Source organism: Pseudomonas fluorescens, assembly GCF_001902145.1.
Taxonomy (GTDB): domain Bacteria; phylum Pseudomonadota; class Gammaproteobacteria; order Pseudomonadales; family Pseudomonadaceae; genus Aquipseudomonas; species Aquipseudomonas fluorescens_BV.
This window is the reverse complement of sequence record NZ_MRST01000022.1, coordinates 228,546-339,240: the sequence shown is the minus strand read 5'-3', so window position 1 is coordinate 339,240 and position 110,695 is coordinate 228,546. Positions and strand designations below refer to the sequence as shown.

The following is a 110,695-nucleotide window of genomic DNA, read 5'->3' as shown; positions in this document are numbered from 1 at the left end:
GAGGCTCACGAGCCTGGATATAAAGGTCACGGTCCAGTTGCTGAGTGCGCCGAACGCTTCGGGTTATTGGTTGCGTGTGGCCCCCGAGAGCCGTCGCCTGGCTGACGATCTGCCTTTTGAAAGCCTTGCTAATGAATTCAATGAGTTAAAACATAAAATAATGCTGTGCGAAGGCATTGCAACTCTCGAATAGTTTGCATAGAATGGCGCCCGCTTCGCAGTGAAGACCTTTAGGGGCTACAGTGCAAAGCTACCGTCAATGCAGCTAACCTCATAATTTAAATGAGAAAATGCTTGACAGAAGGTCGGCGTGATGTAAAATGCCGCCTCGCTTAGGAGGGGTTCCCGAGCGGCCAAAGGGATCAGACTGTAAATCTGACGTCTACGACTTCGAAGGTTCGAATCCTTCCCCCTCCACCATTTTTAGCGTGAGCTGCAAGCTCCGCGGGTATAGTTTAGTGGTAGAACCTCAGCCTTCCAAGCTGATGATGCGGGTTCGATTCCCGCTACCCGCTCCAAGTTTGCAGGTTGTGCAAGGTGTTTCGCTCTTGTAGCTCAGTTGGTAGAGCACACCCTTGGTAAGGGTGAGGTCAGCGGTTCAAATCCGCTCAAGAGCTCCATATGACAAGGCAGATATGAAAATATCTGCCTTTGTTTTAACAGCTGCCTCGGCTTGAATGTTGTTCAGTGTTTCAGGTCTTGTGGGGTTGGTTGTTGTAAAGTCTTTTTCAGGCCTGCATAATGGTCGGCCTGATTTGTTTTAGGTCAGTAGCTCAATTGGCAGAGCGACGGTCTCCAAAACCGTAGGTTGGGGGTTCGATTCCCTCCTGACCTGCCAGATTCACGTGGTGTGTCTGGCTTTCTTTTCACAGGATCTTCATAGATGACTCCTAAGGCTGAAGCTCAAAGCTCTCGTTTCGATCTGGTAAAGTGGCTCGCTGTAGTCGCCTTGGTGGTCGTAGGCGTTGTTGGCAATCAGTACTATTCTGCTTCGCCGATCCTGTACCGTGTACTCGCTTTGCTTGCCCTTGCTGCTGTAGCTGCCTTTGTAGGTCTGCAAACTGCCAAAGGCAAGTCCTTCGCGGTACTGGTTAAGGAAGCTCGCACCGAAATTCGTAAAGTCGTTTGGCCGACTCGCCAAGAAACCACTCAGACCACATTGATTGTCGTGGCTGTTGTTCTGGTTATGGCGTTGCTGTTGTGGGGGCTTGACTCCCTGCTCGGCTGGCTTGTTTCCTTGATTGTTGGCTAAGGGTGTCCCGTGGCTAAGCGTTGGTACGTTGTGCATGCTTACTCGGGTTACGAGAAGCATGTTATGCGCTCTTTGCTGGAGCGCGTAAAGCTGGCAGGCATGGAAGATGGCTTCGGCGAAATTCTGGTTCCCACTGAAGAAGTGGTTGAAATGCGGAATGGGCAGAAGCGCAAAAGCGAACGCAAGTTCTTCCCTGGCTACGTGCTGGTACAGATGGACATGAACGAAGGTACTTGGCACTTGGTCAAGGATACCCCTCGCGTCATGGGCTTCATTGGCGGTACTGCCGATAAGCCTGCTCCGATCACCGACAAGGAGGCGGAAGCAATTCTGCGTCGTGTTGCTGACGGTAGCGACAAGCCCAAGCCGAAGACATTGTTCGAGCCGGGTGAGGTTGTTCGCGTTACAGACGGTCCGTTCGCTGATTTCAACGGTACGGTCGAAGAAGTTAACTACGAAAAGAGCCGGATCCAAGTGGCGGTGCTCATTTTCGGTCGCTCTACCCCGGTAGAGTTGGAGTTCAGCCAGGTCGAAAAGGTCTAGCAGGACAAGCATCCCAACCCCGCAGCCTAGGCTGTGGGGTTTTGTCGTCACTGGGATAAACGCGCAAGTAACCGGGGAGCCTTTCGAGGCGTTTGAACCCGTAATTGGAGTGCCTCATGGCCAAGAAGATTACCGCTTACATCAAGCTGCAAGTGAAGGCCGCTCAGGCCAACCCTAGCCCACCCGTCGGTCCAGCTCTGGGTCAGCACGGCGTGAACATCATGGAATTCTGCAAGGCCTTCAACGCCCGTACTCAGGGTCTTGAGCCAGGTCTGCCGACTCCAGTGATCATCACTGTATACAGCGACCGTAGCTTCACCTTCGAAACCAAGTCGACCCCGGCTTCGGTTTTGCTGAAGAAAGCTGCCGGTCTGACCAGCGGTTCCGCTCGTCCTAACACCGTTAAGGTTGGCACCGTAACCCGTGCTCAGCTGGAAGAAATCGCGAAAACCAAAAACGCGGATCTGACTGCAGCTGATATGGATGCAGCCGTGCGTACCATCGCCGGTTCTGCTCGTAGCATGGGCCTTAACGTGGAGGGTGTGTAATGGCTAAGCTGACTAAGCGCCAAAAGGCTATCGCCGGCAAAATCGAAGCGGGCAAGTCCTACAACTTCGTAGACGCTGCTGCCCTGCTGACCGAGCTGTCGACTGTCAAGTTCAGCGAGTCTGTTGACGTTGCTGTGAACCTGGGCGTTGACCCACGTAAATCCGACCAGGTCGTTCGTAGCGCTACTGTGCTGCCACACGGTACTGGCAAGACTGTACGTGTTGCCGTCTTCACCCAAGGCCCAGCTGCTGAAGCTGCTCTGGCCGCTGGTGCTGATCGCGTTGGCATGGACGACCTGGCTGCCGAAATGAAAGGCGGCGACCTGAACTATGACGTCGTAATTGCTTCCCCGGATGCAATGCGCGTTGTAGGTCAGTTGGGTCAGATCCTCGGTCCACGTGGCCTGATGCCTAACCCTAAAGTCGGCACCGTAACTCCAGACGTAGCTACCGCGGTTAAAAACGCCAAAGCTGGTCAGGTTCGTTATCGCACCGACAAAAACGGCATCATTCACACCTCCGTTGGCAAAGTCGGCTTCGATGCCGTCAAGCTGAAGGAAAACGTTGAAGCCCTGATCGCCGATCTGAAGCGTATCAAGCCTGCTTCCTCGAAAGGTATCTACGTCAAGCGCGTTACCCTGAGCACCACTATGGGCCCAGGTCTGGTCATCGACCAAGGCTCGCTGGACGTATAAGACATAAATTGGCGCGTGCAATTGCGCCAATTGAAAGATTGGGGTCCCTGCCTGGCGGGGGCTATCCAAGACCGTAGGCGACGCAAGTCTTAAACCAACAAGCCTACGCAGATGGTGCTCCCGGTTCCTTACCGAATCAGACACCAAAACGACATCAGGCCTAGGCCAGATGAAACGGTAACAAGCAGGAGTTAAACCCGTGGCAATTAATCTCGAAGACAAGAAGGCCATCGTCGCTGAAGTCAACGAGGCTGCCAAAGCTGCTCTGTCCGCTGTCGTGGCTGATGCCCGTGGTGTGACAGTAGGCGCTATGACCGGACTCCGTAAAGAGGCTCGTGAAGCTGGCGTATACGTACGTGTTGTACGTAACACCCTGCTCAAGCGCGCCGTTGCTGACACTGAATACAGTGTTCTCAACGATGTGTTCACCGGCCCGACTCTGATCGCGTTCTCTAAAGATCATCCAGGCGCTGCTGCCCGTTTGTTCAAGGAATTCGCCAAGAGTCAGGATAAGTTCGAGATCAAGGCAGCTGCGTTCGAGGGCAAGTTCCTCGCAGCTAACCAAATCGACGTACTGGCAACACTGCCGACCCGTAACGAAGCTATTTCGCAGCTGATGAGCGTGATTCAAGGCGCTACCAGCAAGCTGGCTCGTACTCTGGCTGCAGTTCGCGAGCAAAAAGAAGCTGCCGCAGCCTAAGGCTGAGCAAATTCTCTCGCGTATTTTTGTTTATTTCGATGGCCGCGTAGGCCGTCCCCCAATTCAGGAAATACAGCAATGTCTATCTCCCAAGACGATATCCTCAACGCCGTAGCTGAAATGTCGGTTCTGCAGGTTGTTGAGCTGATCAAAGCTTTCGAAGAAAAATTCGGCGTTTCCGCTGCCGCTGCTTCCGCTGGCCCAGCTGTTGCTGCTGTCGCTGCTGAAGAGCAAACCGAATTCAACGTCATGCTGCTGGAAGCTGGCGAGAAGAAAGTAAACGTGATCAAGGCAGTACGTGAACTGACCGGTCTGGGCCTGAAAGAAGCCAAGGCTGTAGTTGACGGCGCTCCTGCCCAGGTTCTGGAAGCTGTGTCGAAAGACGCCGCTGACAAAGCCAAAGCTACTCTGGAAGAAGCAGGCGCTAAAGTCGAGCTGAAGTAAGCATCGACCTTGCGTCTCCAGCCCAAGCGTTAAGCTGAAGGCTGATGGCTGGTGGCTCTTGCCACCGGCCTTTTTCCGTTCTTGGCTGTCGACTCGGTCGCCGCCATTAACGCGCTGTAGCCACCCGAAGCGGTGGTGCAAACCATGGGGTTTGCAAGATTTTCTGGCTGCTCCCGTCGGAGGGGCCAAACAAGCAGGTGACCAAGCTGGGGAACGCTGATGGCTTACTCATATACTGAGAAAAAACGTATCCGCAAGGACTTTAGCAAGTTGCCGGACGTCATGGATGTCCCGTACCTTCTGGCTATCCAGCTGGATTCGTATCGTGAATTCTTGCAGGCGGGAGCGACCAAAGATCAGTTCCGCGACGTGGGCCTGCATGCGGCCTTCAAATCCGTTTTCCCGATCATCAGCTACTCCGGCAATGCTGCGCTGGAGTACGTCGGTTATCGCCTGGGCGAACCGGCATTTGATGTCAAAGAATGCGTGTTGCGTGGCGTTACGTACGCCGTACCTTTGCGGGTAAAAGTCCGTTTGATCATTTTCGACAAAGAATCGTCGAACAAAGCGATCAAGGACATCAAAGAGCAAGAAGTCTACATGGGCGAAATCCCATTGATGACTGAGAACGGTACCTTCGTAATCAACGGTACCGAGCGTGTAATCGTTTCCCAGCTGCACCGTTCCCCGGGCGTGTTCTTCGACCACGACCGCGGCAAGACGCACAGCTCCGGCAAACTCCTGTACTCCGCGCGGATCATTCCGTACCGCGGTTCGTGGTTGGACTTCGAGTTCGACCCGAAAGACTGCGTGTTCGTGCGTATCGACCGTCGTCGCAAGCTGCCGGCCTCGGTATTGCTGCGTGCGCTTGGTTACACCACTGAGCAGGTGCTGGACGCTTTCTACACCACCAACGTATTCAGCCTGAAGGATGAAACCCTCAAGCTGGAGCTGATCGCTTCGCGTCTGCGTGGTGAAATTGCTGTCCTGGACATCCAGGACGAAAAAGGCAAGGTCATCGTTGAGGCTGGCCGTCGTATCACTGCGCGCCACATCAACCAGATCGAAAAAGCCGGTATCAAAGAGCTGGAAGTGCCACTGGACTACGTCCTGGGTCGCACTACCGCCAAGGTCATCGTTCATCCGGCCACAGGCGAAATCCTGGCTGAGTGCAACACCGAACTGAACACCGAGATCCTGGCCAAGATCGCCAAGGCCCAGGTTGTTCGCATCGAGACCCTGTACACCAACGATATCGACTGCGGTCCGTTCATCTCCGACACACTGAAGATCGACTCCACCAGCAACCAATTGGAAGCGCTGGTCGAGATCTATCGCATGATGCGTCCTGGTGAGCCACCAACCAAAGATGCTGCCGAAACCCTGTTCAACAACCTGTTCTTCAGCCCCGAGCGCTACGACTTGTCTGCGGTCGGCCGGATGAAGTTCAACCGTCGTATCGGTCGTACCGAGATCGAAGGTTCGGGCGTGCTGTGCAAGGAAGACATCGTCGCGGTATTGAAGACTCTGGTCGACATCCGTAACGGCAAAGGCATCGTCGATGACATCGACCACCTGGGTAACCGTCGTGTTCGCTGCGTAGGCGAAATGGCCGAGAACCAGTTCCGCGTTGGCCTGGTACGTGTTGAACGTGCGGTCAAAGAGCGTCTGTCGATGGCTGAAAGCGAAGGCCTGATGCCGCAAGACCTGATCAACGCCAAGCCAGTGGCTGCGGCGGTGAAAGAGTTCTTCGGTTCCAGCCAGCTTTCGCAGTTCATGGACCAGAACAACCCGCTCTCCGAGATCACCCACAAGCGCCGTGTTTCTGCACTGGGCCCGGGCGGTCTGACCCGTGAGCGTGCTGGCTTTGAAGTCCGTGACGTACACCCGACGCACTACGGTCGTGTTTGCCCGATCGAAACGCCGGAAGGTCCGAACATCGGTCTGATCAACTCCCTGGCTGCCTATGCGCGCACCAACCAGTATGGCTTCCTCGAAAGCCCATACCGCGTGGTGAAAGACGCCTTGGTCACCGACGAGATCGTATTCCTGTCCGCCATCGAAGAAGCTGATCACGTGATCGCTCAGGCTTCGGCCACGATGAACGACAAGAAAGTCCTGGTCGACGAGCTGGTAGCTGTTCGTCACTTGAACGAGTTCACCGTCAAGGCGCCGGAAGACGTCACCTTGATGGACGTTTCTCCGAAGCAGGTAGTTTCGGTTGCAGCGTCGCTGATCCCGTTCCTGGAACACGATGACGCCAACCGTGCGTTGATGGGTTCCAACATGCAGCGTCAAGCTGTACCGACCCTGCGTGCTGACAAGCCGCTGGTAGGTACCGGCATGGAGCGCAACGTAGCACGTGACTCCGGCGTTTGCGTCGTGGCTCGTCGTGGCGGCGTGATCGACTCCGTTGATGCCAGCCGTATCGTGGTTCGTGTTGCCGATGACGAAGTAGAAACTGGCGAAGCCGGTGTCGACATCTACAACCTGACCAAATACACCCGCTCGAACCAGAACACCTGTATCAACCAGCGTCCGCTGGTGAGCAAGGGTGATCGCGTTCAGCGTAGCGACATCATGGCCGACGGCCCGTCCACCGACATGGGTGAACTGGCTCTGGGTCAGAACATGCGCATCGCGTTCATGGCATGGAACGGCTTCAACTTCGAAGACTCCATCTGCCTGTCCGAGCGTGTGGTTCAAGAAGACCGCTTCACCACGATCCACATCCAGGAACTGACCTGTGTGGCGCGTGATACCAAGCTTGGGCCTGAGGAAATCACTGCAGACATCCCGAACGTGGGTGAAGCTGCACTGAACAAGCTGGACGAAGCCGGTATCGTTTATGTAGGTGCTGAAGTTGGCGCTGGCGACATTCTGGTCGGTAAGGTCACTCCAAAAGGCGAGACCCAACTGACGCCGGAAGAGAAGCTGCTGCGTGCCATCTTCGGTGAAAAAGCCAGCGACGTTAAAGACACATCCCTGCGTGTACCTACCGGTACCAAGGGTACGGTCATCGACGTACAGGTCTTCACCCGTGACGGCGTTGAGCGTGATGCTCGTGCACTGTCCATCGAGAAGACCCAACTCGACGAGATCCGCAAGGACCTGAACGAAGAGTTCCGTATCGTTGAGGGCGCGACCTTCGAACGTCTGCGTTCCGCTCTGGTAGGCCACAAGGCTGAAGGCGGCGCAGGCCTGAAGAAAGGTCAGGACATCACCGACGAAATCCTCGACGGTCTTGAGCACGGCCAGTGGTTCAAACTGCGCATGGCTGAAGATGCTCTGAACGAGCAGCTCGAGAAGGCCCAGGCCTATATTGTTGATCGCCGCCGTCTGCTGGACGACAAGTTCGAAGACAAGAAGCGCAAACTGCAGCAGGGCGATGACCTGGCTCCAGGCGTGCTGAAAATCGTCAAGGTTTACCTGGCAATCCGTCGCCGCATCCAGCCGGGCGACAAGATGGCCGGTCGTCACGGTAACAAAGGTGTGGTCTCCGTAATCATGCCGGTTGAAGACATGCCGCACGATGCCAATGGCACCCCGGTCGACGTCGTCCTCAACCCGTTGGGCGTACCTTCGCGTATGAACGTTGGTCAGATCCTTGAAACCCACCTGGGCCTCGCGGCCAAAGGTCTGGGCGAGAAGATCAACCGCATGATCGAAGAGCAGCGCAAGGTCGCAGACCTGCGTAAGTTCCTGCACGAGATCTACAACGAGATCGGCGGTCGCAACGAAGAGCTGGACACCTTCTCCGACCAGGAAATCCTGGATCTGGCGAAGAACCTGCGCGGCGGCGTTCCAATGGCTACCCCGGTGTTCGACGGTGCCAAGGAAAGCGAAATCAAGGCCATGCTGAAACTGGCAGACCTGCCAGAAAGCGGCCAGATGCAGCTGTTCGACGGCCGTACCGGCAACAAGTTCGAGCGCCCGGTTACTGTTGGCTACATGTACATGCTGAAGCTGAACCACTTGGTAGACGACAAGATGCACGCTCGTTCTACCGGTTCGTACAGCCTGGTTACCCAGCAGCCGCTGGGTGGTAAGGCTCAGTTCGGTGGTCAGCGTTTCGGGGAGATGGAGGTCTGGGCACTGGAAGCATACGGTGCTGCATACACTCTGCAAGAAATGCTCACAGTGAAGTCGGACGATGTGAACGGTCGTACCAAGATGTACAAAAACATCGTGGACGGTGATCACCGTATGGAGCCGGGCATGCCCGAGTCCTTCAACGTGTTGATCAAAGAAATTCGTTCCCTCGGCATCGATATCGATCTGGAAACCGAATAACACGTGACGCGAATCGAGAGCGGGGCTGTTTAGCCCGCTCTCTGCTCCGCCAGGAGGAAAGGCCTTGAAAGACCTACTGAATTTGCTGAAAAACCAGGGTCAAGTCGAAGAGTTCGACGCCATCCGTATTGGGTTGGCATCGCCTGAGATGATCCGTTCGTGGTCGTTCGGTGAAGTTAAAAAGCCGGAAACCATCAACTACCGTACGTTCAAACCTGAGCGTGACGGCCTGTTCTGCGCCAAGATCTTTGGCCCGGTAAAGGATTACGAGTGCCTGTGCGGTAAGTACAAGCGCTTGAAGCACCGTGGTGTGATCTGCGAGAAGTGTGGCGTTGAAGTCGCACTGGCCAAGGTTCGTCGTGAGCGCATGGCGCACATCGAACTGGCTTCGCCGGTTGCCCACATCTGGTTCCTGAAATCGCTGCCGTCCCGTATCGGCTTGCTGATGGACATGACCCTGCGTGATATCGAACGTGTTCTCTACTTCGAGAGCTATGTCGTGATCGACCCAGGCATGACCACCCTTGAAAAAGGTCAGCTGCTGAACGACGAGCAGTACTTCGAAGCGCTGGAAGAGTTCGGCGACGATTTCGATGCCCGCATGGGTGCCGAAGCTGTCCGCGAGCTGCTGCACGCTATCGACCTGGAGCACGAGATTGGTCGCCTGCGCGAAGAGATTCCGCAAACCAACTCCGAAACCAAGATCAAGAAACTGTCCAAGCGTCTGAAGTTGATGGAAGCCTTCCAGGGTTCCGGCAACTTGCCAGAGTGGATGGTGCTGACCGTTCTGCCGGTTCTGCCGCCAGACCTGCGTCCGCTGGTACCGTTGGACGGTGGTCGTTTCGCGACGTCCGACCTCAACGACCTGTACCGCCGCGTGATCAACCGTAACAACCGCTTGAAGCGCCTGCTTGATCTGTCCGCTCCGGACATCATCGTGCGCAACGAAAAGCGTATGTTGCAGGAAGCGGTCGATGCCCTGCTCGACAACGGTCGTCGTGGCCGCGCTATCACCGGTTCGAACAAGCGTCCTCTGAAATCCTTGGCTGACATGATCAAGGGTAAGCAAGGTCGTTTCCGTCAGAACTTGCTCGGTAAGCGTGTTGACTACTCCGGTCGTTCGGTAATTACCGTAGGCCCGACCCTGCGTCTGCACCAGTGCGGTCTGCCTAAGAAGATGGCGCTCGAGTTGTTCAAGCCGTTCATCTTCGGCAAGCTGGAAATGCGTGGTCTCGCGACCACCATCAAAGCGGCCAAGAAAATGGTCGAGCGCGAACTGCCAGAGGTCTGGGACGTTCTCGCTGAAGTGATTCGCGAACACCCGGTTCTCCTCAACCGTGCACCGACCCTTCACCGTCTGGGTATCCAGGCGTTTGAACCTGTACTGATCGAAGGTAAGGCTATCCAGCTGCACCCTCTGGTCTGTGCTGCGTACAACGCCGACTTCGACGGCGACCAAATGGCCGTGCACGTACCGCTGACACTGGAAGCCCAGTTGGAAGCGCGTGCGTTGATGATGTCGACCAACAACATCCTGTCGCCAGCCAACGGTGAGCCAATCATCGTTCCGTCGCAGGACGTTGTATTGGGTCTGTACTACATGACCCGTGAAGCGATCAACGCCAAGGGCGAAGGTCGTGTGTTCGCTGACCTGCAAGAAGTTGACCGTGTGTTCCGTGCTGGCGAAGCCGCACTGCACGCCAAGGTCAAAGTGCGGATCAACGAAACCGTCAACGACCGTGACGGCGGCAGCGTGAGCAACACCCGTATCGTGGACACCACTGTCGGCCGTGCGTTGTTGTACCAGGTTGTGCCAAAAGGTCTGTCGTACGACGTCGTCAACCTGCCGATGAAGAAAAAGGCGATCTCCAAGCTGATCAACCAGTGCTACCGCGTGGTTGGTTTGAAAGAGACCGTTATCTTCGCTGACCAGTTGATGTACACAGGTTTCGCTTACTCGACTATCTCCGGCGTTTCCATCGGCGTTAACGACTTCGTTATCCCGGATGAAAAAGCTCGCATCATCAGTGCTGCTACTGACGAAGTGAAAGAGATCGAGAGCCAGTACGCCTCCGGCCTGGTAACCCAGGGCGAGAAGTACAACAAGGTGATCGACCTTTGGTCCAAGGCGAACGACGAAGTTTCCAAGGCGATGATGGCCAACCTCTCGAAAGAGAAAGTCATCGACCGTCACGGCGACGAAGTTGACCAGGAATCCTTCAACTCGATGTACATGATGGCCGACTCGGGCGCACGGGGTTCTGCTGCGCAGATCCGTCAGCTCGCCGGTATGCGTGGCCTGATGGCCAAGCCGGACGGATCCATCATCGAAACGCCGATCACTGCGAACTTCCGTGAAGGTTTGAGCGTACTCCAGTACTTCATCTCCACTCACGGTGCTCGTAAGGGTCTTGCGGATACCGCGTTGAAAACCGCTAACTCCGGTTACCTGACTCGTCGTCTGGTAGACGTTGCACAAGATCTGGTTGTAACCGAGATTGATTGCGGCACCGAGCACGGCCTGCTGATGACTCCGCACATTGAAGGCGGTGACGTTGTAGAGCCACTGGGTGAGCGCGTATTGGGTCGTGTTATTGCTCGTGACGTATTCAAGCCAGGTACCGAGGAAGTTATCGTTCCTGCCGGTACCCTGGTTGACGAGAAGTGGGTCGAGTTCATCGAACTCAACAGCATCGACGAAGTGATCGTTCGCTCGCCGATCAGCTGCGAAACCCGCTACGGTATCTGCGCCAAGTGCTATGGCCGTGACTTGGCTCGTGGTCACCAGGTGAACATCGGTGAAGCGGTCGGCGTTATCGCTGCCCAGTCCATCGGTGAGCCGGGTACCCAGCTGACCATGCGTACGTTCCACATCGGTGGTGCGGCAAGCCGGACCTCCGCAGCCGACAGCGTTCAGGTGAAGAATGGCGGTACTGTCCGTCTGCACAACCTCAAGCACGTTGAGCGAGTGGATGGCCACCTGGTTGCTGTGTCCCGTTCCGGTGAGCTGGCCATCGCTGATGACTACGGTCGTGAGCGTGAGCGTTACAAGCTGCCGTACGGTGCTGTGATTTCGGTTAAAGAAGGTGACAAGGTCGACGCCGGCGCAATCGTGGCCAAGTGGGACCCGCACACTCACCCAATCGTTACCGAAATGAAAGGTACCGTGACCTACGTGGGCATGGAAGAGGGCATCACGATCAAGCGTCAGACTGACGAATTGACCGGTATGACCAACATTGAAGTACTCGACGCCAAAGATCGTCCAGCTGCCGGTAAAGACATCCGTCCTGCCGTGAAGATGGTCGATGACAACGGCAAGGATCTGTTGCTGCCAGGTACTGACGTAATCGCTCAGTACTTCCTGCCAGCCAACGCCCTGGTCGGTGTAGCGGATGGTGCGAAGATCGCGATCGGTGATGTTATCGCGCGTATCCCGCAAGAAACTTCGAAGACCCGTGACATCACCGGTGGTCTGCCGCGTGTTGCCGACTTGTTCGAAGCTCGTCGTCCGAAAGAAGCGTCGATTCTGGCTGAAGTCAGCGGCACCATCGCGTTCGGTAAAGAGACCAAGGGCAAGCGCCGCCTGGTCATTACTCCGAACGACGGTAGCGATCCGTATGAAGAGCTGATTCCAAAGTGGCGTCACCTGAACGTGTTCGAAGGCGAACAGGTAAACCGCGGCGAAGTTATCTCCGATGGCCCGAGCGATCCACACGACATCCTGCGCCTGCTGGGTGTGAGTGCGCTGGCCAAGTACATCGTTAACGAGATCCAGGACGTTTACCGTCTGCAAGGCGTGAAGATCAACGACAAGCACATCGAGACCATCCTGCGTCAGATGCTGCGTAAAGTTGAAATCGCTGAATCCGGCGATTCCAGTTTCATCAAGGGCGACCAGATGGAACTGACTCACGTACTGGTAGAAAACGAGCGCCTGGCGAACGAAGAGAAATTTGTCTCCAAGTTCACTCGCGTGCTGCTGGGTATCACCAAGGCGTCGTTGTCCACTGAGTCGTTCATCTCGGCGGCCTCCTTCCAGGAGACCACTCGCGTACTGACCGAAGCAGCGGTAACCGGCAAGCGCGATTACCTGCGCGGCCTGAAAGAAAACGTGGTCGTGGGTCGTCTGATCCCGGCGGGTACCGGTTTGGCTTACCACAGCGAGCGTAAGCGTCGCCGTGATGCTGACAAGCCGCTGCGCGTAAGCGCCAGTGAAGTGGAAGCTGCACTGACCGAAGCGCTGAACTCAAGCGGTAACTGAGTTCTGCGATAGATGAGTCTGGGCCCTGACACTCCCATTCGTCGGATCGAGGCATTTTTGCCCCGGTTCGACGCGAGGGGAGGTCGGGGCCTTGCCTTGACTGGGGGCAAGATCCTCTTTAGACTCTTGTACCCCTAAATTTGGCGGGAATTCGTTCCTGCCATTTTGCTTTTCTTGCAAGACAATAGCGTCGCAAGACAACAGTGGAGCTAGTAGATGGCAACTATCAACCAGCTGGTACGTCAGCCGCGTAAGCGTATCGTCGAGAAATCCGACGTACCTGCGCTGCAGAACTGCCCGCAACGTCGTGGCGTATGCACCCGTGTGTATACCACCACGCCGAAAAAACCTAACTCGGCACTGCGTAAAGTATGCCGTGTGCGTCTGACCAACGGTTTCGAGGTTTCCTCGTACATCGGCGGTGAAGGCCACAACCTGCAAGAGCACAGCGTGGTACTGATCCGCGGCGGTCGTGTAAAAGACTTGCCAGGTGTTCGTTATCACACCGTACGCGGCTCCTTGGATACTTCCGGCGTTAAAGGTCGTAACCAGGGTCGTTCGAAGTACGGTACCAAGAAGCCTAAGTAGTAGCGGCTTTTTGTAAACCTGAATCATCTTATTTTCTGAGTCGATAAGAGTAAGGTCGGAGGCGTCCCGAAAGGGCACCGATTCCGAGCGAACCTGAAGACCGTTTGAGGGCTTATCCATGCCAAGAAGACGCGTAGCAGCCAAGCGCGAAGTGCTTGACGATCCAAAATACGGAAGCCAAATTCTGGCCAAGTTCATGAACCACGTAATGGAAAGCGGCAAGAAAGCCGTTGCCGAGCGTATCGTTTATGGCGCGCTGGAAAAGGTTAAAGAACGCAAGAACAGCGACCCCCTGGAAATCTTCGAGAAAGCTCTCGACGCCATCGCTCCGCTGGTCGAAGTGAAGTCGCGCCGTGTAGGCGGTGCTACTTACCAGGTTCCGGTTGAAGTTCGCCCGTCCCGTCGTAACGCTCTGGCAATGCGCTGGTTGGTAGACTTCGCCCGTAAGCGCGGCGAGAAGTCTATGGCCCTGCGTTTGGCCGGCGAACTGTTGGACGCTGCTGAAGGTAAAGGTGCTGCTGTTAAGAAGCGTGAAGACGTGCACCGTATGGCTGAAGCTAACAAAGCTTTCTCGCACTACCGCTTCTAAATCCAGCGTCACTCATTTTGCGAGGGCTTTATGGCTCGTACTACACCGATTAATCGCTACCGTAACATTGGTATCGTTGCTCACGTGGATGCTGGTAAAACCACCACCACCGAGCGCGTCCTTTTTTACACTGGCAAAAGTCACAAAATGGGCGAGGTGCATGATGGCGCCGCGACCACAGACTGGATGGTTCAGGAGCAGGAGCGTGGTATTACCATTACTTCTGCTGCTATTACCGCCTTCTGGAAAGGTTCCGAGAAGCAGTACAAAGACGAGCACCGCTTTAACGTAATCGATACCCCAGGCCACGTAGACTTCACTATTGAAGTTGAACGTTCCCTGCGTGTACTCGACGGCGCTGTCGTTGTGTTCTGCGGTACCTCGGGTGTTGAGCCTCAGTCGGAAACCGTATGGCGTCAAGCCAACAAATACGGCGTTCCACGTCTTGTTTACGTAAACAAGATGGACCGTGCTGGTGCGAACTTCCTGCGCGTGATCGGTCAGATCAAGCAGCGCCTGGGTCACACTCCGGTGCCAATCCAGTTGGCTATCGGTTCCGAAGACAACTTTCAAGGCCAGATCGATCTGCTGACCATGGAAGCTGTTTACTGGAACGATGCTGACAAAGGTATGGTTCCTGTTCGTAAGCCAATCCCTGCTGAACTGCAGGAGCTGGCTGACGAGTGGCGCAACAATATGGTCGAGGCTGCAGCCGAAGCCAACGAAGAGCTGATGAACAAGTACCTCGAAGGTGAAGAACTCACCAACGTGGAAATCAAGGCCGCTCTGCGTCAGCGTACTATCGCTGGCGAAATCGTCTTGGCTGTTTGCGGTTCCTCGTTCAAGAACAAGGGCGTTCCCCTGGTTCTCGATGCTGTGATCGACTACCTGCCGGCACCGGTTGATATTCCTGCCATCAAGGGTACCGACCCGGATGACGAGACTATCGAGCTGGAGCGTCATGCAGACGACGCAGAACCGTTCTCCGCTCTGGCATTTAAAATTGCCACAGACCCATTCGTGGGTACCTTGACCTTCGTCCGCGTTTACTCGGGCGTGTTGAACTCCGGTGACGGCGTGATCAACTCGGTTAAAGGCAAGAAAGAGCGCGTGGGTCGTATGGTGCAGATGCACGCAAACGCCCGCGAAGAGATCAAGGAAGTGCGCGCTGGTGACATCGCGGCCTTGATCGGCATGAAGGACGTCACCACCGGTGAAACCTTGTGCAACGCTGACAAGCCAATCATCCTGGTTCGCATGGACTTCCCGGAGCCGGTTATTTCGGTTGCCGTAGAGCCTAAGACCAAGGATGACCAGGAAAAAATGGGTATCGCTCTGGGCAAGCTTGCTCAGGAAGATCCATCTTTCCGCGTCAAGACTGATGAAGAGACTGGTCAAACGATCATCTCCGGCATGGGCGAGCTTCACCTGGACATCCTGGTTGACCGGATGCGCCGTGAGTTCAACGTCGAAGCCAACATCGGTAAGCCTCAGGTTTCCTATCGTGAGCGCATCACGAAGAACTGTGAAATCGAAGGCAAGTTCGTTCGTCAGTCCGGCGGTCGTGGTCAGTTCGGTCACTGCTGGATCCGTTTTGCTCCTGCTGACGAAGGTCAGGAAGGTCTGCAATTCGTGAACGAAGTAGTGGGTGGTGTTGTTCCTAAGGAATACATCCCTGCTATCCAGAAGGGTATCGAAGAGCAGATGAAGAACGGTGTTGTTGCCGGCTATCCGCTGATCGGCCTGAAAGCAACCGTTTTTGACGGTTCTTACCACGACGTCGACTCCAACGAGATGGCGTTTAAGGTGGCTGCCTCCATGGCAACCAAGCAACTGGCCCAGAAGGGCGGTGGTGAGTTGCTTGAGCCAATCATGGCGGTAGAAGTTGTTACACCTGAAGACTATATGGGTGATGTCATGGGCGACCTTAACCGTCGTCGCGGCATGATCTTGGGTATGGAAGACACGGTTTCCGGCAAAGTGATTCGCGCCGAGGTTCCGTTGGGTGAGATGTTCGGTTATGCGACCGACGTTCGCTCCATGTCTCAGGGTCGCGCAAGCTACTCTATGGAATTCAAAAAATACAACACAGCTCCGGCGCACATCGCTGAAACTGTATCCAAAAAACAAGGCTGATTCAGTCCTTTAGGCAAGGAGTTAATTGTCGTGGCTAAAGAAAAATTTGATCGTTCCCTACCGCACGTCAACGTTGGCACCATCGGTCACGTTGACCATGGTAAAACCACTCTGACTGCTGCTCTGACTCGCGTTTGCTCCGAAGTATTCGGTTCCGCAATCGTTGATTTCGATAAAATCGACAGCGCGCCAGAAGAGAAAGCTCGTGGTATCACCATCAACACCGCGCACGTTGAATACAACTCGCTGATCCGTCACTACGCTCACGTTGACTGCCCAGGTCACGCTGACTATGTGAAGAACATGATCACCGGTGCTGCCCAGATGGACGGCGCAATCCTGGTTTGCTCGGCCGCTGATGGTCCGATGCCACAAACCCGTGAGCACATCCTGCTGTCCCGTCAGGTTGGCGTTCCGTACATCGTGGTTTACCTGAACAAGGCCGACCTGGTAGACGACGCTGAGCTGCTGGAACTGGTTGAGATGGAAGTGCGCGATCTGCTGAGCACTTACGACTTCCCAGGCGACGACACTCCGATCATCATCGGTTCTGCTCGTATGGCTCTGGAAGGCAAAGACGATAACGAAATGGGCACCACGTCCGTTCGTAAACTGGTTGAGACTCTGGACAGCTACATCCCAGATCCAGTCCGTGTTATCGACAAGCCGTTCCTGATGCCAATCGAAGACGTATTCTCGATCTCCGGTCGCGGTACTGTTGTAACTGGTCGTATCGAGCGCGGTATCGTCAAGGTTCAAGATCCACTGGAAATCGTTGGTCTGCGTGACACTACCGTCACCACCTGCACCGGTGTTGAAATGTTCCGTAAACTGCTCGACGAAGGTCGTGCTGGCGAGAACTGCGGCGTTCTGCTGCGTGGTACCAAGCGTGACGACGTTGAGCGTGGCCAGGTTCTGGTCAAGCCAGGTTCGGTTAAGCCGCACACCAAGTTCGAAGCTGAAGTGTACGTGCTGAGCAAAGAAGAAGGCGGTCGTCACACTCCGTTCTTCAAAGGCTACCGTCCACAGTTCTACTTCCGTACTACTGACGTGACTGGTAACTGCGAACTGCCGGAAGGCGTAGAAATGGTAATGCCAGGCGACAACATCAAAATGGTTGTCACCCTGATCAAAACCATCGCTATGGAAGACGGTCTGCGCTTCGCAATCCGCGAAGGCGGCCGTACCGTTGGTGCTGGCGTTGTAGCTAAAATCATCGAGTAATCTCTCTTTTGAGTGAGCTTTGATGTTTTGAGAAAGCCCCCGCTTAGCGGGGGCTTTTTTATTGGGTTGACACCTATCTAGGGCGTCTATAGAATTGCGCCTCCTTTTAACGGGCGTATTGCGCCCGGTGGGAATAGCAGCCGGAGTCTGAAATCCAATGCAAAATCAGCAAATCCGTATCAGGTTGAAGGCTTTTGACCATCGCCTGATCGACCAATCCACCCAGGAAATCGTGGAAACCGCGAAACGTACTGGTGCTCAAGTGCGTGGTCCAATTCCACTGCCTACCCGTAAAGAGCGGTTCACCGTTCTGGTCTCCCCGCACGTCAACAAAGACGCGCGTGACCAGTACGAGATCCGTACTCATAAGCGCGTACTGGACATCGTCCAGCCAACGGATAAAACCGTTGATGCACTTATGAAGCTCGATCTGGCGGCCGGTGTGGAAGTACAGATCAGCCTCGGCTAAGACTTGGGTCTTAGTCGTGTAACGCTCTGAAATGGGCGGCCATAGCGGGTGAAAGCCCCGTACACTCATGAGGTTTACAACATGACTATTGGTGTAGTCGGTCGTAAATGCGGTATGACCCGTATTTTCACCGAAGAAGGTGTCTCCATTCCGGTCACGGTCATTGAGATCGAACCGAATCGCGTCACCCAGTTCAAAACTGAAGAAACCGATGGCTATCGTGCAGTGCAAGTCACTGTCGGCGAGCGTCGTGCTTCGCGCGTGACTGCTGCTCAAGCAGGTCACTTCGCTAAAGCAAACGTTGCAGCTGGTCGCACTGTTATGGAGTTCCGTCTTGAAGATGGCGACTACCAGGCTGGCGATCTGATCAACGCTGAAATCTTCGCCGCTGGTCAACTGGTTGATGTAACCGGTCAGTCCAAGGGTAAAGGCTTCCAGGGTACGATCAAGCGTTGGAATTTCCGTGGTCAAGACAACACTCACGGTAACTCCGTTTCCCACCGCGTCCCGGGCTCTATTGGCCAGTGCCAGACTCCTGGTCGTGTATTCAAGGGCAAAAAAATGTCCGGTCATATGGGCGCTGAGCGCGTGACCGTGCAGTCCCTCGAAGTAGTGCGCGTCGACGCTGAACGCAATCTGTTGTTGGTCAAGGGTGCTGTTCCTGGCGCTACTGGCGGCAACCTGGTTGTACGTCCAGCGGCCAAGGCTCGCGGTTAAGGGGAAGCTGACATGCAATTAAATGTAAATGACGCTCAAGCGATCGAAGTTTCCGAACTGACATTTGGCGGCGAATTCAACGAGACGCTCGTTCACCAAGCAGTCGTGGCCTACATGGCCGGCGGCCGTCAAGGTAGCAAGCAGCAAAAGACCCGTTCCGACGTGCGTGGTGGCGGTAAGCGCCCTTGGCGTCAGAAAGGCACTGGCCGTGCTCGTGCCGGTACTATCCGTAGCCCAATCTGGCGTGGCGGCGGTACCACTTTCGCAGCTCGTCCACAGGATCACTCTCAGAAGCTCAACAAGAAGATGTACCGCGCAGCTCTGCGCTCCATCCTTGCTGAACTCGTGCGTACTGATCGTCTGGTCGTGGTTCAGGACTTCGCTGTTGAAAGTCCAAAAACCAAAGATCTGCTGGGCAAACTGAACAACATGAGCCTGACCGACGTTTTGATCGTGTCTGAAGCTGTTGATCAGAACCTGTACCTGGCTGCTCGCAACCTGCCACACGTTGATGTACGTGACGTGCAAGGTTCCGATCCAGTTAGTCTGATCGCATACGACAAGGTGTTGATCACCGTGTCGGCCGTGAAGAAATTCGAGGAGCTGCTGGGATGAACCAGGAACGCGTATTTAAAGTTCTGCTTGGCCCGCACGTTTCCGAAAAGGCTACGGTTCTGGCTGACAAGAAAGGCCAGTTCGTTTTCAAGGTTGCAACTGACGCAACCAAGCTGGAAATCAAGAAGGCCGTCGAAAGCCTGTTCAGCGTGAAAGTAGAGCGTGTTACTACCCTGAATGTTCTGGGTAAGAGCAAGCGCACTGCTCGCGGTCTGGGCAAGCGTAATGACTGGAAGAAGGCAGTTATCTCCCTTCAGCCAGGCCAAGATCTCGATTTCAGCAGCAGTGCTGAGTAAGGAAGGGGTGCATCATGGCAATCGTTAAATGCAAACCGACTTCCCCTGGCCGCCGTTTTGTGGTCAAGGTGGTCAACCAGGAGCTGCATAAAGGCGCTCCTCACGCACCGCTGCTCGAGAAAAAATCGAAGTCTGGTGGTCGTAACAACAATGGTCGTATTACCACTCGTCACATCGGTGGTGGCCATAAGCAGCATTATCGTCTGGTCGACTTCCGTCGCAACGACAAAGATGGCATCGCTGCCACTGTCGAGCGTATCGAATACGATCCAAACCGTACTGCTCACATCGCTCTGCTGCTGTACGCAGATGGCGAGCGTCGCTACATCATCGCCCCTAAAGGCGTGAGTGCTGGCGACCAGCTGATCGCAGGTGCTCTGGCGCCGATCAAGCCGGGCAACGCTCTGCAACTGCGTAACATTCCAGTTGGTAGCACCGTACACGGCATCGAATTGAAGCCAGGTAAAGGCGCACAGATCGCTCGTTCCGCTGGTGCTTCGGCTCAGCTGATCGCTCGTGAAGGTGTCTACGTGACCCTGCGTCTGCGTTCTGGTGAGATGCGTAAAGTACTGGCTGAATGCCGTGCGACCCTGGGCGAAGTCTCGAACTCCGAGCACAGCCTGCGTTCGTTGGGTAAAGCTGGTGCCAAACGCTGGCGTGGCGTTCGCCCAACCGTTCGTGGTGTTGCCATGAACCCGGTTGACCACCCACACGGTGGTGGTGAAGGTCGTACCTCTGGTGGTCGTCATCCGGTATCGCCATGGGGCTTCCCGACTAAGGGCGCGAAGACTCGTGGTAATAAGCGTACCGACAAAATGATCGTCCGTCGTCGCAAGTAAATAGAGGGATACGACAGTGCCACGTTCTCTGAAAAAAGGTCCTTTTATTGATCTTCACCTACTGAAGAAGATCGAAGTGGCGGCGGAAAAGAACGATCGCAAACCAGTTAAGACCTGGTCGCGTCGTTCGATGATCCTGCCACAAATGGTCGGTCTGACCATCGCAGTACACAACGGTCGTCAACACGTCCCAGTTCTCGTTAACGAAGACATGGTCGGCCACAAACTGGGCGAGTTTGCCGGTACCCGCACTTATCGTGGGCACGTGGCAGACAAGAAAGCCAAGCGTTAAGGGGTTAGGAAATGGAAGTAGCCGCTAAGTTGTCGGGCGCTCGAATCTCCGCCCAGAAAGCCCGCTTGGTCGCCGACCAGATCCGCGGGAAGAAGGTGGGCGAAGCGCTCAACCTGTTGGCTTTCAGCAGTAAGAAAGCCGCCGAGATCATGAAGAAAGTGCTGGAGTCGGCCGTAGCCAACGCCGAGCATAACGAAGGCGCAGACGTTGATGACCTGAAGGTCAGCACCGTTTTCGTCAACGAAGGGCGTTCGCTGAAGCGCATCATGCCACGTGCCAAAGGCCGTGCTGATCGCATCGTCAAGCGGTCTTGCCATATCACTGTCAAGGTTGCTGACAAGTAACGGAGTCGAAGAGATGGGTCAGAAAGTACATCCCATTGGCATTCGCCTGGGAATCGTCAAGGAGCACACCTCCGTCTGGTACGCAGACGGTCGGACTTATGCGGACTACTTGTTCGCTGATCTGAAGGTGCGTGAGTATCTCCAAGACAAACTAAAAAGCGCGTCCGTAAGCCGTATCGATATCCATCGTCCGGCCCAAACTGCACGTATCACCATCCACACCGCTCGTCCAGGTATCGTTATCGGGAAGAAAGGTGAAGATGTTGAGAAACTGCGTCAGGACCTGACCAAGCAAATGGGTGTGCCTGTGCACATCAATATCGAAGAGATCCGCAAGCCGGAGCTCGACGGTATGCTGGTTGCGCAGAGCGTAGCTCAGCAGCTGGAGCGTCGCGTAATGTTCCGTCGCGCTATGAAGCGCGCCGTACAGAACGCCATGCGCATTGGTGCCAAAGGCATCAAAATCCAAGTGAGCGGTCGTCTCGGCGGTGCTGAAATCGCACGTACTGAATGGTATCGCGAAGGTCGTGTGCCACTGCACACCCTGCGTGCCGACATCGACTATGCCAACTACGAAGCTCACACCACTTACGGTGTGATCGGTGTAAAGGTTTGGATCTTCAAAGGCGAAGTAATTGGTGGTCGCCAAGAAGAACTGAAACCACAAGCACCAGCGCCTCGTAAAAAAGCTGCTAAGTAAGGGGTACGCCAAATGTTGCAACCTAAGCGTACGAAGTTCCGCAAGCAGATGACAGGCCACAACCGTGGTCTGGCTCAGCGCGGTAGCAAAGTCAGCTTCGGCGAGTTCGCGCTGAAGTCTGTAGCTCGTGGTCGTCTCACCGCTCGTCAGATCGAGTCAGCGCGTCGTGCTCTGACCCGTCACGTAAAACGTGGCGGCAAGATCTGGATCCGTGTATTCCCGGACAAGCCGATCTCCAAAAAACCTCTCGAGGTTCGGATGGGTAAAGGTAAGGGTAACGTGGAATACTGGGTAGCCCAGATTCAGCCAGGCAAAGTCCTGTATGAAATCGAGGGTGTTTCTGAAGAGCTGGCGCGTGAGGCTTTCGCCCTGGCTGCTGCAAAGCTGCCGCTCGCCACCTCCTTTGTTAAACGGACGGTGATGTGATGAAAGCGAATGAACTTCGTGAAAAATCCGCACAGCAGCTGAACGAGCAACTGCTCGGCCTGCTGCGCGACCAGTTCAATCTGCGTATGCAGAAAGCAACTGGCCAGTTGGGGCAGTCTCATCTGCTCTCGCAAGTTAAGCGTGACATCGCTCGCGTGAAGACTGTGCTCAACCAGCAGGCAGGTAAGTGATCATGGCTGAAGCCGAAAAGACTGTCCGTACGCTGACTGGCCGTGTTGTCAGCGACAAGATGGACAAAACCATCACCGTTTTGATCGAGCGTCGCGTTAAGCACCCGATCTACGGTAAATATGTTAAGCGTTCGACTAAGCTGCACGCGCACGACGAAACCAATCAGTGCCACATCGGCGACAAAGTCACTATTCGTGAAACTCGTCCGATGGCCAAGACCAAGTCTTGGGCACTGGTTGATGTTCTCGAACGCGCTGTGGAAGTCTAAGGACTAGGGGTCGGAGAAATTATATGATTCAGACTCAATCCATGCTCGATGTGGCCGATAACAGTGGCGCTCGCCGTGTTATGTGCATCAAGGTGCTGGGTGGCTCCCATCGTCGTTACGCTGGTATCGGTGACATCATCAAGGTTACCGTGAAGGAAGCAATTCCTCGCGGTAAGGTGAAAAAAGGCCAAGTGATGACTGCTGTTGTAGTCCGCACTCGTCACGGCGTACGTCGTGCTGATGGCTCCATTATCCGCTTTGATGGCAACGCTGCTGTTCTTCTGAACAACAAGCAAGAGCCGATCGGCACCCGTATCTTTGGGCCAGTGACCCGTGAACTTCGTACTGAGAAGTTCATGAAGATCGTCTCGCTCGCCCCAGAAGTGCTGTAAGGAGATCCGACATGCAAAAGATTCGTCGTGACGACGAGATCATCGTGATCGCCGGCAAAGACAAAGGTAAGCGCGGTAAGGTGCTTAAGGTTCTCGCTAATAACCGTCTGGTTATCGGTGGTCTGAACCTGGTCAAGCGTCATACCAAGCCAAACCCGATGTCGGGCGTGCAGGGCGGTATCGTCGAGAAAGAAGCTCCGCTGGACGCTTCTAACGTCGCCATCTTCAACGGCGAAACCAACAAGGCTGACCGCGTTGGTTTCAAAGTAGAAGACGGTAAGAAAATTCGTGTCTTCAAGTCGACCCAAAAAGCGGTTGATGCTTGAACACTGCTAGGTAGATTAGACCATGGCACGACTACAAGAGATTTACCGGAAGGAAATCGCCCCTAAGCTTAAGGAAGAACTTAAGCTCGGGAACGTGATGGAAGTTCCGCGCGTCACCAAAATCACCCTGAACATGGGTCTGGGCGAAGCGATCGGCGACAAAAAAGTCATCGAGCACGCTGTTGCCGACCTGGAAAAGATCACCGGTCAAAAAGTCGTTGTGACTTACGCTCGGAAATCCATCGCTGGCTTTAAAGTCCGTGAAGGTTGGCCGATCGGCGTCAAAGTGACTCTGCGCCGTGAGCGTATGTACGAATTCCTGGATCGTCTGCTGTCGATCTCCCTGCCTCGGGTTCGCGACTTCCGCGGCCTGAATGCCAAGTCCTTCGATGGTCGTGGTAACTACAGCATGGGCGTGAAAGAGCAGATCATCTTCCCGGAAATCGACTACGACAAGATCGATGCTCTCCGCGGTCTGGACATCACCCTGACCACCACTGCCAAGAACGATGATGAAGGTCGCGCCCTGTTGCGTGCTTTCAAATTCCCGTTCCGCAACTGATTGGAGTAGGACCATGGCCAAGATGAGCATGAAAAACCGCGAGCTGAAGCGTCAGCTCACGGTTGCCAAGTACGCCAAGAAGCGTGCAGCACTGAAAGCAATCATCGTTGATCTGAACGCAAGTCCAGAAGCGCGTTGGGAAGCTACAGTTGCTCTGCAGAAGCAGCCACGTGACGCAAGCGCTTCGCGCATGCGTAACCGCTGCCGCCTGACCGGTCGTCCACACGGCGTTTACCGCAAGTTCGGCCTCGGCCGTAACAAACTGCGTGAAGCGGCAATGCGTGGTGACGTACCTGGTCTGGTTAAAGCCAGCTGGTAAGTACTTTCAACGTCCGGGTGGTCGGAATCGCAAGATACTGACCGCCGGTGACCTTGAATCTGGATCAAGCCCCTTTTGGGGCTTGTTTCATTTCTGGAGTATGTCTAAAATACGCGGCTCGCCTGAGCCCGTGTTTTTTGTGCTCGGAGATTCTCGGCGACATATGTAGCCGCAAGGCTAATTTTTTTGTATTAGGAGCGTCTAGCCCATGAGTATGCAGGACCCGTTAGCGGACATGCTAACTCGTATCCGTAATGCCCAGATGGCTGAAAAGTCCGTCGTAAGCATGCCATCTTCCAAGTTGAAGGTAGCTGTTGCCAAAGTCCTGAAAGACGAAGGCTACATTGCGGGTTATCAGATCAGCAGCGAAATCAAACCACTGCTGTCCATCGAGCTGAAGTACTTCGAAGGCCGTTCGGTCATTGAGGAAGTGAAGCGCGTTAGCCGTCCAGGCCTGCGTCAGTACAAGTCCGCTGAAGATCTGCCGAAAGTTCGTGGCGGTCTGGGCGTGTCTATCGTCTCCACCAACAAAGGTGTGATGACGGATCGTGCTGCGCGCGCTGCCGGTGTCGGCGGCGAAGTTCTTTGCACTGTGTTCTAAGGGGGGATAAGCATGTCTCGCGTCGCTAAGAACCCCGTTAAGCTGCCAGCCGGTGTCGAAGTCAAATTCGCAGGCCAACAGCTTTCGGTGAAGGGTGCCAAGGGTACTCTTGAACTGAACATCCATTCGTCCGTTGAGATCGTTGAAGAAGCTGGTGAGCTGCGTTTCGCTGCTCGCAATGGCGATCAACAAACTCGCGCAATGGCCGGTACCACGCGTGCGTTGGTAAACAACATGGTCCAAGGCGTAAGCCAAGGCTTCGAGCGTAAGCTCCAGCTGGTCGGTGTTGGTTACAAAGCGCAAGCAAAAGGCACGGTTTTGAACCTTGCCCTTGGCTTCTCGCACCCAGTGGATTACGAACTGCCAGCGGGCATCACTGCTGAGACTCCTAGCCAGACCGATATCCTGATCAAGGGCATCGACAAGCAGCTGGTAGGTCAAGTGGCCGCTGAGATCCGCGACTTCCGTCCACCAGAGCCGTACAAAGGCAAAGGTGTGCGCTACGCGGACGAAGTCGTCCGTCGTAAAGAAGCCAAGAAGAAGTAGGGCATAGCAAATGACCGACAAAAAAGTTACTCGACTGCGTCGCGCTCGCAAAGCACGCCTGAAAATGCACGAACTCGAAGTCGTGCGTCTCTGCGTGTTCCGCTCGTCGCAGCACATCTACGCCCAGGTCATCTCGGCCGACGGCAACAAAGTCCTGGCAAGCGCCTCGACTTTGGATAAAGAACTGCGTGATGGTGCCACTGGCAACATCGACGCGGCCACAAAGGTTGGCCAGCTGGTCGCTACGCGTGCTAAGGCCGCTGGCGTCTCGCAAGTGGCTTTCGACCGCTCTGGCTTCAAGTACCATGGCCGCGTGAAAGCGCTGGCTGATGCTGCTCGTGAAGCTGGGCTGGAGTTCTAAGTTATGTCAAATAACGACCAAAAGCGCGACGAAGGCTACATTGAGAAGCTGGTTCAAGTTAACCGCGTAGCCAAAACCGTTAAAGGCGGCCGTATCTTCACTTTCACCGCGTTGACCGTGGTGGGTGATGGTAAAGGGCGTGTTGGCTTCGGCCGTGGCAAGTCACGTGAAGTGCCTGCCGCGATCCAGAAGGCAATGGAAGCTGCTCGTCGCAACATGATCCAAGTTGATCTGAACGGCACCACTCTGCAGTACGCAATGAAGTCCGCTCACGGCGCTTCGAAGGTGTACATGCAGCCTGCTTCTGAAGGTACCGGTATCATCGCTGGCGGCGCTATGCGTGCTGTCCTCGAAGTTGCTGGCGTTCAGAACGTTCTGGCCAAGTGCTACGGCTCGACTAACCCAGTAAACGTGGTTCACGCCACTTTCAAGGGTCTGAAAGCTATGCAATCTCCTGAGTCCATCGCTGCCAAGCGTGGTCTGACTGTCAAGGAGATCTTCTGATCATGGCTACCGTTAAAGTAACGCTGATCAAAAGCATGACCGGCCGCATCCCTAACCACAAACTGTGTGTTAAAGGTTTGGGTCTGCGTCGCATCGGTCACACTGTAGAAGTCCAGGATACTCCCGAGAATCGCGGGATGATCAACAAGGCTTACTACATGCTGCGTGTAGAGGGTTAATCGATGAAACTCAATGATCTGAGTCCAGCGCCGGGTTCCCGTCGCGAAAAGCATCGTCCGGGCCGTGGTATCGGTAGCGGTTTGGGTAAGACTGGTGGCCGTGGTCACAAAGGTCAGACCTCCCGCTCCGGTGGCACCATCGCTCCAGGCTTTGAAGGCGGTCAACAGCCGCTGCATCGTCGCCTGCCTAAGTTCGGTTTCGTATCCCTGAAAGCCATGGATCGCGCAGAAGTGCGTCTGTCCGAGCTGGCTAAAGTGGAAGGCGACATCGTTACTGTGCAGACCCTGAAAGATGCCAACGTGATCAACGTCAACGTACAGCGTGTGAAAATCATGCTGTCCGGTGAAGTGACTCGCGCTGTCACTATCGGCAAGGGAATCGGCGCCACCAAAGGTGCGCGTTCGGCTATCGAAGCAGCTGGCGGCAAGTTCGAGGAATAAATGGCTAAGCAAGGTGCTCTCTCAGCGCTCGGCAAAGGCGGTATGTCTGAACTTTGGGCTCGTCTGCGTTTTCTGTTCCTGGCGATTATCGTCTACCGAATAGGCGCACACATCCCGGTTCCAGGTATCAACCCGGACCGACTCGCAGACCTGTTTCGACAGAATGAGGGGACCATTCTTAGCTTGTTCAACATGTTTTCCGGCGGCGCGCTGGAGCGGATGAGTATCTTTGCACTGGGGATCATGCCGTACATCTCGGCATCGATCATCATGCAGTTGATGACAGCCGTCAGCCCGCAGCTGGAGCAGTTGAAGAAGGAAGGTGAAGCTGGCCGTCGCAAGATTAGCCAGTACACCCGCTACGGCACTGTCGTCCTGGCCCTGGTTCAAGCTATCGGCATGTCCGTTGGCCTGGCAGGGCAGGGCGTTGCGTTCACTGGTGACTTTGGCTTCCATTTCGTCGCGGTATCCACTTTTGTGGCTGGTGCGATGTTCATGATGTGGCTGGGTGAGCAGATTACTGAGCGTGGTGTTGGTAACGGTATCTCGATGTTGATTTTCGCAGGTATCGTCGCCGGTCTTCCGAGAGCAATCGGGCAGTCTTTCGAGTCTGCACGTCAGGGTGATATCAATATCTTCGCCCTGGTTGCCATCGGTTTGCTGGCAGTAGCGATTATCGGTTTTGTGGTGTTCATTGAGCGTGGCCAGCGTCGTATTGCTGTTCACTACGCCAAGCGTCAGCAGGGCCGTAAGGTCTTTGCTGCGCAGACCAGCCACTTGCCGCTGAAAGTGAATATGGCCGGTGTTATTCCGGCAATTTTCGCGAGCAGCATATTGCTGTTTCCGGCTTCGTTGGGTACCTGGTTTGGTCAGTCTGAAAATATGGGCTGGCTGCAGGACCTCTCTCAGTCGATCGCTCCTGGTCAGCCGTTGAATATTCTGCTGTTTAGTGCAGGGATTATTTTCTTCTGCTTCTTCTATACGGCGTTGATGTTCAATCCGAAAGACGTAGCGGAAAACCTGAAGAAGTCCGGTGCCTTTATTCCGGGCATCCGTCCAGGTGAGCAGTCGGCACGCTATATTGATGGCGTTCTGACTCGTTTGACCCTGTTCGGTGCTCTATATATGACGGCCGTGTGCTTGTTGCCCCAGTTCCTGGTGGTTGCAGCAAACGTTCCGTTCTACCTTGGCGGGACCTCGTTGCTGATCGTGGTCGTGGTTGTGATGGACTTCATGTCCCAAGTACAATCGCACCTCGTTTCGCACCAGTACGAATCCCTGATGAAGAAAGCCAACCTGAAGGGCTACGGCAGCGGCATGTTGCGCTGAGTACCCCATAAGGTTCGAGGAGTTGGTGATGAAAGTTCGTGCATCGGTGAAAAAGCTGTGCCGTAACTGCAAGATTATTCGCCGCGAAGGTGTTGTTCGAGTAATTTGCAGCGCGGAACCGCGTCACAAACAGCGCCAAGGCTGAGTGTGATCCGCTTGAAGCCCGGCAGCTAGTGCGCTGCCGGGTTGATTATTTGTTATTACAGCGATATTATCTCGCGCCCTATTTCTTGGCTTCCGGGGCGTAGGTAGCTGTCAATTGGAGTCCCACTGAATGGCCCGTATTGCAGGCGTTAACATTCCAGATAACAAGCACACTGTTATCTCGCTGACCTACATCTATGGTGTTGGTCGCACTACTGCGCAGAAAATTTGCGCAGTTGCTGGGGTAAACCCAGCCGCTAAGATCAAGGATCTGAGCGACGAGCAGATTGAACAGCTGCGTGGCGAAGTGGCGAAGTTCACCACTGAAGGTGACCTGCGTCGCGAAATCAACATGAAAATCAAGCGTTTGATGGACCTCGGTTGCTATCGCGGTCTGCGTCATCGTCGTGGTCTTCCAGTACGCGGTCAGCGTACCAAGACTAACGCGCGTACCCGTAAAGGTCCGCGTAAGCCGATCCGCAAGTAATCGCCCCAGCGAATCGACAGGAAAATTATCATGGCAAAACCTGCTGCTCGTCCTCGTAAAAAAGTTAAAAAGACAGTGGTTGATGGCATCGCCCACATCCATGCATCTTTTAACAACACCATCGTGACCATCACCGACCGTCAAGGTAACGCGCTTTCTTGGGCTACCTCCGGTGGTTCGGGTTTCCGCGGTTCCCGCAAGTCCACCCCGTTTGCTGCTCAAGTAGCTGCTGAACGTGCTGGTCAAGCTGCGCTGGAATATGGCCTGAAAAACCTCGACGTTAACGTCAAAGGTCCAGGTCCAGGTCGTGAGTCTGCTGTCCGTGCTTTGAACGGCTGTGGCTATAAGATCGCCAGCATCACCGACGTGACGCCAATCCCGCACAACGGGTGCCGTCCGCCGAAGAAGCGCCGCGTGTAATCCAGGAGATTGTAAAGAATGGCTCGTTACATTGGTCCAAAATGCAAACTCGCTCGTCGCGAAGGCACCGATCTCTTCCTGAAGAGCGGCGTGCGCGCGATCGAATCGAAGTGCAACATTGAAGCAGCACCTGGTATCCACGGCCAACGCCGCGGTCGCCAGTCCGACTACGGCACCCAACTGCGTGAAAAGCAGAAGGTCCGTCGTATCTACGGCGTTCTCGAGCGTCAGTTCAGCGGCTACTACAAAGAAGCTGCTGGCAAGAAAGGTGCAACCGGTGAAAACCTGCTGCAACTGCTCGAATGCCGTCTGGACAACGTTGTATACCGTATGGGCTTTGGTTCGACTCGTGCCGAATCCCGTCAGCTGGTATCGCACAAGTCGATCAGCGTTAACGGTCAGACCGTAAACGTTCCGTCCTACCAGGTTCGTGCTGGTGACGTGGTCGCAGTTCGCGAGAAAGCAAAAAACCAACTTCGCATTGTCCAAGCTCTCGATCTGTGTGCCCAACGTGGCCGCGTAGAATGGGTAGAAGTAGACACTGAGAAGAAGTCGGGCGTTTTCAAGAACGTTCCTGCTCGCAGTGATCTGTCCGCCGACATCAACGAAAGCCTGATTGTCGAGCTCTACTCCAAGTAAGGGCTAGAAAATAGGTGCATCCATGCAGATTTCGGTAAATGAGTTCCTGACACCCCGCCACATTGATGTGCAGGTTGTCAGTCCAACCCGCGCCAAAATTACTCTCGAGCCTCTCGAGCGTGGTTTTGGCCACACCCTGGGCAACGCGCTGCGCCGCATCCTGTTGTCCTCAATGCCCGGCTGTGCAGTAGTCGAGGCCGAGATTGACGGTGTGCTCCACGAGTACAGCGCCATCGAAGGTGTACAGGAAGACGTAATTGAAATCCTGTTGAACCTTAAAGGTCTGGCTATCAAGCTGCACGGCCGTGACGAAGTTACGCTGACCTTGTCGAAGAAGGGTTCGGGGGTGGTTACCGCTGCCGATATTCAGCTGGATCATGATGTCGAGATCGTTAACCCCGATCACGTAATCGCTAACCTGGCGTCTAACGGCGCCCTGAACATGAAGCTCACTGTAGCTCGTGGTCGTGGTTATGAACCGGCCGACTCGCGTCAGAGCGATGAAGACGAAAGCCGCAGCATTGGTCGCTTGCAGCTTGACTCTTCGTTCAGCCCGGTTCGCCGTATCGCATACGTGGTGGAAAACGCCCGTGTCGAGCAGCGTACTAACCTGGACAAGCTGGTTATTGATCTGGAAACCAACGGGACCCTGGATCCTGAAGAGGCTATCCGCCGCGCTGCAACCATTCTGCAACAGCAGTTGGCTGCGTTCGTCGACCTCAAAGGTGACAGCGAACCAGTGGTAATCGAGCAGGAAGACGAGATCGATCCGATCCTGCTTCGCCCGGTTGACGATCTGGAACTGACTGTACGTTCGGCTAACTGCCTTAAGGCGGAAAACATTTACTACATCGGTGACCTGATCCAGCGCACCGAAGTAGAACTGTTGAAGACTCCGAACCTGGGCAAGAAATCCTTGACTGAAATCAAGGACGTTCTGGCCTCCCGCGGTCTGTCCCTCGGCATGCGCCTCGACAACTGGCCGCCTGCAAGTCTTAAGAAGGACGACAAGGCGACTGCCTGATCGTCGTAATCACCGAACGTGAGTTTGGTAAGGAATGAACCATGCGTCATCGTAAAAGTGGTCGTCACCTGAGCCGTACCAGCTCGCACCGCAAGGCCATGTTCCAAAACATGGCGGTGTCGCTGTTCGAGCACGAGCTGATCAAAACTACACTGCCGAAAGCTAAAGAACTGCGTCGCGTTGCTGAGCCGCTGATCACTTTGGCCAAGACAGACAGCCTGGCTAACCGCCGTCTGGCTTTCGACCGTACTCGTTCGAAAGCTATCGTTGGTAAGCTCTTCAACGACCTGGGCAAGCGTTACGCTACCCGTGAGGGTGGCTACCTGCGCATCCTCAAGTGCGGTTTCCGCGCTGGCGACAACGCGCCTATGGCGTACGTCGAGTTGGTTGATCGTGCTACTGCCGGCGAAGCTGTAAGCGCCGAGTAATACGACAAGCTGCAACGAAGAACCGGGCCTAGTGCCCGGTTTTTTGTGCGCGCAACAAAAGCGCGTTCCGTACAAGAATCTCCAGGCGACACGCTTCACTATGAGCGTCGGGCATGTTGGTAGTTATTTTCTATTGAAGCCTACAATTTAATGAATTTGTAGGTGTCATGTGGATGGTCAATACTCCCTCCAAGCCGATTAGCCGGCAGTTCCAAGCCCGACCTGAGGAAGATGCGCATGAGCCAGAATAAAGTCCTTACCACCGCCAGCGGCGCGCCCGTTGCGGACAATCAGAACTCACGTTCCGCCGGCCCTCGTGGCCCCTTGCTGCTCGACGATTTTCACCTGATCGAGAAGCTCGCTCACTTCAACCGTGAAAACATCCCTGAGCGTCGCGTGCACGCCAAAGGTTCGGGTGCCTTCGGTACCTTCACGGTGACAAAAGACATTACCCAATACACCAGCGCCAAATTGTTCGAGTCCGTTGGCAAGCAGACGCCTACGTTCCTGCGTTTCTCCACGGTAGGGGGGGAGCGTGGTTCGGCTGACACTGAGCGCGATCCACGTGGCTTCGCCTTGAAGTTCTACACCGAGGAAGGCAACTGGGACATCGTGGGTAACAACACCCCTGTGTTCTTCATTCGTGATCCGCTGAAATTCCCGGATTTTATCCACACCCAGAAACGTCTGCCCCAGAGCAACCTGAAAAGCGCGCAGATGATGTGGGATTTCTGGTCGCACTCCCCTGAGGCATTGCACCAGGTCACCATTCTGTTTTCGGACCGCGGCATCCCAGACGGCTATCGCCACATGCACGGCTTCGGCAGCCACACGTACAGCCTGATCAACGCCAAGGGCGAACGGCACTGGGTGAAATGGCACTACAAGACCAAGCAAGGCATCAAGAACCTGGCGCCGGCCGAGGCTGCACGCCTGGCAGGTACCGATCCTGACTATGCCCAGCGTGACCTGTTTGGTGCGATCGAGCGCGGTGATTTCCCGAAATGGCGCGTCTGCATCCAGATCATGACTGAGGCTCAGGCAAACGCTCATTACGAGAACCCGTTTGACGTGACCAAGACCTGGTCACAAAAAGAGTTCCCGTTGATTGAAGTGGGTGAGCTGGAGCTCAACCGCAATCCGCAGAACTACTTCGCAGAAGTTGAGCAGGCGGCATTTGGCCCAAGCAACATGGTCCCAGGCGTTGGCCTGTCGCCAGACCGTATGCTCCAAGGCCGGGTTTTCGCCTACGCCGATGCTCACCGCTACCGTGTGGGCACTAACCACCAGCAACTGCCGGTGAACGCGCCACGTAGCCCGGTTAACAGCTACCAGCGTGACGGTTCCATGGCTTTCGGCAGCAACGGTGGGGCGGCTCCGAACTACGAGCCAAACAGCTATGCCGACGCGCCCAAGCAAGCCCCGCAGTACGCAGAGCCGGCACTGGCCCTGAGCGGTGCTGCCGATCGTTATGATCACCGCGAAGATACGGACTACTACAGCCACGCCGGTGCGCTGTTCCGTTTGATGAATGATGAGCAGAAAGCCCTGCTCACCAATAACATCGCCGGTGCAATGGGTGGCGTTTCCAGTGATGTGGTCCAGCGTCAATTGCAACACTTCTATAAGGCCGACCCGGCTTATGGAGAAGCAATCGCAAAGGCACTGGGTGTATCGCTTAACTGACTCTAAACGATAAGCAGAACCGCCCTCATTTGGGCGGTTTTTGCGTTATTTCAGTTACTTTTCTCCGGAAATCTTCGCTTTTCTGCCGTTTGTCCCGTGACCTTCAAGTCAGCATGGTTCAAACTACAGTCTTTCAAGCAGGGAGATGTAGGGCGATGCAAGGTCACCCCGACGTAATCGATTACCTCAACACGTTGCTGACGGGCGAACTGGCAGCTCGTGACCAATATTTCATCCATTCGCGTATGTACGAAGACTGGGGCTTTACCGAGCTCTATGAGCGTATCAACCACGAAATGGAAGAAGAGGCACAGCACGCTGACGCCCTGATGCGCCGCATTCTGATGCTCGAAGGCACGCCGCGTATGCGTCCTGATGATCTGGACGTGGGTACTACAGTGCCTGACATGCTTGCCGCCGACCTTCGCCTTGAGTACAAGGTCCGTGCCGCACTCTGCAAGGGCATCGAGCTTTGCGAACAGCACAACGACTATGTCACCCGGGAAATATTGCGGGTGCAGTTGAATGACACCGAAGAAGATCACACCTACTGGCTGGAAAAGCAGTTGGGCCTGATCAAGTTGATCGGCCTGGAGAATTATCTGCAATCGCAGTTCTGATTCCCGGTTACAAAAAAGCCCCTGTCACCGGAAAGTGACAGGGGCTTTTTATTGGGCGATGAAAAAATCAGGCCCGGTCGCGTTCCAGCAACGGTTTCAAGTAGTAACCGGTATGCGATTGAGGCATTTCGCAAACCTGCTCCGGCGTGCCCACTGCGATGATCTGGCCACCCTTCGAACCACCTTCTGGCCCCAGGTCTACCAGCCAGTCGGCAGTCTTGATCACATCAAGGTTGTGCTCGATCACCACCACGGTATTGCCGTGGTCCCGCAAGCGGTGCAGCACGTCCAGCAATTGCTGGATATCCGCGAAGTGCAGGCCAGTGGTCGGCTCATCGAGGATGTACAAGGTTTTGCCGGTATCGCGCTTGGACAGCTCGCGAGACAGCTTGACCCGCTGCGCCTCGCCACCCGACAGCGTGGTCGCTGATTGCCCCAGCTTGATGTACGACAGGCCCACATCCATCAGCGTCTGCAGCTTGCGCGCCAACGCCGGCACCGCGTCGAAGAACTCGCGAGCTTCCTCGATCGTCATCTCCAGGGTTTCATGGATGCTCTTGCCCTTGTACTTGATCTCCAGGGTCTCGCGGTTGTAGCGCTTGCTCTTGCACACATCGCACGGCACGTAGATGTCCGGCAGGAAGTGCATCTCCACCTTGATCAGGCCATCGCCCTGGCACGCTTCGCAGCGCCCACCCTTGACGTTGAACGAGAACCGGCCCGGCCCATAACCCCGTGAGCGCGACTCTGGCACGCCAGCGAACAACTCACGGATAGGGGTAAACAGCCCGGTGTAGGTGGCTGGGTTGGAGCGAGGCGTACGCCCAATCGGGCTCTGGTCGATGTCGACCACCTTGTCCAGATGCTCCAGGCCCTTGATGCTGTCATGTGCTGCCGCTTCCAGCGTGGTCGCGCCGTTCAGGGCGGTGGCACTCAGTGGGAACAGGGTGTTGTTGATCAGCGTCGACTTGCCCGAACCGGAAACACCGGTCACGCAGGTCAGCAGGCCCAGCGGAATCTCCAGGTCGACATTGCGCAGGTTGTTCCCGCGCGCGCCCTTGAGATGCAGCGCCATCTTCTTGTTACGCGGCGTTCGCTTGGCGGGTACTTCAATCTTCACACGGCCGGACAAGTATTTGCCGGTCAGTGAATCAGGATGTGCCATCACCTCGGCAGGCGTGCCTTCAGCAACGATATGGCCACCATGCACGCCCGCGCCGGGGCCGATATCGACCACGTAGTCCGCCAGGCGGATAGCATCTTCATCATGCTCGACCACGATCACGGTATTGCCGATATCGCGCAGGTGTTTCAGCGTGCCCAGCAGGCGGTCATTATCCCGTTGGTGCAAGCCAATCGACGGCTCGTCGAGGATATACAGCACGCCCACAAGGCCGGCGCCGATCTGGCTGGCCAGGCGAATGCGCTGTGCCTCACCGCCAGACAGGGTATCGGCGCTGCGGTCCAGCGAGAGATAGTCCAGGCCCACGTTGACCAGGAACTGCAATCGCTCGCGAATCTCCTTGAGGATCTTGTCGGCAATTTCTCCACGACGACCGGTCAGCTTCAGCACGCCAAAGTATTCACAGGCATCGCCGATCGGCAGGTTGGTCACTGCCGGCAGGGTCTTCTCGCCCACCCATACATGCCGGGCTTCACGGCGCAGGCGCGTGCCACGGCAATCCGGGCATGGCTGTGTGCTGAGGAACTTCGCCAGCTCCTCGCGCACGCTCGCCGATTCGGTTTCACGGTAACGGCGTTCCAGGTTCGGCACGATGCCTTCGAACGGGTGCGAGCGCTTGACGATATCGCCGCGATCGTTCAGGTATTTGAAGTCGACATTCTGCGAACCGCTGCCATTTAGAATGACCTTCTGCTGGTCTGCCGGGAGTTGGTTGAACGGTACCTCCAGGCTGAACTTGTAGTGGGAGGCCAACGACCCAAGCATCTGGAAGTAGTAGACGTTACGCCTGTCCCATCCGCGTATCGCCCCCTCGGCCAAGGTCAGTTCGCCATTGACCAGGCGCTTGATATCGAAAAACTGCTTCACACCCAGGCCGTCGCAAGTCGGGCAGGCGCCGGCCGGGTTGTTGAAGGAAAACAGTTTGGGTTCCAGCTCGCTGATGGCATGGCCACATATCGGGCAAGCGAAGCGTGCGGAGAAGATGATCTCTTCGCCCGGCTCGTCATCCATCGGCGCTACCAGGGCAATGCCATCGGCCAGCTTCAGCGCGGTTTCGAACGATTCCGCCAAACGCTGCTGCAAGTCGGCGCGCACCTTGAATCGGTCGACCACCACATCAATGGAGTGCTTTTTCTGCTTGTCCAGCTTCGGCGCTTCGTCCAGCTCATAGAGCTTGCCGTTGATGCGCGCACGCACGAAGCCCTGGGCACGCAGCTCTTCGAAGACCGAGAGGTGTTCGCCTTTGCGCTCGCGAATGACGGGCGCCAGCAGCATCAGCTTGGCGCCTTCGGGCTGGGCCAGCACCAGGTCAACCATCTGGCTGACGGTCTGGGCTTCCAGGGGGATATCGTGGTCCGGGCAGCGGGGGATACCCACGCGTGCGTAGAGCAGGCGCAGGTAGTCGTAGATCTCGGTAATGGTACCCACAGTGGAGCGTGGGTTGTGGGACGTGGATTTCTGCTCGATGGAAATAGCCGGCGACAGGCCTTCAATGGTGTCGACATCGGGCTTTTCCATCATCGACAGGAACTGCCGCGCGTAGGCCGACAGCGATTCCACATAGCGACGCTGACCTTCGGCATACAGCGTGTCGAACGCCAGGGACGATTTGCCGGAGCCGGACAAGCCGGTGATGACGATCAGTTTGTCCCGGGGCAGGGTCAGGTCGATGTTCTTCAGGTTGTGGGTTCTAGCCCCACGAATCAGGATCTTGTCCAAGATGGCCTCGCACGGCGGGCGTAAATGATGCCGGAGTATACGGCTAAAGACTGGATGAATATACACTGTCAAAACGCCGCTTGCAGCCTTACATGAAAGCTGCGCGGCAAAGCGCCGCATATACCCTCTCAATCGATGGGACTGGTAGAATCGCCGCCGGTTCACACGAGGTTTTTCCATGCACGATCCCCACAGCGAACGCATGAGTAGCGACGAGACCCGAGCGGCAAGCGGTCTGGCCCTGGTGTTCGCCTTCCGTATGCTGGGCATGTTTATGGTGCTGCCGGTGCTGGCCACCTATGGGATGGATCTCGCAGGCGCGACCCCCGCCTTGATCGGCCTGGCGATTGGTGCCTATGGCCTGACCCAGGCGATTTTCCAGATCCCGTTCGGGATTATTTCCGACCGCATTGGCCGCCGTCCGGTGATCTATCTCGGGCTGATCGTATTCGCCCTTGGCAGTGTGCTAGCGGCCCAGTCCGATTCCATCTGGGGCGTGATTGCCGGTCGCATCCTGCAGGGCGCCGGTGCGATTTCCGCCGCCGTGATGGCGCTGCTCTCGGACCTGACCCGCGAACAACACCGCACCAAGGCCATGGCGATGATCGGCATGACCATCGGCCTGTCGTTTGCCGTGGCCATGGTGGTCGGCCCCTTGCTCACGCGTGCGTTCGGCTTGCATGGGCTGTTCCTGGCCACGGGCGGCATGGCGTTGTTTGGCATCCTGATCGTGGCCTTTATGGTGCCGCGCTCCACCGGCACGTTGCAGCATCGTGAGTCCGGCGTCGCGCGCCAGGCGCTGTTGCCGACGCTCAAGCACCCAGACCTGCTGCGCCTGGATTTAGGTATCTTCGTATTACACGCCATGCTGATGTGCAGCTTCGTCGCCTTGCCCCTGGCCCTGGTGGAAAAAGCCGGCCTGCCCAAGGAGCAGCACTGGTGGGTCTACCTCACTGCGCTGTTGATTTCGTTCTTCGCCATGATCCCGTTCATCATCTATGGCGAGAAGAAACGCAAAATGAAACGAGTTTTACTCGGCGCCGTCGCGACATTGATGCTCACTGAACTATTCTTCTGGCAGTTCGGCGACAGCCTGCGCGCACTGGTGATCGGTACGGTGGTGTTTTTCACTGCCTTCAATCTGCTCGAAGCGTCGTTGCCGTCGCTGATCAGTAAAGTTTCACCGGCAGGCGGCAAGGGCACGGCCATGGGGGTGTATTCCACCAGCCAGTTCCTGGGCTCCGCGTTAGGCGGCATCATGGGCGGCTGGATGTTCCAGCATGGCGGTTTGTCGGTTGTGTTTCTCGGATGCGCCGCGCTGGCTGCACTTTGGCTGGTCTTTGCTGTTACCATGCGCGAACCTCCGTATGTGACGAGCCTACGCTTGCCGTTATCGCCTGAAGCGAGCCGCGAAGCTGGCTTGGCCGAGCGCCTGAAGGCCGTCGTTGGAGTAACGGACGCAGTAGTGGTCGCAGAAGAAGCTGCGATTTACATCAAATTGGACACCGAATTATTGGATCGCGCGACGCTCGAGCAACTGGTCAACCCAGTGCCGACAGCGCGCCCAGCCTAGGAGAACGTTATGGCCCGTGGGGTTAACAAAGTCATATTGGTCGGTACTTGCGGCCAGGATCCCGAAGTTCGCTACTTGCCTAACGGTAACGCCGTGACCAACCTGAGCCTGGCGACCAGCGAACAGTGGACCGACAAGCAGACCGGCCAGAAGGTCGAGAAGACCGAATGGCACCGCGTGTCGATGTTCGGCAAGGTCGCAGAGATCGCCGGTGAATACCTGCGCAAAGGTTCGCAGGTGTACATCGAAGGCAAACTGCAAACCCGCGAGTGGGAAAAAGACGGCATCAAGCGTTATACCACCGAAATCGTGGTCGACATGCAAGGCACCATGCAACTGCTGGGCGGCCGTCCACAGGGCGACCAACAGGGCCAGGGCGGCATGTCCAACTCGGCGCCGCGCCCACAGCAGTCGCGTCCGCAGCCAAGCCAGCAGCCACAGCGTGAGTCGCGCCCAGCGCCACAACAGGCTGCTCCGCAACCAGCTCAGGATTTCGACAGCTTTGATGACGATATCCCGTTCTAAGGTCCAAGACCGACCCTGAACAAACAAAACCCCCGATAGCGAAAGCATCGGGGGTTTTTTATAGACGACGCCCATGCGTCGCGCACGGGATGCCTTTGTACAGGCAGCACACCCACCCCAGCATTTGTTCTCATGGCTCACACGATTTAGTCTGTCGCCACCTCTAAGAAAGAAGGAAGGCTGTGATGACCTGGTCCGCCAAGCAGTACACGATGTTCGAACAGCAGCGCACTCGCCCCGTCCGTGACCTGGTTGCGGCAATTCCTAACACCGACGTGGGCACCGCAGTCGACCTGGGGTGCGGGCCGGGGAACTCCACCGAAGTACTGGCCGAGCGTTTCCCCCAAGCAGAGGTCACGGGTATGGACAGCTCCGATGACATGTTGGTGGACGCCCGCAAACGCCTACCCAGGTTGAACTTCGAGCTGGCAGACATCGGCGCCTGGCATCCTGCGCAACGCTTGGATGTGATCCTGGCCAATGCCTCGCTGCAATGGCTGCCCGACCACGCCACGCTCTACCCGCACTTGGTCCACCAACTGAACCCAGGCGGTACGCTGGCGGTGCAAACCCCGGACAACCTTGACGAGCCCGCCCATCGTCTTGCGCGAGAAGTCGCGGCCGATGGCCCATGGTCGGCAAAGATCGGGGCGGTCAAACACAATGAACGGCACACCGCCAGTTACTACTACGAACTGCTGAGCAAGCATTGCACTACCGTGGATGTGTGGCGCACCACCTATCAACACCCGTTGGCGGACCACGCGGCGGTGGTGGAGTGGTTCAAGGCTTCGGCATTGCGGCCTTTTCTTGCGCCGTTGACGGACGATGAAAAAGCCGCCTTCCTGCAGCAATACCAGGCGCGAATTACCCAGGCTTATCCAGCCCTGGCCGATGGCACGGTGTTGTTGCCCTTTCCGCGGCTGTTCATCATCGCCACACGCTAAAGCGATCAGCCCGGGCGGTGGTCACGCAGCCGCTGCTTGGGCTTTCAGATATTCCTCTGCAGACACTACTTCCGCATAGCCAAATGCCAGGGAGGCCATGTACGCCCCGTGCACCTGCGCCGCCGCAATCACCTGGCCGTTGAATTCCTGGTCGCGGGTCGCGCAGGCATCATGGATCACCGTAACCTTGTAGCCTAGGTCCGCTGCCGCCCGCACCACGGCGTCAACGCACATATGGCTCATGCTGCCCACCACCACCACGTCGGTGATGCTGCGCTGTTCCAGCAATTGGCGCAGGTTGGTTTGGCGAAACGCATTCACAAAGTGTTTGAGCACCACCGGTTCATCGCCCTCGTTGAGCACCTTGGCGTGCAAGTGCGCGCCTTCGGAGCCCGGTGTGAAGAACGGTGCGTCGTCGCCAGCGAACTCATGGCGTACATGAATCACTGCATCGCCTGCCTGCCGAAACGCCTTTAGCACCTGCGCCGCCTTGTCCGCTGCGGCTTCCACGCCGTCGAGCGGCCACTTGCCCAGGGGGAAGTAGTCGTTCTGGATATCGATTAGGATGAGCGCCTGCTTGGCCATGTGTGTTGCCTCGTGATGGGTTGATGGGCCTAGTATCTTAGCTGTCGATCACACCGAGAATTGGCTGCACCGACAATAACAGGGGGAAAACTGACAATGGCCGCGCAACGCAGCACTGTCGAGCTGGGTGTGTTGATCTACCAGGGCGCGCAACTCGCCGCAGTCCACGGGCTGACCGACCTGTTCGGGGTCGCTAACCGCATCGCCGCCGAGCATGAATCTGCGCAACTACCGCTGCTGCGGGTCAGCCACTGGCAGGTAGATGCCCATGGCACGCCCGTCCGCGCGTTCGATAGTCACCCCGGCCCCGACCAACCGATGATGGCCGTGCTGGTGCCACCCTCGATTGCCGAGTTCACCGAAGACCAGGCGCCGCCTGCGCTGCTGCAATGGCTGCGCCAGCAACATGCAGCCGGCACCGTGCTGGGCGGCGTGTGCATAGGCTCTATCATGCTGGCGCGCAGCGGCCTGTTGGATGGCCGCAGCGCCACCACTCACTGGTCTTCCGCGAAGTCCTTTGCGGCCTGTTACCCGGCGGTGCGCCTGGAAGCGGATAAACCCATTGTCGATGACGGCGACCTGATCACTTCCGCGGGGCTGATGGCCTGGTCGGAACTGGGCCTGCGCCTGGTCGACCGATTGATGGGCCCGAGCATTGCAGCCGACACGGCGCGTTTTCTGGTGATCGAACACAGCGCCAGCGCCAGCCAGTGCGGTAGCAATTTTGCGCCGATTCTCAGGCATGGTGATGGTGCGGTCCTCAAGGTCCAGCATTGGCTGCAAGCCAGTGGCGCGGTGGATGTGTCCGTGGCGGCGATGGCGCAGGAGGCGAACCTGGAAGAGCGCACGTTCTTGCGGCGCTTTCGCAACGCCACCGGCTTGAAACCCACCGAGTACTGCCAGCACCTGCGGGTCGGCAAGGCGCGGCAGATGCTGGAGTTCACCAACGGCACGATCGATCACATTGCCTGGACCGTGGGCTATCAGGACCCCAGCGCCTTTCGCGCCATGTTCAAAAAAATCACCGGCCTGTCTCCCAGCGATTACCGCAACCGCTTTGGGGTTTGAATCGTGCAGAACGCCGTAGGATTGACCTGCGGTCGTGCAGAATAAAACAGGCTAACGGCCATCACTTTTTGCGCAACTGATTGATTTAACAACCATCCGCTCAAGCCCAGCGTTGGCCTGATCCATGCACCCCTCTTGATACACAACGGCTGATAGAAAGGGGAACGCATGACCCCCATAAGTCCCAAGAAGTGGGTGGTTGCCCACTCGATGAGAGAAGGTGCGCCCCTGCATGAAATCGAAACCAACCGAGCCCTCGCACGCTGGCTGGCGCAGATCCTGGGGCTCAAGTTCGGTGGCAGTTACGACCCAGCCCTGCATGCGAGTCGGGAACTGTACCTGCTGCCCACGCAAACCCTGGTCGGGCCCGCCCAAGCGCGCCAGCTCAATATCAAGGGGCCACAAGATCTGTGGGGCGGCTATGTCGATCACGCTTTCATCTGCACCAAAGCCATCAGTCACGGCCTGCTGAGTCCCGAGGCCAAGGCGCCCGAAGGCTGGTCGCCGTCATTCTGCGAGCGTGTGCGTGACGTGGTGTTGGACGGTGTGAGCGTGTTCGCCCTTGAGGATGCACGGCCTGCCGCGACCCGCTTGCTCTACAGCGGCCCGATTCGTCTGAAACCCGTAAACGCCTGTGCAGGAAGGGGCCAGGAAGTTATCCACAGCCTGGATGAGTTCGACGCGATACTGGCGCGCCCGGAAGCGGCCAGAATGTTCGATGAAGGCGTCGTGCTGGAACAAGACCTGCACGATGTGGTCACCCACAGTGTGGGCCAGAGTGTTATCGGCGATCACCTTTTGAGTTACTGCGGCGAGCAGCACCTGACGCAAGACGGGCAAGGGGAAAAGGTCTACGGCGGTTCCGATCTGCTGGTCGTTCCCGGTGATTACGCAGCGCTGCTCAAACTGGATCTGCCTGATGACGTGCGTGAGGCCATCGAACAGGCGCTGGTTTTCGACCGTGCTGCGAATGAGGCCTACCCGGGCTTCTTCGCCTCGCGCCGCAACTACGACATCGCCCAAGGCCTGGACAGCGCAGGCCAGCGCCGCAGTGGTGTGCTCGAACAATCCTGGCGCATGGGCGGGGCCAGCAGCGCGGAAGTCGCGGCGTTGCAGAGTTTTATCAACCATCCGGGCCTGAAGGCCATCCGTGTGTCCTCGGTAGAAACCTATGTAGACCAAGCGCTGCCGGCGGATGCCATCGAGGTATACCGAGGCCCGGCCGAAAACAGCGACTTTCTACTCAAGTATGTGACGGTCAAGACTTATGACGGCTAGAAGCGAGAGCATCACCATCGATATAGACGACGAACAGATGAGCGGGACATTCCTCAGTCCCAAGTCCAAAGTACCCGGTGTGTTGTTCGTGCACGGTTGGGGCGGCAGCCAGGAGCGCGACCTGGATCGGGCCAAAGGTATCGCGGGCCTTGGGTGTGTGTGCCTGACCTTCGACCTGCGTGGCCATGCTGGCACCGGCATCCCCTTGTCGCGCGTCACCCGCGAAGACAACCTGCGCGACCTGCTGGCCGCCTACGACCGCCTGCTGTCCCACCCGGCTATCGACACCTCGGCAGTGGCGGTGGTGGGCACCAGTTATGGCGGCTACCTGGCGGCGATACTCACCTCGTTGCGCCCGGTACGTTGGCTGGCGCTGCGTGTGCCGGCACTGTACCGCGACCAGGAATGGCTCAAGCCCAAGCGCGACTTGGATAAAGCCGACCTGATGGATTACCGCGGCACCCTCGTGCACGCCGAAACCAATCGTGCCCTGCATGCCTGTGCGCAATTTACCGGCGATGTGCTGATTGTCGAGTCGGAAACCGACGACCATGTGCCCCATGCCACCATCATGAGTTACCGCGCGGCGTGCCAGCAGACCCATTCACTGACCCATCGCATCATCGACGGCGCCGACCATGCCTTGAGCGACCCGGTGTCGCAGCAGGCGTACACCTCGATCCTGGTGGACTGGATTACCGAGATGGTGGTGGGGGAGCGGTTGAGCATTATCCAGTCCCGTTGATTCATCTGTGCCTGGGCTGACGCCTTCGCGAGCAAGCCCGCTCCCACATTTTGAATGCGGTCCACCTGTGGGAGCGGGCTTGCTCGCGAAGGCGATGTCACCATCACCTCAGTTCTATCTGGCTGTTTTCTTGACCCGCAACGCCTTGGCCTTGGCCTCCACCCCCAAATACATCACCAGTGCAATCAACAACGGGCAAATAAAATAAATCGCCCGGTACGCGATCAGCCCGGCCAGCAAACTCCCCCGCGACGCCTCATGCTGCAACAGCGCAATGAACACCGCCTCCAAAACCCCCAACCCGGCGGGAATATGGGTGACCACCCCGGCAATCGCACTGATCAGCAACACCCCCAGCACCAATGGGTAATCCAGTTTGGCCGGCAGCAAGGTAAATATCACCGCGGCCATCAGTGACCAGTTCAACGCACCCAGGGCCAGTTGCAAACAGGCCATGCGCAGCGACGGCAAGTTGATTTCGATACCGCGAATCGACCACGCGCGCTTTTTCGAAAACCGGCACGCCGCCAGGTAACCCAGGCTCGCGCTCACCAATAACACCCCGACACCTTGCAAGGCGCCGCTGCTCAGTTTCCAGCCCGGCGGCAGGGTGACCAACCCGCTGCTGAACACCACCCCGGCCAACGTCATATAGCCGAACCAATTGGTGGCCAGGCTCAGTCCGAGGATCTTGGCGATATTGCTGGTGCTCACGCCCAGGCGCGAATACAGCCGATACCGCATGGCGATGCCGCCGACCCAGGCGCTGAGGTTGAGGTTGAACGCGTAGCTGATGATGCCCACCGGCAATATCTGCTTCCAACGCAACGGCTGGCGAATGTAGGTGCGGCCGATCAAATCGAAACAGGCGTAGACAATGAAACTGCACAGTGTCAGTGCGCCGGCGATGAACAGCGTGCGTAGCTTGAACTCGCTCAGGGTCTGGAACACTTCGCTCCAGTCGATGCGCCGGGCGAGCAGGGTGAACAACACGATCAGCAGCACGAAGAACGCAATCGTCAGCGGTTTCTTCCAGCGCTTGAACCCAGAGGCTTGCGGTTGTGAAGGGGCTTCAGGCGTCATGGGGCGTGATCTCAAAAGGCTTCAAACGCGGCTTGTGGGCCGGTAACCAACTGGCCAGAACCGGGAAATGGCGCATCACATGAAACACCAGGAAACCCACGGTCAAGCGCCAGAGCCACAGGCGTGGCTTGCGCTTTTCCGGCATGGTCTGGCAATGATTGTGGGCGAGGGCTTCCAGGCGTTCGTATAGCTGCTGATTGAACGCCCGGTCGCGAATCAGCACATTGGCCTCCAGGTTCAATGCCAGGCTCAGTGGGTCCAGATTGCTCGAACCGACGGTGCTCCATTCGTCATCCACCAGCGCCACCTTGCCGTGCAGCGGGCGTTGGCAGTATTCGTGAATCACCACGCCATCTTTGAGCAAGTAGTCATAGAGCATGCGCGCGGCCAGTTTCGCCAACAGCACGTCGGGCTGGCCCTGCATGATCAACTGCACCTGCACGCCACGACGCGCCGCGTTACGGATCTCACGAAGCAGGCGATAGCCGGGGAAGAAGTAGGCGTTGGCGATCACCACCCGCTGCCGGGCCTGGCTCAAGGCGTGGATATACGCCTCCTCGATATCGTTACGATGCTGGATGTTGTCGCGATAAATCAGGCGTACCAGACCGTCGCCTGGCTCGTTTGTCCAGGGCGAAGGCCGCTGCTGGCGCCGTCGCCAACCGCGACGGCTGCGCACCTGGCGGCCACTTTGGGCGAGGGCGAAATGGTGCAGGTCGGCCACGGCCGGGCCGATCACCTGCACGGTGTAATCCTGCTTGGCTTCGGGGCCGAAATCCGCCAGATGGTCGGCGGAAAAATTGATCCCGCCGATAAACGCCACGCGGGCGTCCACCACTACGATCTTGCGATGCAGGCGGCGAAACCAGTTAGTGCGTATGCCCAGGGTCTTGGGCGCCGGGTCGAACATCTGCACCATCACCCCGGCCTCGGCCAACTCCCGAAGAAAGGCCGGGCTCAGTTCGCCGCAGCCAAAACCGTCGAGGCTCACCACCACCTTCACCCCGCGCTTGGCTGCGTCGATGAGGATGCTGTGCAGCTCGTAGCCGACCTTGTCTTCAAAGAGGATAAAGGTCTCCAGCAGGATCTCGCGCTCTGCCGCCCGCAAAGCCTCGAACACGGCAGGAAAGTACGCCTCGCCGTTCTCCAGCAACTCCACGCGGTTGCCGCTCTGCCAGCCGTAATCCAGATCCCGCGCCTTGCTGTCATCCGGCGGCTGATCCGTGGCGATATGGTCTACCGCAACGTTCATAACCCCACCTCCACCGACAGCGGCACATGGTCAGACAGGTGGGACCAGGGGCGAGTGGTGAGCACGCGAGGGCTGTGGATGGTCAGGTTGCGCACATAAATGCGGTCTAGGGGCAGCAACGGCAGGCGTGCCGGGAACGTACGCGCCGGTTTGCCGTGGGTGTGCATGAACACTTCCTGCAGGCCGCTTTGGCTCAGGTCGGCTTTTTGCCGCCAGTCATTGAAGTCGCCGGCGACCACCAACGGCGCATCGGCCGGAATCTCGCCAATACGTTGCTCCAGCAACCGCAATTGTTGTTGGCGATGCACCTCGCGCAAGCCCAGGTGGATGCAGATCGCGTGCACTTGCTGGCCGCTGCCCGGCAGGCGCAGCACGCAATGCAGCAGGCCCCGGTTTTCATGGCCGCTTTGCGAGATGTCGAGGTTGTCGTAACGGATAATCTGGAATTTCGACAGTAGCGCATTGCCATGGTCCCCATGGGGGTAAACCGCATTGCGCCCATAGGCAAATTGCGGCCAGATGCTGTCGGCGAGGAATTCATATTGCGGCATTTTCGGCCAGTCGCTGTAGCGCTGTGGATGGTGTTCGTGAGTGCCATGGATCTCCTGCAAGAACACCATGTCCGCGCCCACACTGCGCACGGCCTCACGCAGCTCGGGCAAGATGAAGCGTCGATTCAGCGCGGTGAAACCCTTGTGGATATTGACCGTCAGCACCGTGAAACGGGTGGTGGCGGTGTTCGGCGGGGTGGGGATCAGCTCGGGATGCGTCATGGCAATACTCCCGGTTCCGGCAGCCGGCCAGGTTCGGTGAACAGGTGTTGGTCAAGCCCGAAACGCTGCAGTAATTGGCGTGCATCGAAGGGGGCGCGAACTTTGATGTCGTTGTCGAAAAAGCAGAACACATCACGCTGTTTACGCTTGCGGGGTGTGCGTTGCGGGTCGACGAGGTGTGCATCGGCAGGCTGCTTGCCGTGGGCCCAGCGCTCGATGCGGTCACCCCAGCGCTGGAGTGCTTCGGCGCTATAGCCGCTGGCGTATAACTGCTTGTCGCCGTGCAAGCGCAGGTACATGAAGTTGGCGGTCACGTCTTCCATGTACGGCCACTTGCCGGCGGTGTCCGCGACCACCAGGGCCACGCCATAGTTATCCAGCATCTGGATAAACTCGGGCACTGCAAAACTCTTGTGGCGAATCTCCACGGCATGGCGCAAGGGCTTCTTGGCATAGGCCTTCATGCTCGCCTTGCCGTTAAGGCGCGGTTCATGCTGGCGGGCGAGGGCGGCGGCCTGCTGGGTGTTGGTGGGTAATTGGGCCAGGAAGGTTTCGAACAGCGTGGCGTCGAATTTGAAACTGGGTGGAAACTGCCAGAGGATGGGGCCGAGTTTTTCTTTCAGTTCCAGCACTCCGGAAGCGAAGAAATTCGCCATCGGTTTGTGCACGTCCCGCAGACGCAGGATATGCGTGATGAAGCGTGGCGCCTTGACGCTGAACGTGAAGCCTTCAGGCGTATCGGCATACCACTGGGCATAGCGCTTGGGGGTTTGCAGTGCGTAGAACGAACCGTTGATTTCGATGCTGTTGACGGCGCGTGACGCAAACTGCAACTCGCGTTTCTGGGTCAGCCCTTCGGGGTAGAAGTCCCCGCGCCAGGGCGTGTAGCGCCAGCCGGAAATGCCGATGTGAATCGCCGCCATGTGTGCTCCCGTTGATGGTGGGTGGGTTGACCTCCGTTATGGGATGACTGCGCTATTTGGTTGAAAGTTTCCACATTCCTACAGGCGGTACAGGGGGTGAAATGTGGGAGGGGCATTGCAAATGCAGGGAACGATAAAGGCCCAAGCTCGTCAGTTCCTTACAGACCCTGCTGAAGGAGCTTGCTGTTTTGCTGAATCCAAAGACTGCATTACTGCTCGTCGCGCTGCTGCTCTGCGGCAATGGCGCCCTGCAAGCCGCGGCAACGGCGCCCGCTGCCGAAACGCCGGCCAAGCCGGAACTGCTGGTAGAAGGCGGGCTGCTGGGGGCCATCAGTTCCAGCATTGATGAGGTGCAAGACAAGCTCGACCTCAACCAGAACCTCATTGACGCCTGGCGCCTGCGTGCCGACCGCGCCGCGGATGAAGTGGGGCGCCTGGTGGACCAGACTGCCGCCCGCTCACCATGGAGCGTGGCCGGCGATTTCCTGCTGTTGTCCGGCGTGTGGGCCGGTGCCTTTGCCCTGTTGACGATGCTTGGGCGCCTGGTTGTGCAACGATCGAGCCGCCGCCCGTTCCTTGCGCGGCGTCAACGGCTGCAAGGCTTGCTGAGCTATGTGGTGCCCTACACGATTCCAGCGCTGATCTGCCTGCCGCTGACCCTTTATGTCAGTCACTTTTTACCTGCGTCTGTCGGCCGAGCCCTGGCACTGTGTTTCGCCTACGCCACCAGCAGTGGCATCTTTTCCACCTCGCTGTTGCTGTGCGTCATTGTCATGTTCAACGTCGGCCACAAGCGACCTGCCGTGCGGATCATTCGTGACTATTGCCCCAAGCCTCTATTCCTGATCGGCTTTCTCGCGGCCCTCAGCGATGCACTGACCAGCCCGCAAATCGCTCGGCAACTGGGCGGCAATATCACTAGCAGCATCGCTGTGTTTACCGGCCTGTTTGCAGCGGTCATCTTTGGCGTGCTGGTGGTACGTCTGCGTCGGCCGGTGGCCCATTTGATCCGCAACCGGCCATTGGCCCAGCGCCTCAAACATCCGGCATTACAACAGTCGCTGCGGGTGTTTTCCGGGCTCTGGTACTGGCCGATTCTGTTGATGGTGCTGGTGTCGGCGGTCAACCTGATTGGCGCCGGTGACGACAACCAAGAGGCCCTGCGCTGCGCGTTGCTCACCACCTTGTTACTGATCGGCACGGTGTTTCTCAGCACCGTGCTGCAACACCTGTTCAAGTCCCGCAGCCAGGTATCGATCCAGCGCAGCAGTGCCTACAAGGAACGCTTCCTGAGTTTGCTGCACGCGATTTTGCGTATCGTCATGGCAATCGCGTTTATCGAGATACTCGGGCGTATCTGGGGCGTTTCGCTGTTCGAATTCGCCCAGCGCAACTCGGTGGGCCGGGCCATCAGTGATTCCCTCAGCAGTATCGGCCTGATCCTGTTGGTGACCTGGCTGTTCTGGGTGGTGCTCGACACCGCGATCCAGGAAGCCCTCAAACCACCGGTGAATAAACGCTCCAGTCGCCAGCCCAGTACCCGGGTCAAAACCATCCTGCCGCTGCTGCGCAATGCAGTGAAGATCATACTGGTGGTGATCTGCGCGATCACCACCATGGCCAACCTGGGCATCAATGTCGCGCCGTTGCTGGCGGGCGCCGGGGTGGTGGGACTGGCCATCGGTTTCGGTTCCCAGCAATTGGTGCAGGACGTGATTACCGGCCTGTTCATCATTATCGAAGACACCCTGTCCATCGGCGATTGGGTGGTGCTCGACTCCGGCCACGCCGGCACCGTCGAGGGCCTGACCATCCGCACCCTGCGCCTGCGTGACGGCAAGGGGTTTGTGCATTCGGTGCCGTTCGGGCAGATCAAGGCGGTCACCAACCAGTCCCGTCAATTCGCCTATGCGTTCTTCTCGGTGCAGTTCACCTATGACACCGACGTGGACAAGGCCGTGGAGCTGATCCGCGAAGCCGGCCAGTCGATCCGCGACGATGTGTTCCTCAAGTACAACCTGCAAGGGCCATTGGAAGTGTTCGGGGTGGACAAGATGGACCTCAATGGCGTGGTGCTCACGGCGCAGTTCCGCACGGTGTCGGGTGGCCAATACGCAGTCAGCCGTGCGTTTAATCAGCGCTTGAAAAAGCTTGTGGATAACTGCGCCGAGGTGCATTTCGCCCAGACTTATCCACAGCAGCTATTGCTCGCACCACGAGCGGCGCAGAAACAGGAGGCCGCCGAACCCGACGTCAAGACACTTAATCCGTGACGGTTGCGCTACAAGCCCGCAAAATGCAACGATTCTGGCAATGACCTACGACAGGGCACACCTGCCTGTCGATAATAACCATCGTTCCAAACAGACCGGGCCTGCTCAATCTATGCGAATGCGCCTTATGTTACTGGGCGGCGGGAATGCCCTCGGGCAGGCGCTGATTCGCCTCGGTGCGGAGGAAGACATCGGTTTCCTCGCCCCCAAACCGCCCCAAGACGGCTGGGATGCCGCAAGCCTCACCCAATTGCTCGACGACACCCGTCCCGATGCCTTGATCAACCTCGCCTACTATTTCGACTGGTTCCAGGCGGAAGCCGTGAGCGAAACCCGCTTGGCCGCCCAGGAGTTCGCCATCGAACGCCTGGCCGAGCTGTGCCAGCACCACAGCATCACCCTGCTGCAACCCTCCAGTTACCGTGTGTTCGATGGCTCCCGCGCCACCGCCTACAGCGAGAAAGACGAGCCGGTGCCCCTGGGCCTGCGCGGCCAGGCGTTGTGGCGTATCGAACAAAGCGTGCGCGCCACGTGCCCGCAGCACGTGCTGTTGCGGTTTGGCTGGCTGCTGGATGACAGCATCCACGGCACGCTCGGGCGCTTCCTGGCCCGGGCCGAGAACGCCGACGAGCTACTGATGGCGGACGACCGCCGGGGCAACCCGACGCCGGTGGACGATGCGGCGCGGGTGATCATCTCAGTGCTCAAGCAGCTCGATTGCGCCGCGCCGCTGTGGGGCACTTACCATTACGCCGGCCACGAGGCGACTACCCCGTTGGCGCTGGGGCAGGCGATTCTGACTGAAGCGCGCAACTTCCATCCGTTGGCCATCGAGTCCCCGACCGCCCAGGCTCACGCGGCACGGCCGGACGCGGCGGATGAGCCGCAGCATGCGGTGCTGGCCTGCAAGAAAATTCTCCACACTTTTGGCATCAAGCCACGGGCATGGCGGGCAGGCTTGCCGGCGCTACTGGATCGCTTCTACCGCCATAGCTGACACCCCCAAAACCAAAAGTGGGAGCGGGCTTGCTCGCGAAAGCGGTGGGTCAGTCGATGAATCTGTTGACTGACACTCCGTCTTCGCGAGCAAGCCCGCTCCCACAGGGGTATGAGGTGTTTATTGTCTCTCAGTTAGAACTTGTACCCGATACCCACCATGTAAACCATCGGGTCTACATCCACATTGACCTTGGCCCGAGTGCCCTGGCCCAGCGCGTTGTTATCCACAGTCGCCTTGGTGCTGATGTCGATGTAGCGCGCCTGGGCGTTGATCATCCACTTGTCGTTGATCATGTAGTCGGCGCCGATCTGTGCAGCCCAGCCCCAGGAGTTCTCGGCCTTGAAGTTGCTGAAGCCGGCCTGCTCGGCACGGCTGCCCACGTGCTCGTCGTAGATCCAGGTGTAGTTGATACCGGCGCCCACATACGGCTGGAACGCGGATTTGTGATCCAGCGGGTAGTACACGATGCTCAAGGTCGGCGGCAGGTGTTTCAGGGTGCCGAGCTTGCCGTTGGCGGCGCCGAGGGCGGTGTTCTTGATCTTCACGTCATGCTCGAACGGCGTCGCGGCGAGCAATTCGATGCCGACGTGGTCGGTGATCATGTAGGCGAAGTTCAAGCCCAGTTGGGTGTCGCTGCTCATGGTCGCCTTGCCGCCCAGGTTGGTGCCGGCCAATGGGCCCTGGTCAACCTTGACGCTGCCGCTGTCGGCCTTCGGGTTCACGGTGATTGCACCGGCGCGAACCAGAATATCGCCCGCCTGGTGAGCGTGAGCGACAGGGGCGACGAGGGCGAGCGCGAAGAGGGACGCGCCGAGCAGAGACTTGTTCATGGGAGCTCCAAAGGACGTTTAAAAGTTGTACGTCCAATGGTAAAGATCGTTCCGTTCGGTCTTTTGACGCAGCTCAATGAAAGGGTGATCAGTCACTTGCGCCACTGATCTAAACCTGTGGGAGCTGGCTTGCCTGCGAAAGCGCTGGTGCAGTAACAGATGCAGCGACTGATACACCGCTTTCGCGAGCAAGCCCGCTCCCACATTCGGATCTTCGGTGTGTGGGATTATTCCTCGAGCTCGTACATATAAATCTTCTGAGCGTCCATCTGGTAACCAGCGTCCGCCAATTCGCTGGACGATGGCTTGACCTGCATCGCGCCTTCGATCCAGTACGGCTGATACAGCTCATCGAGCTTCACCCCCACCTCGCTTTTCACATGCACGATCTGGTTCGACGGCGGTGGCGGCACATGGATACAGGCGCCGAAATACGGCACCAGCAGAAACTCCGTGGTGCGGCCTTCTTCGCTGACTTCCAGGGGCACGATATACCCCGGCAGGCGAATGTGCTGGCCGTCCAGGCTCTGTACCACCGGCGCGTTGGGCATATCCTGCCTGGCTGCGGGCGCGGCTTCGACGGACAAGGCATCGGCCATGTTCGACAGGTCGTGCAGCGGCTTCATATTGGGCACTTCAGGTGGCGCATCCGGCGGGATCATCTCCTGCCAGGACAGATCCTTGGGCTGTTCCTGCGCCCAGGCAGGCACGGCCATCAACAACAACAGGGCAAACAGGGCACGACGCATCGAAGCCTTCCTCATAAACGGATGGACAGGCCATCGGCCAAAGATTGGCGGTAGGCGCGCCACGCGGGCACGCTGCCCATCAACAGGGCGGCTGCCAGGATACCGGCGAGCAACGTCCATTCATATTCGCTCGGCCATGACATCGGCAAATCCAGACCGTAGTTCGCCTGCAAATAACCCCGCGAGGCGGCGATGCACAGGTACAGCAACCCCAGGCCCGCCATCACGCCAGACAAGGCCAGGGCGAAGGCTTCGAAGATCAGCAGCGTTGCGATGTGCCAAGGCCGCGCGCCCACCGACCGCAGGATCGCCATCTCGCGGCGACGCTCGTTAAGGCTGGTGAGAATCGCTGTGAGCATGCCGATCAAGCCGGTCAGCACCACGAACAGCGAGATCACAAACAAGGCTTTTTCGGCAGTGCCCATCATGCTCCACAACTCTTGCAGCGCGACGCCGGGCAGGATCGCCAGCATTGGCTCGCCACGGAACTCATTGATCTGCCGTTGCAGGGCGAAGGTGGAAATCTTGTTGTTCAGGCCGAGCATGAACGCGGTAATGGCTTGCGGCGTCAGGTCCATATTGCGCGCCTGGTCGGCACTGATGCGGCCTTTGCCCTGGGCCGGCACGCCGTTGTGCCAGTCGATATGGATCGCTTCCATGCCGCCGAGGCTGATGTGCAGCGTGCGGTCCACCGGCGTGCCGGTGCGCTTGAGAATGCCGACCACCGTGAACGGCTTGTCGTCATGCTTGACCAGGCTGACCACTGCCACGCCGTGGGCCAGCACCAGCTTGTCGCCGAGTTTGTAATGCAGGGCCTCGGCCACTTCGGCGCCGAGCACCACTTCGAATGGGTCGGTGGCGAAGGCGCGGCCGCTGGCCAGCTCGAGGTTTTGCTTGCGCCCGTACTGGTAGTGTTCGAAGTAGGATTCGTTGGTGCCCATCACCCGGTAGCCGCGATGGGAGTCGCCGAGGGAGATCGGGATCGCCCATTTCACTTGAGGGTTGGCGGCGAAGTGCTCGTAGCTGTCCCAACGGATGTTGTTGGTGGCGTTGCCGATGCGGAACACTGAATACAGCAGCAAGTTGACCGAGCCGGAACGGGCACCGACGATCAGGTCGGTACCGCTGATGGTGCTGGCGAAACTGTTGCGTGCCTCGACGCGCACACGCTCCACCGCGAGCAGCAAGCAGACGGAAAGCGCGATGGCAAACGCGGTGAGGATCGCGGTAAAGCGGCGGTTAGCCAGGCTGGCCATGGCTAGACGGAACAGATACATCTCAAACCTCTGCGGGCATGGCGGCGCGATTGAGTTCGGCCAGCGACAGGTTGCGGTCGAACAGCGACGCCAGGCTCTGGTCATGGCTGACAAACAACAGACTGGCGCCCGCTTCGCGGCATTCTGCGAACAGCAACTGCAGGAAGGCTTCGCGGGCGTCGTAGTCCAGGGCCGAGGTGGGCTCGTCGGCAATCACCAGTTCTGGCTGGCCGATCAGCGCTCGGGCAGCGGCCACCCGTTGTTGCTGGCCGATGGACAGCGAATCGGCGCGGCGTTCCAGCAGGCTCTGGTCCTTCAACCCCAGGTGCGCTAGCAAGGTCGCGGCGGCCTGGTCGACGCTGCCGTGACGCTGTTTGGCCCGTTGCGCGCGCAACTTGGAAAAGTGGCAAGGCAACTCGACGTTCTCGCGTACCGACAGAAACGGCAGCAAGTTGAACTGCTGGAAGATATAGCCGGTGTGGTCCACCCGGAAGCGGTCACGGGCGCCCGCCGAAAGCTCGGTCAACTCCTGGCCGAGCAGGCGGATGCTGCCTTGGCTGGGCTTCTGCACGCCTCCCAACAGCCCTAGCAAAGTGGTCTTGCCACTGCCGCTCGGGCCCTTGAGGAACAAGGTCTCCCCGGGTTCCAGGCGGAACGCGGGAATGTCCAGCAACTGCGGGTGACCGGGCCAGTTGAAGCCCAGGTTGGACAGTTCGATCAATGGGGGGGTCATGTGAACTCAGAACTTCAGGGTGGCTGCGGTGGCCGTCGCGTCAACACCTTGCTGACCGCTTGGGCCGATCAGTTGTACCTGAATTTTCGTGGTCGCAGGGAAGGTCTTGAACACTTGGCTCAAGTCCAGGTTGCCCAGGGCCGCCGGCGTGGCGCAGGTGAACTGGTAATGGGCGTGGATTTCACTGTGGTCGTGATCATGCTTGTGGGCGGCTGCGCCTTTGCCGTCGGTGGCGTGGTCATCGTCGTCATGCTCGGCTTCTGGTTTGTCACCGAACAACGGGCTGTTGAGTTCCTGGCTGCTGACCACGCAACCTGCGGCCTTGGGCAGGTTGAACAGTACCGATGGATTTTCCAGCTGTTTGCGCACGGCGGCGACCTTGGCTTTGTCGGCGGCGCTGGTGGCGGCATGTTCGAAACCCACCAGGTTCATGGCCGGGCTGTCCAGCTCCAGCTCCAGGGCCTGGCCGTCCAGCACGGCATTCAGGCGCCCGACGCCATGTTCATGGGCGCCGAGGCTGCCGTGCTCGTGGTCATGGTCTTCATGGGCATGAGCGACAGCCAGTGGCAGCAGGGCAAACGGCAAAGCAAGCAGCAAACGGCGCATGAGAGGGCTCCAGAGATGAAAGTTCTGTTATGTGATCTTATAACAATTGATCCGAGAGTTTGACCGCCCGCTTGGTGTTGCGCAAGCTGCATGGGAGCATGCCCGTCAGAAAAAATGCAGGAGTAAGGACGATGTTGCGAATTCGTGGAACCATCGGTGAGTTGCCGGTGGACTTGACCTTGGAGCTAGACGACGGCGATTGGGCGCGATTGGGTGCCCAACTGCAGGCCGCCCCAACGCCCAGCGCGCCCACTGCGGCGCCGGTCAAACAGAACGAAGATCTGTGGCAGAACGCCCAGGATTTGCTGCGCAAGGCAGGGCAACTCAATGGCCTGGAATTGCTCGACCAACTCGAAGGCTTGGCCGGCGATGCCGGGGCAGGCAAGCGACTGTTGGTGCGCCTGCGCCACAGCGCGAACGTGAAGGTGGCCAGCGGCGGCGACACACCGCTCTACACATGGGTTGGCCCTTTGTAGGAGCGAGCTCGCTCGCGAAAAACTCATAGGCACCGCGTTCATTCAGGATGCCCGCGTTATCGTTGACGTTTTTCGCGAGCAAGCTCGCACCTACAAGGTCGGGTTAATACAGCGCGGCAAACAACTTGCGGCGGTACACCGTGACCAGTGGGTGATCATTGCCCAGCAATTCGAACACCTGCAGCAAGGTCTTGTGGGGCAGGCCTTCGCTGTAGCTGCGGTTGCGGATAAACAACTTGAGCAAACCTTCCAGTGCCGCGTCGTATTGCTGGCGCGCCAGTTGCTGGATCGCCAACTGATAGGCCGCTTCGTCATCCTGCGGGTTTTGCGCCAGGCGGCTTTTCAGCTCGGCAGCGTCCGGCAAATCCGCAGCCTGGCGCAGGAAGGTGATTTGCGCCTTGGCCCCGGCCAGGGCGGCCTTGTGGTCGTCGCTCTTGACCGCGTCGAGCACGGCCTGGGCTTCACCCAACTCACCGCGTTCAGCCAGGCAGCGTGCATACAGGATCAGGGCGGCGGCGTTGGTATTGTCCTCGCCCAGCAACTGCACCAGCAGCGCTTCGGCTTCGCTGATACGCCCTTCGCTGAACAGCGCCTGAGCCTGCTCCAACGGGTCCGCCGCAGCCGGCGGTGGCATTTGCACATGGGGTTCCAGCATCGCCCGTACCGCCGACTCCGGCTGTGCACCGGCAAAACCGTCCACCGGTTGGCCATCCTTGAACAGCACCACCGTCGGCAGGCTTTGAATGCCAAAACGCGCCACGATGTCCTGTTCGGCTTCGCAGTCGATCTTGGCCAGCAGCAACTCACCCTGATAACTCTCGGCAATCTTCGCCAGCATCGGCATCAGTGCTTTGCAGGGTGCGCACCACTCGGCCCAGAAATCGACCAATACGGGCTTTTCGAAGGAGTTCTGGATAACGGCCTGTTCGAAGTTGGCGGTGGTGACGTCGAAGATGTACGGCGTGGGCTCACTCATGGGGCGTCTCGAATAAAGCGGGAATGGGGGCAACTATAAGGGCTGGCGAGGTTGGCTGAAAGTATCCTGGATTCAAGACCGCTATCGCAGGCAAACCAGCTCTCACCATTGAAATGCATTCCCCTGTGGGAGCGGGCTTGCCCCAATGCCAGTCAGTTAAGCGGTCATCGCCTACTGTAGGAGCGAGCTTGCTCGCGAAAATCGTCAACAATAACGCGTGCTTGCTGAATGAGCGCGGCGCCTGTGAGTTTTTCGCGAGCAAGCTCGCTCCTACAAAAAGCCCTTAACTGACTGGCATTGGGGCTTGCCCGCGATGGCTTCAAGCGCGCTGCGAATGGTACAGGCTCACCTTACGAAACTCCCAAGGCTCAGCCAGGTCCGGCAGGGTCAAGGCCTCGAGGATCTCCAGCCGCTGGTAATCCGGATGCTGGAAGTCCCGTACCCGCGAATCCGCCACCAGCGCTTCGCGGCCGCGGGTCAGGAATTGATCCAGCAACGGCAAATTGGCGCGGTCGTAAAGTACGTCGGCCACCAGGATCAGGTCGAAGCGGTCGGCTTCGGCAAAAAAGTCTGCCGAATAACTCAGCGACACCTGGTTGAGCTCGGCATTCGCACGGCAAGCGGCCAAGGCCAGTGGGTCCAGGTCGCAGGCCACCACCTCCAGGGCGCCAGCCTTGACGGCGGCGATCCCGGCTACGCCCGAGCCTGCGCCGAAATCCAGCACGCGTTTGCCGGCGACCCACTCGGGATGCGCTGCCAGGTAACGCGCCAATGCCAGGCCGCTGGCCCAGCAAAAACTCCAGTAGGGCGGCTCATGCAGGATGCGCCGGGTTTCTTCCTGGCTGAAGGCGCGGTCCATGTTATCGGCGTCCAGCAGCCACAACGACAACGCGGTGCCCGGCAGCGGGCAGGGCGCCAATTGCGCATCGCCAATCAACACACTCAAGGCGCGTTGCAGGCCCAGCGGTGGCGTCATGGCGCCTTGACGAGTTGCAGCGGGCCGGTGCTCTGGGTGATCGCCTGGGTGACGCGCACGGCAGGCAGATGCAGGATCAACTGGCCGGACTGGCTGGCGCGGCCACGCAATTCAACGCGGGCACCGGCCGGGAAGGCTTCAGGATTGAAGCGCAGGCGGAAGGCCAGGGGCTTGCCGTTGCCACTCAATACGCTGCTGGCGAGCAGTTGCTGCGGGCGCGAACGGTCGTCGATCACCAAGAGCGCCATTTCAACTTCGGCACCGGCCGGCACGTTGGTCAGGCTGCCGCTGATTTCGCGCTGATAGGCGGGCAGGGGGCCGAGGTCTTCAATGCCCGGGACTTTTTTCTCTTGTGCGGGGGTTGGTTGAGGCGCGGCCGGCTTGGGGGCTTCGCTGCTGCAGGCGACCAGAAAACTGAACAGGGTGAGTAGGACGAGTGGTCGTAACTGCATGTACGGCTCCAGAAAGGACAAAATCCGTGGTTTAAACAATATCAAACATATAAGCCTGCCTATATACCGTAAAGGCTATGGCTTGTCTTGCCACAGGGATGCGCTACCATGGCCCTCCCATTTTTTGTTGCCTGCCAACCATGCACTGTCCCTTCTGCGGTGCCAACGACACCAAGGTCATCGACTCGCGTCTGGTCGCCGAGGGCGACCAAGTGCGTCGCCGGCGCGAATGCCTGGCCTGTGGTGAACGTTTCACCACCTTCGAAACCGCCGAACTGGTGTTGCCGCGTCTGATCAAGTCCGACGGCAGCCGCCAGCCTTTCGACGAAGAAAAACTGCGCGCCGGTATGCAGCGCGCCCTGGAAAAACGCCCGGTGAGTGTCGAGCGCCTGGAAGCGGCGCTGGTGCACATCAAGCACAAGCTGCGGGCGACCGGCGAGCGCGAGGTCAAGAGCCTGGTGGTCGGTGAGTTGGTGATGGGCGAGCTGCAAAAGCTCGACGAAGTCGCCTATATCCGTTTTGCCTCGGTGTATCGACGCTTCCAGGACCTCAATGAGTTCCGCGAAGAGATCGACCGCCTGGCCCGTGAGCCCTCCAAACAATGACCTCTGAACAGGCTGTGCTCGACGCCCACTACATGGCCCGCGCCCTCGAATTGGCGCGCAAGGGCCTGTACACCACTCACCCCAACCCACGGGTGGGCTGCGTGATTGTGCGTGACGGGCAGATTGTCGGCGAAGGCTGGCATGAGCGCACCGGCGAGCCCCATGCCGAGCCCAATGCCCTGCGCGCTGCTGGCGACAAGGCCCGTGGCGCGACGGTGTACGTGACCCTGGAACCGTGCAGCCATCATGGCCGTACGCCGCCCTGTGCCGATGCGCTGGTGACAGCCGGCGTCGCGCGGGTGGTGGCCGGCATGCAGGACCCGAACCCGGAAGTGGCCGGGCGGGGCATGCAGCGCCTGGCCCAGGCGGGTATCGAGGTGCGCAGCGGTGTGCTGGAAACCGAGGCGCGAGCGCTTAACCCGGGGTTCCTCAAGCGTATGGAACACGGTCTGCCGTTTGTGCGGGTCAAGCTGGCGATGAGTCTGGACGGCCGCACGGCGATGGCCAGCGGCGAAAGCCAATGGATCACCGGCCCCGCCGCCCGTGCTGCGGTGCAACGCTTGCGCGCCGAAGCCAGTGTGGTGTTGACCGGTGCCGACACGGTACTGGCCGACGGTGCCCGCTTGACCGTACGCGCCGCCGAATTGGGCCTGGATGAAGCAACCACCGCCCTGGTCATGTCGCGCCCGCCGCTGCGCGTGCTGATCGATGGGCGCCTGCGGGTGCCGCTCAATGCGCCGTTCTTCAAGGCCGGCCCGGCCTTGGTCATCACCTGCGTTACCCCGGAGAACCAGTTCCCCCGTGGCCCCGAATGCCTGGTGGTGCCGGGCGAGGAAGGCCAGGTTGACTTGCGCTCGGCATTGGTCGCCCTGGCTGCCCGTGGCGTCAACGATGTATTGGTGGAAGCCGGCCCAAGCCTGGCCGGTGCGTTTGCCCAACAAGGCCTGGTGGATGAGTACGTGATATTCATCGCCGGCAAGTTTCTCGGCTCCGCTGCCCGCCCGTTGCTGGACTGGCCGCTTGAGAAGTTGGCCGATGCCCCCCAACTCAAGATCACCGAAATGCGCGCTGTGGGCGACGACTGGCGAGTCACTGCCATCCCTCTGCCAGCAGCGAGCGTATAATTCCCGGCCTGCGCTTGAGCGTCAGCCCCCTCGTTTTCAGGAGAACGAAATGTTCACCGGCATTATCGAATCCATCGGCAGCATCCGTGCAATGACCCCCAAAGGCGGGGATGTCCGCCTGCTGGTTGAAACCGGCAAGCTGGACCTCGGCGACGTCAAGCTGGGCGACAGCATCGCCGTCAGCGGCGTGTGCCTGACCGTCATCGAGCTGCCGGGCAACGGCTTTGCTGCCGATGTCAGCCGGGAAACCCTGGACTGCACCGCGATGAACGACCTTGCGGCCGGCAGCCCGGTCAACCTGGAAAAAGCCCTGACGCCGACCACCCGCCTGGGCGGTCACCTGGTCAGCGGCCACGTCGACGGTGTCGGCGAAGTGGTGGCTCGCAGCGAAAACGCCCGCGCCGTGGAATTCCGTATCCGCGCGCCAAAAGAGCTGGCCAAGTACATCGCCCACAAAGGCTCGATCACCGTCGATGGCACCAGCCTGACCGTGAACGCCGTGAATGGCGCCGAATTTGAACTGACCATCATTCCCCACACCCTCAGCGAAACCATCATGGCCTCGTACCAGCCGGGTCGCCGGGTGAACCTGGAAGTGGACTTGCTTGCCCGTTACCTGGAGCGCCTGTTGTTGGGCGAAAAGGCCGCAGAGCCTGCATCAGGCAACATCACCGAAAGTTTTCTGGCCGCTAACGGCTACCTGAAATCCTGACCAAGGGGGTGCCGCGTGGCGCTCAATAGCATCGAAGAACTGGTTGAAGACATCCGCCAAGGCAAGATGGTCATCCTTATGGATGACGAAGATCGCGAGAACGAAGGCGATATCATCATGGCCGCCGAAGCGTGCAAGCCTGAGCACATCAACTTCATGGCCAAGCACGCCCGGGGGCTGATCTGCATGCCCATGAGCCGTGAACGCTGCGAATTGCTCAAGCTGCCCTTGATGGCGCCGCGCAATGGTTCGGGTTTCGGCACCAAGTTCACCGTATCGATTGAAGCTACCACGGGCGTCACCACCGGCATTTCCGCCGCTGACCGCGCCCGCACCGTGCAAGCTGCCGCGGCGAAAGACGCCAAGGCTGAAGACATCGTCAGCCCCGGCCACATCTTCCCGCTGATGGCCCAGCCGGGCGGAACCCTGGCCCGTGCGGGCCACACCGAAGCCGCCTGCGACCTGGCGCGCATGGCTGGTTTCGAGCCAAGCGGGGTGATCTGCGAAGTGATGAACGATGATGGCACCATGGCTCGTCGTACAGAACTCGAAGCTTTTGCTGGCGAACACAACCTCAAGATCGGCACCATCGCCGACCTTATTCACTACCGCATGATCCACGAACGTACCGTTCAGCGGATTGCCGAGCAGCCGCTGGACAGCGAACTGGGCCAATTCAATCTGGTGACCTACCGTGATTCAGTGGAAGGCGACGTGCACATGGCCCTGACCCTGGGCAACATTTGCGCAGAAGAACCGACCCTGGTACGCGTACACAACATGGACCCACTGCGTGACCTGTTGATGGTCAAGCAGCCGGGCCGCTGGAGCCTGCGCGCCGCGATGGCTGCGGTTTCCGAGGCTGGTAGCGGTGTGGTGCTGTTGCTCGGTCACCCGCTCGATGGTGATGTGTTGCTGGCGCATATCCGCGAAACCGCCGACGCCGTGCCGGTGAAAAAACCGACCACCTACAGCATCGTCGGTGCCGGTTCGCAGATCCTGCGCGACCTGGGCGTGCGCAAAATGCGCCTGATGAGCGCACCGATGAAATTTAATGCGATATCCGGATTCGACCTGGAAGTTGTAGAATACGTGCCCTCCGAATAAAGGCCGGCGATTTTTGCCCCTTGTTCGCGGTTAAATCATCACTAAGGGACGCACTTTTCGCGTCCCGGCTCTTTAAGAGATTTGTCGAATGACCCTGAAGACCATCGAAGGTACCTTCATCGCCCCCAAAGGCCGCTATGCCCTGGTGGTTGGCCGCTTCAACAGCTTCGTGGTTGAAAGCCTGGTAAGCGGTGCGGTTGACGCCCTGGTTCGCCACGGTGTGAGCGAGAGCGACATCACCCTTATCCGCGCTCCTGGCGCCTTCGAAATTCCACTGGTTGCGCAAAAAGTTGCTCAGCAGGGTGAATACGCGGCGATCATCGCCCTGGGCGCAGTCATCCGTGGCGGCACCCCGCACTTCGAATACGTGGCCGGCGAATGCACCAAGGGCCTGGCCCAGGTGTCCATGGAGTTCGGCGTGCCAGTCGCTTTCGGCGTACTGACCGTGGATTCCATCGAACAGGCCATCGAGCGCTCCGGCACCAAAGCCGGTAACAAAGGCGCCGAAGCTGCCTTGTCTGCCCTGGAAATGGTCAGCCTGCTGTCGCAGTTGGAGGCCAAGTGATTTCCGACGAAAGCGATCGTTTCAACCCGCGCGAGCCTCGCCCTGCGGACGCCGGCAAGCCTTCCAAGAACGAAAAGCGTCGCGCTGCTCGTCAACTGGCCACCCAGGCGTTGTACCAGCGTCACCTGGCAGGTGCTTCGCTGAACGAGATCGAAGCGCAGTTTCGCGTTGACAATGATTTCACCTTCGCCGATCTGCCGTACTTCCACGACATCCTGCACGGCGTGCATGCCAACCTGACCGAGATCGACACAGCGCTGGCGCCTTGCCTGGACCTGACCATCGAAGAACTCGACCCGGTTGAGCTGTGCGTGATGCGCCTGTCCACTTGGGAGCTGCTCAAGCGCGTTGACGTGCCGTACCGCGTCGTGATCAACGAGGGCATCGAACTGGCGAAAGTCTACGGTTCGACCGACGGCCACAAGTTCGTCAACGGCGTGCTCGACAAGCTGGCCCCGCGCCTGCGTGAAGCCGAAGTGAAGGAACACAAGCGCTAATCTGCGCTTGATTCCTCAATGGGTGAGTTTGAGCTGATCCGCACATACTTCGCCGCCGCGCCCTGTGCGCAAGGTGGCGAAGGCATTGTCCTGGGGATCGGCGACGACTGCGCCTTGCTGGCGCTTCCCGCCGGGGAGCAACTGGCAGTCTCCACCGATACGCTGGTGGCTGGCGTGCATTTTGCCGACCCCTGTGATCCGTTCCTGCTCGGCCAGCGCTCGCTGGCCGTGGCGGTGAGCGACCTGGCTGCCATGGGCGCCCACCCCCTCGCCTTTACCCTTGCCCTGACCACGCCGAGCGTCGAAGCCGATTGGCTGCAACACTATGCCCAAGGCTTGAACGCCATGGCGCAAAGCTGCGGCGTAGGCTTGGTGGGCGGCGATACCACCCGTGGGCCGTTGAGCCTGACCCTGACCGTGTTCGGCCGTGTGCCGGCTGGCCAGGCCTTGACGCGCAGCGGTGCACAGCCGGGCGACCTGCTGTGTGTGGGCGGCGAGTTGGGCAATGCCGCTGGCGCCTTGCCGCTGGTATTGGGTCAACGCACGGCTGACGCGGGCATCGCCGAGCCGCTGCTGGCGCATTACTGGTCGCCGCAACCGCAGCTGGCCCTGGGGCTGGCGCTGCGGGGCAAGGCGACAGCGGCCATGGATATCTCCGATGGGCTGCTGGCCGATTGCGGGCATATCGCCAAGGCGTCAGCGGTGCGCCTGGTGGTTGAGCGCCAGCGGTTGCCGTTGTCCCCGGCCCTGCTGGCGTTTGTCGGTGAAGACCAGGCTCAAGTGGCGGCGTTGAGCGGGGGCGACGACTATGTGCTGGCGTTCACCTTGCCACCGTCCGAGTTGGCGCCGTTGCAGGCCGATGGCTGGCCGGTGCATGTGGTCGGTCGGGTCGAAGCGGGGCAGGGCGTGACGCTGCTCGACGTCGACGGCCAGGACATCACCCCTGCCGTGCGCGGCTACCAGCACTTTCGCCAGACGCCCTGAGCCGGCGGTCTGCGCTACCCTTTATACGATTATCCCGAGTAAGAGGCCGTGACTATGGCTGCATGCCGCTGGCTGCTGATCGTGCTGTGTACCTTCGCTTCCCTGGCCCAGGCGGCTACTCCTGTGCCCGGCAAGATCATGCTGGCCAGCGAGGAGTGGAACGACTACACCAACAAAGATGGCAGCGGCCTGGCCTGGGACCTGTTGCGCCAAGTCTTTGAGCCGGCTGGCATCACCCTGCACACCCGTAGCGTGCCCTACACCCGCTCGATTGGCCTGGCCCAGCGTGGAGAGGTGGATGGTTTTGTCGGTTCCTATCGTGATGAGGTCAGTGGTGTGCTGTACCCCCGCTGGAACTTCGACGCCGATCACGTCTACGCCCTCGGGTTGGCCACTGCGCCGACGCCGACCCTGGCGACCTTGGGCAACTACCGCCTGGCCTGGGTGCGTGGCTATAAATACGAGGGGTACCTGCCCAACGTGCAGCGATTCAACCAGATTGAGCGGCGCAACGGCATTCTGCCGATGTTGCAACACGGTCGCGCCGATTTCTATATCGATGCCCTCACCGAAGCCCAGCACGTGCTCAGGCAGGCGCAAGACCCGGCGCTGTTCAAACTCACTCATATCGCTGAGTTGCCGCTCTACGTAGGCTTTGCCGACACCGAGCGCGGCAGGGCATTGATGGCCGTGTATGACCAGCGTTTGGCCAGCCTGATCAAGACCGGTGAATTGAAAGCGATTTTCGAACGCTGGAAACAGCCCTACCCCTTGTAGGAGCGAGCTTGCTCGCGAAAACCCCATAGACGCCGCGTTGATTCAGAATACCCGCGTCATCGTTGACCACTTTCGCGAGCAAGCTCGCTCCTACATAGAATCAATCCAAAGGCCAATCGAACCTATTGATCTTTATCAGCGATAATTCAGCTTAAGCGTCTGTAGGAACGTGCTGTTACAATGCCCGCCTCTGTGAAATCTGAAATCAGGAGCACACGGTGCCCGTCGTTTTCGTCGCCGCTTCCAAGCTGCCTACCCCTTTTGCCACGTTCACCATGAACGGCTTTCTTGAAGAAGCCACCGGGCGCGAGCACGTTGTGCTCAGCCTCGGCGACATCACGGATGGTGCGCCGGTGCTGGGGCGTGTGCATTCCGAGTGCCTGACCGGCGATGCGCTGTTCAGCCAACGCTGTGACTGCGGCTCGCAACTGGAGGCCGCGCTGCAAGCCATTGCCCGTGAGGGCCGCGGCGTGTTGCTGTACTTGCGTCAGGAAGGCCGGGGCATTGGCCTGTTGAACAAGATTCGTGCCTACGAGCTGCAAGACGGCGGCGCCGACACCGTCGAGGCCAACGAGCGCCTGGGCTTTGCTGCCGACCAGCGCGACTACGCCATCTGCCTGCCGATGCTCGAGCACCTGGGGGTAAAATCCCTGCGGCTGATGACCAACAACCCCCGCAAGGTTAAAGCTCTGACCGAGATGGGCATCACCGTGGCCGAGCGCGTGCCGCTGCACACCGGGCACAACCCGCACAACAAACTCTATCTGGCCACCAAGGCCAGCAAGCTCGACCACATGATGGGCAATGAACATCAGGGCGAGGTTGACCGCGCGTGACCCGTGGCCAGGTGAAACGACGACTGTCCTTCAACTGGTGGCAGTACCTGGCCCTGGCGTTGTTACCCTTGTTCGTGATCAATCTGCTGTTTGGCCGCGCTGGATCCTTCTTGCCCGTATTGGCCATGCCATTCTTCATCGCCGGCGTGGCCTCGATGTTCCTCAGCCTGCGTTATTTTCATGCCTACAAACACGCGCTGATCGCCACCTCCAAAGCCCTTGATACTGCTGACGAACCCGTGGCCTGGATCAGCCTGGCGGCGCGTCGGCGCACGGCGTTGCTGGTTGCAGCGTTACCGGCCTGGATTGGCGCGCTGGCGGTATTCGTCGGCCTGGAGGCGGTGCCGCTGTTTCTGTTGGCGCTGTCGACGCTGGTGCTGTTCTATCTCTATCGCATACCGCGTCAGTTGGGATGAAGCGCTATTGGCTGGCGCTGCTGCTGGTATTCAGTGCCCAAGCGTTGGCGGTCGAGCGGGTTGTCAGCCTGGCCCCGTCACTGTCTGAAATCGTGCTTGAACTGGGTGCCGAGGACTTGCTGGTCGGCGTGCTTGACGGTGGTGACCGCCCGGCGGCGTTGGCGAAGGTGCCCTCGGTCGGGCACTACGGCCAGTTGGACATGGAGCGCCTGCTCAGCCTCAAGCCCGACTTGATCCTGCTGTGGCCTGGCAGCGTCGGCCCGGCCCAGCGCGAGCAGCTCCAGCGGTTGAATATCCCGGTGTACGTCGCCGAACCCCACAGCCTTGAACAACTGACCACTCAGGTGCAGGCCATTGCCGAGCAATTGGGCCGAGCTGAGGCGGGGCGCCAGCGTGTTGCACAATTACGCCAGCGCTTGGCCGAGTTGCGCCAGCGCTACCAGCGGGCGGAGCCGCTGCGGGTGTTTTACCAAGTGTGGAACCAGCCGCTCTATACCGTGGGCGGTGGGCAGATCATCAGCGATGCCCTCAGCATGTGCGGGGCGCGCAATGTGTTTGATGACCTGAAGTTGCCGGCGCCGCAGGTGAATATCGAATCGGTGCTGGCGCGAGACCCCGAGGTGATCCTGGTGGGGGATCAGGCTCAGAAGGAGGCCTGGAAGGCATGGCCAGCGATGGCGGCTCGGGTACGGTTAGTGCCGGACAAGGGCCTGGAGCGGCCCAGCGGGCAGATGTTGGAGGCGGTGGGGCGGTTGTGCCAGGTGATTGCGCCGAACCTGTGACAACGCTATCGCAGGCAAGCCAGCTCCCACAATTGAAATGCATTCTCCTGTGGGAGCTGGCTTGCCTGCGATGACGCCGGTTCAGGCTACTTAGATCTCAGGTGTCCACGTCACCCCAACCATCCACACCCGACCTTCTTCACGATAATTCTGGCTTTCCCCGAGGTAGCTGTACTTCGCCCGTGCGTAAGACTTGTTCAGCACGTTATCCACCTTCAGCGACAACGACACCTCCCGGTTCAACGCCCAGCTGCTGCGCAGCCCCAACAAGGCATAACCGCCCATACGGTTGCGGTTGGTTTCATCGTCGTAGCTGCTGCTGATCGCTTGCCAGCTGGCGCCGAGGCCGAGTTGATCAAATTGCCGGTCCAGATCCAGGTTCACCGTGCGCCGTGCGCCGTGCGCGACGTGCCAGGGTGTGGCCGCTGTCACGGTCACGCGGGTCGATAAGCGACAGGCCCAGGTTGCCCTGCCAGCCAAACAGTTCCTGCTTGAGCGCCGCTTCAAAGCCGTTGATCCGCGCCGACGCCACGTTTTGCGGCTTGCCTGCGTCAAGGATGATCGCGTCGCTCAGGTCGGTGCGATACAGCGAGGCTTCCAGGCGTGTGCTGTCGCTCAGTTGGCTGCGCCATTGCAGCTCGTAGCTCTTTGAGGTCTCGGGCTGCAGGTTGGGGTTGCTGTACTGCGTGTCGGGGTAATAGAGGTCGTTGAAGGTCGGCGCCCGGAAGCCTTCGCTGTAGCTCAAGAGCAGGTCATTGTCAGGGTTGACCGGCACGGTCAGGGTGCCGCTCCAACTATTCTGGCCACCGAACTGCTGGTTCTGGTCGCGGCGCAGGCCCAGCTCGGTGGAAAACCACTGGCTATGGAAGCGATGCTGCACGAAAGCCGCCCGGTTCCAGCGGCTGTTCTCGGTAAAGGTGGTGGAGCCGTGGAAACGGTCTTCGTACCAGTCGCCGCCGACGATCAGGCTGTTTTGCTCATCCAGGGTCAGGTCGTTCTGCCAATTGACCGAGTCGCGGTAGGTGTTGAATGCACTGTAATCATCGCTGAGGGTATCGCGCTTGGTGTCGCGGTTTTCAGTGTGGCCCAGCTCCAGGCGCGACTGCCAGCTGTCATTGAGCTTGGCATCGAGATAGCCGCTGGCGCTGCTCACGGTGTAGTCAGTGTAGGGTTTCTGGCCGAAGCTCTGCCCGGTGGCGCCGTCGTAGCGGCCATAACTGTTGTCGTACTCCGACTTGCCACGGTTATCCAACAGGTTGAAACCCACCTCCAGCTCTTCGCTGAACGAATGGCTGAGGTTCAGGCTGATGGACTGGTTGCGGTAGGCATCATGGTCGCCGTCACTGGGGAACGACGCGTGGCTCGCGTTGATGCCAGCGGTTTCATCCAGGCTCGCGCCCAGGTTGAAGCGCGTGTGTTCATCGCCGCCCGACAGGCCCAGGCTGCGTTCCCAGGTCTGGTTGCTGCCAAAGCCCAGTTTCAAGCGCGGCTGCAAGCCTTGCTCGGCATTGCGCCGGGTGAACACCTGAATCACCCCGCCAATCGCATCGCTGCCGTAGATCACCGAACGCGAACCGCGCAGCACTTCCACTCGTTCAATCTGATCGACGTTGAGGTATTGCAGGCCGCTGTCGCCGGAGGTGGTGTTGGCGATGCGCTGGCCGTCCACCAGCACTAGGCTCTGCGCAGACTTGGTACCGCGAATGAAGATGCCCGGCAAACTGCCACGCCCACCGGTTGGCGCAACTTGCACGCCGGGCACGCGGCTGAGCAGGTCGGTGACGCTGGTGGGTTGCAGGCGGTCGATGTCGGCGCGGGTGAAGACGGTGTTGGCGGCGCTGCTGTCATTACGCGCCTGGACTTGGCGGTTGGCGCTGATGACCACGTCGGAGAGCTTCAGAGCCTGGTCGCGGGTGTCGGCGAGCAGGTCAGCGCAGGGGAGCAGCAGCAGGGCAAGGCACAGGCGTTTCATGGGCTGTCCATAGCATTCGAAGGTCATGCAAAACCACTGTGGGAGCTGGCTTGCCTGCGATAGCGGTGTATCTGACACATTATTAGCGAATGTGCCGCCGTCATCGCAGGTAAGCCAGCTCCCACATTTTGGGCTGATTACAGATTCAGTAGCGCCAGGCGCTCGCGAACGGACGCCTCGATACCCGCCTCATCCAACCCGCATTCAGCCAGCATCTGCGCCGGCTTGGCGTGTTCGACGTACACATCCGGCAAGCCCAGGTGCAGCACCGACTTGAGGATGTTCTCCCGCGCCAGGAACTCGCTGACTGCAGCACCGGCGCCGCCCATGATGGCGTTTTCTTCGACGGTCACCAGCAGCTCATGGCCAGCGGCGATCTCGCGCACCAACGCTTCATCCAGTGGCTTGACGAACCGCATGTCGACCACCGTGGCGTCGATCTTCTCAGCGACTTTCAAGGCTTCGGCCAGCTGCACGCCAAACACCAGGAATGCAGTTTTGCTGCCTTGACGACGCACGATGCCTTTACCGATTTCAATCGGCTCCAGGTCTTTTTCGATCACGGCGTTCGGGCCGGTGCCTCGCGGATACCGCACAGCGGCCGGGCCGTTGTACAGGTGGCCGGTGCTGAGCATCTTGCGCAGTTCGTTCTCGTCACTCGGTGTCATCACCAGCATGCCGGGGATGCAACGCAGGTACGACAGGTCGAAACTGCCGGCATGGGTCGGGCCGTCTTCGCCCACCAGGCCGGCGCGGTCGATGGCGAACAGGACGTCGAGGTTCTGCACCGCCACATCGTGCACCAGTTGGTCATAGCCGCGTTGCAGGAAGGTGGAGTAGATCGCCACCACCGGCTTGGCGCCTTCGCAGGCCATGCCGGCCGCGAAGGTCACGGCGTGTTGCTCGGCAATCGCCACGTCGAAGTAACGCAGCGGGAAACGCTCGCTGAACGCCACCAGGTCGGAGCCTTCCTTCATCGCGGGGGTAACACCCACCAGGCGCGGGTCGGCGGCGGCCATGTCGCACAGCCACTCGCCAAACACCCCGGAATACTTCGGCCCGCCGGCCTTTTTCGGCGCGGCGGCGGGGGCATCGAGGGGTTCGAGCTTGGTGATCGCGTGGTAACCAATCGGGTCGACTTCCGCCGGAGCGAAACCTTTGCCTTTTTTGGTGACGATATGCAGGAATTGCGGGCCCTTGAGGTCGCGCATGTTGCGCAACGTAGCGATCAGGGTGGGCAGGTCGTGGCCGTCGATAGGGCCGATATAGTTCCAGCCCAGCTCTTCGAACAGGGTGCCGGGTACCAGCATGCCCTTGGCATATTCTTCGGTGCGACGCGCGATTTCCCACGCGCCAGGCAGGCGCGACAGCACTTTCTTGCTGCCTTCGCGCATGCTGGCGTAGGTACGGCTGGAGAGGATCTTCGCCAGGTAATTGGACAGGCCACCCACGTTGCGCGAAATCGACATGTCATTGTCGTTGAGGATCACCAACATGTTGGCATCCACTTCCGGCGCATGGTTCAGCGCTTCGAAGGCCATGCCTGCGGTCAGGGCGCCATCACCAATCACCGCAATCGCCTTGCGCTCACTGCCTTGCAGGCGGGCGGCAATCGCCATGCCCAGTGCTGCACTGATCGAGGTGCTGGAATGGCCGACGCCAAAGGTGTCGTACTCGCTTTCGGAACGACGCGGGAAAGCGGCGACACCGTCCTTCTGGCGCAGCGTGCTCATGCGCTCGCGACGGCCGGTGAGGATTTTATGCGGATACGCCTGGTGGCCCACGTCCCACACCAGCCGGTCGTCCGGGGTGTCGAACACGTAATGCAAGGCGATGGTCAGCTCGATCACGCCCAGCCCGGCACCAAAATGCCCACCGGTCTGGCCGACCGTGTAGAGCAATTCCAGGCGCAGCTCATCGGCCAGGGTTTCCAGCTCGGCTTCACCCAGTCGACGCAGGCCGTCCGGCGTGGCAGCGCGGTCGAGCAGGGGCGTAGACGGGCGTTTGCGGGGAATCTCTTGAAACGTCGTGGGCATCAGGCGAATCGTTATAGGTATAGAAGAGGCGGCAGTTTACCTCAAGCCGTGCAAACTGCCCACGCAGAGGGCCTAACTTGGCCGATATGCGGCGCAAATGGCCGCGGCTGTCAGTGGCGACGTTCGACGATATACCGCGCCAGGTCACGCAGTGGCTCGGCCGCCGCGTCGAAAGGTCGCAGGGCATCCAGGGCCTGATCGCGCAGCTCGACGGCATACGCCTTGGCGGCTTGCAGCCCCAGCAATGCAGGATAAGTCGGCTTGTCCCGTGCGATATCGGCGCCTTGGCGTTTGCCCAGGGTGGCGGTGTCACTTTCCACGTCGAGAATATCGTCCTGCACCTGGAAGGCCAGGCCGATAGCGCGGGAGTAGGTCTGCAGGGCCGCCAATTGCTCGGCGCCGGCGCGGCCACTGGCCAGGGCGCCCAACTGCACGGCCGCCTCAATCAGCGCGCCGGTCTTGTGGCGATGCATGTGTTCCAGGGCTTTTTGATCCAGCTTGAGGCTGACCGAGCCCATGTCGATGGCTTGCCCGCCAACCATGCCGGCCGGGCCTGCGGCGTGGGCCAGGGCGGTGACCATGCGCAGGCGGATCTCGGCGTTGACGCTGCTCAAACGCGGGTCCAGCAATGCGCTGAACGCCAGGCTCTGCAAGCCATCACCGGCCAGGATCGCATACGCCTCGTCGAAGGCTTTGTGGGTGGTGGGCTGGCCGCGCCGCAGATCGTCGTCGTCCATGGCTGGCAAATCGTCATGCACCAGGGAATAAGCGTGGATCAACTCCACCGCACACGCTGCGCCATTGGCCTCGGCCGCCGGCGCTCCCAGGGCTTCGCAGGCCGCATAGGCCAGCAACGGGCGCACCCGCTTGCCACCATTCATCACGCTGTAGCGCATGGCTGCATAGAGGCGCGTCATTTCCGGGCTTGGCGCAACAAACAGGGGCTCCAGCGCGGCATTCACCCGGGCTTGGCTACTGGCCTGATACGCGCTGATCATTCCGGCTGTTCCGCATCGAAAGGTTCTTCGGCCAACTCCCCGTCACGCTCCAGCAACACCTGGACCTTCTGCTCCGCCTGCGCCAACGCGCTCTGACAGTCGCGGGTCAGGCCGATGCCTTGCTCAAACGCCGTCAACGAGTCTTCCAGCGACAACTCGCCGTTCTCCAGACGCTCCACCAGGGCTTGCAGGTCGGCGAGGGATTGTTCGAAATCGAGTGCAACTTTTTTGCGGGCCATGGCGGCAATTCCGGTAGACGGTAAACCGGCGCGACACTAGCAGACATGGGGGATTGGGGCAAATGAGTGGCGCACACACGGTGGTGTGAGCCGATTGATAGGTTTATTCGGCTCACCCAATGAGCCGATTAGCGACCTTATTCGGCTCACCGAGTCTCAGCTTGCCTTCGTGGCGACCGAGCACTCCCCCTGCGCCGCTTTCAATTGGGCCTCGAAGACCAATAAACCCCGATGCATATTCTGCAATGCCACAATTTGCATGGCTAACGCTTGCTTCTTATTGGCGATGGCTTGATCAGCCTTGTCCCAAGGAAGCGCATCACCCTCGTACCCCTGCAAAATCTCCTTTAATTCCTTGAGCTTGAACCCCAGATGTTGCGCGCACTTTATAAACAGCAGCCGCTCGACACTCTGCGCGGTATAAACACGATAACCGCCCTCACGCGCAGGTGCTGGCATCAGCCCGATCGCCTCATAGTGACGAATCGCCTTGATGGTCGTGCCGGACAACTGCGCGGCTTTGCCGATGTACATGAAAACTCCCTTTTTCAAATAGTGCGCCGGCCTGTTTCAGCCACTTGGCCCGCTGCGTCAGCGAAGAGCCCAGCACCGGCCCCAACAGCAGCGTTTTGCTCGTCGCGATGCCGCACAGCGCCAGCGTGGTGCGCCGCATTTGGTGGATGGCCGGCATGCGATAAACCCAGCGGTAATACCACGGCGGCGTGTCGAGGGTCACTAACAAGTGCGCGGTTCTGCCCTTTAATAACTTGTCTGGGAATGCCTTGCCTGCGCGGTATTTGAAGGCAAAGCCGGGTAGGAAAACGCGGTCGATAAAGCCCTTCATCAGTGCCGGGATACCGCCCCACCAGACAGGGAACACCCACGCCAGGTGCTCGGCCCAAAGGATGGCGGACTGGGCGCTGAGCAAGTCGGGCTCCAGCGTCTGTGCCTTGGTATAGCCATGATTAAGGATGGGGTCGAACCTGAGATCACCCAGGCGCAGGACGCGGACTTCGTGACCGGCCGTTTTAGCGGCGTGGATATATGTGTGCGCGAGGGCGGAACAAAAGCTATCGGCGGACGGGTGGCCGAGAATGACCAGAATGCGCTGACTCATGGTGATAGGTCCTGAAAAGGGCATTCAGGGTAGGGGTTGCCGTATAGGGGAGAGTCAAGGGGCAGGGCTAATGCCATTGCCGTTTTTCGACTGACTGGCAAAGGGCTTTATCAGGTGCCAGCAGGACCTTTCTGTGAGGTACGCGGGACCCTTCCTGAAGTGGTCATGAACGCTTGTGACGGTACTGTGGGCTGGCTAGCCTGCCGAAAACACCAGAGTAAAAAAGGCATGAGCGAAACTTCTATCGGGTTGATCGCGCCTCCTGAGGGCTACGGCGATTGGCTGACAGACCTCAAGGGCCGTATCCATCAGGCGCAACAACGTGCGTCAATTGCAGTCAATCGTGAGCTGGTGCTGCTCTACTGGCAGCTGGGACACGATATTTTGACGCGTCAGCACGCTCAAGGCTGGGGTAGCAAAGTGATCGACCGCCTTGCGCAAGATCTGCGGGCGGCCTTTCCTGACATCAAGGGTTTTTCGCCGCGTAATCTGAAGTACATGCGTGCTTTTGCCGAGGCTTGGCCGGATTCGGAATTTGTGCAAGAGGTGCTTGCACAATTGCCTTGGTACCATCAAATCGCGCTTTTGGACAAACTTCCCGGCCCTGAAACGCGACGTTGGTACGCCATCCAAACGATCAAACATAGTTGGTCGCGCAACACCTTGGTGATGCACATTGAAAACCGCCTGTTGGAACGCAGTGAGCAACTTCGAAAGCCATCTGCCCAAAGCGCAATCCGACCTGGCGCGCGAGTCCCTCAAGGACCCGTACCGCTTTGATTTCCTCAGCCTGGGTCAGAATGCACAAGAGCGCGAGATCGAGAATGCCCTGATCAAGCATGTCACTGACTTCTTGTTGGAGTTGGGCGCAGGTTTTGCTTTCGTAGGTCGGCAAGTGCTGCTGAGTGTTGGCGGCGATGAGTTCTTCATTGACCTATTGTTCTATCACCTGAAGCTGCGTTGCTATGTGGTGATCGAACTCAAGGCAGGCAAGTTCAAGCCCGAGCATCTGGGCAAATTGAGCTTCTATCTTGCGGCGGTGGATGCCGAGATAAAGCACCCACAGGACGGCCCGACTATCGGCCTCTTGTTGTGCAAGGGTAAAAATGAAGTGGTGGCTGAATACGCACTGCGCGATAACAACCGACCTATTGGTGTGGCGGAATATCAACTGATGGAGTCTTTGCCAGCCGAACTGCAATCGAGCTTGCCTAGCATCGAGCAAATCGAGCGAGAGTTGGCGGGGTAGGCAGGGTCTTTTCGGTGGTTGAAAAATGTAAGGAAAAATCTCACGCGTGAGCTATTGAGTACCTTGCGGATTGCCTGTAGATTTTCTCACGCGTGAGCTTTTCACAGCGAGGTCAGTACCATGAACAGCAGCTCTCCATCGAGCCCATCAACTGGGCCCGATACCGATTCAGCAAGCCTCAAGGGAGAGCGCTTGAAACCGCCCGCAAAAAAGCCGTCGAGCTTTTACATGAAGCAGATGCGTGCGGGGCTGGCGGCGGCCGGTTATGTGAAACACGAGACTTGGGTGCTTCCCGAAAATCGAAGCCTGCTCAAGCAAATGGAGAAACAGCTACGCCAACCGATCCTGGCTGGCTCATTCATGTCGGAGAATTTCATGAGCGCAGGTACTAACTGGAATATCGATCGCCTCTTCAGTGCTCTCCAGGCGCTGGATGACGTGACATCCAATGACATTACGCTTTCTCTCGTCCAAGGCTCCGAGTCCAGCATCAAGCTGGAGATGAACGACTTTGGTGGCTTGCCGATTTACATCGCGGTGGTGGGCGAGCAAATCATCGTGGATACCGTCCTGGTCGACGCCGAGTCCATCAACGATGTCGCGAAATTCAACGACGCCGTGCTGCGCAGTCGGGAGATGTTCCCGTTGTCGTCCATCGGCATCGAGTCCATGCCGAACGGGCAGGTGGTTTACAACATGTTCGGTGCGCTCAGCTCCGACTCCAGCCTGACCAACATCGTGACCGAGGTGAAAACCCTGGTTGATAACGTGCAGCGCGCCAGCGAAGCCTTTGAACGTTTCTTCATTTAATTATTCGGGAAAATCCAATGACTCAGTCCATCTGGAGCAAATTGTTCACCGCGCTGCGTGGCGGTGCCAGCGAAGTCGGCGAATCGATCGTCGACCAACAGGCCCTGCGCATCCTTGACCAGGAAATTCGCGATGCAGACAACGCCTTGGCCAACGCCAAGCGTGAGCTGGTAAGCATCATGGCCAAGCACAAACTGGCGGCTGATCGTGTTGGCGAGTACGACGCCAAGATCAAAGACCTGGAATCCAAGGCGATGGCCGCAATCCAGGCCAACCGTGAAGACCTCGCCCTGGAAGTGGCCGAAGCTATTTCGACCCTGACCAACGAGCGGGACGTGGAGCAAAAGCAGACCACCGAGTTCGGTGGGTACGCTGAAAGCATGCGCAAAGACATCACCAAGGCCGAGAGCCGCATCAAAAGCCTGCGCCAGCAAGTGGACATGGCCAAGGCTCGCGACAGCGTGCAAAAGGCCCAGGTCAGTGCCTCCATTGCCAGCGGCGGTGCCAACGGCAAGCTGGAAACTGCCGTCGGTACGCTCAATCGCTTGCAGGCCAAGCAGCAGCAACGTGCCGCTGAGCTGCAAGCCCAGGATGAGCTGGCTGAAGCGTCGACGGGGACAGACCTGGAACGCAAACTGCGCGATGCCGGCATCACGCCGAACGAAGGCAGTGCCAATGCGATTCTGGAGCGTCTGAAGCAAAAGTCGGCTGAGTAAGCAACGCAGGTCAGTTAAGCCTGCAACTCTGTGGCGAGGGAGCTTGCTCCCGCTGGGCTGCGCAGCAGTCCTGTTTTTGGGGCCGCTTCGCGCCCCAGCGGGAGCAAGCTCCCTCGCCACAGTGGCAGTGCCCTTCTTTTGTATGTTGAGGTCAGGATGAACGCCTTGAAGGGTTTCAAGACAATCGCAGGCCTGGCCCTCTTCATGGTCGCGCTGCAACTGCTCAATGTGGCGACCGGTTACAGCCTCATGGCATTCGGGCTAATCCCGAGAACAATGCAGGGCCTGTTCGGCATCCTCACCTCACCGTTTTTGCACGCCTCCTTCGCCCACCTGAGCGCCAACCTGGTTGCCTTTGTGATCCTGGGCTCTCTGGTCATCATCGAAGGGGTCAACCGGTTCATCGCCGTCAGTGCCATCGTCATTCTGCTGGGTGGCTTGTTGGTCTGGCTGTTTGGTTTTTCAGGCGTACACGTCGGCGCCAGCGGCTGGGTGTTCGGGCTATGGGCCTACCTGCTGTCTCGCGCCTGGTTCCACAGAAGCTGGGGCAACCTGCTAACAGCCGCTGTCGTGGCTTTGCTGTATGGCGGCCTGATCGTTGGCTTCCTTCCCCGGCAGGGCGTTTCCTTCGAAGGTCATCTGTTTGGTGCGCTCGCCGGATTTATTGCAGCCAAGGTACTTCTATCCACGCCTCGCAGCGGGTTTAATGCCGGGTGAACGCACTTGAGCATCCAGACGCCGAGGCGATGCTGTCGTCAGGATTCAAGTACCCAGGGAGCCAGGGGCTAAATGTCGATTTTCCTACTGTTACGCATGTACGCCTCGTCCCTCTTTCACCGCTTCGGTTGGGCAGGCCTGATCGTTGCCCTGGGTGTCCACCTGAGCACGGCTTACTTGGGCCTGGTGTTGCTGGGCGAACAACACCTCACTGCCCTCGCTACGTTTATCTACTTCTATCTCACTACCACACTCACCGTCGGCTATGGCGACCTCGCACCGCAGACCTCGGCGGGGCGAATTTTCGTGGCTGCCTGGGTCATGCTCGGGGGCATTGCGCTGCTCACGGCAGCCATCGGCAAAACCACCAGCAGTGTTATCGATGCATGGAGAAAAGGCATGAAGGGCAAAGGTGATTTCACCGGCAAGGTCGGCCATACCGTGCTGATCGGCTGGGAGGGCGCGTCCAGCGAGCGGGTGATTGAGTTGTTGCTGCAAGACGAAACCTCGAACGACAACCTGATCGTGATCTGCGATTGCAGCCTTGAAGAAAACCCGATGCCGGGCAAAGCGGCGTTCATCCGCGGCGAAAGCCTGTCCTCCACCGCACTGTTGCTGCGTGCCGGTGTGCCCGGTGCCGAGCGTGTGCTGGTGCGAACCCCGTCTGATGACCTGACGCTGGCCACCGTGCTGGCGGTGAACCAACTGAGCCCCGTCGGGCATGTGGTCGCCCACTTCAACGAAAGTGAAATCGCCGCACTCGCGAGCTCCTACGCTCCGCGCCTGGAGTGCACGTCCAGCATGGCGATCGAAATGCTGGTGCGCGCCTCCCAGGATCCGGGCTCGTCGGTGGTCATCAATGAGTTGCTGTGCGTGGGGCAGGGCGCCACCCAGTACCTGATGAAATTGCCCGATGCCTTTGAGGCAACGTTCGGCGAGCTGTACACGCAGATGAAGGAGCGCCACAACGCCACCCTCATCGGCTATCGCGCCAAAGGTGTTCAGCAGCCGTCGATCAACCCGCCCAGTGCCACGCAGGTCAAAGGCGGCGAACTCTTCTACATCGCTTCCACTCGCCTTAAGGAAATCTCCCATGGGATGGCTTAAACAGTTGATGGGGCTTGAGGCCCCAAAAGCCACTACCGACTCGAACCGGACCGCCAGCTCAAGCCTACCTGCTACCGGTCCTTTGGGCCTGGCGCCGGGCAAGGGCGTGATGTTTGACACGACCCTGAAATTGTTGCTCGATGAAAAAACCAACGTGGTGATCCCCGGCTCCCAGGAAATCTGGAGCAATGGCACCATCGACCTCGGCCAGTCCACCTGGCTGTCGCGCTATTACATGAACGACGAAGATTATTGGTTGCAGGTGCACACCACCGGCCAGATAGCGGGCCAGGTCGAGTCAGTGATTCTGTTCAACTACCTCAGTTACGTCACCATCAGCAGTGAAGCGGAACTGCGCAGGCTGGCGGGCCCACAGAGCCTGATCGGGCTGCCGACCTACACCCACGACGGCGTCGAGTTCTTCCGGGAGTGGGGCAGCGAGGACGGCCAGACCGAATTGGTGGCGATGAGCGAACAGGTCACCAGCCCGGAGGCTACCTACAGCGTCGAGCACCGTTCGATGCTATACGCCCGCGACACCGGCCTGACCGACCGTCGAGAGTTCCTGCTGTTCTCCGTCGAAGAAGATGCCGAAGGCACCATCAGCCTGAGCACATCCCTTGGAATTTCGCTGTATACCACCGACCTGACTACGCTCTAAAAAAGGAAGCCGTCCATGCTAGAAGCACTCTCCATCTCCCTCAACAAAGCTGCCGTGCTCGGCTTTGTCCTCTACATCCTGGGGGCTGCGGTACTGTTCGCGCTGTTCCAGTTCATCTACACCCGCATCACCCCGCACAAAGAGTTCGAACTGATCCGTGCGGGCAACACCTCCGCAGCGGTCGCCCTGGGCGGTGCCATCGTCGGTTTCGCCATTCCGGCCAGCAACGTGATTGCCTATTCGATCAACCTTCTCGACTTCATCGTCTGGGCCGTGATCGCCGCCGTCGTCCAGCTGCTGGCGTTCCTGCTGACCAGCCTGGTGCTCAAAGGCACGTCAGAGCGCATCAAGAAGGGCGAACTGGCGGCCGGTATCTACGTGGCCGCGGTGGCCATCAGCGTCGGCATGCTGAATGCCGCGTGCATGACGCCCACCTCGAACTGATTGCCCACGGAGCTCCCGATGAAACGAAGCAAGTACGTCCAGCTGTCGCTGGCAGCGTCGGTCGCCATGGCGATATCCGGCTGCGGCCCAACGGAAAAAACCTACGACCTGCAAAAGAAGTACAACTTCCAGTCGGTACAGCAATGCGCCGATGAAAAGCTTCCGGTAGACGTCTGCTCGGACGCCTACATGACGGCCATGGCCGAGCATCGCCGCATTGCGCCGGTGTATGACAGCCAGGCCGATTGCGACGCCGACTTTGTCGCCGACTGGTGCCAGCAAGACTCCACCGGCAAATTCATCCCACGGTTGGGTGGTTTCGAACTGACCGCCGAAGGCCAGGTGACCCAATCCCAGGTCGATGCTGCCAATCAAGCGGCTAACGCTCAGGCAAGCGGCGGCGGCTCAGGCTTCTCCACCAGCAGCCTGCTGACCGGCCTGCTGATCGGCAACATGCTGAGCAGCAACCGCAACAGCTACCGCTCGGAACCGGTGTACCGCTATCGCGATGATCGCGGCAACTACGGCAACTCGACGCTCAACCAACGCGTCTCCAATGGGGCGACCTTTGGCCGCTCCAACCAGGCCCGGTACGGCAGCAGCAATTACACCAGCACGCTGCGCTCTACCACCCAGTCGAGCTCCGTTTCATCGGCCACCTCCCGGGGCGGCTTCGGCAGCAAGGCCAGCGCACGCAGCGGCTGGGGCGGCGGGTCGAGCAGCTAAGGAAACCGGCCATGAAGAAGATCCAATGCGCAGAGCGTCATGACTGGAAACACACCGCCGAGAGCCTTGGCTTCCTGTTCCATACCATCGACGACGAACCTTACTGGGACGAAAGCGCGTACTACCAGTTCACGCTCAAGCAAATCGAGCGCGACCTCGAAGACCCGACCACCGAGATCCATGACATGTGCATGGACCTCGTCGCCCGCGTGGTCCACAGCGAAGAACTGCTTGAACGCCTGAGCATCCCCGCAGCCTTCTACGACATGATCCGAACCTCATGGCTCGAAGGTCACCCGCACCTGTACGGGCGCATGGACTTCTCCTACAACGGCAGCGGGCCCGCCAAGTTGCTGGAGCTCAACTACGACACCCCCACCAGCCTCTACGAGGCTGCGGCGTTTCAGTGGGGCTGGTTGGAACAATGCATTGAACGCGGCTTGCTGCCCAAGCGCGCCGACCAGTTCAACAGCATCGACACCAAACTGCATCAGGCCTTCGCTCAACTGCAGATCAACCAGCCGTTCTACTTCGCCTCGATGAAAGACTCGATCGAAGACAAAGGCACCACCGACTACCTGCGCCTAGTTGCCGAAAAGGTCGGCATCGAATCCCGCCACATCGACATCGAAGACATCGGCCTGACCCACGAAGGCCGCTTCGTCGACCTTGAAGATCGCTGGATCCCTCACCTGTTCAAACTGCACGCCTGGGAGTTCATCTTCCACGAACCCTTTGGGGCCGCGATTGCCCAGAGCGACACACAGTTCTTCGAGCCCGCGTGGAAATCCATCCTCTCCAACAAAGGCATCCTGCCGCTGCTGTGGGAATTCAACAAAGGCCACCCCAACCTGCTCGCGTCCCACCTGGACACCGACCCAAACAAAGCCGTGCCGAAGGGCTGGGTGCGCAAACCGTTTTTCTCACGGGAAGGGGCGAACATCGAACTGCAAACCGCCGACGGCCTGATCGTAAAAGAAGACGGCCCCTACACGGATGCGCCGTTCATCCTTCAAGAGTTTGCACCGCTGCCGAAATTTGGTGACAGCTACACGCTGATCGGTTCTTGGGTAATTGGCGACCAGGCCGCCGGCATCGGTGTACGTGAGGACAATAGCTTGATCACCAAGGACTCAAGCCGGTTTCTACCGCACTTGATCCTTGATTAAGGAAGTCTGTTGATCGTTCCCACGCTCCGCGTGGTAACGCATCCAGTGACGCTCCGCGTCACTGCACCTTGGTATTGAACGTACCCATTCACGGTTGCAATCAAAAGCTTCGCAAGGATAGTCACGCTCAACTTTTCCGTGGTTTAATATTTTTCATATAAATACCCTTATAGGGTGATATCTATCATGAAAATAAACCATCTTCTCGCTAATTGGCCATCGGGCTCCATTGCTACTCAAGCGTGGCTGCACGAGCACGGTGTTGGGCCGAGCCTCATCCAAAAGTATCAGCACACGGGCTGGGTAGAGCGTGTGGGGCATGGTGCGTGGAAACGCAGCGGCGACGATCTTGGCTGGCACGGCGGTGTCTTCGCGCTGCAACAAGATGCAACGGTGCAGATTTGGCCGGGTGGTGCGACGGCGTTGAGCCTGGCCGGTTACAGCCACTACCTGACCTTCGGAAAGCAGACAGTCGATCTGTTCGGCATACCAGAAGCCCTTCTACCAGGTTGGTTCCGCAAGCACGAATGGGAGGCCCAGGTAAATTTCTACCGAGGCGCACTCTTTGTGGAACTGGAAGATATGGCGTTACAAGTTTTCCAAGTGCCTTACCGTCAATTTGCGCTAAAAATCTCCACCCCGGAGCGTGCGGTGCTTGAGCTTATCCATCAAAGCGACGATGAAATGCTGTTCGGCGGTGTGACCGATGTATTGAGCGGTCTGGCCACACTCAGCCCCAAACGCCTGCAAAAACTGCTTGAAGCGTGCAACTCGATCCGCGTCAAACGCGTATTTCTTTTGCTGGCACGTAATGCGAACCATGCGTGGTATGGGCGAATAGATCGTTCCAGCATCGACATGGGTAAGGGCAAGCGGCAAATCATCCGGGGCGGTCGACTCGATAAAGAGTTCCTCATTACCGTTCCGGAGCGTTTTGCCAATGCCACTTGATCCACGTTATGCCGCTCAGGTTCGTCTGCTCGTGCAGGTCATTCCTTACGTAGCGGCAGAACGATGTTTCGCACTGAAAGGGGGGGACCGCCATTAACCTGTTTGTGCGGGACTTACCTCGGTTGTCGGTAGATCTAGACCTGGCGTATCTGCCCAACTCTGCCCGCCAGCAGGCACTGGCCGACGTTCGTCAGGCGTTGGAGCGCATTGCCGGTGCCATAGCACGAGGCCTCCCTTTGGGCATCGCGACCGTTCAAGCAAATCGAGATGATGAGCTTCGGATGCTCGTAAGAGACGCTCAGGCCCAAATTAAAATTGAGGTTTCGCCAGTGCTGCGCGGGACTGCCCTGCAGCCCCTGGAGCGTGACGTAGTGCCGTTGGTCGAGGATGAATTTGGGTTCGCCTCGATAGCGGTGGTGTCCTTGCCCGACCTCTACGGCGGTAAAATTTGCGCTGCACTGGATCGGCAACATCCAAGAGACCTTTTCGACGTGATGTTGATGCTTCGAGAAGAAGGGCTGACACGCGAAATTTTTGAAGGCTTCTTGGTGTATTTGATCAGTCATGGGCGGCCCATGGCTGAACTGCTTGCTCCACGGTGGAAGGCACTGGCGGACGTGTTTCAGGCTGAATTTGCTGGCATGACGCGAGCACCGGTCACTCTTGAAGAATTAGAGGTAACCAGAGAGGCTTTGCTGACTGCGATCCAGCAACAATTCTGCGAGCAGGATGCCGCCTTTCTGATTTCGCTAAAACAAGGAGAGCCTGACTGGGCGAAGTTGAATTTGCCTGGGATCGAAGAGTTGCCTGCGGTGCAATGGAAGCTGCATAACGTCAGGCGGATATCTACTGCGAAGCGAGTAGAAGCGGTGGCGAAACTGGAGGCGGTGGTTGGGCAATTGCTGGCTGGGTAAGCCGTGGCATGAAAAAGCCTGCTTCTCACAAGCAGGCTTGTCATACAGCATGGTTACTTACTTAGACTGGGCAGTCAGTGCCGCATACCCATTCATCAAATTGCGATAGTTAGGAATCCGCTGGGACAACAAATTCCCCAGCCCTTCGATATCGTTGCGCCAGTCGCGGTGCAACTCACACGCCACCGAGAACCAGTTCATCAACTGCGCACCGGCCTGCGTCATCCGGCTCCACGCCGCTTGCTGCACGGTGGTATTGAACGTGCCCGATGCGTCCGTCACTACAAACACTTCAAACCCTTCCGCCAGTGCCGACAACGTCGGGAACGCCACACACACATCCGTCACTACACCGGCAATGATGATCTGCTTACGACCCGTGGCCTTGATCGCCTTGACGAAATCCTCGTTGTCCCAGGCATTGATCTGACCAGGGCGAGCGATATACGGCGCGTCCGGGAACATCTCCTTCAACTCCGGCACCAGCGGGCCGTTAGGGCCTTGCTCGAAACTGGTGGTGAGGATGGTCGGCAAGTTGAAGAACTTGGCCAAGTCAGCCAGGGCCAGCACGTTGTTCTTGAACTCGTTGGGGGAGAAGTCCTGCACCAGGGAGATCAGGCCGGTCTGGTGGTCGACCAGCAGAACAATGGCGTCGTCTTTGTTCAAGCGGTTGTAGGTTGCAGTGCTCATGGTTGAATCCTTTTTTGTTTAGGTTGGTTGGGCGTTGCTTTCAACATGGGCACAGATTAATGGGTGGGTGACGGGGGATAAATCGGGTGGAAGGAGTCTTACTGTCAACTTAAAGTGGACAATGTTTGGGGCGTGATTTCAGGCCTCAGGCCGCTGCGCAGAACGGGAATGAATTATCCGCCTCAATGACATTGATTGAAGGGTGGGCCAGCAGCTGTTGGGTAATTGAACTGTGTTTTACGGGCATTAAAAAGCCGGCTTGTGGCCGGCTTCTCGGGGACTGCCTCAGCTTGTTTTTGACAAACCTCACCAGCCTTCAAATCGCTCAGCCCACATTGCGTCAGGCTGAATAGTAGGGGCATCCGCGGGAACTCCTCCGCTTCGCCAGCAGGGTGTCAGCTAAAAGCGACCCCTGCCAAATGTGCGGCGCATGATACCCACATTCACTTCAGTTGCCCACCTCCGGTTCCGATTGAGAGCCTTCCCAGCCCAGCAGGTGTTCATCCAGGGGGACGGGTGGGCGACGGTTGTTGAGGGTCGACCACCAGAATACCCAGCCGACGATCTTGAAGCTTTGTTCGAAGCGTTCCTCGTGGTTGAGGTATTCATCCGGGTGTTCGCTGGCGTTGTGGCTGCGCATGCGCAGGCCGCCGCCAGGGCGGTTGTAGAGGTATTTGATGCGCAGCATGCCGTCGTGTTCGACGGCGTAGATTTCGCCGTCGATGATTTGGGTGCGGCCTCGGTCGATGGCGAGGGTGGCCCCTTGTTGGATGATGTCGATCATGCTGTTGTCGACCATGTAGGCGCCTATCGCGCGGTCGGGGTTGACGTTGAGGGTTTGGAGGCTGTGCAGGGAGACGCGGATGCGTTCGGTTGAGGTGAAGGTGGGGTGGAGAGGGATCTCCACGTCGGTTTTTTCCGGGCGGCAGGCGGGGCCTGTGAGGTATTTGCCGGTGTCTTCGCGGGTGGTTGCAATCCTTGCGGTGGGGCCTTCCAACAGGTAGTTGGCGGGCGGGTGCTTGGGGCCCTTGCCGTCGCTTAACCAGCGACTTGAAACGCACAGCAATTCTGCGATCTCGTTGAGTCGGCCCATGGGGACGCCGCGTTTGAACCAGTTGTTCACGTGCTGAGGCGTGACGCCGCGGTTCTTGGCGAAGTCGGAGGCGGAAAGATGAACTTCCCGTAGTAGTGCTTTTAAACGATCACCTGATGTATTCATAAACGCAGAGTTTACTGGCCGGAAAGTCTAATCAAATAAACCATGCGTTGATTTGCGGTTGTAGGATTTGGCTTAGTTGTGGCTTGATCTTTCATGTATGCAACTTGGTTAAACGCTGCAACTAAACATTGAACTTGATGTTTAGTCTGGCCCATAAAAAAGCCCCGAATTAACGGGGCTTCTTATTTGCCGTGGCAATGAGGCGCGGGTATCAGCCTTTGTAGGCAGCAACCGACTTCATGATCTCGGCGCGGGCGGCGTCTGCGTTGCCCCAACCGTCGATCTTTACCCATTTGCCTTTTTCGAGGTCTTTGTAGTTCTCGAAGAAGTGCTTGATCTGTTCCAGCAGCAGTGGCGGCAGGTCGGTGTATTCCTTCACGTCCACATACAGCTGGGACAGCTTGTCGTGTGGCACTGCGATGACTTTGGCATCGCCGCCGCCGTCGTCGGTCATGTTCAGGATGCCGACTGGACGCGCGCGGATAACCGAGCCTGGGGTGACCGGGTAAGGGGTCACGACCAGCACGTCGAGGGGGTCACCGTCGTCAGCCAGGGTGTTGGGGATGAAACCGTAGTTGGCCGGGTAGAACATCGGGGTGGCCATGAAACGGTCAACGAACAGGCAGTCGCTGTCTTTGTCGATTTCGTATTTGATCGGCGCGTGGTTGGCCGGAATTTCGATGGCGACGTAGATGTCGTTCGGCAGGTCTTTGCCAGCCGGAATCTTGCTGTAGCTCATTGGGCGTTGCCCCCGTTAGTTGGCCATATGACATGGCCGGATTGGCCTAAAAGTGGCGGCGATTATAGGCATATTCTGACGCCGATGCCATGCGCCAAGCGTCGTACGGTCATTCGCCTTGTGGCTGATAACGTGGGTCGCTGGCTTGCAGTTGAGTCAGGCGGGCCAGGGGATCCTGGCGATAAAAGCGGCTGAGTTGGGCGTACACCTGTGGATAACTGTTGACCAGTAAATCCGGGGCGCTGAAGAAATACTCGCTGGTGACGGCAAAGAACTCCGCCGGGTTTTCCGCAGCGTAAGGGTCTATCTCGGTCTCGGCGTCCGGGTTGGCGTCCAACTGGCGGTTGAGATCATCGAAGGCGCCTTGCATGACGCTGGCCCAGTCCTGCACGCGCATGTCATGGTGCAGAGGCGGCAGGCCGTTGGCGTCGCCGTTGAGCATGTCCAGCTTGTGCGCCAGTTCGTGGATGACCAGGTTGTAGCCTTCCCATTGGCCGCTGGCGAGCACACCAGGCCAGGCGAGGATAACCGGGCCCTGTTGCCAGGCTTCGCCGCTGTGTTCGCCGTCCCATTCGTGCTCCACGCCACTGGCATCGCGATGGCGTTGCGGGCTGAGGAAGTCGTCGGGGTACAACACGATCTCATGGAAGCCCTGGTACCAGTCGAGGTCGCCCAGGTTCATCAGCGGCAATTGCGCCTGGGCGGCGAGCAGCAGGCGTTGTTCCTGGTGCAGTTCGACGCCGGGCAGGGCGGTGAGGTGTTTTTCGCTGAGGAACACCACGCAGGCTTCGCGCAGCCACTGGTCTTGCTCCGGCGTGATGCCGTCGAGGAAGGTCAGGTGGTGGCGCACCCGTTGCCAGCTGTCATCGGCAATCGGGTGCTTGGCCAGCAGGCGCCGGCGACGCCAGGCGCTGAGGGACCACACGGGCGGTCAGTGCGGGTTGGCTTCGGAGGACGTGCGGCCAAAGCGGCTGCGCACTACGCCAATAATCATCGGCACCAGGGACAGCAGGATGATGAACACCACCAACAGCGACAGGTTCTTCTTGATAAAAGGCACGTTGCCGAAGAAGTAACCCAAGGTCACCAGGCCACCGACCCACAGGATGGTGCCCAGTACGCTGAAGCCGAAGAAGCGCGGATACGGCATCTTGGCCACGCCCGCGACGAACGGCGCGAAGGTACGCAGGATCGGCAGAAAGCGCGCCAGGGTCACGGTCTTGCCGCCGTGCTTGTCGTAGAAGTCGTGGGTTTTTTGCAGGTAGTCGCGGCGGAAGATCTTGGAGTTCGGGTTGCTGAACAAGCGCTCGCCCGCCGTGCGTCCGATCACATAGTTGGTGCTGTCGCCGAGGATGGCCGCCAGCATCAGCAGGCCGGCAAGCAGCACTGGGTCCATACCGCCGCCGGCCGCTACGGCACCGGCGATAAACAGCAAGGAGTCGCCCGGCAGGAAGGGCATGACCACCAGGCCGGTTTCGCAAAAAATCACCAGGAACAGAATGGCGTAGATCCACGGACCGTAATTGGTTACCAGCATGTCGAGGTAGACGTCGAGATGCAGGATAAGGTCGAGCGGGTTGAAATCCATGGATGGCACCTGTGTGAAAGGCCCGGCTCAGCAGGCCAGTGCGGGGACGACGGGTAATAAGGCTACAAGTGTATGTCGTGGGTCTTACAACCTTGAGAGGTCCGCATTATACGGATTGAGAGGTGAAAAGCGTGTGGCTTTTGTAGCGGGGAGTGTCGTGAAAGTGTGAAGGAGTTGGGCTTCGTCTGAGTCACCGGATCAAGTGTGGGAGCTGGCTTGCCTGCGATAGCGGTGGGTCAGTATGAGAAATGCTCGCTGACACTCCGCCATCGCAGGCAAGCCAGCTCCCACAAGGATATTGCGGTGTCTGGCTGACTGGTTTTCAGTCTTCGTTGATCGGTAACACGTAGTTTTTGAATTCGGTGTCTTCGCGAAACCCAATCGACTCATAGGTCTTCTGCGCCACGTCGTTATCGCTGCTGGTCGATACCCGCAGCCGCACCGCGTGGGTGTCCTTGGCCATTTTCTTGGCCGTGCGCATCAGGTTGTCAGCCACCAGTTGCCGGCGCGCGTCCTCGGCCACATAGATGTCGTTGAGGATCCACACCCGCTTGAGCGACAGCGAAGAAAAGCTCGGGTACAGCTGGCAAAACCCCAGCAGCCGCTTGTCGTCATCGTCGGCCAGGGCCAGGTAGATCACCGATTCCTTGCGCCGCAGACGCTTTTCCAAAAAGGCCCGTGACGAGTCCGGGAACGGCAAGGCCCCGTAGAACTCGCGGTATTTGACGAACAACGGGGTCAACAGGTCCAGGTGTTCCAGGGTCGCTTGAGTAATCCGCATGCCAGGCCTCAACTTCCAAATGGGGTATGACCACACGAGCGGCCGTGACCCGATGCTGCCTAATGACGCCAAAAAGCGCAATCGTGCCGCTATCGGTCATCCGCCGGGCTGAGCAGGAAATTACCTTTCATCAGGTCCGGGTCGTCGGATTCGAGGGTCTGAACCTGTGCCTCATCCTTGAGATTGACTCCCGACAGTTGCCGACGACACGCCTCTCGCATCAAGTACAGCAGGCGATGGGCCGCCATGCCATAACTCAAGCCCTCCAGCCGCACATTGGAGATGCAGTTGCGATAGGCATCGGTGAGGCCGACCTTGGGGTTGTAGGTGAAATACAGGCCCAGGCTGTCCGGCGAGCTGAGCCCCGGCCGTTCGCCGATCAGGATCACCACCATCTTGGCGCCCAGTAGCTGCCCGATTTCATCGGCTACCGCCACGCGGCCTTGCTCCACCAGGATCACCGGTGACAAGGACCAGCCTTCGGCGTGGGTCTGTTCTTCCAGGCGCGCCAGAAACGGCGCTGTATGTTTATGCACGGCCAGTGCCGACAGGCCATCGGCCACCACGATGGCCAAGTCCACACCACCGGGCTGGGCCGAGGCGTAGTCGCGCAGTGTTTGTGCCGACTCATCACTCAGGCGTCGCCCAAGGTCCGGGCGTTGCAGGTAGATGTGCCGGTCCGTGGCGGCGCTGTGCAACAACAGGCTGTCTCGGCCACGTTCGGCCAGTTGGTGGCTGAGCCCGGCGTGATCGAAGGGCAGGTGCACCGCGTCCCGCGCCTGGGCGTGGGCAAACTGGAAGTCCAGTTGGGCGCTGGTGGGAAGGCTGGTGCCGGTGCGGCCCAGGGCAATACGCGCCGGGGTCAGGCGGCGCAGTTCCAGCCACGGGTTGTCAGGCAATTCTGGATGCACAGTCGGCTCCTTCATCCCAATTGCGCCAAGGCGTGACGAAAGGCCGGTGGCAGGCTGTTGCCAAAGTGCACCTTGCCATCGGCCTGCGTGAAGATGCCCATTTTCGCCAGCCACTGCTCGAACTCCGGCGCCGGCTTTAAACCCAATGTTTGCCGCGCGTACAGAGCGTCGTGGAACGAGGTGGTCTGGTAGTTGAGCATGATGTCGTCAGAGCCGGGGATGCCCATGATGAAGTTGATGCCGGCCACGCCGAGCAGGGTCAGCAGGGTGTCCATGTCGTCCTGGTCGGCTTCGGCGTGGTTGGTGTAGCAGATGTCGCAACCCATGGGTACGCCGAGCAGCTTGCCGCAGAAGTGGTCTTCCAGGCCGGCGCGGATAATCTGCTTGCCGTTGTACAGGTACTCCGGGCCGATAAAACCGACCACGGTGTTCACCAGAAACGGCTTGAAGTGCCGCGCCACGGCGTAGGCACGGGTTTCACAGGTTTGCTGGTCGACGCCAAAGTGCGCATTGGCCGACAAGGCGCTGCCCTGGCCGGTTTCGAAGTACATCAGGTTCTGGCCCAGGGTGCCGCGCTTGAGGCTTAAGCCCGCGTCGTAACCTTCCTGCAGCACGTTCAGGTTGATCCCGAAACTGGCATTGGCCGCTTCGGTACCGGCAATTGACTGAAACACCAGGTCCAGCGGTACGCCGCGGTTGATCGCTTCGATGGAGGTGGTGACGTGGGTCAGCACGCAGGCCTGGGTGGGGATTTCGTAGCGCTGGATGATCGCGTCCAGCATCTCGAGCATGGCGCAGATTGAGGCGATGCTGTCGGTGGCCGGGTTGATACCGATCATTGCGTCGCCGTTGCCGTAGAGCAGGCCGTCAAGAATGCTCGCGGCGATGCCGGCCGGTTCATCGGTGGGGTGGTTGGGCTGCAAGCGCGTGGACAAGCGCCCGCGCAGGCCCAGGGTGCCGCGAAACTGGGTGACCACGCGGATCTTCTGCGCCACCAGCACCAAGTCTTGCACGCGCATGATCTTGGACACGGCCGCGGCCATTTCCGGTGTCAGCCCTGGCGCCAATGCGCGTAGGGCCTGTTCATCGGCCGCGTCGCTGAGCAGCCAGTCGCGCAGGCCGCCGACGGTGAGGTGGCTGACCGCTGCAAACGCCTGTTTATCGTGGGTGTCGATGATCAGCCGGGTGACTTCATCGCTTTCATAAGGAATCAGTGCTTCCTGCAGGAAGTGTTTGAGCGGGATATTCGCCAGCGCCATCTGCGCCGCCACACGTTCGCCGTCATTCTGGGCGGCGACACCGGCGAGGAAGTCCCCGGAGCGTGCGGGGCTGGCCTTGGCCATCACGTCCTTGAGGCTGTCGAAGCGGTAGGTTTGAGCACCCACCGCGTGGGAAAAGCTTGCCATACAGTGTCTCCTTGATGACGCGGGCCTGCTGTGGGCAAGGCGCCGCGTCGAGGTTTTCGGCAGTTAGTGCAGGGCGGCCTCTGCGGCCTGGATCGCCGCGAATTCCTCTTCCGGCGTGCCTGCTACCAAGTGATGCCGGCTGTAGAAAGCAAAGTAAGCAATTAATACTCCATAGATGATCGCCGCGCCAATCACCACGCGCGGGTCCACCAGAAAGCCCGCCACCACGGCCACGCAAGCCAGTACCAGCGCCACGCCTGAGGTGAAGATGCCCCCCGGCGTGCGGTATGGCCGCTCCATTTTAGGGCGACGGATGCGCAGGGTGATGTGGGCGGCCATCATCAACACGTAGGAAATGGTGGCGCCAAACACCGCTACCAGGATCAGCAAGTCACCCTGGCCGGTCAGCGACAGGCCAAACCCGATAATCCCGGGGATCACCAGTGCCAATACTGGCGCCTTGCTCTTGTTGGTCTCGGACAATTTGCGCGGCAGGTAACCGGCACGGGACAAGGCAAAGATCTGCCGCGAATAGGCGTAGATAATCGAGAAAAAGCTCGCGATCAAACCGGCCAGGCCGACCAGGTTGACGAAGCTGCCCATCCAGGTGGAACCGCCGTAGGACAACGCCAAGGCTTCAACCAGCGGGTTGCCGGATTTGATCAGCGCGTAAGTCCCCGCTCCGCCCGGCGCGATCACCAGGATCAACAGGGCAAAACTGGTCAGCACCACAATCGCGCCAATCAGTCCGCGCGGCAGGTCGCGCTTGGGATTCTTGGTTTCTTCAGCCGCCAGGGGCACGCCTTCCACCGCCAGGAAAAACCAGATGGCATAAGGAATCGCCGCCCACACGCCGACGTAGCCGAACGGCAGGAAGCTGCTCGCGCCCTTGGCCTCGGTCATCGGAATATCCAGCAGGTTGGCGACGTTGAAGTGCGGCACCATCGACACCAGGAACACGCCCAGGGCAATCGCGGCGACGGCGGTGATCACAAACATCAGCTTCAAGGCTTCACCCACACCAAAGATGTGGATGCCGATAAAGATGATGTAGAACGCCAGGTAAATCATCCAGCCGCCAATCCCGAACAGCGACTCGCAATAGGCGCCGATAAACACCGCGATGGCGGCGGGAGCGATGGCGTATTCGATAAGGATGGCAGTGCCAGTGAGGAACCCGCCCCAGGGGCCAAAGGCACTGCGGGCAAAACCGTAGCCACCGCCGGCAGTGGGGATCATCGAAGACAACTCGGCCAGGGAAAAGCACATGCACAGGTACATGGTGGCCATCAGCAAAGTGGCGAGGAACATGCCGCCCCAGCCGCCCTGGGCCAGGCCGAAGTTCCAGCCGGCGTAATCGCCGGAAATAACATAGGCGACGCCAAGGCCAACCAGTAGTACCCAGCCGGCGGCGCCTTTTTTCAGTTCGCGTTGTTGAAAATAATCGGTGCCGACTTTTTCGAAGTCGACAGAAGAACCAGTGGGTTCGCTAGGCATGGGAAGTACCTTCCATTCTTATTGTTTTTGACTCGGCGTCTTTGTGCCGAACGAGGTAGCAATTGCTTGTGATATCAAATGTGGGAGCTGGCAAGCCATAATGCCAGTCAGTTAAGCGGTCATCGCCTTCTGTAGGAGCGAGCTTGCTCGCGAAAAACGTCAACGATAACGCGTGCTTGCTGAATGAACGCGGCGCCTTTGAGTTTTTCGCGAGCAAGCTCGCTCCTACAAAAAAGCCTTAACTGACTGGCATTAAGGCAAGCCAGCTCCCACACCTGGTTGCATTTCAAGTTGGGAGCGGGTTGCTTGCTACAAGGCTAAGTTAGAAAAAGCCCAACGGATTAATGTCGTAGCTCACCAGCAAGTTCTTGGTCTGCTGGTAGTGATCCAACATCATTTTGTGGGTTTCACGGCCCACGCCAGACTTCTTGTAACCGCCAAACGCGGCATGCGCCGGGTACAGGTGGTAGCAGTTGGTCCACACGCGACCGGCCTTGATCGCCCGGCCCATGCGGTAGGCGCGGTTGATGTCGCGGGTCCACAGACCGGCGCCCAGGCCGAACTCGGTGTCGTTGGCAATTGCCAGGGCTTCGGCTTCGTCCTTGAAGGTGGTGATGCTCACCACCGGGCCGAAGATTTCTTCCTGGAACACGCGCATGTCGTTGGTGCCCTTGAGCAGGGTCGGCTGGATGTAATAACCGGTGGCCAGGTCGCCCGTGAGCTTCTCGACCTTGCCGCCCGTGAGCAATTGCGCGCCTTCGCCCTTGGCGATTTCCAGGTAGGACAGGATCTTGTCGAACTGCTGCTCGGACGCTTGGGCGCCGACCATGGTGTCGGTGTCCAGCGGGTCGCCACGCTTGATCGACTCGACCTTCTTCATCACCACTTTCATGAAGTCGTCGTAGATCGACTCTTCCACCAGAGCGCGGGAAGGGCAGGTGCACACTTCGCCCTGGTTGAAGAACGCCAGCACCAGGCCTTCGGCGGCTTTTTCGATAAATGCAGGTTCGGCTTTCATGATGTCGGCGAAGAAGATGTTCGGCGACTTGCCGCCCAGCTCGACCGTGGACGGAATGATGTTCTCGGCCGCGGCATGCATGATGTGCGAGCCCACAGGTGTTGAACCGGTAAAGGCGATCTTGGCGATGCGCTTGCTGGTGGCAAGGGCTTCGCCAGCTTCCTTGCCGAAACCGTGCACCACGTTCAGCACGCCCGGTGGCAGCAAGTCGCCGATCAGCTCCATCAGCACGCTGATGCCCAGCGGCGTTTGCTCGGCGGGCTTGAGCACCACGCAGTTACCGGCGGCCAGGGCCGGTGCGAGTTTCCACGCGGCCATCAGCAGCGGGAAGTTCCACGGGATGATCTGGCCGACCACGCCCAGCGGCTCGTGGAAGTGATAGGCGGCGGTGAGTTCGTTGATTTCCGCGCTGCTGCCTTCCTGGGCGCGGATGCAGCCGGCGAAGTAGCGGAAGTGGTCGGCGGCCAGGGGGATGTCGGCGTTGAGGGTTTCACGCACGGCCTTGCCGTTGTCCCAGGTTTCGGTGATGGCCAGCAGTTCGAGGTTTTGCTCGATACGGTCGGCAATCTTCAGCAGGACCAGCGAGCGGTCCTGGGCCGAGGTTTTGCCCCAGGCATCGGCGGCTGCGTGGGCGGCGTCCAGCGCCTTGTCGATGTCTTTGGCGGTGGAGCGCGGGAAGTCGGCAATCGGCTTGCCGTTGACCGGCGAGGTGTTGGAGAAATAGTTGCCATCGACCGGAGCCACGAATTCGCCGCCGATGTAGTTACCGTACTTGGCCTTGAACGAAACGATGGCGCCTTCAGTACCGGGGTGTGCATAACGCATGGTGGGCATCTCCTGCTTTTATGTTTATTGGAGTACAGCGCTGCGAGCGCGTTATAAAGCGTAGAGCAAAGGTTGGGCCATCGCCGTGCGGGCCAGCAGAATCAAGAGGTTGGGCTTTGTTGCAAGGCTTTGCCGTGACGGGAGTGATACAGGCAAGGTGACAGTTTGTGCCACAAACGGTACAGCCTGTGACCGGTGGGGCGGGCCGGGATTGCAATGGCCGGATGGCTGGGGGATGCTGGGCGTTCTCACGCAGGGAGAATAATAAGAACATGCATAACGATCATTTCAGTCGCCATGCCCAGCAAGTCTTGACCGTCACCCGTGGCCAAGAGCTTTCCCAAGGGCCTGGCAGCGACCCGTCCATAGCCCGTTCCTGGCTGCGCTGCGTGGAGGATTACCACCTCGACCCGGCGCTGACCATCGCGCCCACCGTGCTCGAGCACGGGCGCCTGCTGGAAAGTCGCGAACGCCTGCGCCAAGTGCTGCACATCGCCGGCAGCGAAATGAACAGCCTGCACCAGCAACTCTCCGGCGCCGGTCATGCGGTGCTGCTCACCGATGCGCGGGGGGTGATCCTCAACTGTGTCACCGCGCCGTCCGAGCGCAAGATCTTCGAGCGTGCCGGCTTATGGCTGGGCGCTGACTGGAGCGAAGCCTGCGAAGGCACCAACGGCATCGGCACCTGCCTGGTGGAACGGCAGTCGTTGACGATCCACCGTGACGAGCATTTTCGCGGCCGTCATACCGGGCTGACCTGTTCGGCGAGCCCCGTGTTCGATCCTCATGGTGAATTGCTGGCGGTGCTGGATGTGTCCTCGGCCCGCGAAGCCGTGTCGCGCCAGAGCCAGTTCCACACCATGGCGCTGGTGAACCTGTCGGCCAAGATGATCGAAAGTTGCTACTTCCTGCGCCACTTCGAACACCACTGGCTGTTGCGTTTCCATCTGCAGGCCGAGTCGGTCGGGTTATTCAGCGAAGGCTTGCTGGCGTTCGATGGTGAAGGGCGCATTTGTGCGGTCAACCAGAGCGCTCTGAACCTGTTGGGGCAGCTACGCGGCGGCTTGGTGGGCCAGCCGGTGGAAGCCTTTTTCGACTGCTCCCTGGATCAGTTGCTGGGTCGGGCCAGCGCAAATGCCACGGCCAGTTGGCCGCTGCGCACCCGCGATGGTCGGCCTCTGTTTGCAGCGCTGCGAGGCCAGCCGCGCAGTGTGCCGGTGCCCGTCATCAAGCCGCAGGCGCCACGGCCTTTGGGTATCTGCGTGGGCGACCCGGCGTTGCAAAATGAGCTACGCAAGGCCTCGCGAGTGTTCGAGCGCGATGTGCCTTTGCTGATCAACGGCGAAACCGGCTGCGGTAAAGAAGCCTTCGCCAAGGCCGTGCACCAGGCTAGCCAGCGGGGCGATAAGGCCTTTGTTGCGCTGAACTGTGCGGCGATTCCAGAAAACCTGATCGAGAGCGAATTATTTGGCTATCGCGCCGGCAGTTTCACCGGCGCGCTTAAAGAAGGCATGCGCGGCAAGCTGCAACAGGCCGACGGCGGCACGCTGTTTCTCGATGAAATCGGCGACATGCCCCTGGCGTTGCAAACCCGCCTGTTACGGGTACTGGAGGATCGCCTGGTGGTGCCTATCGGCGGCGAACCTCAAGCGGTGAACGTGCGCATCATCAGCGCCACGCACCGTAATTTGCTAGAGCGCGTGGCCGATGGCAGCTTTCGCGAAGACCTGTATTACCGCTTGAACGGCTTGGAAGTGGCCCTGCCGCCGTTGCGCGAACGCAGTGACAAGTCGCAACTGTTGGACTTCCTCCTGGCCCAGGAAGCGGGCACCGAGCAGGTGATGCTGGACGAACCTGCGCGCCGAGCCTTGTTAGCATTCCAATGGCCCGGCAACCTGCGGCAGTTGCGTACGGTGTTGCGTACGGTAGTGGCGCTCTGTGAGGGCGGGCGAGTCGGTCTTGAAGACTTGCCGGCACTGATTCGCCAAGCGCAGCCGCAAGGGGCGAGGGTGGATGCGCCGTGCGCCTCGCCGCTGGAGAACGCCGAGCGCCAGGCATTGCTCAACGCGTTGGCGCAGCAGCGCTGGCATATGAGCCATGTGGCTGAACAGTTGGGGGTCAGTCGCAATACGCTGTACCGCAAGTTACGCAAACATGGCATTTCACGGGACGCCATGCAGTAAGGGGCGCTGTCGGAGTAACTTGGTTATTGCGAACTGCTCGTTTTTTGTCTCACGCGCTACCTTGAAAGACGCTGAGCTTAAAAACGCCGGCAGCACGGTTCAAGACCTCCCTTGTGCCCGTCGGATCCTACCGGCGAGCGTTTCGCGCTCAGCTAAAGCGTGCGAACTTTTCCACCCTACGCTAACCTGCCTCGATGTTTACGAGGTCGACTATGCACATTCATATTCTGGGTATCTGCGGTACGTTCATGGGCTCGATGGCGGTTCTGGCCAAAGAGCTGGGCCATCACGTAACAGGCTCCGATGCCAATGTTTATCCACCCATGAGCACGCAGCTACAGGCGCAAGGGATTGAGCTGACCCAAGGTTACGATCCTTCGCAATTCGACCCGGTGCCGGACCTGGTCGTCATCGGCAACGCCATGTCTCGGGGAAACCCGGCGGTGGAATACGTACTGAACAAAGGCTTGCCTTACGTCTCCGGCCCTCAGTGGCTGGCTGACCATGTGCTGCAGGGCCGTTGGGTCCTGGCAGTGGCCGGCACTCACGGCAAGACCACCACCAGCAGCATGCTGGCCTGGGTACTGGAGCATGCGGGCATGAGCCCGGGCTTCCTGATTGGCGGTGTGCCGCAGAACTTCTCGGTGTCGGCGCGCCTGGGGGAGACGCCGTTTTTTGTGATCGAGGCCGATGAGTACGACAGCGCCTTTTTCGACAAGCGCTCCAAGTTCGTCCATTACCGCCCACGCACGGCGATCCTGAATAACCTTGAGTTCGATCACGCGGATATCTTTCCAGATCTGCCGGCGATTGAGCGCCAGTTCCACCACTTGGTTCGCACTATCCCAAGTGAGGGCCTTGTCATTCATCCCACCACCGAGCCTGCGTTGCAGCGTGTGATCGACATGGGCTGCTGGACGCCGGTGCAAACTACCGGCGCGGGCGGGCAGTGGCAGGCGAGGTTGCTCAGCGAAGACGGTTCGCGGTTTGAAGTGCTGTTTGAAGGCCAGGCCCAAGGCATCGTCGATTGGGGCATGACCGGCCAACACAACGTGGCCAACGCCTTGGTGAGCCTGGCTGCCGCCCGGCATGTTGGCGTGGTGCCAGCCATGGGCATTGCCGCCTTGAGCGCGTTCAAGAGTGTGAAGCGGCGCATGGAGAAAGTCGCTGAAGTAAATGGAATTACCATCTACGACGACTTTGCCCACCACCCGACCGCAATTGCCACCACCCTGGATGGCCTGCGCAAGCGCGTCGGCGATGCGCAGATTATTGCCATCGTCGAGCCGCGCTCCAACTCCATGAAGCTGGGCGCGCACCGTGATGGCCTGCCCGAGAGCGTCAACGATGCCGACCAGGTGGTGTGGTATGCGCCGGCCAACCTCGGCTGGGATCTGCCCGCGATTGCTGCGCTATGCACCGTGCCCTCCACAGTCTGCGATTCGTTGGAAGGCATCATTGAGCATGTGAGATCCTTGGCCCAGCCCGGCACCCACGTGGTGGTCATGAGCAACGGCGGCTTTGGCGGCCTGCACGGCAAGCTGGCCGAGGCACTGAAATGAGCGGGCCGGAACGCATCACCCTGGCGATGACTGGCGCATCCGGTGCGCCCTATGGCCTGCGCCTGCTCGACTGCCTGGTGCGTGAAGACCGTGAGGTGCATTTTCTGATCTCCAAGGCGGCGCAATTGGTGCTGGCGACTGAGACCGATGTCGCTCTGCCTTCCAAGGTGCAGATGATGCAGGCATTCCTCACCGAGTACACCGGCGCAGCGGCGGGGCAGATCAAGGTCTACGGCAAAGAGGACTGGATGTCACCGGTAGCCTCAGGCTCCGGTGCGCCAGCGGCGATGGTGGTGGTGCCGTGTTCTACCGGTACCTTGTCGGCGATTGCCACGGGCGCCTGCAACAACCTGATCGAACGGGCGGCGGATGTGACCTTGAAGGAGCGCCGCCAGTTGATTCTGGTGCCGCGCGAAGCGCCGTATTCGAGTATTCATCTGGAGCACATGCTCAAGTTGTCGAACATGGGCGTGACTATTCTGCCCGCGTCGCCAGGCTTCTATCACCAGCCGCAGACCATCGATGACCTGGTGGACTTTGTGGTGGCGCGCATTCTCAACCTGTTGAACATTCCTCAGGACATGCTGCCGCGTTGGGGCGAGCACCATCTGGGCGGCGATGAATAAAGCACTGCTGCTGCTGTTGATGGCGCTGCAACTCGCCGGCTGTGCCACCGCGCGCACGCTGGATGCCGCGCAACCGGGTGCCCCGGTGGTGTATGCCGGCACACGCCTGGATCTGTACGCAATCAATGGCGGCTGCTGCGCCAAGGACCGCTTTGGTGCCGAGGCCCCGAGCTATCCCCATCTCGACCTGCCGGCCAGCGCGTTGCTCGATACCTTGTTGTTGCCACTGTCGGTGTTGACGGTGCTGGGGGTGGGCTTCAACGCGACGGGTGGGCTGTAGATAGTAGTTGTCTGGGCCGGCCGCATCGCGGGCAAGCCCGGCTCCCACAGGGGGATCGCATTCCAAATATCAGGACTGCAGTCCATCCCCACAGGGGGATTGCATTCCAGATATGAGGGCTGCAGTCCATTCCTACAGGGGAATGCATTCCAAATGTGGGAGCTGGCTTGTCGGGTCGCCGCATCGCTGCGAAGGCGGCCTTAAAGCCGACCAGGATCTCGGGTCAGACCGCGTACATATCCGTTCCTGCGGTAATGGCTGCTATTGGTTCCGCTTTTACAGCGGGTCACTTTTGAAAAGAGCCGGAATGCCGGCCCAGCCAAAAGTAACCAAAAGGCTCTTGCCCCACCACTCGGCACCTCGCCCAGGCTCGGTGTACCCGTAATCCGCCAGTGATTTGGGGGGCCGCCGCCACGCGCCATCCATGGCGCGGGGCGGCTAAACCGGCATCCCTGCCGGTTTACCCCCCAAATCCCTGTCGAATTCCGGCCAGCGTGGTTTAACGGGGCGCCTGAGATCAAAAGCAGATCAAGATCAAGATCAAGAGCGGCTCGCTTCGCATCGTGGTTACCGTCGGCGGCTACAGCCTACAAAGTTGTGTGGATACCTATGCTGCGATGAGGCCAGTACCAGCCCTGCCTCATTACTTGCCGAGCTTGCGCAACTCGTCCGACTCCACCACCCGCACGCCATCCTGTTCTTCCAGCGCCAGGCGCCACATGGCGCGGGCCAGTTCGCAGACTTCAATACCGTGGTACTTACCGGGAATCAGCCGTGACAGCGGCCCGGCCAGCTGCTCGGCCAGGCGCGGTTCCAGCCGCTCCCCGAGCAGCAGCGATGGACGTACGATGGTCAACTGCGGCCAGTCTTGCGCTTTCAGCGCCAGTTCCATTTCCCCCTTGACCCGGTTGTAGAACACCGAGGATTTCGGGTCGGCGCCAATCGCACTGATCACGATCAGATGCCGCGCGCCCAGTTCCCGCGCGCGCTTGGCGAAGGCCACCACCATGTCCAGGTCGACCGCACGGAACGCCGCTTCCGAGCCGGCCTTTTTGATCGTGGTGCCCAGGCAGCAGAAGGCAATATCCACGCGGCCGCTCAGTTGCGGCAGGAACACCGCCGGGTCGCCCACCGGGTTTTCCAGGCGTGGATGTTCAGCCAAGGGTTTGCGGCTGGGTGCCAGCACGCGGGTCACGGTGGGTTCGTTGAGCAGGCGGTCGAGCAGGTGTTCGCCAGTGAGGCCGGAAGCCCCGGCCAGCAAGATATGCTGCGGTGTCAGGTACATGGTGTTTCCCCCTTGTTACACGTTACAGCTTAGTTGCCTTTGGCTTCCTTGCTATTCATTGAGACGCTTTCGAGCGCCTTTCGTGCCTGCTGTTTGCGTAATAATTGCCAATGGGCGATCACGCCTTTAGGGGCCCAGATCTGCGGTTCGGAGGCTTCGAAATTGTCCGCCTGTTCGCGTTCGGCCACGTGCAGTTGTGCCAGTTTGAAGGCGTGTTGCAAATCGTCCGTCTGGTTGAAAGCTTGTGCGAAAAGGGCATCACCGAAGTATGTAAAGTCTGCTTCTTCCGAGCAGCCGAATGACACGCGGTCTGCACGGGAGGCGGTCATGATCAGGGTGCGCTCATCTTTGAGCGCCGGTATGAAGCCGCCGGAGTAACATGCGGAGATCACGATGACCTTGTCGCGGTTTTTCAGCGGTGCGAGCACGGCGGCCAGCTCGTCGGCGGGCAGGTCGGCCAGTTCCATGCGCGGTTGGTCGAGCACCAGCTCATGCTCATGGGTGCCATGGCTGGTCATGTAAATGAACACCAGGTCTTCCGGCCCGGTCCGTTCGGCCAGGGTTTGCACCGAGCGGCGCAGGCTTTCACGGGTGGCCAGGGGGCGGTCGGCGATATGGTCGCGGTGATTGACCAGGCGCACCTGCCCGCGCGCGCCGAAGCGGGTGGCGAGCAGGTTGCTGACGTAATCGGCCTCGCGCAGGAACACGCTTTGCTTGCCGTCGCCCGCCAGCACCAAGGTGTACAGCTCGACGGCCGAAGTGGACGCGGGCACTGTCGCCAGGGCGTCATCGAGCAAGCGGCCTTGAGCCAGTATGCCGGTCTCCAGAGGGTCGGGCAGCAGCTTGCCCTCGGCATCGCGCACGCGCAGGCCGTTGACCCACGTGCCGGACTGCACGGTGCCGTCGGTGAGTACCAGCGTGCCACGGCCTTGATAGTTGTCGCTGTCGAAGCCACCGATATAGAAACTGCCATCGGTGAGGTTCAGGCGCCCTTCGCCGGTAAAGCGCCAGTCACTGAACTGGCCGACATAGTGGCTGCCATCGACCCCGATCAATTCGCCTTTGCCGGTCAGCGCGCCTTCCTTGAACTGGCCGATCCACACATCGCCGTCGGCGTTCTCGTAGCGACCTTTGCCATTGAGCTGGTTCTGTTTGAACTGGCCGACATAGATATCGCCTTCGGCGCTATTGAAAGTGCCATTGCCTTCCAGTTGGCCGTCGACAAAGCGGCCGCTGAACTGGTTGCCGCTGTCGTCATTGCGCTGGCCTTCGCCATTGGGCTTGCCGTGGGCGAACTGGCCCTGGTACTGGCTGCCGTCGGCCAGTTCCAGGCGGCCGAGGCCTGAGTACTGGTCGTCCTGGAATTCGCCGCGATAAGTCATCTGCCCTTCTTTGAGGGTGCCTTCGCCGTTGCGTCGACCGTTCTTGAAACCGCCCACGTAGCTGCTGCCCGAGGTGGTCAGGCTACCCTGGCCATCAAACAGGCCCTGCTTGAATTCGCCTTTATAGACTTCGCCATTGCTGCCATGCCATTCGCCCTGGCCGTGCCACTGGCCTTTGTCGAACTGGCCGGCGTACCAACTGCCATTGGGGTAGTCCACACGACCTTGGCCTTGCAGCAAACCGTTGACCACATCGCCACGGTAACGGCCGCCATCGGGCAGGCGCGCATCGGGCGGCAACAGCGATTCGCCGTCTCCGCAAGCGGTGAGCAACAGGGCAAGGGCAAGAGGAGCGAGTGGGCGCATAGCGGGATCCGGATAATTGAGCGCCGAGTATGCCGTAGCCGGGGTGCCGAACCTAGTGGTCTGTGTGCAGGACCTACCACCTGTAGGAGCGGGCTTGCCCGCGAAAAACTCACAGGCGCCGCTTTTATTCAGAATGAACGCGTAATCGTTGACGACCTTCGCGAGCAAGCTCGCTCCTACAGTGGGGTGGCGATGATTATACGAAGCAGAGTGACAGCGACTCGGCAATGTAGGCCGGCTTCTCCTGGCCTTCGATTTCCAGGGTGGCGGTGGCCTTGAACAGCCATTGGCCCGGCTTTTTCTCGGTGACGTCAGTGAGGGTGACGTTCAGGCGCACCTTGGCGTTCACTTTCACCGGCTGGATAAAGCGCACGCTGTCCAGGCCGTAGTTGACGGCCATCTTCAGGCCTTCGGGCATGATCAGGATGTCTTCCATCAGCTTGGGCATCAGCGACAGCGACAGGAACCCGTGGGCGATGGTGCTGCCGAACGGGGTCTGCGCCGCCTTGACCGGGTCGACGTGGATGAACTGATGATCGCCGGTGGCTTCCGCGAACAGGTTGATACGCGCCTGGTCGATGGTGAGCCATTCGGAACGTCCCAGTTCCTTGCCGACATAATCTTTGAGCTGCGCTACGGGTACATAGGGCATTGCGTCTCTCCTTGGTTCATCATTTTTGCCCATGGTTAAGGGGCGTTTTTATGGGTTACAGAGAACCAATGTAGATCATCATGGGCAATCAGCCCGGTCAACCCAACATGCTTTTGGCGAATGCCGGAGCATAGGGCGGGCATGCTTATAATGCGCGCGAGTTTTGAGGGGAGAGAGCGGGATGCTGTTACGTGGCCTGACCTGGCTGGTGCTGTTTCAACTGATCGGCACCGCGATCAATCATTTGCTGGTGCCGGTGCTGCCGGGGCCGATCCTCGGCTTGTTGCTGATGCTGGGCTTTCTGGTCTGGCGCGGTGAAGTCGGCGAGCCCCTGAGCCTGGCGGCCGGCAGCCTGTTGCGTTACCTGCCGCTGCTGCTGGTGCCGCCGGCCGTGGGAGTGATGGTGTATGCCAAGGACATCGTGGCGGATTTCTGGGCCATCGTCGGGGCGTTGGTGTTGTCGCTGGTGATCGCCATGGGCTTTGTCGGTGTGCTGATGCAGCAGATGGTCAAGCGCAAGGAGAAGGACCAATGATCCTCGACTGGCAGGGCGCCTGGACGGCGGTCATTCATCACCCGCTGTTTGGTATCGGTATCACCCTGGGCGCCTATCAGCTGGTGCTGGCGGGGTTCGAGAAAACTCGCTGGATCTTCCTGCAGCCGGTGCTGGTGTCGATGCTGCTGGTGATCGGCGTGCTGCTCACTTGTGGGCTGAGCTACGCCGAATACCGCAAGAGCACCGAGATCATGGGCATCCTCCTGGGGCCTGCGACCGTGGCCCTGGCGGTGCCGCTTTATCTGAACCTGCGACGGATTCGCCAATTGTTCTGGCCGATATTTACTACGCTGGTGGTAGGCGGGGTATTGGCCACCGGCCTTTGTGTGGCGTTGGGATGGTGGTTCGGGGCCGAGCACAGGGTGCTGATGACCATGGCGCCCAAGTCGGTCACCTCGCCGATTGCCATGCTGGTGGCCGAGCAGATCGGCGGCGTGGCGGCCTTGGCGGCGGTGTTTGTGTTGATCACTGGGGTGGTCGGCGCGATGATCGGTCCAGCGCTCTTGTCGCGCCTGGGTGTACGCAGCCCCGAAGCGCGCGGCATGGCCCTGGGCATGACCGCTCACGCCGTCGGCACTTCGGTAGCCCTGCAGGAAAGCGAAGAATGCGGCGCCTTCGCGGCGCTGGCCATGAGTTTGATGGGCGTGGCCACGGCGGTGTTCCTGCCGTTGGCGGTGTCGGTCATTGTTTAACCCAGGTTTTAAGGAAACCGTTATGAGTCTGGCGCTATTCCCCCTCAACACTGTGCTGTTCCCGGGCTGCACCCTCGACTTGCAGATATTTGAGGCGCGCTACCTGGACATGATCGGCCGTTGCATGAAAAAGGGCGAAGGCTTTGGTGTGGTGTGCATCCTGGATGGCTCAGAGGTGGGCACGGCCCCTGACGGTTATGCGCTTGTCGGTTGTGAAGCGCTGATTCGTGACTTCAAGCAGCAGGACAACGGCCTGCTGGGCATTCGCGTCGAAGGTGGCCGTCGTTTCCGTGTGCGTGAGGCCGGCGTGCAGAAAGACCAGTTGCTGGTGGCTGATGTGCAATGGCTGCAAGAATTGCCGGACCAGCCGTTGGGCGAAGAGGACGCCGACTTGCTGGCGTTGCTTGAGGCCCTGGCCGAGCACCCGATGGTGGCCTCGCTGGACATGGGCGGCCAGGCCGAAGGCCAGCAAGCCCTGAGCAATCAGTTGGCCTATCTGCTTCCATTCAACGAGGCCGACAAGATCGACTTGCTGCAACTGGACGACCCACAGCAACGGTTGGATGCGATCCAGATGTTGCTCGATGAACTCCAGGGCGAACTGTTCACCTGAGGTTCGGATTTGCCTGACAGAGCTTTCAGACTTTGCTCGGTCGTCTTCACTGCGTCGCCTGCACTATTTTCCGATCACACAACAATGATCGGAGATAACCATGATTCGGCTGACACCCTCGGAACAAGTCGTGTGGGACGCTTATTTTGTCAGCGTGACCACGCAATTACTCCAGCAGCAAGCCTCGCGGGGTGCGGAGTACATCGCCGAGCGCGCCGCCGAAATGGCCGATGAGATGCTGCTGGAGCGCCGCGAGCGTTGCGTTGAACGGCGCAGCGCCTCCGTGGACTGGATCGGCCCGGCCAAGGGTCAATAGGCGTACCTGAGCAGGGCGTGGGGCGTGCCGGTAAAGGCGATGAAACCGAGCACGGCCACCACGGCGGGCAGCACCAGCCACCAGGCTTTTTGCGACATGGCTGGCAATGGGCTGCGGTACTCGATTGCCGTCAGGCTGAACGCGCACACGGTCATCGCCAGCAATGTGCCGGCCAGGATGTCCGTGGGCCAATGGGCACCCAGGTAGACTCGCGACAAGGCAATGAACGCCGCGGGAATGCAGCCCAGCAGCATCCAGGTCAGGCGCAGCCGCGTGGGATGGCCGCGACCGGCCAATACCGCGAGCGCCAGGAAGAAGGCGAAGGCCCCGGAGGCATGGCCACTGGGCATGCTGAAGCTGGTCAGCGGGTCTGTGAGGATTTCCGGGCGGCCACGGGCGAAAAATAGCTTGGTGCCGGTGTTGATCACTGCCGCGCCGGCGAGGGTGGCGCCGACAAACACCGCGTGGCGCCATTGCCGTGCCAACAGCAACAGGCCAGTGAACACGGCGCTGGCGACGAACATCTTCTTGAACTCGCCCAGTTGGGTGACCCGCACCATCACTTCGTCCAGCCACGGGCTGCGATGCTCCTGCACCAGGGCGCTCAGGCCCTGGTCGAAGTCGTTGAGGTGGGGGTAACCGATAAACAGCGCAACCAACAAGACCAGGCTGGCGCAACCGATCCACAAGGTGGCGCGCCGATGCTCGCGCCAACTGCTGTTCAAGCTCAGCCCAAGCAGGACCGCCAGGCACGCCGCGATAATGGCCGCTTCCGGCCAGAAACCTTCCGGCAACGGCAGGCGGAACGCGGCGCCGGCAGCCCAGCCCGGCAGCAGGTAGGCCACGGTCCAACCCGCTGCGGCAATGATGCTCACAGCGGCGAAGCGTGGGAAGGGCATGTCGCACATGCCGGCGACCATGGGCAGCATGGGGCGCAATGGGCCGATGAAACGTCCGACCAACAGGCTGGCAATTCCGTACTTGTGGAAGTAGGTTTCTGCGCCGTTCATCCATTCAGGATGATGGCGCAGGCCGGGCAGGCGACGGATGTTCTGATGGAAATGGCGGCCCAGGTAATAGGAAACGCCGTCGCCCAATAAGCCGCCGAGGAAGCCCAGCAGCAGGGTTTCACTCAGCGACAGCGCACCGCTGCCAGCCAACGCGGCGATTGCAAACAGCAACACCGTGCCTGGCACGATCAACCCGGCAATCGCCAGGCACTCCACACACGCGACAATAAACACCGCCGCTGCCAGCCATTGTGGGTTGAGGGTCAACCAGCCGGTGATGCTTTCGAGCCATTGGCCCATACAATCCACTCCATGCATACATATTCAAAAAACACAGAAGTTCAATTGTGGGAGCGGGCTTGCTCGCGAATGCGGTGTGACAGACACAGATTCCTTCACTGGCACATCGCATTCGCGAGCAAGCCCGCTCCCACATTGGAACCGCTGTGTTGCGGATATCATCAAATCAAAAAATAATCCCGGCCTTCGACCTGCCCCCGACGCAGCGGGTTCCGCGTGCTATAAGGCGCATAGCCAGCATCGACGAAACGGTACATCAAGTGCTCATCGCGCCCGCTGGGGATGCCCAGGCGCGTGGTCTGGATAATCTGCGTGGGCACCTGGCCCACGTCTTCGACATACAGCAGTTCCTGATCGAAGCGCTTGGCATCCCACATCGGCACTTTCAGGCCCAGTGCCTTGCACAGCAGCGTCTGGCCTGCACACAGCTTCTGCGAGGGGCGTGGGCTGCCATCGGGGTTGGGGTTGTTCAACAGCATCTGCGCCAGGCTCGCCGCCCCGGAAATTTCGTCGACCCAGGGATATGCCGATTTGATCAGCACGGCATTGCCCGGGCCGTGGGCGCTGAAGTTCAACGAATCACCGCCACGGGCGTAGTACATGTAGATATGGCCACCATCCAGAAACAAAGCCTTACGCTTTTCTGTGTAGCCGAGTGAGGCGTGGCTGCCTTTTTCGGCCACGTAATAGGCTTCGGTTTCAATAATTCGCGCCGAAAGCCAGAGATCACCCACACGATGACGGATGACTTTTCCGAGTAATTCACGCGCAAGCAGTTGGGCATCGCGGTCGAAGAAGCTATCGGGCAGGGGGCTGGCGGGGAGTAGGGGCGAAAAGTTGGGCATGGCGGTCAAGGGTTGATACGGCTAAATGTGACCGAATCATAACAACTCTCACCTTAATTACGGCTGAACCCGGGGTTTTTACAGTTCATTTCGACCATCCGCCCCTCACCGCTGTCAGTCGGGCGGCGTCACAGCTATAATCTGCCGCTTTCCTCTTTGCCAAGACTCCCTGACCATGACTGAGTCCGTTCTTGACTATATGACCCGCCTGGGTCGCGCTGCCCGGCAGGCCTCGCGGTTGATCGCCCGTGCGAGCACCGCGCAGAAGAATCGTGCGCTGCTGGCGGCTGCCGATGCTCTGGATGCTTCGCGCTCCGAGTTGACTGCCGCCAACGAACTGGACCTGGCCAATGGGCGCGCTAATGGCCTGGAGCCAGCCTTGCTGGACCGCCTGGCGCTGACCCCGGCCCGTATCGACGACATGATCGAAGGCTTGCGTCAGGTGGCCAAGCTGCCTGACCCCATCGGTGAAATTCGCGACATGCGTTACCTGCCGTCCGGCATCCAGGTGGGCAAGATGCGCGTGCCCCTGGGCGTGATCGGCATCATCTATGAGTCGCGCCCGAACGTGACCATCGACGCCGCGAGCCTGTGCCTCAAGTCGGGCAACGCCACCATCCTGCGTGGCGGCTCCGAGGCGATCAATTCCAACCGCGCCATTGCTGCCTGCATCCAGCAGGGCCTGGCCGTGGCCGAGTTGCCAGCCGAAGTGGTGCAAGTGGTGGAAACCACCGATCGTGCCGCCGTGGGCGCGCTGATCACCATGCCGGAATTCGTCGATGTGATCGTACCGCGGGGTGGCAAGAGCCTGATCGAACGCGTCAGCCGCGATGCCAAGGTGCCAGTTATCAAGCATCTGGACGGCGTCTGCCATGTGTTCATCGACATCGCCGCCGACCTCGACAAGGCGATCCGCATCGCCGACAACGCCAAGACCCACCGCTACGCGCCGTGCAACACCATGGAAACCCTGCTGGTGCACGTTGGTATTGCCGAGCGCGTGCTGCCGCCGCTGGCTGCCATCTACCGTGACAAGTCGGTAGAGCTGCGCGGTTGCGAGCGAACCCGTGCGTTGCTGGGCGCGGACGTCATCGAGGCGACCGAGCAGGACTGGTACACCGAGTACACGGCCCCGATCCTGTCGATCCGCATCGTCGACGACCTGGACCAGGCCATCGAACACATCAATACCTATGGCTCCAAGCACACCGACGCCATCGTTTCCGAGCATTTCAGCGATGCCCGGCGTTTCCTCAACGAAGTGGATTCCGCTTCGGTGATGGTCAACGCCTCGACGCGTTTTGCCGACGGCTTCGAGTATGGCCTTGGGGCTGAGATCGGTATTTCTACCGACAAGCTCCACGCACGCGGCCCGGTGGGCCTCGAAGGGCTGACCAGTGAGAAGTACGTGGTGTTTGGCGACGGTCATGTGCGCACTTGATGACTAAACGCATCGGGCTGCTCGGCGGTACTTTCGACCCCGTGCACATCGGCCATTTGCGCAGTGCCCTGGAAGTTGCGGATGCCCTTGCGCTGGATGAGTTGCGCCTGCTGCCCAATTTCCGGCCGCCCCATCGCGACACGCCGCAGGTGGCCGCTGAGCAACGCCTGGAAATGGTGCGTGTTGCCGTAGAAGGTATATCGCCGTTGGTGGTGGACGATCGCGAACTCAAGCGCGATAAACCGTCCTACACTATCGACACCCTGGAGCTGATGCGCGCCGAATTGGCCGCGGATGATCCACTGTTTCTGCTTTTGGGCTGGGACGCATTTTGCGGCCTGCCCTCTTGGCACCGCTGGGAGGAGCTCCTCCAGCATTGCCACATCCTGGTTTTGCAACGCCCGGATGCCGACAGCGAACCGCCGGATGCCTTGCGCAACCTGCTGGCCGCGCGGTCGGTAAGTGACCCCTTGGCCCTGACCGGGCCGAACGGGAATATTGCATTCGTCTGGCAGACCCCGCTTGCGGTGTCCGCCACCCAGATCCGTCAACTGCTGGCCAGCGGGAAGTCGGTACGTTTCCTGGTGCCTGACGCGGTCCTGGCCTACATCGATGCGCACGGGCTTTACCGTGCGTCGAACTGAAAAGGCGCGCTTGAACGCACGAACCGTGCAGCAAGCGCCCGAACATACGAGCAAAACGAGTTTTATATGACGAACAAAGACGTAAGCAAAGTTAAGCGCAAAGGCACCTTCAAAAGCGCGCCGCTGCCGGTTGAAGCCCATGTCGGCCCGGAACTGGCTGGCGAAGAGCTGGTAAAAGTGGCCGTGGCTGCCCTGGAAGACGTTAAAGCCCAGGACATCCAGGTGCTGGACGTGCGCGACAAGCAGAGCATCACCGACTTCATGATCATCGCCACCGGTACCTCCAACCGCCAGATCGGCGCGATGCTGGACAAGGTTCGCGAAGCCGTCAAAGCCCAGGGCGTCAAGCCACTGGGTGAAGAAGGCAAGGGCGACAGCGACTGGGTGCTGCTGGACATGGACGATGTGATCGTTCACATGATGACCTCCAACGCTCGCCAGTTCTACGACCTGGAGCGTCTGTGGAAAGGCGCCGAGCAGAGCCGTGCCGCCGATGGCAAGCACCACAGCCCGGAAGTGGGCCACGCGCACTTCGACAAGCTCAACAAAGACCAGGAATAAGGAACGGCTGTGCGCCTGCGTCTGATCGCTGTCGGTTCACGCATGCCCAAGTGGGTGGAAGAAGGCTGGCACGAATATGCCAAGCGTCTGCCCGCTGAGCTGTCGCTTGAGCTGGTGGAAATACCGCTCAATACCCGGGGCAAGAACGCCGACGTGGCGCGCTTTATCCGTCAGGAAGGCGAAGCCATGCTGGCCAAGGTCGGCCCCAATGAGCGCATCGTCACCCTTGAAGTGCACGGCAAGCCCTGGAGCACCGAGCAACTGGCGGTGGAACTGGATCGCTGGCGCCTGGATTCGCGCACGGTCAATTTCATGGTCGGCGGCCCGGAAGGGCTGGCGCCGGAAGTCTGTGCGCGGGCCGATCAGCGTTGGTCGCTGTCGGCGCTGACGTTGCCGCACCCGTTGGTAAGGATTCTGATCGGTGAACAGCTGTATCGCGCCTGGACAGTCCTGTCCGGGCACCCTTACCACAAATAGTCTGCGCCGCCCCCGATGACTCAGCCGATCCGCATCAAGGACCACGAGAAGGACGCACGTCTGGTACGCGCGCGGGTGGTGTTCGGTGCTGTCTTGGTGGTGGTGCTGATGTGCGTGCTGATTGCGCGACTCTATTTCCTCCAAGTGATCCAGTACGACTATCACTCCACGCTGTCGGAAAACAACCGGGTGCATGTGCAGCCGATTCCGCCGACCCGTGGGCTGATTTTCGACCGCAATGGCGTAGTGGTTGCCGATAACCGGCCCAGCTTCAGCTTGAGCATGACCCGTGAACGCTCCGGCGACTGGAAGCAGGTCCTCGATGTCATCGTCGAGGTGCTGCAACTGACGCCGGAAGACCGGGCCGTCTTCGAGAAGCGCATGCGGCAGGGGCGCCGGCCGTTCGAGCCGGTGCCGATCCTGTTCGAGCTGACCGAAGAGCAGATCGCCCGGATTGCGGTGAACCAGTTCCGCCTGCCGGGTGTGGAAGTGGTGGCGCAGTTGGTGCGGCATTACCCGCAAGGGCCGCACTTTGCCCACTCCGTTGGCTACATGGGACGTATCAACGAGAAAGAGCTGAAAACCCTCGACCCGATCAACTACAGCGGCACCCACCATATCGGCAAAACCGGTATCGAGCGCTTCTACGAGGCCCAGTTGCATGGCCAGGTAGGTAACGAGGAAGTCGAGACCAATGCGCGTGGCCGCGTATTGCGCGTGCTCAAGCGCACCGATCCGGTGCCGGGCAAGGACATTGTCCTGAGCCTGGACATCAAGTTGCAGGAAGCTGCCGAGATGGCCCTGGGCGGTCGGCGGGGTGCCGTAGTGGCGCTGGACCCGAAGACTGGCGAAGTGCTGGCGATGGTCAGCCAGCCCAGCTTCGACCCCAACCCGTTTGTGACTGGCATCAGCTTCAAGGCCTACGCCGAGCTGCGTGATTCCATCGACCGGCCACTGTTCAACCGTGTGTTGCGCGGCCTGTACCCACCGGGCTCGACCATCAAGCCGGCGGTGGCGATTGCCGGCCTGGATGCTGGCGTGGTCACGGCCTCAAGCCGGGTGTACGACCCTGGCTACTACATGCTGCCCAACTACGACCACAAGTACCGTAACTGGAACCGCTCCGGTGACGGCTATGTCGACCTGGATACCGCGATCATGCGCTCCAACGACACCTATTTTTACGACCTGGCCCATAAACTGGGAATTGATCGGCTGTCTGCCTACATGGGCAAGTTCGGCCTCGGTCAGAAAGTCTCCCTGGACATGTTCGAAGAATCCCCCGGCCTGATGCCATCGCGGGAGTGGAAGCGTGCGACCCGACGCCAGGCGTGGTTCCCCGGTGAAACCCTGATCCTGGGTATTGGTCAGGGCTATATGCAGGCCACTCCACTGCAACTGGCCCAGGCCACGGCGCTGGTGGCGAACAAAGGCGTGTGGAACCGACCGCACCTGGCCAGGACCATCGAAGGCGAAAGGCCGGTGGACGACAATCCGATTCCTGACATCGTGCTGCGTGACCCGTCCGATTGGGCCAAGGTCAACCACGGCATGCAGCAGGTGATGCACGGTGCGCGCGGCACTGCCCGCAAAGCGGCAATTGGCGCTCAATACCGCATTGCCGGCAAGAGTGGTACCGCCCAAGTGGTCGCGATCAAGCAGGGCGAAAAGTATGACCGCTCCAAGGTGCAGGAACGCCACCGCGACCACGCCTTGTTTGTCGGTTTTGCCCCCGCGGAAGACCCGAAAATCGTGGTGGCAGTGATGGTCGAGAACGGCGAGTCCGGCTCCGGCGTCGCGGCCCCAGTGGTACGCCAGGTGATGGACGCCTGGCTGCTGGCCGACGATGGCCGGCTCAAGCCCGAGTATGGCGGCCCCCCTTCAAGCCCCGAGGTTACGGCCCGTGAAGAGTAATTTTGACCGCATCCTCTCCAGCGAAGATGTGATGCGTCGCCGTGCGACGTTGCTGCAACGCATGCACATTGATGGCCCCCTGCTGATCCTGCTGCTGACCCTGGCAGCCGGCAGCCTGTTCGTGCTGTATTCGGCCAGCGGCAAGAACTGGGACCTGCTGATCAAGCAGGCGTCCTCGTTTGGCCTGGGCCTGCTGTCGATGGTGGTGATCGCCCAACTGGAGCCGCGCTTCATGGCACGCTGGGTGCCCTTGGGCTATGTCGCCGGCGTGTTGCTGCTGGTGGTGGTGGACGTCATGGGCCACAACGCCATGGGCGCCACACGCTGGATCAACATCCCCGGGGTTATTCGCTTCCAGCCGTCGGAATTCATGAAGATCCTGATGCCGGCCACCATTGCCTGGTACCTGTCCAAGCGCACCTTGCCGCCGCAGCTCAAGCACGTGGCGATCAGCCTGATCCTGATCGGCGTGCCCTTTGTGCTGATCGTGCGCCAGCCGGACCTCGGTACCTCGCTGCTGATTCTCGCCGGTGGCGCGTTCGTGCTGTTCATGGGTGGCCTGCGCTGGCGCTGGATCCTCAGCGTGCTGGCCGCCGCCGTGCCTGTGGCCGTGGCCATGTGGTTCTTCTTTATGCACGACTACCAGAAGCAACGGATCCTGA

General features: G+C 59.1%; 121 protein-coding genes, 4 tRNA genes and 2 pseudogenes (2 of these 127 only partly in view). 92 read left to right on the top strand and 35 right to left on the bottom strand.

All coding sequences use genetic code 11. The features are described 5' to 3' along the window. The 47 genes from BUE92_RS11735 to bfr form a co-directional block, all read left to right on the top strand. On the top strand, positions 1-193 hold the 3' portion of the coding sequence (locus BUE92_RS11735; RefSeq protein WP_073523784.1) for a hypothetical protein. The gene continues 254 nt to the left of window position 1, outside the view; the window shows 193 of its 447 coding nt (coding positions 255-447); its start codon lies off the left edge, out of view; its stop codon occupies positions 191-193. A 142-nt stretch (positions 194-335) separates the two neighbouring features. Next, positions 336-420 (top strand) — tRNA-Tyr (locus BUE92_RS11730). A gap of 24 nt (positions 421-444) precedes the next feature. Next, positions 445-518: transfer RNA gene (locus BUE92_RS11725), tRNA-Gly, on the top strand. A 26-nt stretch (positions 519-544) separates the two neighbouring features. After that, positions 545-620, top strand: a tRNA-Thr gene (locus BUE92_RS11720). Between the two features lie 142 nt (positions 621-762). Beyond that, positions 763-838: transfer RNA gene (locus BUE92_RS11715), tRNA-Trp, on the top strand. A 45-nt stretch (positions 839-883) separates the two neighbouring features. Further along, entirely contained in the window at positions 884-1,252 is a 369-nt protein-coding gene (gene secE, locus BUE92_RS11710) for a preprotein translocase subunit SecE (RefSeq protein WP_003194658.1), read from the top strand. 9 nt (positions 1,253-1,261) lie between these two features. After that, a complete protein-coding gene (gene nusG, locus BUE92_RS11705; protein WP_003176436.1) occupies positions 1,262-1,795 on the top strand; it encodes a transcription termination/antitermination protein NusG in 534 nt (177 codons plus the stop codon). Positions 1,796-1,911: 116 nt separating this feature from the next. Next, the gene (gene rplK / locus BUE92_RS11700) at positions 1,912-2,343 is read left to right on the top strand and encodes a 50S ribosomal protein L11 (protein ID WP_003176435.1); all 432 of its coding nucleotides are present in this window, start codon (positions 1,912-1,914) and stop codon (positions 2,341-2,343) included. Next, positions 2,343-3,038, top strand: a complete 696-nt coding sequence (gene rplA, locus BUE92_RS11695; RefSeq protein ID WP_003176434.1) for a 50S ribosomal protein L1 — start codon at positions 2,343-2,345, stop codon at positions 3,036-3,038. The genes rplK and rplA overlap by 1 nt, the downstream gene beginning before the upstream one ends. Before the next feature lie 199 nt (positions 3,039-3,237). Further along, positions 3,238-3,738, top strand: a complete 501-nt coding sequence (gene rplJ, locus BUE92_RS11690; protein WP_003176433.1) for a 50S ribosomal protein L10 — start codon at positions 3,238-3,240, stop codon at positions 3,736-3,738. 78 nt (positions 3,739-3,816) lie between these two features. Further along, positions 3,817-4,182 (top strand): 50S ribosomal protein L7/L12, encoded by a 366-nt coding sequence (gene rplL, locus BUE92_RS11685; RefSeq protein WP_003176432.1) that lies wholly within the window; start codon positions 3,817-3,819, stop codon positions 4,180-4,182. Between the two features lie 219 nt (positions 4,183-4,401). Next, positions 4,402-8,475 (top strand): DNA-directed RNA polymerase subunit beta, encoded by a 4,074-nt coding sequence (gene rpoB / locus BUE92_RS11680; RefSeq protein WP_010206926.1) that lies wholly within the window; start codon positions 4,402-4,404, stop codon positions 8,473-8,475. A gap of 64 nt (positions 8,476-8,539) precedes the next feature. Beyond that, complete coding sequence (gene rpoC / locus BUE92_RS11675; RefSeq protein WP_005791982.1) at positions 8,540-12,739, top strand: DNA-directed RNA polymerase subunit beta'; 4,200 nt, start codon at positions 8,540-8,542, stop codon at positions 12,737-12,739. 216 nt (positions 12,740-12,955) lie between these two features. Beyond that, positions 12,956-13,327 (top strand): 30S ribosomal protein S12, encoded by a 372-nt coding sequence (gene rpsL, locus BUE92_RS11670; protein ID WP_002555494.1) that lies wholly within the window; start codon positions 12,956-12,958, stop codon positions 13,325-13,327. A gap of 118 nt (positions 13,328-13,445) precedes the next feature. After that, a complete protein-coding gene (gene rpsG, locus BUE92_RS11665; RefSeq protein ID WP_002555493.1) occupies positions 13,446-13,916 on the top strand; it encodes a 30S ribosomal protein S7 in 471 nt (156 codons plus the stop codon). A gap of 30 nt (positions 13,917-13,946) precedes the next feature. Further along, a complete protein-coding gene (gene fusA, locus BUE92_RS11660) occupies positions 13,947-16,052 on the top strand; it encodes an elongation factor G (protein WP_073523781.1) in 2,106 nt (701 codons plus the stop codon). A 30-nt stretch (positions 16,053-16,082) separates the two neighbouring features. Continuing rightward, positions 16,083-17,276, top strand: coding sequence for an elongation factor Tu (gene tuf, locus BUE92_RS11655; protein ID WP_003176426.1), 1,194 nt, complete (start codon positions 16,083-16,085; stop codon positions 17,274-17,276). Between the two features lie 157 nt (positions 17,277-17,433). Then, positions 17,434-17,745 (top strand): 30S ribosomal protein S10, encoded by a 312-nt coding sequence (gene rpsJ, locus BUE92_RS11650; RefSeq protein ID WP_003186070.1) that lies wholly within the window; start codon positions 17,434-17,436, stop codon positions 17,743-17,745. Between the two features lie 81 nt (positions 17,746-17,826). Continuing rightward, positions 17,827-18,462 (top strand): 50S ribosomal protein L3, encoded by a 636-nt coding sequence (gene rplC, locus BUE92_RS11645; protein WP_003194649.1) that lies wholly within the window; start codon positions 17,827-17,829, stop codon positions 18,460-18,462. A gap of 12 nt (positions 18,463-18,474) precedes the next feature. Next, a complete protein-coding gene (gene rplD, locus BUE92_RS11640; protein ID WP_003176424.1) occupies positions 18,475-19,077 on the top strand; it encodes a 50S ribosomal protein L4 in 603 nt (200 codons plus the stop codon). Further along, positions 19,074-19,373 (top strand): 50S ribosomal protein L23, encoded by a 300-nt coding sequence (gene rplW / locus BUE92_RS11635; protein WP_002555488.1) that lies wholly within the window; start codon positions 19,074-19,076, stop codon positions 19,371-19,373. Before rplD ends, rplW begins: the two co-directional genes overlap by 4 nt. 14 nt (positions 19,374-19,387) lie before the next feature. Then, the gene (gene rplB, locus BUE92_RS11630; RefSeq protein WP_003186055.1) at positions 19,388-20,212 is read left to right on the top strand and encodes a 50S ribosomal protein L2; all 825 of its coding nucleotides are present in this window, start codon (positions 19,388-19,390) and stop codon (positions 20,210-20,212) included. Positions 20,213-20,228: 16 nt separating this feature from the next. Beyond that, positions 20,229-20,504, top strand: a complete 276-nt coding sequence (gene rpsS / locus BUE92_RS11625; protein ID WP_002555486.1) for a 30S ribosomal protein S19 — start codon at positions 20,229-20,231, stop codon at positions 20,502-20,504. 11 nt (positions 20,505-20,515) lie between these two features. After that, a complete protein-coding gene (rplV, locus tag BUE92_RS11620; RefSeq protein WP_003103908.1) occupies positions 20,516-20,848 on the top strand; it encodes a 50S ribosomal protein L22 in 333 nt (110 codons plus the stop codon). 13 nt (positions 20,849-20,861) lie between these two features. Beyond that, entirely contained in the window at positions 20,862-21,548 is a 687-nt protein-coding gene (gene rpsC, locus BUE92_RS11615) for a 30S ribosomal protein S3 (protein WP_003176422.1), read from the top strand. A 12-nt stretch (positions 21,549-21,560) separates the two neighbouring features. Beyond that, positions 21,561-21,974: a 50S ribosomal protein L16 gene (gene rplP / locus BUE92_RS11610; RefSeq protein WP_003176421.1), complete on the top strand. Its 414-nt coding sequence runs from the start codon at positions 21,561-21,563 to the stop codon at positions 21,972-21,974. Further along, a complete protein-coding gene (rpmC, locus tag BUE92_RS11605; protein ID WP_002555481.1) occupies positions 21,974-22,165 on the top strand; it encodes a 50S ribosomal protein L29 in 192 nt (63 codons plus the stop codon). Before rplP ends, rpmC begins: the two co-directional genes overlap by 1 nt. A 2-nt stretch (positions 22,166-22,167) precedes the next feature. Next, positions 22,168-22,434, top strand: a complete 267-nt coding sequence (gene rpsQ, locus BUE92_RS11600) for a 30S ribosomal protein S17 (protein ID WP_003194644.1) — start codon at positions 22,168-22,170, stop codon at positions 22,432-22,434. Positions 22,435-22,457: 23 nt separating this feature from the next. Next, positions 22,458-22,826 carry a 50S ribosomal protein L14 gene (gene rplN / locus BUE92_RS11595; RefSeq protein WP_002555479.1) on the top strand — a complete coding sequence of 123 codons (369 nt, stop codon included), beginning with the start codon at positions 22,458-22,460 and terminating at the stop codon, positions 22,824-22,826. An 11-nt stretch (positions 22,827-22,837) separates the two neighbouring features. Beyond that, positions 22,838-23,152 carry a 50S ribosomal protein L24 gene (gene rplX, locus BUE92_RS11590; protein ID WP_003176416.1) on the top strand — a complete coding sequence of 105 codons (315 nt, stop codon included), beginning with the start codon at positions 22,838-22,840 and terminating at the stop codon, positions 23,150-23,152. Positions 23,153-23,174: 22 nt separating this feature from the next. Then, positions 23,175-23,714 (top strand): 50S ribosomal protein L5, encoded by a 540-nt coding sequence (gene rplE / locus BUE92_RS11585; protein ID WP_003194642.1) that lies wholly within the window; start codon positions 23,175-23,177, stop codon positions 23,712-23,714. Between the two features lie 13 nt (positions 23,715-23,727). After that, positions 23,728-24,033: a 30S ribosomal protein S14 gene (gene rpsN, locus BUE92_RS11580; protein WP_003176414.1), complete on the top strand. Its 306-nt coding sequence runs from the start codon at positions 23,728-23,730 to the stop codon at positions 24,031-24,033. A 208-nt stretch (positions 24,034-24,241) separates the two neighbouring features. Continuing rightward, entirely contained in the window at positions 24,242-24,634 is a 393-nt protein-coding gene (rpsH, locus tag BUE92_RS11575) for a 30S ribosomal protein S8 (RefSeq protein ID WP_003176413.1), read from the top strand. Between the two features lie 12 nt (positions 24,635-24,646). After that, complete coding sequence (rplF, locus tag BUE92_RS11570; RefSeq protein ID WP_003194640.1) at positions 24,647-25,180, top strand: 50S ribosomal protein L6; 534 nt, start codon at positions 24,647-24,649, stop codon at positions 25,178-25,180. Between the two features lie 10 nt (positions 25,181-25,190). Continuing rightward, complete coding sequence (gene rplR / locus BUE92_RS11565) at positions 25,191-25,541, top strand: 50S ribosomal protein L18 (RefSeq protein WP_003186037.1); 351 nt, start codon at positions 25,191-25,193, stop codon at positions 25,539-25,541. 3 nt (positions 25,542-25,544) lie between these two features. Continuing rightward, on the top strand, positions 25,545-26,045 hold the full coding sequence (gene rpsE / locus BUE92_RS11560; RefSeq protein WP_003176409.1) for a 30S ribosomal protein S5: 501 nt from the start codon (positions 25,545-25,547) through the stop codon (positions 26,043-26,045). Positions 26,046-26,047: 2 nt separating this feature from the next. Then, positions 26,048-26,224, top strand: a complete 177-nt coding sequence (gene rpmD, locus BUE92_RS11555; protein ID WP_003176408.1) for a 50S ribosomal protein L30 — start codon at positions 26,048-26,050, stop codon at positions 26,222-26,224. 3 nt (positions 26,225-26,227) lie between these two features. Continuing rightward, a complete protein-coding gene (gene rplO / locus BUE92_RS11550) occupies positions 26,228-26,665 on the top strand; it encodes a 50S ribosomal protein L15 (RefSeq protein WP_003176407.1) in 438 nt (145 codons plus the stop codon). Beyond that, positions 26,666-27,994 (top strand): preprotein translocase subunit SecY, encoded by a 1,329-nt coding sequence (gene secY / locus BUE92_RS11545; protein WP_003194637.1) that lies wholly within the window; start codon positions 26,666-26,668, stop codon positions 27,992-27,994. Positions 27,995-28,022: 28 nt separating this feature from the next. Next, a complete protein-coding gene (gene rpmJ, locus BUE92_RS11540; RefSeq protein WP_002555468.1) occupies positions 28,023-28,139 on the top strand; it encodes a 50S ribosomal protein L36 in 117 nt (38 codons plus the stop codon). Between the two features lie 129 nt (positions 28,140-28,268). Further along, the gene (rpsM, locus tag BUE92_RS11535; RefSeq protein WP_003194635.1) at positions 28,269-28,625 is read left to right on the top strand and encodes a 30S ribosomal protein S13; all 357 of its coding nucleotides are present in this window, start codon (positions 28,269-28,271) and stop codon (positions 28,623-28,625) included. Between the two features lie 30 nt (positions 28,626-28,655). After that, complete coding sequence (gene rpsK, locus BUE92_RS11530; protein WP_002555466.1) at positions 28,656-29,045, top strand: 30S ribosomal protein S11; 390 nt, start codon at positions 28,656-28,658, stop codon at positions 29,043-29,045. 18 nt (positions 29,046-29,063) lie between these two features. Next, positions 29,064-29,684: a 30S ribosomal protein S4 gene (gene rpsD, locus BUE92_RS11525; protein ID WP_003176404.1), complete on the top strand. Its 621-nt coding sequence runs from the start codon at positions 29,064-29,066 to the stop codon at positions 29,682-29,684. 22 nt (positions 29,685-29,706) lie between these two features. Next, entirely contained in the window at positions 29,707-30,708 is a 1,002-nt protein-coding gene (locus BUE92_RS11520; protein ID WP_003176403.1) for a DNA-directed RNA polymerase subunit alpha, read from the top strand. A gap of 41 nt (positions 30,709-30,749) precedes the next feature. Further along, positions 30,750-31,136, top strand: coding sequence for a 50S ribosomal protein L17 (gene rplQ, locus BUE92_RS11515; RefSeq protein WP_003176402.1), 387 nt, complete (start codon positions 30,750-30,752; stop codon positions 31,134-31,136). A 237-nt stretch (positions 31,137-31,373) separates the two neighbouring features. Beyond that, on the top strand, positions 31,374-32,822 hold the full coding sequence (locus tag BUE92_RS11510; protein ID WP_073523779.1) for a catalase: 1,449 nt from the start codon (positions 31,374-31,376) through the stop codon (positions 32,820-32,822). A gap of 155 nt (positions 32,823-32,977) precedes the next feature. After that, the gene (bfr, locus tag BUE92_RS11505; protein WP_003176400.1) at positions 32,978-33,442 is read left to right on the top strand and encodes a bacterioferritin; all 465 of its coding nucleotides are present in this window, start codon (positions 32,978-32,980) and stop codon (positions 33,440-33,442) included. A gap of 67 nt (positions 33,443-33,509) precedes the next feature. Here bfr and uvrA read toward each other — a convergent pair whose 3' ends face one another. After that, the gene (uvrA, locus tag BUE92_RS11500; RefSeq protein ID WP_073523777.1) at positions 33,510-36,344 is read right to left on the bottom strand and encodes an excinuclease ABC subunit UvrA; all 2,835 of its coding nucleotides are present in this window, start codon (positions 36,342-36,344) and stop codon (positions 33,510-33,512) included. A 178-nt stretch (positions 36,345-36,522) separates the two neighbouring features. Here uvrA and BUE92_RS11495 point away from each other — a divergent pair, with 178 nt between their 5' ends. From BUE92_RS11495 to tam, 3 genes are all read left to right on the top strand, one after another. Further along, entirely contained in the window at positions 36,523-37,917 is a 1,395-nt protein-coding gene (locus tag BUE92_RS11495; protein WP_073523775.1) for an MFS transporter, read from the top strand. 9 nt (positions 37,918-37,926) lie between these two features. Then, positions 37,927-38,442, top strand: a complete 516-nt coding sequence (locus BUE92_RS11490) for a single-stranded DNA-binding protein (protein ID WP_020302451.1) — start codon at positions 37,927-37,929, stop codon at positions 38,440-38,442. Between the two features lie 185 nt (positions 38,443-38,627). Continuing rightward, positions 38,628-39,389: a trans-aconitate 2-methyltransferase gene (gene tam / locus BUE92_RS11485; RefSeq protein ID WP_073523773.1), complete on the top strand. Its 762-nt coding sequence runs from the start codon at positions 38,628-38,630 to the stop codon at positions 39,387-39,389. 21 nt (positions 39,390-39,410) lie between these two features. On the opposite strand, the gene BUE92_RS11480 is transcribed toward tam, so the two are convergent. Further along, entirely contained in the window at positions 39,411-39,974 is a 564-nt protein-coding gene (locus BUE92_RS11480) for a cysteine hydrolase family protein (protein WP_073523770.1), read from the bottom strand. Between the two features lie 96 nt (positions 39,975-40,070). Here BUE92_RS11480 and BUE92_RS11475 point away from each other — a divergent pair, with 96 nt between their 5' ends. From BUE92_RS11475 to BUE92_RS11465, 3 genes are all read left to right on the top strand, one after another. Further along, positions 40,071-41,042, top strand: coding sequence for a GlxA family transcriptional regulator (locus BUE92_RS11475; RefSeq protein WP_073523768.1), 972 nt, complete (start codon positions 40,071-40,073; stop codon positions 41,040-41,042). 168 nt (positions 41,043-41,210) lie between these two features. Next, on the top strand, positions 41,211-42,320 hold the full coding sequence (locus tag BUE92_RS11470; protein ID WP_073523765.1) for a DUF3182 family protein: 1,110 nt from the start codon (positions 41,211-41,213) through the stop codon (positions 42,318-42,320). Beyond that, positions 42,310-43,065 carry an alpha/beta hydrolase family protein gene (locus tag BUE92_RS11465; protein WP_073523763.1) on the top strand — a complete coding sequence of 252 codons (756 nt, stop codon included), beginning with the start codon at positions 42,310-42,312 and terminating at the stop codon, positions 43,063-43,065. Before BUE92_RS11470 ends, BUE92_RS11465 begins: the two co-directional genes overlap by 11 nt. Before the next feature lie 114 nt (positions 43,066-43,179). Here BUE92_RS11465 and BUE92_RS11460 read toward each other — a convergent pair whose 3' ends face one another. From BUE92_RS11460 to BUE92_RS11445, 4 genes are read right to left on the bottom strand one after another with little or no spacing between them, the layout of a single operon-like run. Next, positions 43,180-44,148, bottom strand: a complete 969-nt coding sequence (locus BUE92_RS11460; RefSeq protein WP_073523761.1) for a lysylphosphatidylglycerol synthase domain-containing protein — start codon at positions 44,146-44,148, stop codon at positions 43,180-43,182. Next, positions 44,138-45,400, bottom strand: a complete 1,263-nt coding sequence (gene clsB, locus BUE92_RS11455) for a cardiolipin synthase ClsB (protein ID WP_073523759.1) — start codon at positions 45,398-45,400, stop codon at positions 44,138-44,140. Before clsB ends, BUE92_RS11460 begins: the two co-directional genes overlap by 11 nt. Then, the gene (locus BUE92_RS11450) at positions 45,397-46,173 is read right to left on the bottom strand and encodes an endonuclease/exonuclease/phosphatase family protein (RefSeq protein ID WP_073523757.1); all 777 of its coding nucleotides are present in this window, start codon (positions 46,171-46,173) and stop codon (positions 45,397-45,399) included. The genes clsB and BUE92_RS11450 overlap by 4 nt, the downstream gene beginning before the upstream one ends. After that, positions 46,170-47,096 (bottom strand): DUF72 domain-containing protein, encoded by a 927-nt coding sequence (locus tag BUE92_RS11445; protein ID WP_073523754.1) that lies wholly within the window; start codon positions 47,094-47,096, stop codon positions 46,170-46,172. The genes BUE92_RS11450 and BUE92_RS11445 overlap by 4 nt, the downstream gene beginning before the upstream one ends. A gap of 188 nt (positions 47,097-47,284) precedes the next feature. Between BUE92_RS11445 and BUE92_RS11440 the strand changes: the two genes are divergently transcribed. Continuing rightward, complete coding sequence (locus BUE92_RS11440; RefSeq protein WP_073523752.1) at positions 47,285-49,369, top strand: mechanosensitive ion channel family protein; 2,085 nt, start codon at positions 47,285-47,287, stop codon at positions 49,367-49,369. Between the two features lie 112 nt (positions 49,370-49,481). Continuing rightward, on the top strand, positions 49,482-50,366 hold the full coding sequence (locus BUE92_RS11435) for a sugar nucleotide-binding protein (RefSeq protein WP_073523810.1): 885 nt from the start codon (positions 49,482-49,484) through the stop codon (positions 50,364-50,366). A gap of 134 nt (positions 50,367-50,500) precedes the next feature. Here the strand turns inward: BUE92_RS11435 and BUE92_RS11430 are convergent, their stop codons facing one another. The 5 genes from BUE92_RS11430 to BUE92_RS11410 all read right to left on the bottom strand — a co-directional run bounded on the left by BUE92_RS11430 (position 50,501) and on the right by BUE92_RS11410 (position 54,543). Continuing rightward, positions 50,501-51,199: an OmpW/AlkL family protein gene (locus BUE92_RS11430; RefSeq protein ID WP_073523750.1), complete on the bottom strand. Its 699-nt coding sequence runs from the start codon at positions 51,197-51,199 to the stop codon at positions 50,501-50,503. A 227-nt stretch (positions 51,200-51,426) separates the two neighbouring features. Then, the gene (locus tag BUE92_RS11425) at positions 51,427-51,948 is read right to left on the bottom strand and encodes a DUF3299 domain-containing protein (RefSeq protein WP_073523747.1); all 522 of its coding nucleotides are present in this window, start codon (positions 51,946-51,948) and stop codon (positions 51,427-51,429) included. Between the two features lie 11 nt (positions 51,949-51,959). Further along, positions 51,960-53,225 carry an ABC transporter permease gene (locus BUE92_RS11420; RefSeq protein WP_073523745.1) on the bottom strand — a complete coding sequence of 422 codons (1,266 nt, stop codon included), beginning with the start codon at positions 53,223-53,225 and terminating at the stop codon, positions 51,960-51,962. A 1-nt stretch (position 53,226) separates the two neighbouring features. Further along, positions 53,227-53,937 (bottom strand): ABC transporter ATP-binding protein, encoded by a 711-nt coding sequence (locus BUE92_RS11415; RefSeq protein WP_073523744.1) that lies wholly within the window; start codon positions 53,935-53,937, stop codon positions 53,227-53,229. Between the two features lie 6 nt (positions 53,938-53,943). Then, positions 53,944-54,543: a DUF2796 domain-containing protein gene (locus tag BUE92_RS11410; protein ID WP_073523743.1), complete on the bottom strand. Its 600-nt coding sequence runs from the start codon at positions 54,541-54,543 to the stop codon at positions 53,944-53,946. A gap of 131 nt (positions 54,544-54,674) precedes the next feature. Here BUE92_RS11410 and BUE92_RS11405 point away from each other — a divergent pair, with 131 nt between their 5' ends. After that, a complete protein-coding gene (locus BUE92_RS11405) occupies positions 54,675-55,019 on the top strand; it encodes a hypothetical protein (RefSeq protein ID WP_073523742.1) in 345 nt (114 codons plus the stop codon). A gap of 103 nt (positions 55,020-55,122) precedes the next feature. Here BUE92_RS11405 and trxA read toward each other — a convergent pair whose 3' ends face one another. From trxA to BUE92_RS11385, 3 genes are all read right to left on the bottom strand, one after another. After that, entirely contained in the window at positions 55,123-55,995 is an 873-nt protein-coding gene (trxA, locus tag BUE92_RS11400; RefSeq protein WP_073523741.1) for a thioredoxin, read from the bottom strand. Positions 55,996-56,314: 319 nt separating this feature from the next. Continuing rightward, positions 56,315-56,971: a class I SAM-dependent methyltransferase gene (locus BUE92_RS11390; RefSeq protein WP_073523738.1), complete on the bottom strand. Its 657-nt coding sequence runs from the start codon at positions 56,969-56,971 to the stop codon at positions 56,315-56,317. Further along, positions 56,968-57,423, bottom strand: coding sequence for a YbaY family lipoprotein (locus tag BUE92_RS11385; protein WP_005791855.1), 456 nt, complete (start codon positions 57,421-57,423; stop codon positions 56,968-56,970). Before BUE92_RS11385 ends, BUE92_RS11390 begins: the two co-directional genes overlap by 4 nt. Positions 57,424-57,563: 140 nt before the next feature. On the opposite strand from BUE92_RS11385, the gene nrdR reads away from it, so the two are divergent. The 11 genes from nrdR (at position 57,564) to BUE92_RS11330 (ending at position 65,828) form a co-directional block, all read left to right on the top strand. After that, entirely contained in the window at positions 57,564-58,028 is a 465-nt protein-coding gene (nrdR, locus tag BUE92_RS11380) for a transcriptional regulator NrdR (RefSeq protein ID WP_019818855.1), read from the top strand. Beyond that, positions 58,025-59,152, top strand: coding sequence for a bifunctional diaminohydroxyphosphoribosylaminopyrimidine deaminase/5-amino-6-(5-phosphoribosylamino)uracil reductase RibD (gene ribD / locus BUE92_RS11375; RefSeq protein ID WP_073523737.1), 1,128 nt, complete (start codon positions 58,025-58,027; stop codon positions 59,150-59,152). The genes nrdR and ribD overlap by 4 nt, the downstream gene beginning before the upstream one ends. Before the next feature lie 49 nt (positions 59,153-59,201). After that, positions 59,202-59,864, top strand: a complete 663-nt coding sequence (locus BUE92_RS11370; RefSeq protein WP_014720128.1) for a riboflavin synthase — start codon at positions 59,202-59,204, stop codon at positions 59,862-59,864. A gap of 15 nt (positions 59,865-59,879) precedes the next feature. Continuing rightward, positions 59,880-60,971 carry a bifunctional 3,4-dihydroxy-2-butanone-4-phosphate synthase/GTP cyclohydrolase II gene (ribBA, locus tag BUE92_RS11365; RefSeq protein WP_073523736.1) on the top strand — a complete coding sequence of 364 codons (1,092 nt, stop codon included), beginning with the start codon at positions 59,880-59,882 and terminating at the stop codon, positions 60,969-60,971. A gap of 88 nt (positions 60,972-61,059) precedes the next feature. Further along, positions 61,060-61,536, top strand: coding sequence for a 6,7-dimethyl-8-ribityllumazine synthase (gene ribH, locus BUE92_RS11360; RefSeq protein WP_003194576.1), 477 nt, complete (start codon positions 61,060-61,062; stop codon positions 61,534-61,536). Beyond that, positions 61,533-62,033, top strand: a complete 501-nt coding sequence (gene nusB / locus BUE92_RS11355) for a transcription antitermination factor NusB (RefSeq protein WP_003194574.1) — start codon at positions 61,533-61,535, stop codon at positions 62,031-62,033. The genes ribH and nusB overlap by 4 nt, the downstream gene beginning before the upstream one ends. 18 nt (positions 62,034-62,051) lie before the next feature. Beyond that, on the top strand, positions 62,052-63,017 hold the full coding sequence (gene thiL / locus BUE92_RS11350; protein WP_073523735.1) for a thiamine-phosphate kinase: 966 nt from the start codon (positions 62,052-62,054) through the stop codon (positions 63,015-63,017). A 54-nt stretch (positions 63,018-63,071) separates the two neighbouring features. Further along, complete coding sequence (locus BUE92_RS11345; protein WP_073523734.1) at positions 63,072-63,794, top strand: substrate-binding periplasmic protein; 723 nt, start codon at positions 63,072-63,074, stop codon at positions 63,792-63,794. 218 nt (positions 63,795-64,012) lie between these two features. Next, a complete protein-coding gene (gene ribA / locus BUE92_RS11340) occupies positions 64,013-64,630 on the top strand; it encodes a GTP cyclohydrolase II (RefSeq protein WP_005791841.1) in 618 nt (205 codons plus the stop codon). Continuing rightward, positions 64,627-65,046, top strand: a complete 420-nt coding sequence (locus tag BUE92_RS11335; protein WP_073523733.1) for an MFS transporter — start codon at positions 64,627-64,629, stop codon at positions 65,044-65,046. The genes ribA and BUE92_RS11335 overlap by 4 nt, the downstream gene beginning before the upstream one ends. Beyond that, positions 65,043-65,828 carry a cobalamin-binding protein gene (locus BUE92_RS11330; protein ID WP_073523732.1) on the top strand — a complete coding sequence of 262 codons (786 nt, stop codon included), beginning with the start codon at positions 65,043-65,045 and terminating at the stop codon, positions 65,826-65,828. Before BUE92_RS11335 ends, BUE92_RS11330 begins: the two co-directional genes overlap by 4 nt. A gap of 90 nt (positions 65,829-65,918) precedes the next feature. Here BUE92_RS11330 and BUE92_RS11325 read toward each other — a convergent pair. The 6 genes and pseudogenes from BUE92_RS11325 to BUE92_RS11300 all read right to left on the bottom strand — a co-directional run bounded on the left by BUE92_RS11325 (position 65,919) and on the right by BUE92_RS11300 (position 72,190). Continuing rightward, positions 65,919-67,800, bottom strand: a pseudogene (locus tag BUE92_RS11325) (TonB-dependent receptor domain-containing protein). Between the two features lie 137 nt (positions 67,801-67,937). After that, a complete protein-coding gene (gene dxs, locus BUE92_RS11320; RefSeq protein WP_073523731.1) occupies positions 67,938-69,836 on the bottom strand; it encodes a 1-deoxy-D-xylulose-5-phosphate synthase in 1,899 nt (632 codons plus the stop codon). A 110-nt stretch (positions 69,837-69,946) separates the two neighbouring features. Beyond that, positions 69,947-70,834, bottom strand: a complete 888-nt coding sequence (ispA, locus tag BUE92_RS11315) for a (2E,6E)-farnesyl diphosphate synthase (protein WP_073523730.1) — start codon at positions 70,832-70,834, stop codon at positions 69,947-69,949. Next, positions 70,831-71,073, bottom strand: coding sequence for an exodeoxyribonuclease VII small subunit (locus BUE92_RS11310; protein ID WP_003194556.1), 243 nt, complete (start codon positions 71,071-71,073; stop codon positions 70,831-70,833). Before BUE92_RS11310 ends, ispA begins: the two co-directional genes overlap by 4 nt. 156 nt (positions 71,074-71,229) lie before the next feature. Further along, entirely contained in the window at positions 71,230-71,607 is a 378-nt protein-coding gene (locus BUE92_RS11305) for a MerR family transcriptional regulator (protein WP_073523729.1), read from the bottom strand. Further along, positions 71,546-72,190 carry an NAD(P)H-dependent oxidoreductase gene (locus BUE92_RS11300; RefSeq protein WP_073523728.1) on the bottom strand — a complete coding sequence of 215 codons (645 nt, stop codon included), beginning with the start codon at positions 72,188-72,190 and terminating at the stop codon, positions 71,546-71,548. Before BUE92_RS11300 ends, BUE92_RS11305 begins: the two co-directional genes overlap by 62 nt. Positions 72,191-72,418: 228 nt before the next feature. On the opposite strand from BUE92_RS11300, the pseudogene BUE92_RS11295 reads away from it, so the two are divergent. The 11 genes and pseudogenes from BUE92_RS11295 to BUE92_RS11245 all read left to right on the top strand — a co-directional run bounded on the left by BUE92_RS11295 (position 72,419) and on the right by BUE92_RS11245 (position 81,654). Continuing rightward, positions 72,419-73,439, top strand: a pseudogene (locus tag BUE92_RS11295) (PDDEXK nuclease domain-containing protein). Between the two features lie 228 nt (positions 73,440-73,667). Then, a complete protein-coding gene (locus tag BUE92_RS11290; RefSeq protein ID WP_034126864.1) occupies positions 73,668-74,249 on the top strand; it encodes a YjfI family protein in 582 nt (193 codons plus the stop codon). 17 nt (positions 74,250-74,266) lie between these two features. After that, positions 74,267-74,965 carry a PspA/IM30 family protein gene (locus BUE92_RS11285; protein WP_073523723.1) on the top strand — a complete coding sequence of 233 codons (699 nt, stop codon included), beginning with the start codon at positions 74,267-74,269 and terminating at the stop codon, positions 74,963-74,965. 156 nt (positions 74,966-75,121) lie between these two features. Continuing rightward, complete coding sequence (locus BUE92_RS11280; protein WP_073523721.1) at positions 75,122-75,682, top strand: rhomboid family intramembrane serine protease; 561 nt, start codon at positions 75,122-75,124, stop codon at positions 75,680-75,682. Between the two features lie 72 nt (positions 75,683-75,754). Next, positions 75,755-76,789 (top strand): ion channel, encoded by a 1,035-nt coding sequence (locus BUE92_RS11275; RefSeq protein ID WP_073523718.1) that lies wholly within the window; start codon positions 75,755-75,757, stop codon positions 76,787-76,789. Continuing rightward, positions 76,776-77,450 carry a DUF2491 family protein gene (locus tag BUE92_RS11270; RefSeq protein ID WP_073523716.1) on the top strand — a complete coding sequence of 225 codons (675 nt, stop codon included), beginning with the start codon at positions 76,776-76,778 and terminating at the stop codon, positions 77,448-77,450. The genes BUE92_RS11275 and BUE92_RS11270 overlap by 14 nt, the downstream gene beginning before the upstream one ends. A gap of 15 nt (positions 77,451-77,465) precedes the next feature. After that, entirely contained in the window at positions 77,466-77,894 is a 429-nt protein-coding gene (locus tag BUE92_RS11265; protein WP_073523714.1) for a DUF350 domain-containing protein, read from the top strand. A gap of 18 nt (positions 77,895-77,912) precedes the next feature. Then, positions 77,913-78,620 (top strand): DUF1190 domain-containing protein, encoded by a 708-nt coding sequence (locus tag BUE92_RS11260; RefSeq protein ID WP_073523713.1) that lies wholly within the window; start codon positions 77,913-77,915, stop codon positions 78,618-78,620. Between the two features lie 11 nt (positions 78,621-78,631). Beyond that, a complete protein-coding gene (locus BUE92_RS11255) occupies positions 78,632-79,789 on the top strand; it encodes a glutathionylspermidine synthase family protein (RefSeq protein ID WP_073523712.1) in 1,158 nt (385 codons plus the stop codon). 186 nt (positions 79,790-79,975) lie between these two features. After that, the gene (locus BUE92_RS11250) at positions 79,976-80,740 is read left to right on the top strand and encodes a type IV toxin-antitoxin system AbiEi family antitoxin (protein WP_073523711.1); all 765 of its coding nucleotides are present in this window, start codon (positions 79,976-79,978) and stop codon (positions 80,738-80,740) included. 122 nt (positions 80,741-80,862) lie between these two features. Beyond that, the gene (locus tag BUE92_RS11245; RefSeq protein ID WP_256673956.1) at positions 80,863-81,654 is read left to right on the top strand and encodes a nucleotidyl transferase AbiEii/AbiGii toxin family protein; all 792 of its coding nucleotides are present in this window, start codon (positions 80,863-80,865) and stop codon (positions 81,652-81,654) included. Between the two features lie 57 nt (positions 81,655-81,711). On the opposite strand, the gene ycaC is transcribed toward BUE92_RS11245, so the two are convergent. From ycaC to exaC, 10 genes are all read right to left on the bottom strand, one after another. After that, complete coding sequence (gene ycaC, locus BUE92_RS11240; RefSeq protein WP_069557506.1) at positions 81,712-82,344, bottom strand: isochorismate family cysteine hydrolase YcaC; 633 nt, start codon at positions 82,342-82,344, stop codon at positions 81,712-81,714. A gap of 448 nt (positions 82,345-82,792) precedes the next feature. Then, a complete protein-coding gene (locus BUE92_RS11230; RefSeq protein ID WP_073523710.1) occupies positions 82,793-83,563 on the bottom strand; it encodes a LexA family transcriptional regulator in 771 nt (256 codons plus the stop codon). A 211-nt stretch (positions 83,564-83,774) separates the two neighbouring features. Further along, the gene (ppa, locus tag BUE92_RS11225; protein WP_003176323.1) at positions 83,775-84,302 is read right to left on the bottom strand and encodes an inorganic diphosphatase; all 528 of its coding nucleotides are present in this window, start codon (positions 84,300-84,302) and stop codon (positions 83,775-83,777) included. A 109-nt stretch (positions 84,303-84,411) separates the two neighbouring features. Beyond that, positions 84,412-85,227 carry a zinc-dependent peptidase gene (locus BUE92_RS11220; RefSeq protein ID WP_073523709.1) on the bottom strand — a complete coding sequence of 272 codons (816 nt, stop codon included), beginning with the start codon at positions 85,225-85,227 and terminating at the stop codon, positions 84,412-84,414. A gap of 6 nt (positions 85,228-85,233) precedes the next feature. Further along, a complete protein-coding gene (locus BUE92_RS11215) occupies positions 85,234-85,890 on the bottom strand; it encodes a DedA family protein (RefSeq protein WP_003194521.1) in 657 nt (218 codons plus the stop codon). Between the two features lie 322 nt (positions 85,891-86,212). Beyond that, positions 86,213-86,671 (bottom strand): GNAT family N-acetyltransferase, encoded by a 459-nt coding sequence (locus tag BUE92_RS11210; protein ID WP_014720105.1) that lies wholly within the window; start codon positions 86,669-86,671, stop codon positions 86,213-86,215. A gap of 89 nt (positions 86,672-86,760) precedes the next feature. Continuing rightward, complete coding sequence (gene eutC / locus BUE92_RS11205) at positions 86,761-87,597, bottom strand: ethanolamine ammonia-lyase subunit EutC (protein WP_073523707.1); 837 nt, start codon at positions 87,595-87,597, stop codon at positions 86,761-86,763. After that, positions 87,594-88,988, bottom strand: a complete 1,395-nt coding sequence (locus BUE92_RS11200; RefSeq protein ID WP_003194516.1) for an ethanolamine ammonia-lyase subunit EutB — start codon at positions 88,986-88,988, stop codon at positions 87,594-87,596. The genes eutC and BUE92_RS11200 overlap by 4 nt, the downstream gene beginning before the upstream one ends. A gap of 63 nt (positions 88,989-89,051) precedes the next feature. Beyond that, complete coding sequence (eat, locus tag BUE92_RS11195; RefSeq protein WP_073523705.1) at positions 89,052-90,485, bottom strand: ethanolamine permease; 1,434 nt, start codon at positions 90,483-90,485, stop codon at positions 89,052-89,054. 322 nt (positions 90,486-90,807) lie between these two features. Further along, complete coding sequence (gene exaC / locus BUE92_RS11190; RefSeq protein ID WP_005791797.1) at positions 90,808-92,328, bottom strand: acetaldehyde dehydrogenase ExaC; 1,521 nt, start codon at positions 92,326-92,328, stop codon at positions 90,808-90,810. Between the two features lie 272 nt (positions 92,329-92,600). On the opposite strand from exaC, the gene BUE92_RS11185 reads away from it, so the two are divergent. From BUE92_RS11185 to BUE92_RS11170, 4 genes are all read left to right on the top strand, one after another. Further along, entirely contained in the window at positions 92,601-94,511 is a 1,911-nt protein-coding gene (locus BUE92_RS11185) for a sigma-54-dependent Fis family transcriptional regulator (protein WP_073523704.1), read from the top strand. Positions 94,512-94,723: 212 nt separating this feature from the next. Further along, on the top strand, positions 94,724-96,073 hold the full coding sequence (mpl, locus tag BUE92_RS11180; protein WP_073523703.1) for a UDP-N-acetylmuramate:L-alanyl-gamma-D-glutamyl-meso-diaminopimelate ligase: 1,350 nt from the start codon (positions 94,724-94,726) through the stop codon (positions 96,071-96,073). Next, positions 96,070-96,699 (top strand): flavin prenyltransferase UbiX, encoded by a 630-nt coding sequence (gene ubiX, locus BUE92_RS11175; protein ID WP_032895136.1) that lies wholly within the window; start codon positions 96,070-96,072, stop codon positions 96,697-96,699. The genes mpl and ubiX overlap by 4 nt, the downstream gene beginning before the upstream one ends. Next, positions 96,692-96,979, top strand: coding sequence for a YceK/YidQ family lipoprotein (locus BUE92_RS11170; RefSeq protein ID WP_073523702.1), 288 nt, complete (start codon positions 96,692-96,694; stop codon positions 96,977-96,979). The genes ubiX and BUE92_RS11170 overlap by 8 nt, the downstream gene beginning before the upstream one ends. Before the next feature lie 643 nt (positions 96,980-97,622). Here the strand turns inward: BUE92_RS11170 and BUE92_RS11160 are convergent. The 3 genes from BUE92_RS11160 to BUE92_RS11150 all read right to left on the bottom strand — a co-directional run bounded on the left by BUE92_RS11160 (position 97,623) and on the right by BUE92_RS11150 (position 100,664). Then, a complete protein-coding gene (locus tag BUE92_RS11160; RefSeq protein WP_073523701.1) occupies positions 97,623-98,264 on the bottom strand; it encodes an oxidoreductase in 642 nt (213 codons plus the stop codon). 29 nt (positions 98,265-98,293) lie between these two features. Then, on the bottom strand, positions 98,294-100,012 hold the full coding sequence (locus BUE92_RS11155; RefSeq protein ID WP_073523699.1) for a C13 family peptidase: 1,719 nt from the start codon (positions 100,010-100,012) through the stop codon (positions 98,294-98,296). 196 nt (positions 100,013-100,208) lie between these two features. After that, a complete protein-coding gene (locus tag BUE92_RS11150) occupies positions 100,209-100,664 on the bottom strand; it encodes a MaoC family dehydratase (protein ID WP_073523697.1) in 456 nt (151 codons plus the stop codon). 181 nt (positions 100,665-100,845) lie between these two features. On the opposite strand from BUE92_RS11150, the gene BUE92_RS11145 reads away from it, so the two are divergent. The 4 genes from BUE92_RS11145 to BUE92_RS11130 all read left to right on the top strand — a co-directional run bounded on the left by BUE92_RS11145 (position 100,846) and on the right by BUE92_RS11130 (position 102,841). Beyond that, positions 100,846-101,199, top strand: a complete 354-nt coding sequence (locus BUE92_RS11145; protein WP_073523695.1) for a CidA/LrgA family protein — start codon at positions 100,846-100,848, stop codon at positions 101,197-101,199. Continuing rightward, entirely contained in the window at positions 101,196-101,912 is a 717-nt protein-coding gene (locus BUE92_RS11140) for an LrgB family protein (protein WP_034126899.1), read from the top strand. The genes BUE92_RS11145 and BUE92_RS11140 overlap by 4 nt, the downstream gene beginning before the upstream one ends. A gap of 22 nt (positions 101,913-101,934) precedes the next feature. Beyond that, entirely contained in the window at positions 101,935-102,525 is a 591-nt protein-coding gene (locus BUE92_RS11135; RefSeq protein ID WP_073523693.1) for an LON peptidase substrate-binding domain-containing protein, read from the top strand. A gap of 100 nt (positions 102,526-102,625) precedes the next feature. Next, the gene (locus BUE92_RS11130) at positions 102,626-102,841 is read left to right on the top strand and encodes a hypothetical protein (protein WP_073523691.1); all 216 of its coding nucleotides are present in this window, start codon (positions 102,626-102,628) and stop codon (positions 102,839-102,841) included. Here BUE92_RS11130 and BUE92_RS11125 read toward each other — a convergent pair. Both BUE92_RS11125 and BUE92_RS11120 read right to left on the bottom strand, forming a co-directional pair. Continuing rightward, on the bottom strand, positions 102,835-104,151 hold the full coding sequence (locus tag BUE92_RS11125) for a bifunctional DedA family/phosphatase PAP2 family protein (RefSeq protein WP_073523689.1): 1,317 nt from the start codon (positions 104,149-104,151) through the stop codon (positions 102,835-102,837). The genes BUE92_RS11130 and BUE92_RS11125 overlap by 7 nt on opposite strands. A 161-nt stretch (positions 104,152-104,312) precedes the next feature. Continuing rightward, entirely contained in the window at positions 104,313-104,996 is a 684-nt protein-coding gene (locus BUE92_RS11120) for a DNA-3-methyladenine glycosylase (RefSeq protein ID WP_073523687.1), read from the bottom strand. Between the two features lie 175 nt (positions 104,997-105,171). Here BUE92_RS11120 and BUE92_RS11115 point away from each other — a divergent pair, with 175 nt between their 5' ends. The 6 genes from BUE92_RS11115 to rodA form a co-directional block, all read left to right on the top strand. Further along, the gene (locus BUE92_RS11115; protein ID WP_003194482.1) at positions 105,172-106,437 is read left to right on the top strand and encodes a glutamate-5-semialdehyde dehydrogenase; all 1,266 of its coding nucleotides are present in this window, start codon (positions 105,172-105,174) and stop codon (positions 106,435-106,437) included. Further along, positions 106,437-107,081 (top strand): nicotinate-nucleotide adenylyltransferase, encoded by a 645-nt coding sequence (nadD, locus tag BUE92_RS11110; protein WP_003194480.1) that lies wholly within the window; start codon positions 106,437-106,439, stop codon positions 107,079-107,081. Before BUE92_RS11115 ends, nadD begins: the two co-directional genes overlap by 1 nt. Positions 107,082-107,147: 66 nt before the next feature. Beyond that, on the top strand, positions 107,148-107,642 hold the full coding sequence (gene rsfS, locus BUE92_RS11105) for a ribosome silencing factor (RefSeq protein ID WP_003176298.1): 495 nt from the start codon (positions 107,148-107,150) through the stop codon (positions 107,640-107,642). Positions 107,643-107,651: 9 nt separating this feature from the next. Next, positions 107,652-108,119, top strand: coding sequence for a 23S rRNA (pseudouridine(1915)-N(3))-methyltransferase RlmH (gene rlmH, locus BUE92_RS11100; RefSeq protein WP_003176297.1), 468 nt, complete (start codon positions 107,652-107,654; stop codon positions 108,117-108,119). A gap of 15 nt (positions 108,120-108,134) precedes the next feature. Beyond that, on the top strand, positions 108,135-110,033 hold the full coding sequence (gene mrdA / locus BUE92_RS11095; RefSeq protein ID WP_073523685.1) for a penicillin-binding protein 2: 1,899 nt from the start codon (positions 108,135-108,137) through the stop codon (positions 110,031-110,033). A gap of 31 nt (positions 110,034-110,064) precedes the next feature. Then, positions 110,065-110,695: the 5' portion of a rod shape-determining protein RodA gene (gene rodA, locus BUE92_RS11090; protein ID WP_044268991.1), read on the top strand. Its footprint extends 473 nt past the window's final position; the window shows 631 of its 1,104 coding nt (coding positions 1-631); it begins with the start codon at positions 110,065-110,067; its stop codon lies off the right edge, out of view.

What these genes read in the sequence shown, in the direction of transcription:
- secE (WP_003194658.1), top strand. Translation starts at nt 884, where the DNA reads ATGACTCCTAAGGCTGAAGCTCAAAGCTCTCGTTTCGATCTGGTAAAG.
- rplK (WP_003176435.1), top strand. Translation starts at nt 1,912, where the DNA reads ATGGCCAAGAAGATTACCGCTTACATCAAGCTGCAAGTGAAGGCCGCT.
- rplA (WP_003176434.1), top strand. Translation starts at nt 2,343, where the DNA reads ATGGCTAAGCTGACTAAGCGCCAAAAGGCTATCGCCGGCAAAATCGAA.
- rplL (WP_003176432.1), top strand. Translation starts at nt 3,817, where the DNA reads ATGTCTATCTCCCAAGACGATATCCTCAACGCCGTAGCTGAAATGTCG.
- rpoB (WP_010206926.1), top strand. Translation starts at nt 4,402, where the DNA reads ATGGCTTACTCATATACTGAGAAAAAACGTATCCGCAAGGACTTTAGC.
- rpsL (WP_002555494.1), top strand. Translation starts at nt 12,956, where the DNA reads ATGGCAACTATCAACCAGCTGGTACGTCAGCCGCGTAAGCGTATCGTC.
- rpsG (WP_002555493.1), top strand. Translation starts at nt 13,446, where the DNA reads ATGCCAAGAAGACGCGTAGCAGCCAAGCGCGAAGTGCTTGACGATCCA.
- fusA (WP_073523781.1), top strand. Translation starts at nt 13,947, where the DNA reads ATGGCTCGTACTACACCGATTAATCGCTACCGTAACATTGGTATCGTT.
- rpsJ (WP_003186070.1), top strand. Translation starts at nt 17,434, where the DNA reads ATGCAAAATCAGCAAATCCGTATCAGGTTGAAGGCTTTTGACCATCGC.
- rplC (WP_003194649.1), top strand. Translation starts at nt 17,827, where the DNA reads ATGACTATTGGTGTAGTCGGTCGTAAATGCGGTATGACCCGTATTTTC.
- rplD (WP_003176424.1), top strand. Translation starts at nt 18,475, where the DNA reads ATGCAATTAAATGTAAATGACGCTCAAGCGATCGAAGTTTCCGAACTG.
- rplW (WP_002555488.1), top strand. Translation starts at nt 19,074, where the DNA reads ATGAACCAGGAACGCGTATTTAAAGTTCTGCTTGGCCCGCACGTTTCC.
- rplB (WP_003186055.1), top strand. Translation starts at nt 19,388, where the DNA reads ATGGCAATCGTTAAATGCAAACCGACTTCCCCTGGCCGCCGTTTTGTG.
- rplV (WP_003103908.1), top strand. Translation starts at nt 20,516, where the DNA reads ATGGAAGTAGCCGCTAAGTTGTCGGGCGCTCGAATCTCCGCCCAGAAA.
- rpsC (WP_003176422.1), top strand. Translation starts at nt 20,862, where the DNA reads ATGGGTCAGAAAGTACATCCCATTGGCATTCGCCTGGGAATCGTCAAG.
- rplP (WP_003176421.1), top strand. Translation starts at nt 21,561, where the DNA reads ATGTTGCAACCTAAGCGTACGAAGTTCCGCAAGCAGATGACAGGCCAC.
- rpmC (WP_002555481.1), top strand. Translation starts at nt 21,974, where the DNA reads ATGAAAGCGAATGAACTTCGTGAAAAATCCGCACAGCAGCTGAACGAG.
- rpsQ (WP_003194644.1), top strand. Translation starts at nt 22,168, where the DNA reads ATGGCTGAAGCCGAAAAGACTGTCCGTACGCTGACTGGCCGTGTTGTC.
- rplN (WP_002555479.1), top strand. Translation starts at nt 22,458, where the DNA reads ATGATTCAGACTCAATCCATGCTCGATGTGGCCGATAACAGTGGCGCT.
- rplX (WP_003176416.1), top strand. Translation starts at nt 22,838, where the DNA reads ATGCAAAAGATTCGTCGTGACGACGAGATCATCGTGATCGCCGGCAAA.
- rplE (WP_003194642.1), top strand. Translation starts at nt 23,175, where the DNA reads ATGGCACGACTACAAGAGATTTACCGGAAGGAAATCGCCCCTAAGCTT.
- rpsN (WP_003176414.1), top strand. Translation starts at nt 23,728, where the DNA reads ATGGCCAAGATGAGCATGAAAAACCGCGAGCTGAAGCGTCAGCTCACG.
- rpsH (WP_003176413.1), top strand. Translation starts at nt 24,242, where the DNA reads ATGAGTATGCAGGACCCGTTAGCGGACATGCTAACTCGTATCCGTAAT.
- rplF (WP_003194640.1), top strand. Translation starts at nt 24,647, where the DNA reads ATGTCTCGCGTCGCTAAGAACCCCGTTAAGCTGCCAGCCGGTGTCGAA.
- rplR (WP_003186037.1), top strand. Translation starts at nt 25,191, where the DNA reads ATGACCGACAAAAAAGTTACTCGACTGCGTCGCGCTCGCAAAGCACGC.
- rpsE (WP_003176409.1), top strand. Translation starts at nt 25,545, where the DNA reads ATGTCAAATAACGACCAAAAGCGCGACGAAGGCTACATTGAGAAGCTG.
- rpmD (WP_003176408.1), top strand. Translation starts at nt 26,048, where the DNA reads ATGGCTACCGTTAAAGTAACGCTGATCAAAAGCATGACCGGCCGCATC.
- rplO (WP_003176407.1), top strand. Translation starts at nt 26,228, where the DNA reads ATGAAACTCAATGATCTGAGTCCAGCGCCGGGTTCCCGTCGCGAAAAG.
- secY (WP_003194637.1), top strand. Translation starts at nt 26,666, where the DNA reads ATGGCTAAGCAAGGTGCTCTCTCAGCGCTCGGCAAAGGCGGTATGTCT.
- rpmJ (WP_002555468.1), top strand. Translation starts at nt 28,023, where the DNA reads ATGAAAGTTCGTGCATCGGTGAAAAAGCTGTGCCGTAACTGCAAGATT.
- rpsM (WP_003194635.1), top strand. Translation starts at nt 28,269, where the DNA reads ATGGCCCGTATTGCAGGCGTTAACATTCCAGATAACAAGCACACTGTT.
- rpsK (WP_002555466.1), top strand. Translation starts at nt 28,656, where the DNA reads ATGGCAAAACCTGCTGCTCGTCCTCGTAAAAAAGTTAAAAAGACAGTG.
- rpsD (WP_003176404.1), top strand. Translation starts at nt 29,064, where the DNA reads ATGGCTCGTTACATTGGTCCAAAATGCAAACTCGCTCGTCGCGAAGGC.
- BUE92_RS11520 (WP_003176403.1), top strand. Translation starts at nt 29,707, where the DNA reads ATGCAGATTTCGGTAAATGAGTTCCTGACACCCCGCCACATTGATGTG.
- rplQ (WP_003176402.1), top strand. Translation starts at nt 30,750, where the DNA reads ATGCGTCATCGTAAAAGTGGTCGTCACCTGAGCCGTACCAGCTCGCAC.
- BUE92_RS11510 (WP_073523779.1), top strand. Translation starts at nt 31,374, where the DNA reads ATGAGCCAGAATAAAGTCCTTACCACCGCCAGCGGCGCGCCCGTTGCG.
- bfr (WP_003176400.1), top strand. Translation starts at nt 32,978, where the DNA reads ATGCAAGGTCACCCCGACGTAATCGATTACCTCAACACGTTGCTGACG.
- BUE92_RS11495 (WP_073523775.1), top strand. Translation starts at nt 36,523, where the DNA reads ATGCACGATCCCCACAGCGAACGCATGAGTAGCGACGAGACCCGAGCG.
- BUE92_RS11490 (WP_020302451.1), top strand. Translation starts at nt 37,927, where the DNA reads ATGGCCCGTGGGGTTAACAAAGTCATATTGGTCGGTACTTGCGGCCAG.
- tam (WP_073523773.1), top strand. Translation starts at nt 38,628, where the DNA reads ATGACCTGGTCCGCCAAGCAGTACACGATGTTCGAACAGCAGCGCACT.
- BUE92_RS11480 (WP_073523770.1), bottom strand. Translation starts at nt 39,974, where the DNA reads ATGGCCAAGCAGGCGCTCATCCTAATCGATATCCAGAACGACTACTTC.
- BUE92_RS11475 (WP_073523768.1), top strand. Translation starts at nt 40,071, where the DNA reads ATGGCCGCGCAACGCAGCACTGTCGAGCTGGGTGTGTTGATCTACCAG.
- BUE92_RS11470 (WP_073523765.1), top strand. Translation starts at nt 41,211, where the DNA reads ATGACCCCCATAAGTCCCAAGAAGTGGGTGGTTGCCCACTCGATGAGA.
- BUE92_RS11465 (WP_073523763.1), top strand. Translation starts at nt 42,310, where the DNA reads ATGACGGCTAGAAGCGAGAGCATCACCATCGATATAGACGACGAACAG.
- BUE92_RS11460 (WP_073523761.1), bottom strand. Translation starts at nt 44,148, where the DNA reads ATGACGCCTGAAGCCCCTTCACAACCGCAAGCCTCTGGGTTCAAGCGC.
- clsB (WP_073523759.1), bottom strand. Translation starts at nt 45,400, where the DNA reads ATGAACGTTGCGGTAGACCATATCGCCACGGATCAGCCGCCGGATGAC.
- BUE92_RS11450 (WP_073523757.1), bottom strand. Translation starts at nt 46,173, where the DNA reads ATGACGCATCCCGAGCTGATCCCCACCCCGCCGAACACCGCCACCACC.
- BUE92_RS11445 (WP_073523754.1), bottom strand. Translation starts at nt 47,096, where the DNA reads ATGGCGGCGATTCACATCGGCATTTCCGGCTGGCGCTACACGCCCTGG.
- BUE92_RS11435 (WP_073523810.1), top strand. Translation starts at nt 49,482, where the DNA reads ATGCGAATGCGCCTTATGTTACTGGGCGGCGGGAATGCCCTCGGGCAG.
- BUE92_RS11430 (WP_073523750.1), bottom strand. Translation starts at nt 51,199, where the DNA reads ATGAACAAGTCTCTGCTCGGCGCGTCCCTCTTCGCGCTCGCCCTCGTC.
- BUE92_RS11425 (WP_073523747.1), bottom strand. Translation starts at nt 51,948, where the DNA reads ATGCGTCGTGCCCTGTTTGCCCTGTTGTTGTTGATGGCCGTGCCTGCC.
- BUE92_RS11420 (WP_073523745.1), bottom strand. Translation starts at nt 53,225, where the DNA reads ATGTATCTGTTCCGTCTAGCCATGGCCAGCCTGGCTAACCGCCGCTTT.
- BUE92_RS11415 (WP_073523744.1), bottom strand. Translation starts at nt 53,937, where the DNA reads ATGACCCCCCCATTGATCGAACTGTCCAACCTGGGCTTCAACTGGCCC.
- BUE92_RS11410 (WP_073523743.1), bottom strand. Translation starts at nt 54,543, where the DNA reads ATGCGCCGTTTGCTGCTTGCTTTGCCGTTTGCCCTGCTGCCACTGGCT.
- BUE92_RS11405 (WP_073523742.1), top strand. Translation starts at nt 54,675, where the DNA reads ATGTTGCGAATTCGTGGAACCATCGGTGAGTTGCCGGTGGACTTGACC.
- trxA (WP_073523741.1), bottom strand. Translation starts at nt 55,995, where the DNA reads ATGAGTGAGCCCACGCCGTACATCTTCGACGTCACCACCGCCAACTTC.
- BUE92_RS11390 (WP_073523738.1), bottom strand. Translation starts at nt 56,971, where the DNA reads ATGACGCCACCGCTGGGCCTGCAACGCGCCTTGAGTGTGTTGATTGGC.
- BUE92_RS11385 (WP_005791855.1), bottom strand. Translation starts at nt 57,423, where the DNA reads ATGCAGTTACGACCACTCGTCCTACTCACCCTGTTCAGTTTTCTGGTC.
- nrdR (WP_019818855.1), top strand. Translation starts at nt 57,564, where the DNA reads ATGCACTGTCCCTTCTGCGGTGCCAACGACACCAAGGTCATCGACTCG.
- ribD (WP_073523737.1), top strand. Translation starts at nt 58,025, where the DNA reads ATGACCTCTGAACAGGCTGTGCTCGACGCCCACTACATGGCCCGCGCC.
- BUE92_RS11370 (WP_014720128.1), top strand. Translation starts at nt 59,202, where the DNA reads ATGTTCACCGGCATTATCGAATCCATCGGCAGCATCCGTGCAATGACC.
- ribH (WP_003194576.1), top strand. Translation starts at nt 61,060, where the DNA reads ATGACCCTGAAGACCATCGAAGGTACCTTCATCGCCCCCAAAGGCCGC.
- thiL (WP_073523735.1), top strand. Translation starts at nt 62,052, where the DNA reads ATGGGTGAGTTTGAGCTGATCCGCACATACTTCGCCGCCGCGCCCTGT.
- BUE92_RS11345 (WP_073523734.1), top strand. Translation starts at nt 63,072, where the DNA reads ATGGCTGCATGCCGCTGGCTGCTGATCGTGCTGTGTACCTTCGCTTCC.
- BUE92_RS11330 (WP_073523732.1), top strand. Translation starts at nt 65,043, where the DNA reads ATGAAGCGCTATTGGCTGGCGCTGCTGCTGGTATTCAGTGCCCAAGCG.
- dxs (WP_073523731.1), bottom strand. Translation starts at nt 69,836, where the DNA reads ATGCCCACGACGTTTCAAGAGATTCCCCGCAAACGCCCGTCTACGCCC.
- ispA (WP_073523730.1), bottom strand. Translation starts at nt 70,834, where the DNA reads ATGATCAGCGCGTATCAGGCCAGTAGCCAAGCCCGGGTGAATGCCGCG.
- BUE92_RS11310 (WP_003194556.1), bottom strand. Translation starts at nt 71,073, where the DNA reads ATGGCCCGCAAAAAAGTTGCACTCGATTTCGAACAATCCCTCGCCGAC.
- BUE92_RS11305 (WP_073523729.1), bottom strand. Translation starts at nt 71,607, where the DNA reads ATGTACATCGGCAAAGCCGCGCAGTTGTCCGGCACGACCATCAAGGCG.
- BUE92_RS11300 (WP_073523728.1), bottom strand. Translation starts at nt 72,190, where the DNA reads ATGAGTCAGCGCATTCTGGTCATTCTCGGCCACCCGTCCGCCGATAGC.
- BUE92_RS11290 (WP_034126864.1), top strand. Translation starts at nt 73,668, where the DNA reads ATGAAGCAGATGCGTGCGGGGCTGGCGGCGGCCGGTTATGTGAAACAC.
- BUE92_RS11285 (WP_073523723.1), top strand. Translation starts at nt 74,267, where the DNA reads ATGACTCAGTCCATCTGGAGCAAATTGTTCACCGCGCTGCGTGGCGGT.
- BUE92_RS11280 (WP_073523721.1), top strand. Translation starts at nt 75,122, where the DNA reads ATGAACGCCTTGAAGGGTTTCAAGACAATCGCAGGCCTGGCCCTCTTC.
- BUE92_RS11275 (WP_073523718.1), top strand. Translation starts at nt 75,755, where the DNA reads ATGTCGATTTTCCTACTGTTACGCATGTACGCCTCGTCCCTCTTTCAC.
- BUE92_RS11270 (WP_073523716.1), top strand. Translation starts at nt 76,776, where the DNA reads ATGGGATGGCTTAAACAGTTGATGGGGCTTGAGGCCCCAAAAGCCACT.
- BUE92_RS11265 (WP_073523714.1), top strand. Translation starts at nt 77,466, where the DNA reads ATGCTAGAAGCACTCTCCATCTCCCTCAACAAAGCTGCCGTGCTCGGC.
- BUE92_RS11260 (WP_073523713.1), top strand. Translation starts at nt 77,913, where the DNA reads ATGAAACGAAGCAAGTACGTCCAGCTGTCGCTGGCAGCGTCGGTCGCC.
- BUE92_RS11255 (WP_073523712.1), top strand. Translation starts at nt 78,632, where the DNA reads ATGAAGAAGATCCAATGCGCAGAGCGTCATGACTGGAAACACACCGCC.
- BUE92_RS11250 (WP_073523711.1), top strand. Translation starts at nt 79,976, where the DNA reads ATGAAAATAAACCATCTTCTCGCTAATTGGCCATCGGGCTCCATTGCT.
- ycaC (WP_069557506.1), bottom strand. Translation starts at nt 82,344, where the DNA reads ATGAGCACTGCAACCTACAACCGCTTGAACAAAGACGACGCCATTGTT.
- BUE92_RS11230 (WP_073523710.1), bottom strand. Translation starts at nt 83,563, where the DNA reads ATGAATACATCAGGTGATCGTTTAAAAGCACTACTACGGGAAGTTCAT.
- ppa (WP_003176323.1), bottom strand. Translation starts at nt 84,302, where the DNA reads ATGAGCTACAGCAAGATTCCGGCTGGCAAAGACCTGCCGAACGACATC.
- BUE92_RS11215 (WP_003194521.1), bottom strand. Translation starts at nt 85,890, where the DNA reads ATGGATTTCAACCCGCTCGACCTTATCCTGCATCTCGACGTCTACCTC.
- BUE92_RS11210 (WP_014720105.1), bottom strand. Translation starts at nt 86,671, where the DNA reads ATGCGGATTACTCAAGCGACCCTGGAACACCTGGACCTGTTGACCCCG.
- eutC (WP_073523707.1), bottom strand. Translation starts at nt 87,597, where the DNA reads ATGAAGGAGCCGACTGTGCATCCAGAATTGCCTGACAACCCGTGGCTG.
- BUE92_RS11200 (WP_003194516.1), bottom strand. Translation starts at nt 88,988, where the DNA reads ATGGCAAGCTTTTCCCACGCGGTGGGTGCTCAAACCTACCGCTTCGAC.
- eat (WP_073523705.1), bottom strand. Translation starts at nt 90,485, where the DNA reads ATGCCTAGCGAACCCACTGGTTCTTCTGTCGACTTCGAAAAAGTCGGC.
- exaC (WP_005791797.1), bottom strand. Translation starts at nt 92,328, where the DNA reads ATGCGTTATGCACACCCCGGTACTGAAGGCGCCATCGTTTCGTTCAAG.
- BUE92_RS11185 (WP_073523704.1), top strand. Translation starts at nt 92,601, where the DNA reads ATGCATAACGATCATTTCAGTCGCCATGCCCAGCAAGTCTTGACCGTC.
- mpl (WP_073523703.1), top strand. Translation starts at nt 94,724, where the DNA reads ATGCACATTCATATTCTGGGTATCTGCGGTACGTTCATGGGCTCGATG.
- ubiX (WP_032895136.1), top strand. Translation starts at nt 96,070, where the DNA reads ATGAGCGGGCCGGAACGCATCACCCTGGCGATGACTGGCGCATCCGGT.
- BUE92_RS11170 (WP_073523702.1), top strand. Translation starts at nt 96,692, where the DNA reads ATGAATAAAGCACTGCTGCTGCTGTTGATGGCGCTGCAACTCGCCGGC.
- BUE92_RS11160 (WP_073523701.1), bottom strand. Translation starts at nt 98,264, where the DNA reads ATGTACCTGACACCGCAGCATATCTTGCTGGCCGGGGCTTCCGGCCTC.
- BUE92_RS11155 (WP_073523699.1), bottom strand. Translation starts at nt 100,012, where the DNA reads ATGCGCCCACTCGCTCCTCTTGCCCTTGCCCTGTTGCTCACCGCTTGC.
- BUE92_RS11150 (WP_073523697.1), bottom strand. Translation starts at nt 100,664, where the DNA reads ATGCCCTATGTACCCGTAGCGCAGCTCAAAGATTATGTCGGCAAGGAA.
- BUE92_RS11145 (WP_073523695.1), top strand. Translation starts at nt 100,846, where the DNA reads ATGCTGTTACGTGGCCTGACCTGGCTGGTGCTGTTTCAACTGATCGGC.
- BUE92_RS11140 (WP_034126899.1), top strand. Translation starts at nt 101,196, where the DNA reads ATGATCCTCGACTGGCAGGGCGCCTGGACGGCGGTCATTCATCACCCG.
- BUE92_RS11135 (WP_073523693.1), top strand. Translation starts at nt 101,935, where the DNA reads ATGAGTCTGGCGCTATTCCCCCTCAACACTGTGCTGTTCCCGGGCTGC.
- BUE92_RS11130 (WP_073523691.1), top strand. Translation starts at nt 102,626, where the DNA reads ATGATTCGGCTGACACCCTCGGAACAAGTCGTGTGGGACGCTTATTTT.
- BUE92_RS11125 (WP_073523689.1), bottom strand. Translation starts at nt 104,151, where the DNA reads ATGGGCCAATGGCTCGAAAGCATCACCGGCTGGTTGACCCTCAACCCA.
- BUE92_RS11120 (WP_073523687.1), bottom strand. Translation starts at nt 104,996, where the DNA reads ATGCCCAACTTTTCGCCCCTACTCCCCGCCAGCCCCCTGCCCGATAGC.
- BUE92_RS11115 (WP_003194482.1), top strand. Translation starts at nt 105,172, where the DNA reads ATGACTGAGTCCGTTCTTGACTATATGACCCGCCTGGGTCGCGCTGCC.
- nadD (WP_003194480.1), top strand. Translation starts at nt 106,437, where the DNA reads ATGACTAAACGCATCGGGCTGCTCGGCGGTACTTTCGACCCCGTGCAC.
- rsfS (WP_003176298.1), top strand. Translation starts at nt 107,148, where the DNA reads ATGACGAACAAAGACGTAAGCAAAGTTAAGCGCAAAGGCACCTTCAAA.
- mrdA (WP_073523685.1), top strand. Translation starts at nt 108,135, where the DNA reads ATGACTCAGCCGATCCGCATCAAGGACCACGAGAAGGACGCACGTCTG.